The organism is Pantoea sp. SGAir0184 (genome assembly GCF_043544755.1).
In genome coordinates, this window is the sequence record NZ_CP028050.1 from 2,970,180 (window position 1) to 3,083,779 (window position 113,600).

At 56.1% G+C, this 113,600-nt stretch carries 111 protein-coding genes, 7 tRNA genes and 1 pseudogene (2 of these 119 cut by a window edge); 60 read left to right on the forward strand and 59 right to left on the reverse strand.

Going from position 1 to position 113,600, the window contains the following annotated elements:
• From sucD to sdhC, 8 genes are all read right to left on the reverse strand, one after another.
• On the reverse strand, positions 1-270 hold the 5' portion of the coding sequence (gene sucD / locus C1N60_RS14075) for a succinate--CoA ligase subunit alpha (RefSeq protein WP_021508535.1). 606 nt of this gene lie to the left of the window's left edge; 270 of the gene's 876 nt are visible here — the first part of the coding sequence; it begins with the start codon at positions 268-270; its stop codon lies off the left edge, out of view.
• Positions 270-1,436, reverse strand: coding sequence for an ADP-forming succinate--CoA ligase subunit beta (sucC, locus tag C1N60_RS14080; protein ID WP_006118458.1), 1,167 nt, complete (start codon positions 1,434-1,436; stop codon positions 270-272). Before sucC ends, sucD begins: the two co-directional genes overlap by 1 nt.
• Positions 1,437-1,506: 70 nt before the next feature.
• Positions 1,507-2,721, reverse strand: coding sequence for a 2-oxoglutarate dehydrogenase complex dihydrolipoyllysine-residue succinyltransferase (odhB, locus tag C1N60_RS14085; protein WP_021508536.1), 1,215 nt, complete (start codon positions 2,719-2,721; stop codon positions 1,507-1,509).
• A gap of 15 nt (positions 2,722-2,736) precedes the next feature.
• A complete protein-coding gene (gene sucA, locus C1N60_RS14090; RefSeq protein WP_394521003.1) occupies positions 2,737-5,544 on the reverse strand; it encodes a 2-oxoglutarate dehydrogenase E1 component in 2,808 nt (935 codons plus the stop codon).
• Between the two features lie 206 nt (positions 5,545-5,750).
• Entirely contained in the window at positions 5,751-6,467 is a 717-nt protein-coding gene (locus C1N60_RS14095; RefSeq protein ID WP_021508538.1) for a succinate dehydrogenase iron-sulfur subunit, read from the reverse strand.
• A 14-nt stretch (positions 6,468-6,481) separates the two neighbouring features.
• Entirely contained in the window at positions 6,482-8,248 is a 1,767-nt protein-coding gene (gene sdhA / locus C1N60_RS14100; RefSeq protein WP_021508539.1) for a succinate dehydrogenase flavoprotein subunit, read from the reverse strand.
• Entirely contained in the window at positions 8,249-8,596 is a 348-nt protein-coding gene (gene sdhD / locus C1N60_RS14105; protein WP_021508540.1) for a succinate dehydrogenase membrane anchor subunit, read from the reverse strand.
• Positions 8,590-8,979 carry a succinate dehydrogenase cytochrome b556 subunit gene (sdhC, locus tag C1N60_RS14110; RefSeq protein ID WP_021508541.1) on the reverse strand — a complete coding sequence of 130 codons (390 nt, stop codon included), beginning with the start codon at positions 8,977-8,979 and terminating at the stop codon, positions 8,590-8,592. Before sdhC ends, sdhD begins: the two co-directional genes overlap by 7 nt.
• Positions 8,980-9,734: 755 nt before the next feature.
• Between sdhC and C1N60_RS14115 the strand changes: the two genes are divergently transcribed.
• A complete protein-coding gene (locus C1N60_RS14115) occupies positions 9,735-11,018 on the forward strand; it encodes a citrate synthase (RefSeq protein ID WP_021508542.1) in 1,284 nt (427 codons plus the stop codon).
• Positions 11,019-11,368: 350 nt separating this feature from the next.
• Here C1N60_RS14115 and nei read toward each other — a convergent pair whose 3' ends face one another.
• The 11 genes from nei to C1N60_RS14170 all read right to left on the reverse strand — a co-directional run bounded on the left by nei (position 11,369) and on the right by C1N60_RS14170 (position 20,608).
• A complete protein-coding gene (nei, locus tag C1N60_RS14120) occupies positions 11,369-12,157 on the reverse strand; it encodes an endonuclease VIII (RefSeq protein ID WP_058769449.1) in 789 nt (262 codons plus the stop codon).
• A gap of 12 nt (positions 12,158-12,169) precedes the next feature.
• Positions 12,170-12,817 carry a pyroglutamyl-peptidase I gene (gene pcp / locus C1N60_RS14125; protein WP_058775288.1) on the reverse strand — a complete coding sequence of 216 codons (648 nt, stop codon included), beginning with the start codon at positions 12,815-12,817 and terminating at the stop codon, positions 12,170-12,172.
• A gap of 7 nt (positions 12,818-12,824) precedes the next feature.
• Positions 12,825-13,841, reverse strand: coding sequence for a DUF979 domain-containing protein (locus C1N60_RS14130; protein WP_215786352.1), 1,017 nt, complete (start codon positions 13,839-13,841; stop codon positions 12,825-12,827).
• The gene (locus tag C1N60_RS14135; RefSeq protein WP_058781261.1) at positions 13,841-14,569 is read right to left on the reverse strand and encodes a DUF969 domain-containing protein; all 729 of its coding nucleotides are present in this window, start codon (positions 14,567-14,569) and stop codon (positions 13,841-13,843) included. Before C1N60_RS14135 ends, C1N60_RS14130 begins: the two co-directional genes overlap by 1 nt.
• Before the next feature lie 57 nt (positions 14,570-14,626).
• Positions 14,627-15,364 (reverse strand): 5-oxoprolinase subunit PxpA, encoded by a 738-nt coding sequence (gene pxpA, locus C1N60_RS14140; RefSeq protein WP_394521004.1) that lies wholly within the window; start codon positions 15,362-15,364, stop codon positions 14,627-14,629.
• Positions 15,348-16,286: a 5-oxoprolinase subunit PxpC gene (gene pxpC / locus C1N60_RS14145; RefSeq protein ID WP_394521005.1), complete on the reverse strand. Its 939-nt coding sequence runs from the start codon at positions 16,284-16,286 to the stop codon at positions 15,348-15,350. The genes pxpA and pxpC overlap by 17 nt, the downstream gene beginning before the upstream one ends.
• Complete coding sequence (gene pxpB / locus C1N60_RS14150; RefSeq protein WP_088516294.1) at positions 16,280-16,936, reverse strand: 5-oxoprolinase subunit PxpB; 657 nt, start codon at positions 16,934-16,936, stop codon at positions 16,280-16,282. Before pxpB ends, pxpC begins: the two co-directional genes overlap by 7 nt.
• 161 nt (positions 16,937-17,097) lie before the next feature.
• Entirely contained in the window at positions 17,098-17,841 is a 744-nt protein-coding gene (locus C1N60_RS14155) for a type 2 GTP cyclohydrolase I (RefSeq protein WP_021508550.1), read from the reverse strand.
• An 18-nt stretch (positions 17,842-17,859) separates the two neighbouring features.
• On the reverse strand, positions 17,860-19,287 hold the full coding sequence (gene phrB, locus C1N60_RS14160; RefSeq protein WP_394521006.1) for a deoxyribodipyrimidine photo-lyase: 1,428 nt from the start codon (positions 19,285-19,287) through the stop codon (positions 17,860-17,862).
• Between the two features lie 12 nt (positions 19,288-19,299).
• On the reverse strand, positions 19,300-20,256 hold the full coding sequence (locus tag C1N60_RS14165) for a YbgA family protein (protein WP_058757888.1): 957 nt from the start codon (positions 20,254-20,256) through the stop codon (positions 19,300-19,302).
• A 151-nt stretch (positions 20,257-20,407) separates the two neighbouring features.
• Positions 20,408-20,608 carry a YbfA family protein gene (locus tag C1N60_RS14170; protein WP_031279882.1) on the reverse strand — a complete coding sequence of 67 codons (201 nt, stop codon included), beginning with the start codon at positions 20,606-20,608 and terminating at the stop codon, positions 20,408-20,410.
• A gap of 246 nt (positions 20,609-20,854) precedes the next feature.
• Between C1N60_RS14170 and kdpE the strand changes: the two genes are divergently transcribed.
• Positions 20,855-21,529: a two-component system response regulator KdpE gene (kdpE, locus tag C1N60_RS14175; RefSeq protein WP_021508554.1), complete on the forward strand. Its 675-nt coding sequence runs from the start codon at positions 20,855-20,857 to the stop codon at positions 21,527-21,529.
• Between the two features lie 42 nt (positions 21,530-21,571).
• Here kdpE and pgm read toward each other — a convergent pair whose 3' ends face one another.
• Both pgm and seqA read right to left on the reverse strand, forming a co-directional pair.
• The gene (pgm, locus tag C1N60_RS14180; RefSeq protein WP_021508555.1) at positions 21,572-23,212 is read right to left on the reverse strand and encodes a phosphoglucomutase (alpha-D-glucose-1,6-bisphosphate-dependent); all 1,641 of its coding nucleotides are present in this window, start codon (positions 23,210-23,212) and stop codon (positions 21,572-21,574) included.
• A 25-nt stretch (positions 23,213-23,237) separates the two neighbouring features.
• On the reverse strand, positions 23,238-23,777 hold the full coding sequence (gene seqA / locus C1N60_RS14185) for a replication initiation negative regulator SeqA (protein WP_010616121.1): 540 nt from the start codon (positions 23,775-23,777) through the stop codon (positions 23,238-23,240).
• Positions 23,778-24,025: 248 nt separating this feature from the next.
• Here seqA and ybfF point away from each other — a divergent pair, with 248 nt between their 5' ends.
• The 4 genes from ybfF to fur all read left to right on the forward strand — a co-directional run bounded on the left by ybfF (position 24,026) and on the right by fur (position 26,705).
• On the forward strand, positions 24,026-24,790 hold the full coding sequence (gene ybfF, locus C1N60_RS14190; RefSeq protein ID WP_394521007.1) for an esterase: 765 nt from the start codon (positions 24,026-24,028) through the stop codon (positions 24,788-24,790).
• 169 nt (positions 24,791-24,959) lie between these two features.
• A complete protein-coding gene (gene ybfE, locus C1N60_RS14195; RefSeq protein ID WP_010616122.1) occupies positions 24,960-25,235 on the forward strand; it encodes a LexA regulated protein in 276 nt (91 codons plus the stop codon).
• Between the two features lie 137 nt (positions 25,236-25,372).
• The gene (gene fldA, locus C1N60_RS14200) at positions 25,373-25,903 is read left to right on the forward strand and encodes a flavodoxin FldA (protein ID WP_021508557.1); all 531 of its coding nucleotides are present in this window, start codon (positions 25,373-25,375) and stop codon (positions 25,901-25,903) included.
• 352 nt (positions 25,904-26,255) lie between these two features.
• Complete coding sequence (gene fur, locus C1N60_RS14205) at positions 26,256-26,705, forward strand: ferric iron uptake transcriptional regulator (protein ID WP_021508558.1); 450 nt, start codon at positions 26,256-26,258, stop codon at positions 26,703-26,705.
• 61 nt (positions 26,706-26,766) lie between these two features.
• Here fur and C1N60_RS14210 read toward each other — a convergent pair whose 3' ends face one another.
• The 3 genes from C1N60_RS14210 to nagE form a co-directional block, all read right to left on the reverse strand.
• Positions 26,767-27,162, reverse strand: a complete 396-nt coding sequence (locus C1N60_RS14210) for a hypothetical protein (RefSeq protein ID WP_021508559.1) — start codon at positions 27,160-27,162, stop codon at positions 26,767-26,769.
• A 236-nt stretch (positions 27,163-27,398) separates the two neighbouring features.
• Positions 27,399-29,066 (reverse strand): glutamine--tRNA ligase, encoded by a 1,668-nt coding sequence (gene glnS / locus C1N60_RS14215; RefSeq protein WP_058757889.1) that lies wholly within the window; start codon positions 29,064-29,066, stop codon positions 27,399-27,401.
• A gap of 151 nt (positions 29,067-29,217) precedes the next feature.
• Entirely contained in the window at positions 29,218-31,251 is a 2,034-nt protein-coding gene (nagE, locus tag C1N60_RS14220) for an N-acetylglucosamine-specific PTS transporter subunit IIBC (protein ID WP_394521756.1), read from the reverse strand.
• A gap of 343 nt (positions 31,252-31,594) precedes the next feature.
• Between nagE and nagB the strand changes: the two genes are divergently transcribed.
• From nagB to C1N60_RS14280, 12 genes are all read left to right on the forward strand, one after another.
• Complete coding sequence (nagB, locus tag C1N60_RS14225) at positions 31,595-32,395, forward strand: glucosamine-6-phosphate deaminase (RefSeq protein ID WP_031279884.1); 801 nt, start codon at positions 31,595-31,597, stop codon at positions 32,393-32,395.
• 58 nt (positions 32,396-32,453) lie between these two features.
• Positions 32,454-33,602 carry an N-acetylglucosamine-6-phosphate deacetylase gene (nagA, locus tag C1N60_RS14230; protein WP_136545589.1) on the forward strand — a complete coding sequence of 383 codons (1,149 nt, stop codon included), beginning with the start codon at positions 32,454-32,456 and terminating at the stop codon, positions 33,600-33,602.
• 7 nt (positions 33,603-33,609) lie between these two features.
• Positions 33,610-34,830 carry a DNA-binding transcriptional regulator NagC gene (locus C1N60_RS14235; protein ID WP_058757890.1) on the forward strand — a complete coding sequence of 407 codons (1,221 nt, stop codon included), beginning with the start codon at positions 33,610-33,612 and terminating at the stop codon, positions 34,828-34,830.
• Positions 34,831-34,871: 41 nt separating this feature from the next.
• Positions 34,872-35,624 (forward strand): HAD-IIA family hydrolase, encoded by a 753-nt coding sequence (locus tag C1N60_RS14240; protein ID WP_021508565.1) that lies wholly within the window; start codon positions 34,872-34,874, stop codon positions 35,622-35,624.
• Between the two features lie 339 nt (positions 35,625-35,963).
• Complete coding sequence (gene asnB, locus C1N60_RS14245) at positions 35,964-37,631, forward strand: asparagine synthase B (RefSeq protein ID WP_058757891.1); 1,668 nt, start codon at positions 35,964-35,966, stop codon at positions 37,629-37,631.
• A gap of 216 nt (positions 37,632-37,847) precedes the next feature.
• A tRNA-Met gene (locus C1N60_RS14250) sits at positions 37,848-37,924 on the forward strand.
• Between the two features lie 7 nt (positions 37,925-37,931).
• Positions 37,932-38,016 (forward strand) — tRNA-Leu (locus C1N60_RS14255).
• A 21-nt stretch (positions 38,017-38,037) separates the two neighbouring features.
• A tRNA-Gln gene (locus tag C1N60_RS14260) sits at positions 38,038-38,112 on the forward strand.
• A gap of 34 nt (positions 38,113-38,146) precedes the next feature.
• A tRNA-Gln gene (locus tag C1N60_RS14265) sits at positions 38,147-38,221 on the forward strand.
• A 29-nt stretch (positions 38,222-38,250) separates the two neighbouring features.
• Positions 38,251-38,327, forward strand: a tRNA-Met gene (locus C1N60_RS14270).
• 7 nt (positions 38,328-38,334) lie between these two features.
• Positions 38,335-38,409: transfer RNA gene (locus tag C1N60_RS14275), tRNA-Gln, on the forward strand.
• Between the two features lie 28 nt (positions 38,410-38,437).
• Positions 38,438-38,512 (forward strand) — tRNA-Gln (locus C1N60_RS14280).
• A gap of 106 nt (positions 38,513-38,618) precedes the next feature.
• On the opposite strand, the gene ubiF is transcribed toward C1N60_RS14280, so the two are convergent.
• Positions 38,619-39,791 carry a 3-demethoxyubiquinol 3-hydroxylase gene (gene ubiF, locus C1N60_RS14285; protein WP_136545583.1) on the reverse strand — a complete coding sequence of 391 codons (1,173 nt, stop codon included), beginning with the start codon at positions 39,789-39,791 and terminating at the stop codon, positions 38,619-38,621.
• A gap of 609 nt (positions 39,792-40,400) precedes the next feature.
• Between ubiF and miaB the strand changes: the two genes are divergently transcribed.
• The 9 genes from miaB to C1N60_RS14330 all read left to right on the forward strand — a co-directional run bounded on the left by miaB (position 40,401) and on the right by C1N60_RS14330 (position 49,706).
• The gene (miaB, locus tag C1N60_RS14290; RefSeq protein WP_021508568.1) at positions 40,401-41,825 is read left to right on the forward strand and encodes a tRNA (N6-isopentenyl adenosine(37)-C2)-methylthiotransferase MiaB; all 1,425 of its coding nucleotides are present in this window, start codon (positions 40,401-40,403) and stop codon (positions 41,823-41,825) included.
• Positions 41,826-42,030: 205 nt separating this feature from the next.
• Positions 42,031-43,104, forward strand: coding sequence for a PhoH family protein (locus C1N60_RS14295; RefSeq protein ID WP_394521008.1), 1,074 nt, complete (start codon positions 42,031-42,033; stop codon positions 43,102-43,104).
• Positions 43,101-43,574, forward strand: a complete 474-nt coding sequence (ybeY, locus tag C1N60_RS14300; RefSeq protein ID WP_394521009.1) for an rRNA maturation RNase YbeY — start codon at positions 43,101-43,103, stop codon at positions 43,572-43,574. Before C1N60_RS14295 ends, ybeY begins: the two co-directional genes overlap by 4 nt.
• An 82-nt stretch (positions 43,575-43,656) precedes the next feature.
• Entirely contained in the window at positions 43,657-44,538 is an 882-nt protein-coding gene (gene corC / locus C1N60_RS14305) for a CNNM family magnesium/cobalt transport protein CorC (protein ID WP_021508571.1), read from the forward strand.
• Between the two features lie 4 nt (positions 44,539-44,542).
• Positions 44,543-46,069, forward strand: coding sequence for an apolipoprotein N-acyltransferase (lnt, locus tag C1N60_RS14310; protein WP_058757894.1), 1,527 nt, complete (start codon positions 44,543-44,545; stop codon positions 46,067-46,069).
• Between the two features lie 438 nt (positions 46,070-46,507).
• Complete coding sequence (locus C1N60_RS14315; protein WP_021508573.1) at positions 46,508-47,401, forward strand: glutamate/aspartate ABC transporter substrate-binding protein; 894 nt, start codon at positions 46,508-46,510, stop codon at positions 47,399-47,401.
• 161 nt (positions 47,402-47,562) lie between these two features.
• Positions 47,563-48,303: an amino acid ABC transporter permease gene (locus tag C1N60_RS14320; RefSeq protein ID WP_021508574.1), complete on the forward strand. Its 741-nt coding sequence runs from the start codon at positions 47,563-47,565 to the stop codon at positions 48,301-48,303.
• A complete protein-coding gene (gltK, locus tag C1N60_RS14325) occupies positions 48,303-48,980 on the forward strand; it encodes a glutamate/aspartate ABC transporter permease GltK (protein WP_152391251.1) in 678 nt (225 codons plus the stop codon). The genes C1N60_RS14320 and gltK overlap by 1 nt, the downstream gene beginning before the upstream one ends.
• Positions 48,981-49,706 (forward strand): amino acid ABC transporter ATP-binding protein, encoded by a 726-nt coding sequence (locus C1N60_RS14330; RefSeq protein ID WP_058757895.1) that lies wholly within the window; start codon positions 48,981-48,983, stop codon positions 49,704-49,706.
• A 324-nt stretch (positions 49,707-50,030) separates the two neighbouring features.
• On the opposite strand, the gene C1N60_RS14335 is transcribed toward C1N60_RS14330, so the two are convergent.
• Positions 50,031-50,513: a zinc ribbon-containing protein gene (locus tag C1N60_RS14335; RefSeq protein WP_021508577.1), complete on the reverse strand. Its 483-nt coding sequence runs from the start codon at positions 50,511-50,513 to the stop codon at positions 50,031-50,033.
• Positions 50,514-50,734: 221 nt separating this feature from the next.
• Here C1N60_RS14335 and leuS point away from each other — a divergent pair, with 221 nt between their 5' ends.
• The 14 genes from leuS to C1N60_RS14405 all read left to right on the forward strand — a co-directional run bounded on the left by leuS (position 50,735) and on the right by C1N60_RS14405 (position 65,392).
• Positions 50,735-53,317, forward strand: coding sequence for a leucine--tRNA ligase (gene leuS / locus C1N60_RS14340; protein ID WP_058781255.1), 2,583 nt, complete (start codon positions 50,735-50,737; stop codon positions 53,315-53,317).
• A 14-nt stretch (positions 53,318-53,331) separates the two neighbouring features.
• Positions 53,332-53,931 (forward strand): LPS assembly lipoprotein LptE, encoded by a 600-nt coding sequence (gene lptE / locus C1N60_RS14345; RefSeq protein WP_021508579.1) that lies wholly within the window; start codon positions 53,332-53,334, stop codon positions 53,929-53,931.
• Entirely contained in the window at positions 53,928-54,959 is a 1,032-nt protein-coding gene (gene holA, locus C1N60_RS14350) for a DNA polymerase III subunit delta (RefSeq protein ID WP_394521010.1), read from the forward strand. The genes lptE and holA overlap by 4 nt, the downstream gene beginning before the upstream one ends.
• Positions 54,952-55,596 carry a nicotinate-nucleotide adenylyltransferase gene (gene nadD, locus C1N60_RS14355; RefSeq protein ID WP_058769435.1) on the forward strand — a complete coding sequence of 215 codons (645 nt, stop codon included), beginning with the start codon at positions 54,952-54,954 and terminating at the stop codon, positions 55,594-55,596. The genes holA and nadD overlap by 8 nt, the downstream gene beginning before the upstream one ends.
• A 92-nt stretch (positions 55,597-55,688) precedes the next feature.
• Entirely contained in the window at positions 55,689-56,006 is a 318-nt protein-coding gene (rsfS, locus tag C1N60_RS14360) for a ribosome silencing factor (RefSeq protein WP_021508582.1), read from the forward strand.
• Between the two features lie 3 nt (positions 56,007-56,009).
• Positions 56,010-56,480, forward strand: a complete 471-nt coding sequence (gene rlmH / locus C1N60_RS14365; protein WP_058757899.1) for a 23S rRNA (pseudouridine(1915)-N(3))-methyltransferase RlmH — start codon at positions 56,010-56,012, stop codon at positions 56,478-56,480.
• Positions 56,481-56,514: 34 nt separating this feature from the next.
• Positions 56,515-58,419, forward strand: a complete 1,905-nt coding sequence (gene mrdA / locus C1N60_RS14370) for a peptidoglycan DD-transpeptidase MrdA (protein WP_021508584.1) — start codon at positions 56,515-56,517, stop codon at positions 58,417-58,419.
• Between the two features lie 8 nt (positions 58,420-58,427).
• The gene (mrdB, locus tag C1N60_RS14375; protein WP_031279886.1) at positions 58,428-59,540 is read left to right on the forward strand and encodes a peptidoglycan glycosyltransferase MrdB; all 1,113 of its coding nucleotides are present in this window, start codon (positions 58,428-58,430) and stop codon (positions 59,538-59,540) included.
• Between the two features lie 10 nt (positions 59,541-59,550).
• Complete coding sequence (rlpA, locus tag C1N60_RS14380; protein ID WP_394521011.1) at positions 59,551-60,645, forward strand: endolytic peptidoglycan transglycosylase RlpA; 1,095 nt, start codon at positions 59,551-59,553, stop codon at positions 60,643-60,645.
• Between the two features lie 118 nt (positions 60,646-60,763).
• Positions 60,764-61,975, forward strand: a complete 1,212-nt coding sequence (gene dacA, locus C1N60_RS14385; RefSeq protein ID WP_021508587.1) for a D-alanyl-D-alanine carboxypeptidase DacA — start codon at positions 60,764-60,766, stop codon at positions 61,973-61,975.
• A 93-nt stretch (positions 61,976-62,068) separates the two neighbouring features.
• A complete protein-coding gene (gene ybeD, locus C1N60_RS14390; RefSeq protein WP_010618866.1) occupies positions 62,069-62,332 on the forward strand; it encodes a DUF493 family protein YbeD in 264 nt (87 codons plus the stop codon).
• A 69-nt stretch (positions 62,333-62,401) separates the two neighbouring features.
• The gene (gene lipB / locus C1N60_RS14395; protein ID WP_058781253.1) at positions 62,402-63,052 is read left to right on the forward strand and encodes a lipoyl(octanoyl) transferase LipB; all 651 of its coding nucleotides are present in this window, start codon (positions 62,402-62,404) and stop codon (positions 63,050-63,052) included.
• 176 nt (positions 63,053-63,228) lie between these two features.
• Positions 63,229-64,194 carry a lipoyl synthase gene (gene lipA, locus C1N60_RS14400; protein WP_058781252.1) on the forward strand — a complete coding sequence of 322 codons (966 nt, stop codon included), beginning with the start codon at positions 63,229-63,231 and terminating at the stop codon, positions 64,192-64,194.
• A 157-nt stretch (positions 64,195-64,351) separates the two neighbouring features.
• On the forward strand, positions 64,352-65,392 hold the full coding sequence (locus C1N60_RS14405; RefSeq protein WP_394521012.1) for a hypothetical protein: 1,041 nt from the start codon (positions 64,352-64,354) through the stop codon (positions 65,390-65,392).
• A 77-nt stretch (positions 65,393-65,469) separates the two neighbouring features.
• On the opposite strand, the gene tatE is transcribed toward C1N60_RS14405, so the two are convergent.
• From tatE to C1N60_RS14435, 6 genes are all read right to left on the reverse strand, one after another.
• Positions 65,470-65,673, reverse strand: coding sequence for a twin-arginine translocase subunit TatE (tatE, locus tag C1N60_RS14410; protein WP_394521013.1), 204 nt, complete (start codon positions 65,671-65,673; stop codon positions 65,470-65,472).
• 98 nt (positions 65,674-65,771) lie between these two features.
• Complete coding sequence (locus tag C1N60_RS14415) at positions 65,772-66,542, reverse strand: amino acid ABC transporter ATP-binding protein (protein ID WP_058757904.1); 771 nt, start codon at positions 66,540-66,542, stop codon at positions 65,772-65,774.
• Positions 66,539-67,498 (reverse strand): amino acid ABC transporter permease, encoded by a 960-nt coding sequence (locus C1N60_RS14420; protein ID WP_211725133.1) that lies wholly within the window; start codon positions 67,496-67,498, stop codon positions 66,539-66,541. Before C1N60_RS14420 ends, C1N60_RS14415 begins: the two co-directional genes overlap by 4 nt.
• Positions 67,495-68,382 carry an ABC transporter substrate-binding protein gene (locus C1N60_RS14425; protein WP_104092684.1) on the reverse strand — a complete coding sequence of 296 codons (888 nt, stop codon included), beginning with the start codon at positions 68,380-68,382 and terminating at the stop codon, positions 67,495-67,497. The genes C1N60_RS14420 and C1N60_RS14425 overlap by 4 nt, the downstream gene beginning before the upstream one ends.
• A 22-nt stretch (positions 68,383-68,404) precedes the next feature.
• A complete protein-coding gene (locus C1N60_RS14430) occupies positions 68,405-69,199 on the reverse strand; it encodes a deaminated glutathione amidase (RefSeq protein WP_238561085.1) in 795 nt (264 codons plus the stop codon).
• 2 nt (positions 69,200-69,201) lie between these two features.
• Positions 69,202-70,161, reverse strand: coding sequence for a hypothetical protein (locus tag C1N60_RS14435; protein WP_058775270.1), 960 nt, complete (start codon positions 70,159-70,161; stop codon positions 69,202-69,204).
• A gap of 136 nt (positions 70,162-70,297) precedes the next feature.
• Between C1N60_RS14435 and C1N60_RS14440 the strand changes: the two genes are divergently transcribed.
• Positions 70,298-71,653: an aminotransferase class I/II-fold pyridoxal phosphate-dependent enzyme gene (locus C1N60_RS14440; protein WP_211725135.1), complete on the forward strand. Its 1,356-nt coding sequence runs from the start codon at positions 70,298-70,300 to the stop codon at positions 71,651-71,653.
• Here C1N60_RS14440 and C1N60_RS14445 read toward each other — a convergent pair.
• The 3 genes from C1N60_RS14445 to pagP all read right to left on the reverse strand — a co-directional run bounded on the left by C1N60_RS14445 (position 71,637) and on the right by pagP (position 73,353).
• Complete coding sequence (locus C1N60_RS14445; protein WP_021508597.1) at positions 71,637-72,062, reverse strand: GNAT family N-acetyltransferase; 426 nt, start codon at positions 72,060-72,062, stop codon at positions 71,637-71,639. The two genes, C1N60_RS14440 and C1N60_RS14445, sit on opposite strands and share 17 nt — an antisense overlap.
• 358 nt (positions 72,063-72,420) lie before the next feature.
• A complete protein-coding gene (cspE, locus tag C1N60_RS14450) occupies positions 72,421-72,630 on the reverse strand; it encodes a transcription antiterminator/RNA stability regulator CspE (protein ID WP_010615627.1) in 210 nt (69 codons plus the stop codon).
• A 150-nt stretch (positions 72,631-72,780) separates the two neighbouring features.
• Complete coding sequence (gene pagP / locus C1N60_RS14455; RefSeq protein ID WP_021508599.1) at positions 72,781-73,353, reverse strand: lipid IV(A) palmitoyltransferase PagP; 573 nt, start codon at positions 73,351-73,353, stop codon at positions 72,781-72,783.
• Positions 73,354-73,749: 396 nt separating this feature from the next.
• Here pagP and C1N60_RS14460 point away from each other — a divergent pair, with 396 nt between their 5' ends.
• From C1N60_RS14460 to C1N60_RS14470, 3 genes are all read left to right on the forward strand, one after another.
• Positions 73,750-73,935 (forward strand): ECs_2282 family putative zinc-binding protein, encoded by a 186-nt coding sequence (locus C1N60_RS14460; RefSeq protein WP_058757910.1) that lies wholly within the window; start codon positions 73,750-73,752, stop codon positions 73,933-73,935.
• Between the two features lie 374 nt (positions 73,936-74,309).
• Positions 74,310-74,555: a hypothetical protein gene (locus C1N60_RS14465; protein WP_021508600.1), complete on the forward strand. Its 246-nt coding sequence runs from the start codon at positions 74,310-74,312 to the stop codon at positions 74,553-74,555.
• 101 nt (positions 74,556-74,656) lie between these two features.
• Entirely contained in the window at positions 74,657-75,739 is a 1,083-nt protein-coding gene (locus tag C1N60_RS14470) for a malate/lactate/ureidoglycolate dehydrogenase (RefSeq protein ID WP_348878633.1), read from the forward strand.
• Between the two features lie 33 nt (positions 75,740-75,772).
• Here C1N60_RS14470 and gntT read toward each other — a convergent pair whose 3' ends face one another.
• The gene (gntT, locus tag C1N60_RS14475) at positions 75,773-77,089 is read right to left on the reverse strand and encodes a gluconate transporter (RefSeq protein ID WP_021508602.1); all 1,317 of its coding nucleotides are present in this window, start codon (positions 77,087-77,089) and stop codon (positions 75,773-75,775) included.
• Between the two features lie 277 nt (positions 77,090-77,366).
• On the opposite strand from gntT, the gene C1N60_RS14480 reads away from it, so the two are divergent.
• Positions 77,367-78,512 (forward strand): iron-containing alcohol dehydrogenase, encoded by a 1,146-nt coding sequence (locus tag C1N60_RS14480; RefSeq protein WP_394521014.1) that lies wholly within the window; start codon positions 77,367-77,369, stop codon positions 78,510-78,512.
• A 34-nt stretch (positions 78,513-78,546) separates the two neighbouring features.
• On the opposite strand, the gene C1N60_RS14485 is transcribed toward C1N60_RS14480, so the two are convergent.
• The 3 genes from C1N60_RS14485 to C1N60_RS14495 form a co-directional block, all read right to left on the reverse strand.
• On the reverse strand, positions 78,547-79,374 hold the full coding sequence (locus C1N60_RS14485; RefSeq protein ID WP_136545641.1) for a Cof-type HAD-IIB family hydrolase: 828 nt from the start codon (positions 79,372-79,374) through the stop codon (positions 78,547-78,549).
• Between the two features lie 109 nt (positions 79,375-79,483).
• Entirely contained in the window at positions 79,484-79,945 is a 462-nt protein-coding gene (locus C1N60_RS14490) for an RcnB family protein (RefSeq protein ID WP_058781243.1), read from the reverse strand.
• A gap of 779 nt (positions 79,946-80,724) precedes the next feature.
• Positions 80,725-80,964, reverse strand: a complete 240-nt coding sequence (locus C1N60_RS14495) for a DUF1272 domain-containing protein (RefSeq protein WP_058781242.1) — start codon at positions 80,962-80,964, stop codon at positions 80,725-80,727.
• A 192-nt stretch (positions 80,965-81,156) separates the two neighbouring features.
• On the opposite strand from C1N60_RS14495, the gene C1N60_RS14500 reads away from it, so the two are divergent.
• The 5 genes from C1N60_RS14500 to C1N60_RS14520 all read left to right on the forward strand — a co-directional run bounded on the left by C1N60_RS14500 (position 81,157) and on the right by C1N60_RS14520 (position 84,752).
• On the forward strand, positions 81,157-82,260 hold the full coding sequence (locus C1N60_RS14500; protein ID WP_262256332.1) for an AI-2E family transporter: 1,104 nt from the start codon (positions 81,157-81,159) through the stop codon (positions 82,258-82,260).
• A gap of 264 nt (positions 82,261-82,524) precedes the next feature.
• Entirely contained in the window at positions 82,525-83,685 is a 1,161-nt protein-coding gene (locus tag C1N60_RS14505; RefSeq protein ID WP_262256333.1) for a diguanylate phosphodiesterase, read from the forward strand.
• Positions 83,686-83,751: 66 nt separating this feature from the next.
• Positions 83,752-84,033 (forward strand): hypothetical protein, encoded by a 282-nt coding sequence (locus C1N60_RS14510; protein WP_021508608.1) that lies wholly within the window; start codon positions 83,752-83,754, stop codon positions 84,031-84,033.
• 180 nt (positions 84,034-84,213) lie between these two features.
• Positions 84,214-84,474 (forward strand): hypothetical protein, encoded by a 261-nt coding sequence (locus C1N60_RS14515; protein WP_021508609.1) that lies wholly within the window; start codon positions 84,214-84,216, stop codon positions 84,472-84,474.
• An 80-nt stretch (positions 84,475-84,554) separates the two neighbouring features.
• Complete coding sequence (locus C1N60_RS14520; protein WP_058769419.1) at positions 84,555-84,752, forward strand: hypothetical protein; 198 nt, start codon at positions 84,555-84,557, stop codon at positions 84,750-84,752.
• A 32-nt stretch (positions 84,753-84,784) separates the two neighbouring features.
• On the opposite strand, the gene C1N60_RS14525 is transcribed toward C1N60_RS14520, so the two are convergent.
• The 3 genes from C1N60_RS14525 to ycgZ form a co-directional block, all read right to left on the reverse strand.
• Positions 84,785-85,051: a biofilm development regulator YmgB/AriR family protein gene (locus C1N60_RS14525; protein ID WP_262256335.1), complete on the reverse strand. Its 267-nt coding sequence runs from the start codon at positions 85,049-85,051 to the stop codon at positions 84,785-84,787.
• A gap of 134 nt (positions 85,052-85,185) precedes the next feature.
• Entirely contained in the window at positions 85,186-85,455 is a 270-nt protein-coding gene (locus C1N60_RS14530) for a hypothetical protein (protein ID WP_058757918.1), read from the reverse strand.
• A 99-nt stretch (positions 85,456-85,554) separates the two neighbouring features.
• On the reverse strand, positions 85,555-85,797 hold the full coding sequence (gene ycgZ, locus C1N60_RS14535) for a regulatory protein YcgZ (protein ID WP_021508613.1): 243 nt from the start codon (positions 85,795-85,797) through the stop codon (positions 85,555-85,557).
• A 312-nt stretch (positions 85,798-86,109) separates the two neighbouring features.
• Here ycgZ and C1N60_RS14540 point away from each other — a divergent pair, with 312 nt between their 5' ends.
• Positions 86,110-86,349: a biofilm development regulator YmgB/AriR family protein gene (locus tag C1N60_RS14540; protein WP_021508614.1), complete on the forward strand. Its 240-nt coding sequence runs from the start codon at positions 86,110-86,112 to the stop codon at positions 86,347-86,349.
• A gap of 221 nt (positions 86,350-86,570) precedes the next feature.
• On the opposite strand, the gene C1N60_RS14545 is transcribed toward C1N60_RS14540, so the two are convergent.
• Together C1N60_RS14545 and C1N60_RS14550 are read right to left on the reverse strand one after the other, a co-directional pair.
• Complete coding sequence (locus C1N60_RS14545; RefSeq protein ID WP_031279895.1) at positions 86,571-86,831, reverse strand: hypothetical protein; 261 nt, start codon at positions 86,829-86,831, stop codon at positions 86,571-86,573.
• 200 nt (positions 86,832-87,031) lie between these two features.
• Positions 87,032-88,495, reverse strand: coding sequence for a sugar porter family MFS transporter (locus C1N60_RS14550; RefSeq protein ID WP_081316057.1), 1,464 nt, complete (start codon positions 88,493-88,495; stop codon positions 87,032-87,034).
• A gap of 343 nt (positions 88,496-88,838) precedes the next feature.
• Here C1N60_RS14550 and C1N60_RS14555 point away from each other — a divergent pair, with 343 nt between their 5' ends.
• Positions 88,839-89,414: a TetR/AcrR family transcriptional regulator gene (locus C1N60_RS14555; RefSeq protein WP_058781239.1), complete on the forward strand. Its 576-nt coding sequence runs from the start codon at positions 88,839-88,841 to the stop codon at positions 89,412-89,414.
• Positions 89,415-89,437: 23 nt separating this feature from the next.
• Here the strand turns inward: C1N60_RS14555 and C1N60_RS14560 are convergent, their stop codons facing one another.
• Positions 89,438-90,118, reverse strand: coding sequence for a BPL-N domain-containing protein (locus C1N60_RS14560; RefSeq protein WP_230201064.1), 681 nt, complete (start codon positions 90,116-90,118; stop codon positions 89,438-89,440).
• Positions 90,119-90,417: 299 nt separating this feature from the next.
• Positions 90,418-90,873 (reverse strand): MarR family winged helix-turn-helix transcriptional regulator, encoded by a 456-nt coding sequence (locus C1N60_RS14565; RefSeq protein WP_058769416.1) that lies wholly within the window; start codon positions 90,871-90,873, stop codon positions 90,418-90,420.
• 77 nt (positions 90,874-90,950) lie between these two features.
• Here C1N60_RS14565 and C1N60_RS14570 point away from each other — a divergent pair, with 77 nt between their 5' ends.
• From C1N60_RS14570 to C1N60_RS14590, 5 genes are all read left to right on the forward strand, one after another.
• On the forward strand, positions 90,951-92,030 hold the full coding sequence (locus C1N60_RS14570) for an FAD-dependent oxidoreductase (RefSeq protein ID WP_394521015.1): 1,080 nt from the start codon (positions 90,951-90,953) through the stop codon (positions 92,028-92,030).
• 390 nt (positions 92,031-92,420) lie between these two features.
• Positions 92,421-95,654 carry an autotransporter domain-containing protein gene (locus C1N60_RS14575; RefSeq protein ID WP_394521016.1) on the forward strand — a complete coding sequence of 1,078 codons (3,234 nt, stop codon included), beginning with the start codon at positions 92,421-92,423 and terminating at the stop codon, positions 95,652-95,654.
• Positions 95,655-96,044: 390 nt separating this feature from the next.
• Positions 96,045-96,650 carry a hypothetical protein gene (locus tag C1N60_RS14580; protein WP_394521017.1) on the forward strand — a complete coding sequence of 202 codons (606 nt, stop codon included), beginning with the start codon at positions 96,045-96,047 and terminating at the stop codon, positions 96,648-96,650.
• A 144-nt stretch (positions 96,651-96,794) separates the two neighbouring features.
• Positions 96,795-97,073, forward strand: coding sequence for a type II toxin-antitoxin system RelE/ParE family toxin (locus C1N60_RS14585; RefSeq protein WP_211726322.1), 279 nt, complete (start codon positions 96,795-96,797; stop codon positions 97,071-97,073).
• Positions 97,073-97,378, forward strand: a complete 306-nt coding sequence (locus tag C1N60_RS14590; RefSeq protein ID WP_211726323.1) for a HigA family addiction module antitoxin — start codon at positions 97,073-97,075, stop codon at positions 97,376-97,378. Before C1N60_RS14585 ends, C1N60_RS14590 begins: the two co-directional genes overlap by 1 nt.
• Positions 97,379-97,736: 358 nt before the next feature.
• Here the strand turns inward: C1N60_RS14590 and C1N60_RS14595 are convergent, their stop codons facing one another.
• The 3 genes from C1N60_RS14595 to C1N60_RS14605 form a co-directional block, all read right to left on the reverse strand.
• The gene (locus C1N60_RS14595) at positions 97,737-97,952 is read right to left on the reverse strand and encodes a hypothetical protein (RefSeq protein WP_021508621.1); all 216 of its coding nucleotides are present in this window, start codon (positions 97,950-97,952) and stop codon (positions 97,737-97,739) included.
• Between the two features lie 150 nt (positions 97,953-98,102).
• The gene (locus C1N60_RS14600; RefSeq protein WP_372773182.1) at positions 98,103-98,528 is read right to left on the reverse strand and encodes a cell envelope integrity TolA C-terminal domain-containing protein; all 426 of its coding nucleotides are present in this window, start codon (positions 98,526-98,528) and stop codon (positions 98,103-98,105) included.
• Between the two features lie 361 nt (positions 98,529-98,889).
• The gene (locus tag C1N60_RS14605; protein ID WP_394521018.1) at positions 98,890-100,434 is read right to left on the reverse strand and encodes a methyl-accepting chemotaxis protein; all 1,545 of its coding nucleotides are present in this window, start codon (positions 100,432-100,434) and stop codon (positions 98,890-98,892) included.
• 808 nt (positions 100,435-101,242) lie between these two features.
• Here C1N60_RS14605 and C1N60_RS14610 point away from each other — a divergent pair.
• Positions 101,243-101,401 (forward strand): annotated as a pseudogene (locus tag C1N60_RS14610) (integrase); the annotation flags it as partial.
• Between the two features lie 1,919 nt (positions 101,402-103,320).
• Here the strand turns inward: C1N60_RS14610 and C1N60_RS14615 are convergent.
• The 3 genes from C1N60_RS14615 to C1N60_RS14625 are packed head-to-tail and all read right to left on the reverse strand — an operon-like array spanning position 103,321 to position 105,344.
• Positions 103,321-103,551, reverse strand: a complete 231-nt coding sequence (locus C1N60_RS14615; RefSeq protein ID WP_058759805.1) for an EexN family lipoprotein — start codon at positions 103,549-103,551, stop codon at positions 103,321-103,323.
• Between the two features lie 42 nt (positions 103,552-103,593).
• Complete coding sequence (locus tag C1N60_RS14620; protein ID WP_394521019.1) at positions 103,594-104,775, reverse strand: MFS transporter; 1,182 nt, start codon at positions 104,773-104,775, stop codon at positions 103,594-103,596.
• A gap of 41 nt (positions 104,776-104,816) precedes the next feature.
• Positions 104,817-105,344: a GNAT family N-acetyltransferase gene (locus C1N60_RS14625; RefSeq protein ID WP_058759807.1), complete on the reverse strand. Its 528-nt coding sequence runs from the start codon at positions 105,342-105,344 to the stop codon at positions 104,817-104,819.
• Positions 105,345-105,441: 97 nt separating this feature from the next.
• Here C1N60_RS14625 and C1N60_RS14630 point away from each other — a divergent pair, with 97 nt between their 5' ends.
• Positions 105,442-106,338 carry a LysR family transcriptional regulator gene (locus tag C1N60_RS14630; protein ID WP_058759808.1) on the forward strand — a complete coding sequence of 299 codons (897 nt, stop codon included), beginning with the start codon at positions 105,442-105,444 and terminating at the stop codon, positions 106,336-106,338.
• Between the two features lie 192 nt (positions 106,339-106,530).
• Here the strand turns inward: C1N60_RS14630 and C1N60_RS14635 are convergent, their stop codons facing one another.
• The 7 genes from C1N60_RS14635 to C1N60_RS14665 all read right to left on the reverse strand — a co-directional run.
• Entirely contained in the window at positions 106,531-107,145 is a 615-nt protein-coding gene (locus C1N60_RS14635) for a histidine phosphatase family protein (protein ID WP_110957526.1), read from the reverse strand.
• 298 nt (positions 107,146-107,443) lie between these two features.
• Entirely contained in the window at positions 107,444-108,127 is a 684-nt protein-coding gene (locus C1N60_RS14640; protein ID WP_136545602.1) for an O-methyltransferase, read from the reverse strand.
• Between the two features lie 25 nt (positions 108,128-108,152).
• Complete coding sequence (locus tag C1N60_RS14645) at positions 108,153-108,893, reverse strand: SDR family oxidoreductase (protein WP_136545601.1); 741 nt, start codon at positions 108,891-108,893, stop codon at positions 108,153-108,155.
• A 166-nt stretch (positions 108,894-109,059) separates the two neighbouring features.
• On the reverse strand, positions 109,060-110,619 hold the full coding sequence (locus C1N60_RS14650) for a recombinase family protein (protein WP_394521020.1): 1,560 nt from the start codon (positions 110,617-110,619) through the stop codon (positions 109,060-109,062).
• Between the two features lie 476 nt (positions 110,620-111,095).
• Positions 111,096-112,232: an alkene reductase gene (locus C1N60_RS14655; RefSeq protein ID WP_394521021.1), complete on the reverse strand. Its 1,137-nt coding sequence runs from the start codon at positions 112,230-112,232 to the stop codon at positions 111,096-111,098.
• A gap of 96 nt (positions 112,233-112,328) precedes the next feature.
• Positions 112,329-113,138: an enoyl-CoA hydratase/isomerase family protein gene (locus tag C1N60_RS14660; RefSeq protein ID WP_394521022.1), complete on the reverse strand. Its 810-nt coding sequence runs from the start codon at positions 113,136-113,138 to the stop codon at positions 112,329-112,331.
• A gap of 74 nt (positions 113,139-113,212) precedes the next feature.
• Positions 113,213-113,600 carry the final stretch of a LysR family transcriptional regulator gene (locus C1N60_RS14665; RefSeq protein WP_394521023.1) on the reverse strand. It continues 500 nt past the right edge of the window, so the window shows 388 of its 888 coding nt (coding positions 501-888); its start codon lies off the right edge, out of view; its stop codon occupies positions 113,213-113,215.

Sequence of the window (113,600 nt, forward strand, 5' to 3'; positions counted from 1 at the left end):
GATACCCGCGTCGATCGCTTCCAGGATACCGTCTTTGCAGAACGGTGCCGGCACGTAGATTACGGTAGCAGTGGCGCCCGTGGCTTCTACTGCTTCGCGCACGGTGTTGAACACCGGCAGACCGAGATGGGTGGTGCCGCCTTTACCTGGCGTCACACCGCCAACCAGCTGCGTACCATAGGCCAGCGCCTGCTCAGAGTGGAACGTTCCCTGGCCACCGGTGAAACCCTGGCAAATGACTTTGGTGTTTTTGTCGATCAGAATGGACATTATTTACCCTCCGCAGCAGCGACAACACGCTGTGCTGCGTCTGTCAGGCTGGTTGCTGCAATGATGTTAAGACCGCTGTCCGCCAGTTTCTTCGCGCCCAGCTCGGCGTTGTTACCTTCCAGACGTACCACGACCGGTACGTTGACACCCACCTCAGCCACAGCACCGATGATGCCGTCTGCGATCAGGTCGCAGCGCACGATGCCGCCGAAGATGTTAACGAATACCGCTTTCACAGCATCGTCAGACAGGATGATTTTGAAGGCTTCGGTAACGCGCTCTTTGGTTGCGCCGCCGCCAACATCAAGGAAGTTTGCAGGCTGACCACCGTGGTGTTTCACGATGTCCATGGTGCCCATCGCCAGACCGGCGCCGTTGACCATACAGCCAATGTTGCCTTCCAGCGCGACGTAGTTCAGTTCCCACTGCGTCGCGTGGGCTTCACGTGGGTCTTCCTGGCTTGGGTCGCGCATTTCACGCAGCTCTGGCTGACGGAACAGGGCATTGCCATCGGCACCCAGTTTGCCATCCAGACAGATCAGGTCGCCCTGTTTGGTGATCACCAGCGGGTTGATCTCAACCATCGCCAGGTCGCGCTCCAGGAACATGGTCGCCAGACCCATGAAGATTTTGGTGAACTGGCTGACTTGCTTACCGGTCAGGCCCAGTTTGAATGCCAGCTCGCGGCCCTGGTATGGCTGCGGGCCGGTCAGCGGATCCAGCGCCATTTTGTGGATCAGGTGCGGCGTTTCTTCCGCTACTTTCTCGATTTCCACGCCGCCTTCGGTTGACGCCATGAAGATCACGCGACGGGTAGCACGGTCAACCACCGCACCCAGATACAGCTCCTGATCGATATCGGTCGCCGCTTCAACCAGGATCTGGTTTACCGGCTGGCCATTGGCGTCAGTCTGGTAGGTCACCAGACGTTTGCCCAGCCAGTTTTCAGCGAAAGCACGAATGTCTTCTTTACTGTTAACCACCTTCACACCGCCCGCTTTACCGCGGCCACCGGCATGAACCTGACATTTCACCACCCACGGACCTGCGCCAATTTTCGAGGCGGCTTCTTCGGCTTCACGTGGCGTGGTGCAGGCGTAGCCAGTCGGTGCTGGCATACCATACCGTGCAAACAGCTGCTTCGCCTGGTATTCGTGTAAGTTCATGATGTTCTATCCATTCAGATCTAAACAGGGTTAATTTGGGCGCGCCTCGTGCCAGCGCGCCCGGCGAAAATCAGACATCCAGCAGCAGACGCGCCGGATCTTCCAGCAGCTCTTTCACCGCGACCAGATAGCCGACAGATTCACGACCATCGATCAGACGGTGATCGTAGGAGAGCGCCAGATACATCATTGGCAGCACCACCACCTGACCATTCACCGCCATTGGGCGATCTTTGATGGCGTGCATCCCCAGAATCGCGCTCTGCGGCGGGTTGATGATCGGCGTAGACATCAGCGAACCGAACACACCACCGTTGGTGATGGTGAAGTTACCGCCGGTCAGTTCTTCCACCGTCAGCTTGCCGTCACGGCCTTTCACCGCCAGCTCTTTAATTTTCTTCTCGATGTCGGCCATGCTCAGCGCATCAACATCTTTCAGCACTGGCGTCACCAGACCACGCGGCGTCGAGACCGCGATGCTGACATCGAAATAGTTGTGGTACACCACATCATCGCCGTCGATCGACGCGTTGACTTCCGGGAAGCGTTTCAGCGCTTCGACCACCGCTTTGATGTAGAAGGACATAAAGCCCAGACGCACGCCGTGACGCTTCTCGAAGGCATCGCCGTACTGCTTGCGCAGATCCATGATCGGCTTCATGTTGACTTCGTTGAAGGTGGTCAGCATTGCGGTGCTGTTTTTCGCTTCCAGCAGACGCTCGGCCACGCGCTTGCGCAGACGGGTCATTGGCACGCGCTTCTCGCTGCGGTTGGCAACGGCCTGCGGAGCCGCATCGGCTGCCGGTGCCGCTTTCGCGCCGTCGGCTTTCTTCGCCAGATGTTTTTCCACATCTTCGCGCGTCAGACGGCCGCCAACACCGGTGCCTTTAATCTGGCTGGCGTCGAGGTTGTTTTCCGCAATCAGGCGGCGCACGGCCGGGCTGAGCGCGTCATTGCTCTCTTCTTCCAGAGATGCAGTCTGACGCTGTGCAGGCGTAGACTCCTTGCTTTCCACTTTCGCCGTGGTCTCTTTCCCGCCGCTGTTGCCTTCCTTCAGGCGGCCCAGAATCTGGCGCGATGTTACGGTGGCGCCTTCGTCTTCCAGCACCGCTTCCAGCACACCGTCAGCGGCGGCAGGCACTTCCAGTACCACTTTGTCAGTTTCGATCTCGACCAGCACTTCGTCGCGGGTCACAGAGTCGCCGGGTTTTTTATGCCAGGTGGCTACCGTGGCGTCCGCTACGGATTCAGGCAAATCGGGAACGAGAATTTCTACGCTACTCATTTTCTTTCCTTTTAATTAACCAAGGTTCAGCGCGTCATTGACCAGGTCTTGCTGCTGTTGTTGATGTACGGACATATAGCCCACGGCCGGTGAAGCAGAAGCCGGACGGCCTGCGTAACGCAGTGACGCACCAAATGGAACCACTTCGCGGAAATGATGCTGACTGCAATACCATGCGCCCTGGTTCAGTGGCTCTTCCTGACACCAGACGAAATCCTGAACATGGGCGTAATTCTTCAGCGCTTCCTGCACCGCTTTGTGCGGGAACGGATAGAGCTGTTCGATACGCACGATGGCGACATCGGTCTGCTCGTTCTTATGACGCTGCTCCAGCAGATCGTAATAAACTTTACCGGAGCACAGCACTACGCGTTTCACCTGCTGCGGATCGAGGTCGTCGATCTCACCAATCGCCGGCTGGAAGCTGCCGTTGGCCAGCTCATCAAGGCTGGACACCGCCAGCGGATGACGCAGCAGCGACTTCGGCGACATCACGATCAGCGGACGGCGCATACCGCGCAGCGCCTGACGACGCAGCATGTGGTACACCTGCGCTGGCGTTGATGGCACGCAGACCTGCATGTTCTGCTCAGCACACAGCTGCAGATAGCGCTCAAGGCGCGCGGAGGAGTGCTCCGGCCCCTGCCCTTCGTAGCCGTGCGGCAGCAGCATCACCAGACCACACATGCGGCCCCATTTCTGCTCGCCGGAGCTGATGAACTGATCGATCACCACCTGAGCGCCGTTGGCGAAGTCACCGAACTGCGCTTCCCAGATGGTCAGCACGCGCGGCTCGGCGGTGGCGTAACCGTATTCGAACGCCAGTACCGCTTCTTCCGATAGCACCGAATCCCACACCTTGAACTGACCCTGACCGTTATGGATGTGGTGCAGCGGAGTGTAAGTTGAACCGTTCTGCTGGTTGTGAATCACCGCGTGACGGTGGAAGAAGGTGCCGCGGCCGGAGTCTTCACCCGACAGGCGCACCGGAATGCCTTCGTCCACCAGCGTGGCGTAAGCCAGGTTTTCCGCGCCGCCCCAGTCGAACAGCTTGTTGCCTTCCGCCATCTCTTTGCGGTCGTTGTAAATCTTGGCAACGCGCGACTGCACTTCCACCGCTTCCGGAATGCTGCTGATGCGGCGCGCCAGCTCCTGCAGACGTTTCATGTCCACGGTTTCCGGGTAGCTCTCATCCCACTCGTGGTTGAGGTACGGAGACCAGGTGAACGAGTGCAGGCTCATCGGACGCCATTCCGGCACCACGCACTCGCCTTCATCCAGCGCATCGCGGTACAGGTTTACCAGCTCGGTGGCATCTTCCTGCGTGGCCACGCCTTCGCTTTCCAGCTGATCGGCGTAGATTTTGCGCGGCGTCGGATGCTTTTTGATTTTCTGATACATCAGCGGCTGGGTTGCGCTTGGCTCGTCGGCTTCGTTATGGCCGTGACGGCGGTAGCACACCAGGTCGATGAACACATCGCGTTTGAAGGTGTTGCGATAATCCAGCGCCAGACGGGTAACAAACGCCACCGCCTCCGGATCGTCCGCGTTGACGTGGAAGATCGGTGCCAGCACCATTTTGCCGATGTCGGTGCAGTAAGGGGTAGAACGCGCATCTTTCGGATTCGAGGTGGTGAAGCCCACCTGGTTGTTAATCACGATGCGTACGGTGCCGCCCACTTCGTAACCGCGAGCCTGCGACATGTTCAGGGTTTCCTGCACCACGCCCTGGCCAATAACCGCGGCGTCACCGTGAATGGTGATCGGCAGGACTTTGTTGCTGCCCGGCTCTGCCAGACGATCCAGACGCGCGCGCACCGAGCCCATGACTACCGGGCTTACAATTTCCAGATGCGACGGGTTGAACGCCAGCGCCAGGTGCACCAGGCCGCCTTCGGTTTCCACGTCTGACGAGAAGCCCATGTGGTACTTCACGTCACCGGTACCGAGGTGCTCTTTGTGCTTGCCGGAGAACTCGTCGAACAAATCCTGCGGTTTTTTACCCAGCACATTGATCAGCACGTTGAGACGACCGCGGTGCGCCATGCCCAGCACCACTTCACGCGTGCCGCTCTTGCCGGCGTGGCGAATCATTTCGCGCAGCATGGGTACCAGCGCATCACCGCCTTCCAGCGAGAAGCGTTTGGCACCCGGGAATTTCGCGCCGAGGTATTTTTCCAGGCCCTCTGCCGCCGTCAGCTCTTTCAGGAAACCTTTTTTCTCGTCCGCGCTGAATGACGCATGGCCTACTACCGATTCCAGACGCTGCTGAATCCAGCGCTTCTCTTCGGTGTTGTTGATATGCATGTACTCTGCACCAATCGAACCACAGTAGGTCTGCTGCAGTGCGGCATAAAGATCGGCCAGCTTCATGGTCTCTTTGCCAATGGCGAAAGAGCCTACGTTAAAGCTTTCCTGAAAATCGGCGTCGGTCAGATCGTGGAAGGCCGGATCGAGATCCGCCACGCGCTCCTGCTTCCACAGGCCGAGCGGATCGAGGTTAGCGTGCTGATGGCCGCGGAAGCGGAACGCATTAATCAGCTGCAGCACTTTAACCTGTTTGGAATTAGCGGCCGGATCGGTGACTGTGGAGGTGTAGCGGGTGGCGTCTTTCGCCAGGCGGCGGAAGTATTCACGCGTCGTGGAGTGAAACTGCTCAGGTTTCACGCCGGTGCCCGGCAGCTGCTGGAACATCGAGCGCCACACTTCATCAACAGAGTCAGGATCGGTCAGGAAATCCTCATAGAGTTGCTCTATGTAGGACTGGTTCGCGCCGGCCAGCCAGGAGGAGTCCAGCCAGGGTTTCATCGCGCTGTTCTGCATTGTGATCCCTTAAGCATTAATCTGCTTTTTTGAGGTTTCATTTGTTGCCGCTTACGCGGCTTGCCGTAGTGAGTTCAGCGATACGAACCTGTGCGCAACCGGCGCCTGGCCCGTAAGGGAACCTTTATAAGCGTGGTCAGTACCGCGCTTATAGAGGCTTCCGTAAACGATCGGGAACCTGAGTTCCCGACCGTGACTTCCGTTTATTACGCCCCGCGCTGCAGCAGCATCGACTTAATGTGGCCGATGGCGCGCGTTGGGTTTAAGCCTTTCGGGCACACGCTCACACAGTTCATGATGCTGTGACAGCGGAAAACACTGAAAGCATCATTCAGATTGTCGAGGCGCGCATCGGTTTCGGTGTCGCGGCTGTCAATCAGGAAGCGGTACGCCGCCAGCAGGCCGGCCGGACCGATGAACTTGTCCGGATTCCACCAGAACGACGGGCACGACGTGGAGCAGCAGGCACAGAGAATACACTCGTACAGGCCGTCCAGGTGCTCACGCTGCGCAGGCGTTTGCAGATGCTCGCGCGCTGGCGGATTTTCCCCATTATTCAACAGGAAAGGCTTAATCTTCTCATACTGAGCATAGAATTGTCCCATGTCCACCACGAGGTCGCGGATTACCGGCAGACCGGGCAGCGGACGGATAACAATCTTCTTGCTGCCATTGCCCAGTGCGGAGACCGGCGTGATACACGCCAGGCCATTTTTACCGTTCATGTTGAGGCCATCGGAGCCGCACACGCCTTCACGGCAGGAGCGACGGAAGGCCAGCGTAGGATCCTTTTCTTTCAGACGGATCAGCGCGTCCAGCAGCATCATGTCGCGACCATCTTCCGCTTCGAGGGTGTAATCCTGCATGCGCGGTTTGTCATCGACTTCCGGGTTGTAACGATAGATAGAAAATTCGAGTCTCATGATGATCTCCGCAATTAGTAAGTACGCGCTTTCGGCGGGAAGGCCGCACGCAGTTTCGGTTGCATGTTCACCTCACGGCGCGTCATGCTTTCCGTTTGCGGAACATAGAGGCTGTGGCACAGCCAGTTGGCATCATCACGCTCCGGGTAGTCGAAGCGGCTGTGAGCGCCACGGCTTTCGGTGCGGAAGTTGGCCGCTACCGCGGTGGCGTAAGCGGTTTCCATCAGGTTATCCAGCTCAAGGCATTCGATACGCTGGGTGTTGAAGTCCGGTGAACGGTCATCGAGACGCGCGTTTTTCAGGCGCTCACGAATCTCTTTCAGTTCGGCCAGGCCTTCACGCATCGCATCCCCTTCGCGGAATACCGAGAAGTTGTTCTGCATGCAGCGCTGCAGCGCCTTGCGGATTTCAACCGGGTCTTCACCGGTGGTGTTGTTTTCCCAGCGGTTGAAGCGGGCCATCGCCGCGTCGATTTCATCTTCGGTGGCGTCGCGCAGTTCGCCCTGCTCAGCGATGCACTCCATCAGATGAACACCGGCCGCGCGGCCGAATACCACCAGGTCGAGCAGCGAGTTGCCGCCAAGACGGTTTGCGCCATGTACCGATACGCAGGCAATTTCGCCTACCGCGAACAGGCCCGGAATCACTTCATCTTCACCCTGCTCGTTAACGCGCAGCGCCTGACCGGTCACGCGGGTCGGCACGCCGCCCATCATGTAGTGGCAGGTCGGGATAACCGGAATCGGCTCTTTAATCGGGTCGACGTGAGCAAAGGTGCGCGACAGTTCGAGGATGCCCGGCAGACGGGATTCCAGCACTTCAGCGCCCAGATGGTCGAGTTTCAGTTTGATGTGCGGACCCCACGGGCCGTCGCAGCCGCGACCTTCACGAATTTCCACCATCATTGAACGCGCCACCACATCACGGCCCGCCAGATCTTTGGCGTTCGGCGCGTAGCGCTCCATGAAACGCTCGCCATGCTTGTTCAGCAGATAGCCACCTTCACCACGGCAGCCTTCGGTCACCAGCACACCCGCACCCGCGATGCCGGTTGGGTGGAACTGCCACATCTCCATATCCTGCATTGGCACGCCGGCACGCAGCGCCATGCCGACGCCGTCGCCGGTGTTGATGTGGGCGTTGGTGGTGGACTGATAGATACGGCCAGCACCGCCGGTCGCGAGGATAGTGGCTTTGGCTTTGAAGTAGACTGTTTCACCGGTTTCGATGCAGATGGCGGTACAGCCGACGATCGCACCGTCAGCGTTTTTCACCAGATCCAGTGCATACCACTCGGAGAAGATGGTGGTTTTGTTTTTCAGGTTCTGCTGATACAGCGTATGCAGCAGGGCGTGGCCGGTACGGTCGGCAGCAGCAGCGGTACGCGCCGCCTGCTCACCACCGAAGTTTTTCGACTGACCACCAAACGGACGCTGATAAACGCGGCCGTCATCAAGACGGGAGAATGGCAGGCCCATGTGCTCCAGCTCCAGAATCGCTTCCGGACCGGTTTTACACATATATTCGATTGCGTCCTGGTCACCGATGTAATCGGAGCCTTTGACGGTATCGTACATGTGCCATTCCCAGTTATCTTCGTGGGAGTTACCCAGTGCCACGGTAATCCCGCCCTGCGCCGATACGGTGTGGGAACGGGTTGGGAACACTTTGGATAACAGAGCACAGCTCTGGCCCGACTGGGAGATTTGCAGCGCGGCGCGCATACCCGCACCACCTGCGCCGATCACCACGGCATCAAATTCTCTGACTGGCAAACTCATTTACACACCCCACACCACAACAGTTCCATAAATTGCATACGACAACAGCGCGACCACAATCACCAGTTGCAACACCAGACGCGTTGCCAGCGGTTTCACGTAGTCGGTCAGGACCTGCCACATGCCAATCCAGCCGTGGACCAGAATCGAGAACAGCGTCAGCAACGTGAACACTTTAGTAAAGGAGGAAGCGAAAAAGCCGCGCCAGACGTCATACGTCAGCGTGCCGGTCATCACGACAAAACCGAGGATGTAGAGAATGTAGAGCGTAATTAAGATTGCAGCAGCACGCAGTAACAGCCAGTCATGGATACCGTTGCGTCCTAATGCAGAAGCATTGCTTACCATACGAGGACTCCAGCCAGAATTGAGAGCACGACAGTGATAACAAAAACCGCTTGCGCGGTACGGGTTCCTACCTGCAGGGTTTCTGCCGTAAAACCGAAGTCGGCCAGCATGTGACGAATGCCGCTTGCTGCGTGATATGCCAGCGCGGTCAGAATGCCCCACATGATGAATTTGGCGAAGAAGCTATCCATGATAGATGCCGCTTGCTGGAAACCTTCCGGAGAAGAGAGGGAGAGACCCAGTAACCAGAGCAGAATTCCGAGAGCGACAAAGGTAATCACGCCGGAGACGCGGTGGAGAATGGACGATATTGCAGTAACGGGAAACCGGATCGTCGAGAGATCCAAGTTAACAGGTCTTTGTTTTTTCACGGTTTTGCCCACACAGCTCTTTTTTATTTTGCTTCCTCCGGTCCTGAGTTACAGAAGAGCACAGTGCGTGTTCGGACTGCAACCGCCACCAAAATAGCAACATCCAGTGTTAAATGAAGCGGGTAAAACGCTGGGTGGCTCCTGGTGTCAGGGTATTCCGGAGACCTGGCGGCAGTATAGGAGGATCACATTCTGATTACAATTCCCCTACAATCTCTTTGGTCACATTTAAGCTGAACAGTGATCCGCCTCACGTATTTCACAATTTATACATTTTTAATTATCTGATTTGACAATAGATCAACATTTCAGTTACAAACGAACGCACTAAAACCCTATGATGCATAAAAGTTATGGGGATACACTTTCCCCTAAGCTCAAGTTATGTAACATTGCCTTTACGAGCAACACAAACCGTCAGGTTATTGGTTACCAAGAAGTTATGTCGTGACAGGATCTTTAACATCCACGATGTGCAGCGCGTCATGCCCGGACACCACCGATTGGCTTTACACATTTCGCTCCGTAACCTTGCAGCATGAACGTTACCGCTGAGTGATGCTGTGAAGATTCTGTTTTAGCCTAAGTCGTACGGGTTGCAACAAGGCAGTAAGCGTGCAAATGATGGGCGTTTACGCAAGTAAATGACCGCACTGCGCGCGCGCAGCCAGTGTAGCGGCGGCCCGAAAATACGGCGGGTAAACGCAACATGATGACTGTTCTGGTGTCTAAGATCCTTACCTACTAAGGCGCTATGGAGACGAAAAATGACAGATAAAAAAGTGACGCTAACCCTACAAGATAACAACTCCGTGGAACTGGATGTGATGCAAGGCACGCTGGGACAGGATGTTGTTGATGTCCGCGCCCTTGGCTCAAAAGGCCTGTTCACCTTCGACCCCGGTTTTACCTCTACGGCGTCCTGCGAATCAAAAATTACCTTTATTGATGGTGATGAAGGGATTTTGTTACATCGCGGTTTCCCTATCGATCAGCTGGCTACCCACTCAAACTATCTGGAAGTGTGCTACATCCTGCTGAACGGCGAAGCCCCTACTCAGGCGCAGTACGACGAGTTCCGCACTACCGTAACCCGTCACACCATGATTCACGAGCAGATCACCCGCCTCTTCCACGGCTTCCGTCGTGATTCACACCCGATGGCGGTGATGTGCGGCGTGACCGGCGCGCTGGCCGCCTTCTATCACGATTCATTAGACGTGAATATTGAACGTCACCGTGAAATCGCCGCCTTCCGCCTGCTGTCAAAAATGCCGACCATGGCCGCGATGTGTTACAAATACTCCATCGGCCAGCCGTTTGTGTATCCGCGTAACGACCTCTCCTATGCCGGTAACTTCCTGCATATGATGTTTGCTACGCCGTGTGAAGAGTACAAAGTGAACCCGGTGCTGGAACGCGCCATGGACCGTATTCTGATCCTGCACGCTGACCACGAACAGAACGCATCAACCTCTACCGTGCGTACCGCCGGTTCTTCCGGTGCCAACCCGTTTGCCTGTATCGCCGCCGGTATCGCCTCGCTGTGGGGACCTGCGCACGGTGGTGCCAACGAAGCCACGCTGCGTATGCTGGAAGAGATCAGCACCGTGGATCACATCCCGGAATTCGTGCGTCGCGCCAAAGATAAGAACGATTCGTTCCGTCTGATGGGCTTCGGTCACCGTGTGTATAAGAACTATGACCCGCGCGCGACCGTGATGCGTGAAACCTGTCATGAAGTGCTGAACGAGCTGGGCATGAAGGACGACCTGCTGGAAGTGGCGATGGAGCTGGAGCACATCGCGCTGAACGACCCGTACTTTATCGAGCGCAAACTCTATCCGAACGTCGATTTCTATTCCGGTATCATTCTGAAAGCGATGGGCATTCCATCATCAATGTTTACCGTGATCTTCGCGATGGCGCGTACCGTTGGCTGGATTGCGCACTGGAAAGAGATGCACGACGAAGGCATGAAGATTGCCCGCCCACGTCAGCTCTACACCGGTTACACCGAGCGCGAATTCAGCTCGGCGCTGAAAAAATAACAATCAGGGCGGGTTATCCCGCCCTTTTCTTTTTTAGTACACGGCGAAAGTTTGGGGCGCATCGTGCCAAGCCCTGCCTGGCTAAGCCCCGTTTCAGGCGTCCTCGCGCCGCTGACGCGGTACCTTCACATCCTTCGTCAGTCTGACGGACCGCCGTAGACGGGACATCCTGTCCCGGCTACGGCTTTCGCCCGCATCCATGCGGTCTCATCCTGACTTCCTCATGCTGTTCAGCGCTGCGGATTGCCTGTCCCGGGGCTCAGCCAGTCAGTGCATTAGTTCTGGTGCAGTTTGCCGGGAGACGATGCGGGGATGGCCTGTCCCGCGCCTCTTCTATTGATGACCAATACTCAATGCTGACAGCCCGGACACCAGTAAAACGGTCGTGATGAAAGTACGCCTTTCTCAATGACGGTGCCGCAGCGCCGGCACTTTTTGCCCTGGCGGTGAAACACCTCGAAACGAAACGCCGCCTCTTCGTGATACTTCTTCATGCTGCCACGCATCTGATAGGACAAACGCGGCACCGCCAGCATGGCGTGGCTCAACGCATCCAGCTGCTGGTCGCTCAAATCCTGTGCACGATGCTGCGCCAGCAAACCGGCGTGCCACAAAATCTCGACGCGCAGATAGTTGCCGAGCCCGGCGAGAAATGCCTGATCCAGCAGCAAACCGCTGAACTGGCGGCGACGAAAACGCGGCGACAGCAGTCGCTCGCGCACCTCTTCCACCGTCAGCGTAGCGTCCAGTACGTCAGGTCCGACGCGTTGCAAAAACGGATGCGCGCCAAGCGTATCTGCGTTCAGCAGCTCAATATCCGAAGCGCTATACAGCAAAATTGCCCGGTCGGCATTACCCAGCCGCACGCGCAGCTGGCGCGAAGTATTGGGCTCAGTCCCGCTCGGCACCACACGCCACACGCCGTACAGCTGATTATGGCTATACAGCGTCAACCCGTTGGAGAAGTGTGTCAGCAGTGCCTTGCCGCGCGTTTCAAAGGCGTCGATGGTTTCCCCCATCAGCGCCGGTTCGTAGGTCTTCAGCGCCGGAAAAGCAAACCATACCTCGGTCAGAGGCTTGCCCACCATTGCCGCTGCAAGTTGATCCGCCGCGCGGCGGATCTCCGGTCCCTCTGGCATAACCGCTCCTGATTAATGGGTTGCGCCGCCCACTTCGCGAATGTCTTTCTCTGTGCTGAGAATCACCTGCAGCGACGTTTCCAGCGCCTGGATCACACTGGCGGTCGACATACTCGGTGCCCCAGGATGCTGCGCCGCCTGCTGCGGCATATACGGGATATGCACGAAACCGCCGCGTGCTGCGCTGCCTGTGGTCTGCAGCCAGTGCAGCAGGTGATACATGACGTTATTACAGGTAAATGTCCCGGCGGTTTGCGACACCGAAGCCGGAATCCCCACTTCGCGCAGTGCCGCGACCATCGCTTTGATCGGCAGCGTGGAAAAATAGGCCGCCGGTCCCCCGGCGACAATCGGCTGATCGACCGGCTGCTGCTGGTCGTTATCCGGAATGCGCGCATCGTTCACATTAATCGCCACGCGCTCTACGCTGATATCGCTGCGCCCGCCAGCCTGGCCGACGCACAGCACGCGGTGCGGCTGCAGCTCTTCCAGCGCAGCGGTCAGCACCTGGCCGCAGCGGGCGAATACCACCGGCAGCTGGCGCACCACAATCCGCGCGCCGCCGAACTCCCGACCATCAAAGCTGCGTACCGCTTCCCACGACGGATTAATGCGCTCGCCGCCAAACGGCTCGAACGCCGTCATTAACACCGTTTTCATCGCAACCTCACAGGAACATCAGGAAATAAAGCAGGAAAATATTTACCAGTAACAGTAGCACACCGGTTGGCACCTGAGCCTTGATCACCGCGTTACGGTCCGGCAGCTCCAGTAAACGCGCCGGAACGATATTGAAGTTGGCAGCCATCGGCGTCATCAGCGTGCCGCAGTACCCGCAGAACATGCCGATCGCCGCCATCACCGCCGGATTGCCACCGTGCTGCAGCACCAGAATCGGAATACCGATGCCGGCGGTGACAATCGGGAACGCCGCAAACGCATTGCCCATCACCATGGTCAGCAGCGCCATGCCCAGCGCATACACCGCCACCGCAATCAGCCGGTTATCCACCGCCAGATAGTGTTCGGTAAGATGTGAAATCGCTGTCCCAACGCCAGCGCTGGTAAACAGCAGGCCGAGCGTGGCGAGAATCTGCGGCAAAATAAATGCCCAGCCAACCGCATCCAGCAAACGCCGCGTCTCCTGCATCGACTGCAGCGGCTTCTCGTGGGTAAACTTCAGCGCAATCAGCCAGCCCAGCACGCAGCCAATCATCATCGAAAACAGCGTGACCAGCGTCGAATGATTGCCCGGGCCAAACACCCTCTCCTGCAGACCGGGAATATGATTGAACGCCAGCACGCCAATCACCGTCACCAGCGGAATTGCCAGCGCCGGCAGGAACAGCTTATTGCCGAGACGCTGCGCGCTCTGCTGCTTCTGTTCATCGCTGCGCTGATGATAGCGACCGAGGCGCACGCCGCCGAACCCGGCAATCAGCGCCATGATCACCACCGCCGCGCCCACGGCAATATGCAACCAGCGACGTCCCAGCTCCGCATCACCGGCCCACTGCCCCATCAGTTGATAAGCACCGTCGCCAATCAGGAAAATCAGACCGTACAGCGCCCAGAATAAACCGGTGGTAAAACGGCGCGGGTTGGCGCTATCGCGCCATGACAGCAGCGCGACAATCAGCAGGATCGCCCCGGCCAGCCACATCAGATACTGTTGCTGAAACATCACTCACCTCCTTTTGCGCGCAGCGCCTGCTGGTTGAGCGCGCCCAGCTCACGCGACAGCTGACGGTCGAGCCGCACCAGTCGCGCAGCATGAATCAGGAACGCACACAGCGCGGTCGGAATGCCCCACAGCGCGATGTGCAACGGTTCGGTGCTGATGCCCGCCGACTCCTGCATAAAGTTGTGCATAAAAATGATCGCGCCGAAGGCCACGAAAATATCTTCACCGAAGAACAGCCCGACGTTATCGGTGGCCGCCGACATGGCGCGCAGCCGCTGACGAATCTCCGGTGATACGCTGCCGTAACGGTTTTCAGTGGCACCTTCGGCCATCGGTGCCAGCAGCGGACGCACCATCTGCGGATGGCCGCCCAGGCTGGTCAGCCCCAGCGCCGCAGTCAGCTCACGCACGAACAGATAGACGATCAGTAAACGGCCGGCGGTGGCGGTTTTGATCCGGGCGATCCACGTCTGCGCACGCTCTTTCAAACCGTGGCGCTCCAGCAATCCAATGACCGCCAGCGGTAACAGCAGGATCAGCGGCAGATTACGGGTATTGATAAAGCCGGAACCGAGCTTCTCCAGAATATCGCCGAGCGGCATATGCGCCGCCAGCCCGGTGACAAAACCGGCAACAATCACCACCAGCACCGGGTTGAAGCGCAGCACAAAGCCGAGCACAATCGCGGCAATGCCGAGTAACGGCCAGAGATTGACCACGTTATCCATGTTTTCCCCTCGTCAGAAATAAAAAGCCCGGCAACAGGCCGGGCTAACAGTCAATGATCAGGCGCTGGTGACAGCAATCTGATTTGTCGCAAAAGCGGCGCGCAGCGTGCGGGCGAATTCCAGCGCATGGGCACCATCGCCGTGCAGACAGACCGTCTGCGCATTCACCGCCACCCATTCGCCGCTGACGCTGCGCACCTGACGCTGCTGCACCATGGTGAGCGTCTGCGCCAGCGCCTGCTCAGCCTCTTCGATTAACGCCCCGGGCTGGCTGCGCGGCACCAGCGCGCCACTGGCCAGATAGCCGCGGTCAGCAAACACTTCTTCGCGCGTGCGCAGACCATGATGCGCGGCGGCGGCAATTGAGGCGCTGCCCGCCAGGCCAACCAGAATCAGCGCCGGATCGACGGCTTTCACCGCGCGCGCAATCGCATCCGCCAGCGCTGCATCCGCCGCTGCCTGGTTATACAGCATGCCGTGCGGCTTCACGTGCACCAGCTTCACGCCTTCACTTTCGGCAAGGCTTTTCAGGGCACCAATCTGGTAGATCACCTGCGCGTAGACGGTTTCCGGTGGCAGCTGCATGGCGGTCCGGCCAAAATTTTCCCGGTCGGGAAAGCTCGGATGCGCACCAATCGCCACGCCGTTGGCGCTGGCCCAGCGCACCGACTGCAGCATGGTTTCGGCATCGCCGGCATGGAAACCGCAGGCGATGTTGGCCGAGCTCACCAGCTCCAGCAGGGCCCGATCGCTGGCACTGCCTTCACCGAGGTCGGCGTTAAGATCGATCTTCATGAGCAAGCCCCCAGGCTATCTGATCAAGCGAACGTTGCTGCTGCTGTTTGGCCAGCAGCGCCTCCTCCAGCGTGCAGCGGATGAAGTGAATCGGTTCTCCCAGACGAATCTGCGCCAGCTGATAGAGATCGGCTTCGATGACACAGGCGATACGCGGATAGCCGCCGGTGGTTTGCGCATCGGCCATCAGCACAATCGGCTGACCGTTCGGCGGCACCTGCACCACACCCGGCACCAGGCCGTGCGACAGCAGTTCACGTGCGACACTGCGCTGCAGCGGACTGCCCTGCAGCCGGTAGCCCATGCGGTTACTTTGCGGGCTGAGCTGCCACGGGTTACGCCAGAATGCGTCCTGCGCGTCGTGGGTAAATTCGTTGTACTCCGGCCCCGGCAGTGCGCGGATGCGGTTGCCCCACAGCAGCTGCCGTACGCCAGCCTGATGGCTGAAGCGGCGCGTCGGCTTGCCCAGCGGCAGCTGATCGCCATCCTGCAGTTTACGTCCCAGCCAGCCGCCAAAGGCCGCTTTGAGATCGGTGCTGTGCGATCCCAGCATGGCGTCGATGGCGAAACCGCCGTTCACCGCGAGATAGCTGCGCATACCGCGCGTAGGCATGGACAGACTCAGCACCTGGCCTTTTTTCACCGGCAGACGCCAGCCGGTCCACACCGGCTGGCCATCCAGTTCGGCGCTGCAGCTGGCACCGGTCAGCGCAAACCAGCCGTCGCGACGAAACTCCGCTTTGAACTGGCCGAGCACAATCTCCAGCACCGCGCTGTTTTCCGCGTTGCCGACCAGCATATTGGCCGTGCGCATTGAAGGCTCATCCAGTGCGCCGCTCAGGCTGATGCCGTATTGCCGCCAGCCGTGGCGGCCGCGATCCTGCACCGAGGTCATTAATCCGGCACGCAAAATGTTTAACATACGCCCTCCCGTTGTGGCACGAAGCGGACGCTGTCGCCGGGACGCAGCAGCGTCGGCGGCTGTTGCTGTGGATCGAACAGGCTAAGCGGCGTGTGACCAATCAACTGCCAGCCACCGGGCGCGGCCAGCGGATAGATACCGGTCTGGCTGCCGCCAATGCCCACCGAACCGCCAGGCACCACCAGCCGGGGCTCGGCGCGACGCGGCGTGTGCAGCCGCTCATCCAGCCCGCCGAGATAAGGGAAACCCGGCTGAAAGCCAATGAAATAGACCACGTAATCCGCGCTGCTGTGCAGTTCCACCACCTGTTGCGAGGTCAGATCCGCCGCACGGGCGACCTCCACCAGATCCGGACCGCCCGCGCCGCCATACACCACCGGAATCTCAACCTGACGCGGCTCGGCCAGCAGCACCTCGCTCTCTTCCCACCAGCGCTGCAAACGCTCGATAGCATCCAGCGCTTTCAGCTGCGGATCGCGCAGTAGCAGCGTCAGGTTATTCATGCCCGGAATCACTTCCGCGATCTGCTCATTCTGCTGCAGCCGCTGGCACAATCCCCAGATGCGCTGCTGGCTGACGAGCGAAACCGGCGGTTCCAGCTCCAGTACCACCGCCCGCTCACCCAGCAGATAACAACGTGCTCGTTGCAAAACCCACCTCCCGGTCATTAATAAAACGCGCCGTGACCGCAGTGACGGCGCGCCTGAGGGCATTCGCTTATGCGAAAAGTCAATAAGTTATGCGAAAGTGAAGGAGATGTGTCAACTGATTTGCGCCCGGCACGTGTTTTCCGGGCGCATAAGCGAGGCGGTCAGGCGGGGTTGTCGATATCGATAAAGGTCACATCCAGACCATGCTGGCTGGCGAGCCACTCACCGAGCGCTTTAATACCGCCGCGTTCGGTGGCGTGATGGCCGGCAGCAAAGAAATGCAGCCCCTGTTCACGGGCGCTGTGAATGGTCTGCTCAGAGACTTCACCGCTGATAAAGGCGTCAACGCCAAAGGCGGCGGCCGCATCGATAAAGCCCTGACCGCCACCGCTGCACCATGCCACCCGGCGAATCAGCGCCGGAGCATTATCACCGCAGTGCAGCGGCTGGCGGCCGAGGCGCGCCGCGATTTTTTCCGCCAGCGCCGGACCGCTTAGCGGCTCAGCCAGCTCGCCCCAAGGCACCAGCGGCTGAATTTCACCTTTGACGTCGATATCAAACAGCGTGGCCAGCTGGGCGTTGTTGCCGAGCTGTGGGTGAGCATCGAGCGGCAGGTGCCAGCCGTACAGGTTGATGTCATTGGCCAGCAGCGTGCGCAGACGCTGGCGCTTCATCCCTTTAATTACCGGCGCTTCGCTCTTCCAGAAGTAGCCATGGTGCACCAGTATCGCATCGGCCTGGCGTTTTACCGCCTCATCCAGCAGCGCCTGACAGGCCGTCACGCCGGTTATTACGCGGCGCACCTGCTCACGCCCCTCAACCTGCAAACCGTTGGGCGCATAGTCGCTGAAGGCACTGGTGTTGAGTTGCTGATTGACGATCTGTTCTAACTCGAAATTGTTCATAACGGCTCCGTGACCGCCTCAGGCTGCGCTGCGCGCGCGCTCGAAGGCGTCTAATGTCTTTTTACGTGCCGCCTTATGTTCCACGATTGGCGCCGGATAATCGAGTTTCTTGTTATTTTTCTCTGCCCAGGCGTGCGGTTGATGAATGGCGCTGTCCGGCACGTCTTGCAGCTCCGGCAGCCACCGGCGGATAAACTCGCCCTGCTTATCAAAGCGCTCGCCCTGGGTCGTCGGGTTGAAGATGCGGAAGTAAGGCGCAGCGTCGGTGCCGGTCGACGCGGCCCACTGCCAGCCACCGTTGTTAGCCGCCAGATCGCCGTCAATCAGCTGCTGCATGAAATAGCGTTCACCCTCGCGCCAGTCAATCAGCAGATCTTTCACCAGAAAGCTGGCGGTGATCATGCGTAACCGGTTGTGCATCCAGCCCAGCGTATTGAGCTGGCGCATCGCTGCGTCGACAATCGGATAACCGGTTTTGCCCTGCTGCCAGGCGGTAAGGTGTTGCTCATTCTGTTGCCAGCTGACGTTGCGCGTCCAGTCGACAAACGGCTGATGCTTACACAGCGCCGGAAAGGCCACCATCAGGTGACGATAAAATTCGCGCCAGACCAGTTCATTCAGCCACACCAGCGCGCTGCCGTTGTTCAGCGCCTGCGGATGCTCCTTCAGAATGCGATGCAGGCACTGACGCGGCGACAGCACACCAATCGCCAGATACGGCGACAGGCGGCTGGTGCCGTCAATCGCCGGCATGTCGCGCTGCTGGTCATATTTTTCCACCCGCTGCTGAGCAAACTGGCGCAGCTGCTTCAGCGCCGCCTCTTCTCCGGCGGGGAACCAGGTTTCGTCGAATTCTTCCACAGGATAATCGAATGCCGCTATTTTTTTGCCGGCGGCCACGGGTGCCCCGGCGCGCGCTTTTGGTGCGTGATGGCACTCTGGCAGCCCCTGTTGCAGACGCCGGATAAACGCTTTGCTGAACGGCGTGAACACTTTGAACATGCTGTTGCTGCCGGTCTGTACGCTGCCCGGCGGTAACAGCAGGCTGTCATCGAACCCCTGGCACACCACGCCCTGCTGATCGAGCTGCTTCTCAACCGCAGCATCGCGCTGGCGCTCATTGATTTCATACTGATAGTTGTAAAACAGCGCATCCACCTTGTGCTGCTGGCAGAAGGTCGCCAGATAGTCGACCGACGCGGCGAAGTCATCGCACTGATGAAAGTGCAGCTTGATACCGCGTTCTGCCAGCGACTGCTGCAGCAGGCACAGGTTTTGATGGATAAAAGCTGCCTGTTTGGGGGCCATGCTGTGTTGCTGCCACTGGCCGGGCGTGGCGATGAAAAGCGCCAGCACCTCGGCCTGACTGTCGCGGCAGGCCGCGGCCAGTGCGCTGTTATCATTCATGCGCAAATCGTTACGCAGCCAGACTAAGTGAGTGCTCATAATGCTCCGTGTTTACTGGCCGTAGCGCAGACGCAGCGCTTCCGGGTAGGGATCGAAATAACGCTGCTGCGCCAGCCACGGGTGCGGGAACTCTGCCATGTAATGTTTCAGCATGGTGATGGGGGCCAGCAACGGCTGCACACCGCGACGGTAGCGGTCAATCAGCTGCGCCAGCTCCTGACGCTGCGGTGAACTCAGCTTCGGCCGGAAATAGCCCTGAACATGCATCAGCACATTGGTGTGATTACGACGCGACGCCTGGTGCGACATCAGGTGCATCAGACGGTTACGGTATTCAAAGGCGTACGCATCCAGTGACTCCCACTGTTCCATTGCCGCGACAAACCGCCCCATCTCGCGGTACTCATCCTGCGCATGCGACAGCAGCAGCAGTTTGTAGCGACTGTGGAAGGCAATCAGCTTGTGGCGCGTCAGCCCGCTGCGCCACATTTCGTTGAACTCATGCAGCGCATAGACGCGCCCCATAAAGTTTTCGCGGATCGCATCATCGTGCAGGCGTCCATCCTCTTCCAGCGGCAACCACGGTAGCTCTTTCTGCAGGAACGAGGTGAACACGCCGGTGCCGGCTTTGCGATTGTTGTTAGTGTCAGGCTCGTAGACGCGCACCCGCTCCAGTCCGCAGCTCGGCGATTTGGCACACAGGATGTAGCCGCACAGATGGTGCAGCGATTTGACGCGCTCAGCAGACCAGCGGGCCATGTCGTCGGTCAGCTCTTCCCCGCCGTCTTTACTGAAACACAGGTGGATCTGATCGTCGCTTTGTTTGACCAGCCGCAGCGCCGGGCGCGGCGTCGGCAGACCGATGGCCATTTCCGGGCAGACAGGTTCGAAGCGCACAAATGGCGCGAGCTCGTCAGTTGCAAAGGCAAAACGCTTGTGGCCGCCATCGAATCGGACGCTATCCCCGAGCAGGCAGGCACTGATACCTACAGGAATTTTCTCGCTCATACTTGTACAACCTCCAAAATCTTGTAGAGGTTTAAGTGTAGCTGAAATGCCGCGAGATAACAGCGGGACAATGCGTTTGTCGCACCACTTTAAGATAAAAAAACCCGGTGCCTCGAGCGAGGTCACCGGGTTATCACCGCGAAGCCGGGGGTTACCAGTAGATACCGCCTGCCGCTTCCGATTGCGCCAGCCAGACCGGTTTGGTGCTGGTTTTGCACCACATGCGGTGCAGATAACTGTAGAAGCGCGCGCGATCCTGGCGGAACAGCATCACTGGCAGTGCCAGTACGCCAATCAATACCACCAGCACACGGCGCAGCACAATTTTGGCGAGTGGATATGCCTGATACATCAATGCCTCCTCGTGGTAAATTTTGCTATGAAATGTGATCTGCCTCAGATATTACGCCTGGTTGTGTAATTTTACTACTCATCCGACCACTATTTTGATCTTTTTTCAGTCATTTCCTGGCCGGGATGAAAGGAAGTTACATTTTTGTAAAATTTCGGATCACGGCGAGTTACTGAGATCGTGACGGACGCCGTCGCGGTTTATTGTTAAAGTAATGCGTTAACCTTATTTGCAGCAGGAGTCAGCGTGACGACCATCTTGATTGTCGAAGATGAAAAGGAGATTCGCCGTTTCGTGCGCCTGGCGCTGGAGAGCGAAGGCCTGAAGATTGTGGAAGCGGAGCAGCTGCAGCGCGGCCTGATTGAAGCGGCTACGCGCAAACCGGATTTGGTGATTCTCGATCTCGGTTTACCGGACGGCGATGGCAATGCCTTCATCCGCGAAGTGCGGCAGTGGAGCAGCATGCCGGTAATTGTGCTGTCGGCGCGCAGCGATGAGCAGGATAAAATAGAGGCGCTGGATGCCGGCGCTGACGACTATCTCACTAAGCCGTTTGGCATCGGCGAACTGCTGGCGCGCGTGCGCGTGGCGCTGCGCCGCCATCAGCGCAGCCAGCCGGAGCCGCTGGTGCAGTTTGGCGAAGTAAGCGTCGATCTCGCCGCGCGGCGCGTGCTGCGCAGCGGTGAAGAGGTACATCTGACACCGACCGAATTTCGCCTGCTCAGCCTGCTGCTGAATAACGCCGGCAAAGTGCTGACCCAGCGCCAGTTGCTTAACCAGGTGTGGGGGCCCAACGCCGTGGAACACAGCCATTACCTGCGCATCTATATGGGACACCTGCGGCAAAAGCTGGAAGCCAACCCCACCCAGCCGACGCACCTGCTGACAGAAACCGGCATCGGCTATCGCTTCATGCCATAAAAAAAGGCCGCAAACGCGGCCTTCTTCATGCAGGATGCCCTGTCAGGCGTTTTTTAGCACTTCGCTGACAATTTCTACCGCTTCTTTCTCGATCTGCTGGCGATGCTCAGCGCCGAGGAAGCTTTCACAATAGATTTTGTAGGCGTCTTCAGTGCCGGACGGACGTGCCGCGAACCAGCCGTTTTCAGTCATCACTTTCAGACCACCAATCGAGGCGCCGTTGCCCGGTGCCGCAGTCAGACGTGCGGTGATCGGGTCGCCCGCCAGCGTATCGGCGCTGACCATTTCAGGTGACAGCTTCGACAGCGCCGCTTTCTGCGCAGAAGTGGCAGGTGCCTGCAGACGGTTGTAGCTTGGCGCACCAAAACGCGCGGCCAGCTCATCATAGTGCTGCTGCGGGTTCTTACCGGTAACCGCAGTGATTTCCGCCGCCAGCAGACACAGGATAATGCCGTCTTTGTCTGTTGACCAGGCGGAGCCGTCGAAACGCAGGAACGAGGCGCCGGCGCTCTCTTCGCCGCCAAAGCCAAAGCTGCCGTCGAACAGACCATCCACGAACCATTTGAAGCCGACCGGTACTTCCACCAGCTTGCGGCCAATGTCGTTCACCACGCGGTCAATCATCGCGCTGGAGACCAGCGTTTTACCGACGGCCACCTCTTTGCCCCACTGCGGACGGTGCTGGAACAGGTAGTTGATCGCTACCGCCAGATAGTGGTTCGGGTTCATCAGACCGGCGGGCGTGACGATGCCGTGACGGTCGTAATCCGGATCGTTACCGAAAGCCAGATCGAACTTGTCTTTATACGCCAGCAGACCGGCCATCGCGCACTCGGACGAACAGTCCATACGCACCACGCCATCTTTATCCAGATGCATGAAGCGGAACGTCTGGTCGATGGCATCATTAACGATGGTCAGATCCAGCTGGTAGTGCTCAGCAATGCGCTGCCAGTAGGCCATGCCGGAACCGCCGAGCGGATCGACACCGATTTTCAGGCCGGCTTTCTGGATCGCCGGGAAGTCAATCACCTGCGCCAGACCTTCAACGTATGGCTGGATCAGATCCTGCTCAACGATGTGGCCACTGGCCCACGCCTGATCCAGCGCCAGACGCTTAACCTCTTTCAGCTCACCTTTGATCAGCTGATTCGCGCGATCTTCCACCACTTTGGTGACGTTGGTGTCAGCCGGTCCACCGTTCGGCGGATTGTACTTGATGCCACCGTCTTCTGGCGGGTTATGCGACGGGGTAATCACGATACCGTCCGCCTGCGCGCCGCCGCGCTTGTTGTGCTCCAGAATGGCGTTGGAGATAGCCGGCGTCGGCGTATAGCCGTTGTCCTGCTGCACAATCACATCAACGCCGTTGGCGGCCAGCACTTCCAGCACTGACAGGATCGCCGGCTCAGACAGCGCATGGGTGTCTTTACCTACGTAGCACGGGCCGGTGATGCCGTTCTTTTTACGCTCTTCAGCGATCGCCTGCGCAATCGCCAGAATGTGTACTTCGTTGAAGCTATGACGTCCCGCGCTGCCGCGGTGGCCGGAGGTGCCAAATTTCACCGCATGGTCCGGGTTCGCCGCATCCGGCTTCAGGACGTAGTACTGCGAGGTTAATTGTGCAACGTTAATCAAATCGCTCTGCTGGGCAGGTTGCCCGGCACGGGGGTGATTGGCCATTGGCGCTTCTCCCTGACGCTTCGGTTTAAATGGTGCCGCAAACTTTCTCTGCCAGTTCCTGCGGGAACTGCATGGCAAGCATGATGTGTTCCACCATGCTGCATTTACGACCTGTATTGGTATTGGTGATCACCCAGTACGGCGTGCCGGGCACGTGCTTCGGCTTAGTATGGGTGCCATTTTGCAGCAGCGTGTGCTCGTCGCCCGCAAAGTAAACGCGGGTGCGGCCCTGCAGCGAGGCAGTGGCATCAGCAAAGGCTGCCGGATCAAGACGATAAAGCGTTGACAGGATCAGCATGAAGCGATTAACCGCCTTCTTCTGCTCCGCATACTCGTCAGACAGCAGCAGCTCACGCACGGCGCGCACGCGATCCTGAGGTCGCGCTTCGCTGCGTGCAGCCGGTGCTTCTTTTACCGCCGCATTCGCCGCTGGCGCAGCGGATGCGCTCTGGCCGGCAGTGAATTTCAGCATACGGCGCAAAATGTCCGATGCGCTTTCACCAATGTGCTGGGTGTGGCTGGCAATATAACGGTAGAGTTCTTCGTCAACTTCAATCGTTTTCATCTTTTTCCGTGCGATTCTGGCAAATGGCAGAACCACGCTACTTTGCAAAGGCCTTAACAAAATCCGGTCGTGCAAAATGTGAGCGGGCTCTAACATAAGGATTATAAAGTTAAATCCGCGACAGCCGGTAGCGCTGGCATCGTTTACGGGCAAAAGTCGGAATATGCCCTAATGCCTGACCGCCTGGCGCCGGGACAGGTGAATCCATGATACCCTAAGCCCAGGTCTCAACCGAAAGAACTTTAGCCATGATTTTGAACGCCCGTCTGCAAACTGAACAATCTGCCCCTGATGCCCAGCCCATTCTGTTAATTCATGGCCTGTTTGGTAGCCTGGATAACCTCGGCGTACTGGCGCGCGGCGTGCGCGATGCACGGCCCACGCTGCAGGTGGATGTCCGTAACCACGGCCTGTCTCCGCGCAGCGAAGAGATGCACTACGCTGCGCTGGCGCAGGATATGGTTGACACGCTGGATGCGCACCACATCGAACGGGTCGATGTTATCGGCCACTCAATGGGCGGCAAAATTGCCATGGCGCTGGGCGCCGTTGCGCCCGAACGGATTGGCAAAATGGTGCTGATTGATATCGCGCCGGTGGATTACCAGACGCGACGCCACGATGAGATCTTCGCGGCAATCCGCGCGGTCAGCGCAGCTGGCGTCACGCGCCGCAGCGCTGCGGCCGACGTGATGCGTGAACACGTGCGCGAAGAAGGCGTGATTCAGTTCATTCTGAAATCCTTCCACGAAGGCGAATGGCGCTTCAACGTGCCGGTGTTATGGGACAATTATCCGGTGCTCTCCGGCTGGCAGGAGGTGCCCGCGTGGCCTCATCCGGCGCTGTTTATTCGCGGCGGTGATTCACCCTATCTGGACAATCAGCACCGTGATGCGCTGCTGCGCCAGTTCCCGCAGGCGCAGGCGCACATTATCAGCGGTGCTGGCCACTGGGTGCATGCCGAAAAACCCGATGCCGTACTGCGCGCGGTGCGCCGCTTTTTTAACCTGTAAAAGCAAAAGCTTGCTACGGGCGGTTTAGGGTTGGCGTCGCGCCGGGCGCTGGAGTATGATGTCGCGCTAAAAATTTGCCGCGGATGCTTTTTTCGCCGCGGTCGGGCCGATAAATGTTTAAATCGCGCAGCGCCTTTCCGCCGTTCGCGCCCACGCAGTTTCACAAACCATGGCAAAAGAACAGACAGATCGTACCACGCTCGATCTCTTCGCAGACGAGCGGCGTCCCGGTCGCCCTAAAACCAGTCCGCTGTCGCGCGATGAGCAGCTGCGCATTAATAAGCGCAACCAGCTGAAGCGCGACCGGGTGCGCGGCCTGCGCCGCGTTGAGCTGAAAATGTCCAGCGAAGCGGTCGACGCGCTTAATACGCTGGCCGAGCAGCAGAACATCAGCCGCAGTGAACTGATTGAACAAATGCTGCTGGCGCAGCTCAAACTGGCGTAACGTGCGCAGACCGCACGCTGGAACACAAACTCAGCGCTTTACACATTCCGCGCTTTTCGCCGGTCTGCTATCATTCGCATAACTGTGTCGTCTTCTGACTTACTTTCACAATCAGGATTTAAGAGGTTACTCACTCCATGGCAATCGTAGGCATTTTCTTCGGCAGCGATACCGGCAACACTGAAAACATTGCAAAAATGATCCAGAAACAACTGGGTAAAGATGTCGCCGAAGTGCATGACATTGCTAAGAGCACCAAAGAAGATCTCGAAGCATTCGATATTCTGCTGCTGGGTATTCCGACCTGGTACTACGGTGAAGCCCAGTGCGACTGGGATGACTTCTTCCCGACGCTGGAAGAGATTGATTTCAACGGTAAGCTGGTAGCGCTGTTTGGCTGCGGCGATCAGGAAGATTATGCCGAGTACTTCTGTGACGCGATGGGCACCATTCGCGACATCATTGAGCCAAACGGCGCAGTGATTGTGGGCCACTGGCCAACCGAAGGTTACCACTTCGAAGCCTCTAAAGGTCTGGCAGACGACAAACACTTCCTTGGCCTCGCCATCGATGAAGATCGTCAGCCTGAACTGACTAACGAGCGCGTCGACAAATGGGTTAAGCAGATCTTTGACGAGCTGCAGCTGCAGGCGATCATCGAAGCCTGATGCTTTCCTGTCCGATGTGGGCGCTGGCTCACATCGGGCAATGGAATTACCTATAAAAATAATAGCTACGGTTTTTTAACTTTTTCCCTCAATTCTGTAGAATACCCGCAACGGTCATCTGCTTATTCCTCGGGCATCAGACTGAGACTGCGCGAAAAGGAACATCGATCTGCACGATCCCGCTGAGGTTCACGACATTTCTCCTTACAGCATCCGGGGAATTGTCCGCCGCAGCCGGTTTTCATTTCGCAGGCTGAGCTCTATAATGAGACGCAAATGAGAATGCGCGTTGACCACACATTCAAGGCCTTTGCGCCGTAAGTGACTAGCAAAGTAACAGGACAATATCCGCATGACTGACAACAACTCCGCATTGAAAAAGGCTGGCCTGAAAGTCACGCTGCCCAGACTGAAGATTCTGGAAGTGCTTCAGGGACCCGGACCCGAGTCCCATCATGTCAGTGCGGAAGATTTGTACAAACGCCTGATCGACATGGGCGAAGAGATTGGTCTGGCGACGGTATACCGTGTTCTGAACCAGTTTGACGACGCCGGCATCGTGACGCGTCATAACTTCGAAGGCGGGAAATCCGTGTTCGAACTGACCCAGCAGCATCATCATGATCACCTGATTTGCCTCGACTGCGGCAAAGTGATCGAGTTTAGCGATGAATCTATCGAAACGCGTCAGCGTGAGATTGCGACACGCCACGGTATCAAACTCAGCAACCACAGCCTGTATCTGTACGGCCACTGTGCGCTGGGAGACTGCCGCGAAGACGAGACGCTCCACGATCAGTAATTGAATATGCTATGCAGTATAAAAAAACCGGTGCCAGGCACCGGTTTTTTTATGGCTGCGTTCAGGCGACCAGCGTTTCCTGCAAATAGCGCCAGCGCGGAACCGGCGTGCTGCAGTCCAGCACCGCCAGCGAAATGCGGGTCTGGTTGTTGCCGTTAAGCATTTGCAGTTCGTGATACTGAATGGTCACTTCCTGCTGCTGCTGGGAAATGATGGCATGCTCACTGGTGGCGATTCGCATCCCTTCCCGCTGCCCGTGCAGTTTGCGAAACAGGGTTTCAGTGTCATTGAGATCGAGCTGTTTGCCTTGCGGCGTCACCATTTTGAAGTCGGGATGAAAGTGCGACAGCAGCAGATCCATACTGTCATCGCTGCCTTCGGCCTGATTAAAAATACGTTCGATAAGCTGATGTAAAACCACCACGCTATGTTTGGCTTCCAGAGCGAGACTTGTCATTTTTCTTCCTTCGCTAACCCGCACAGCAACATTTAAGAGCGCATAGCCTACCTGAAAATAACGATTTCACACGGGTAAATTAGTTAATTTTATTAAAGTCAGATTAGTCGTAATCGCGCGTAATTACTGTTTTTTGTCTGGTTCAGCATAATCGATTCCCGTTTGCAGATAACGGGCAATAAAAAAGGGCGATTGCTCGCCCTTTGCTGATCATATCGTGCTATCAAGCAGTAAAATTATTCGCCGATTTTTGCCCAGGTATCACGCAGACCCACGGTGCGGTTGAACACCAGTTTCGACGGCTGCGAGTACACGCTGTCTGCGCAGAAGTAACCTTCGCGCTCAAACTGATACGGTGCCAGCGCGCTGGCGGCACGCAGACCCGGCTCAACGAAGCCCTGTTTGATCTCCAGCGAGTTCGGGTTAATGGTGGTGAGGAAATCCTCGGCCGCGCCCGGGTTTGGCACGCTGAACAGACGATCGTACAGACGGAATTCGGCAGGCAGCGCGTGAATCGCCGATACCCAATGGATAACGCCTTTCACCTTGCGGCCATCGGCCGGATCTTTGCTCAGGGTGTCGACATCGCAGGTAGCGTAGATGCAGGTGATGTTGCCGGCTTCATCTTTCGCCACGCGCTCGGCACGAATGACATAAGCGTTGCGCAGACGAACTTCTTTACCCAGCACCAGACGTTTGTACTGCTTGTTGGCCTCTTCACGGAAGTCGGCGCGATCGATCCACACCTCACGGCTGAACGGCACCTCACGCGTGCCCATCTCCGGCTTGTTCGGATGGTTCGGCATGCTGATGATTTCTTCATGCCCGGCCGGCAGGTTCTCGATCACCACTTTCAGCGGATCCAGCACCGCCATAGCGCGCGGCGCGTTCTCGTTGAGGTCGTCACGAATGCACGACTCCAGCGACGCCATCTCAACAATGTTGTCCTGCTTGGTCACACCAATACGGCGGCAGAATTCGCGGATTGACGCCGCGCTATAGCCACGACGGCGCAGACCGGATACGGTCAGCATGCGCGGATCGTCCCAGCCTTCAACAATCTTCTCGCTCACCAGCTGCGTCAGCTTACGCTTCGACATCACCGCATATTCCAGATTCAGGCGCGAAAACTCGTACTGACGCGGATGCACCGGAATAGTGATGTTATCCAGCACCCAGTCGTAGAGACGACGATTGTCCTGGAACTCCAGCGTACACAGGGAATGGGTGATGCCTTCCAGCGCATCGGAGATGCAGTGGGTAAAGTCGTACATCGGATAGATGCACCACTTGTTGCCAGTCTGGTGGTGTTCGGCAAATTTAATGCGGTACAGCACCGGATCGCGCATCACAATAAAGCTGGATGCCATGTCGATTTTGGCACGCAGACAGGCTTTGCCCTCTTCGAAGCCGCCATCACGCATCTTCTGGAACAGCGCCAGGTTCTCTTCCACACTGCGATCGCGATACGGGCTGTTTTTGCCCGGCGCGGTTAGCGTGCCGCGATATTCACGGATCTGCTCTGGCGACAGCTCATCAACGTAGGCCAGGCCTTTGTTGATCAGCTCAACCGCGTAGTTGAAGAGTTGGTCAAAGTAGTCAGAGGAGTAACGAATGTTGCCGCTCCACTCAAAGCCCAGCCATTGCACATCATTCTTGATCGATTCAACGAACTCCATATCCTCTTTGACCGGATTGGTGTCGTCGAAACGCAGGTTGCACTGCCCCTGATAATCTTGTGCGATACCAAAGTTCAGGCAGATCGATTTTGCATGGCCAATATGCAGGTAACCATTGGGCTCAGGCGGGAAACGGGTATGCACACTGTTGTGCTTACCGCTCGCCAAATCTTCGTCGATGATCTGACGAATAAAGTTCGTTGGGCGGGCTTCAGCCTCACTCATCTCAAAATCCTCAAAACAATAGCGGGTGATTTGTACCACGAAGTAACGGAGTATGATCCACAAAGCGCTGAAGGGAAACAACCGTTTGTTGGTCGTTTTAAAACAAAAAAGGCAGGAATTGCTTCCTGCCTTCAGTGACGCTCAAAACGTGTTAATTTTTCACTTCATACAGCGGCGTAACGCCTGCCACCACGGTACCGCCTGCCAGCAGATTCAGACCAGCAAAATCATCGCTGTTGCTGACCACCACCGGGCTGATCATCGAACGCGCATTGGCGCTGAGGAAGTCCAGATCCATTTCGAGGATCGGCTGGCCCGCTGTGACGGTTGCGCCCTCTTCCACCAGACGGGTAAACCCTTTACCTTCCAGCGCGACGGTATCGAGACCCATGTGCACGACAATCTCGACGCCATTTTCGGCTTCAAGGCAGAATGCATGGTTGGTGTTGAAGATTTTCACCACGGTACCCGCCACCGGCGCGACGACAGTTTTATCGCTCGGTTTGATCGCCAGACCATCGCCTACCGCTTTGCTGGCGAAGGCTTCATCCGGCACGTTTTCCAGCGCGACCACTTCGCCACTGACCGGTGCCAGCAGCGTTGCAATCACCTTTTTCTCGCTGTTGCGCACGGCCTGGGGCTGAGCAGCCGCAGGCGCGGCGGTGGTTGCCGCAGCAGGTGCCGCTGCGCCGGCTACCGGACCTTTGCTCAGTACGGTTTTCATCGCGGTCGCAATGCTTTCGGCCTGCGTACCAACAATGATCTGCACGCTCTGCTTGTTAAGGCGGATCACACCAGAAGCACCGAGGCGTTTAGCCACGCTTTCATTCACCTGCGCAGAGTCTTTCACATTCAGACGCAGACGGGTGATGCAGGCGTCGATGTTGGTCAGGTTGTCAGAACCGCCCACCGCGCCGATGTAGCGACGTGCCAGAGATTCGGTTTCGCTCTCACCGTTGCTGCTGTGATCAACGTTGACGTCGTAGCCGTCTGTCTCATCACCGGCAGCCAGCTCGCGGCCCGGCGTCAGCAGGTTGAATTTCTGAATGGTGAAGCGGAACACCACGTAGTAAATGACGAAGAACACCAGACCCTGCGGGATCAGCATCCACCAGTGCACGGCCAGCGGGTTACGCGTCGACAGCACCATGTCCACCAGACCGGCACTAAAACCGAAACCGGCAATCCAGTGCATGCTGGCAGCGATGAAGACCGAAATACCGGTCAGCACGGCGTGGATTACATACAGCACTGGCGCCACGAACATGAAGGAGAATTCCAGCGGCTCGGTGATGCCGGTGAAGAAGGCGGCGAATGCCGCTGCCAGCATGATACCACCGACTTTGGCGCGGTTTTCCGGACGTGAGCAGTGATAGATTGCCAGCGCCGCACCCGGCAGACCGAACATCATGATCGGGAAGAAGCCCGCCTGATAGCGACCGGTGATACCCGGGATGCCGGTACCGTTGGCGATAGACTGCGCGCCGCCAAGGAATTTCGGAATGTCGTTGATACCCGCCACGTCGAACCAGAACACCGAGTTCAGCGCGTGGTGCAGGCCAACCGGAATCAGCAGACGGTTAAAGAAGGCGTACACGCCCGCACCGACCGAGCCCAGTTTCTGAATGTGCTCACCAAAGCTCACCAGACCGCCGAAAATGATCGGCCAGACATACATCAGGATAAAGGCGACGACAATCATCAGGAAGGAGACCAGGATCGGCACCAGACGGCGACCGCTGAAGAACGACAGCGCCTTAGGCAGCTCAACGTGGCTGAAGCGGTTATAAACTTCCGCCGAGAGAATGCCCACCAGGATGCCGACAAACTGGTTGTTGATTTTACCGAAGGCGGCAGGAACCTGCTCCACCGGCATTTTCTGAATCATGGCCACCGCGGCGGGTGAACACAGGGTAGTAACCACGAGGAAACCTACAAAGCCGGTTAATGCCGCTGCACCGTCTTTATCTTTTGACATGCCGTAAGCCACACCGATGGCGAACAGCACGGACATGTTGTCGATGATGGCAGAACCTGATTTGATCAGCAGTGCTGCCAGCGCATTGCCTGCGCCCCAGCTGTCCGGATCGATCCAGTAACCTACCCCCATCAGGATTGCCGCTGCCGGCAGGGTCGCTACCGGCACCATAAGCGCGCGGCCGACCTTTTGCAGATATCCTAAAATACTCACCTTATTCTCCCCCTATGAGACTGGCGTTTTGCCGTGATGCGGGTTGATTTTATTATCCCGGCACCCGGTACCTTGATGACACACTTCACCACGAGGCGCAGTGTAAAGATAAATTAATTCGCCTCGCAAATTAAAACCAGTGTAACTGTGACTTTAATCACCAAAATGGACGTTTTTCACTGCGAAATGCTAGCCACCACCACAAACTTATTTTATGATGAAAAATATCAGGTCGCACTTTTCCAACGCCGCGAGCGCGCAAACGGGTTACCCTATAAGCAGCCAGCTGCAGCAGTAAACGCGACCCTAACTTTCCAATCTTAACTGAGGTGAAGACATGAGACTGATCCCTTTGGCCACACCGACCCAGGTGGGTAAATGGGCTGCACGCCATATCGTTAATCGCATCAATGCCTTTAAACCCAGCGCAGACCGTCCCTTTGTGCTGGGACTGCCAACCGGCGGTACGCCGCTGGAAGCCTACAAGCACCTGATCGAGATGCATAAAGCGGGCCAGGTTAGTTTCAAACACGTGATCACCTTCAATATGGATGAGTATGTCGGTCTGCCGAAAGAGCATCCGGAAAGCTATCACAGCTTTATGTACCGTAACTTTTTCGATCACGTTGATATTCAACCAGAAAATATCAATCTTCTGAATGGCAATGCCGAAGATATTGACGCAGAATGTCGCCAATACGAAGAGAAGATCCGCGCACTGGGTAAAATCCACCTGTTTATGGGCGGCGTCGGCAACGATGGCCACATTGCGTTCAACGAGCCGGCTTCTTCGCTCTCTTCCCGCACCCGCATTAAAACCCTGACGCACGACACCCGTGTGGCGAACTCGCGTTTCTTCGACGGCGATGTTGATCAGGTGCCTAAATATGCCCTGACCGTGGGCGTCGGCACGCTGCTGGATGCGGAAGAAGTGATGATTCTGGTGACCGGCCACGTCAAAGCCCAGGCGCTGCAGGCGGCGGTAGAAGGTAACGTCAACCACATGTGGACCATCAGCTGCCTGCAGCTGCACCCGAAAGCGGTGGTGGTGTGTGATGAGCCAGCCACCATGGAACTGAAAGTGAAAACCGTGAAATATTTCCGCGAAATGGAAGCGGAAAATATGAAGGGTGTGTAACAACACGTTGTAGAAAGCCTGCTGTTAAGCGCAGCAGGTTCAGCCGGGAGAAGAGATGATGTACGCATTAGTTAACGGCCGGATTTTTACCGGCCATGAAGTTCTGGACAATCACGCCGTGGTGATTGCCAATGGCCTGATTGAGCGTGTCTGCCCGCGCGATGCGCTGGACGCCGCGATTCCACAACAGGATGTGGCTGGTGCGTTCATCGCTCCCGGATTTATCGACCTGCAGCTCAACGGCTGCGGCGGCGTGCAGTTCAACGATGACATCAATGCCCTGAGCGTGGAAACGCTGGATATCATGCAGCGTGCCAATGAAAAATCCGGCTGCACCAGCTATTTACCAACGCTGATTACCAGCAGTGATGAACTGATGAAGCGCGCGATTGAAACCATGCGCGCTTACCTGGCGAAGCATCAGAATCAGGCGCTGGGCCTGCATCTGGAAGGTCCGTGGCTGAATAAAGAGAAGAAAGGCACCCACAATCCGCAGCTGATTCGTCTGCCGGATGCGGAGCTGGTGGATTTCCTGTGCGCCAACGCTGACGTCATCACCAAAGTTACGCTGGCACCGGAAAATGCGGGCAGCGCCGTGATTCGCCAGCTGCGTGACGCCGGGATTATTGTGTCGTCTGGTCACTCCAATGCCACCTATGCCGAAGCCAAAGCGGGCATCAGCGCGGGCGTCACCTTTGCCACCCACCTGTATAACGCCATGAGCGCCTTTAGCGGTCGTGAGCCAGGTCTTATCGGTGCGCTGTTTGATTCGCCTGATGTATACTGCGGCATTATTGCAGACGGTTTACATGTCAATTACGCTAACGTGCGCAATGCAAAACGAATCAAAGGCGACAAACTGGTGCTGGTGACCGATGCCACCGCGCCAGCCGGTGCGTCGATTGATCAATTCATTTTTGCAGGTAAAACAATATACTATCGCGACGGCCTGTGCGTAGATGAGAACGGTACCCTGAGCGGATCTGCGCTGACGATGATTGAAGCGGTGCAGAATAGCGTGGAACATTGTGGTATCGCGCTGGACGAAGCGCTGCGCATGGCGACCCTGTATCCGGCAAGGGCAATGGGTGTGGAAAAGCAGTTTGGTACGGTGGAAGCAGGAAAAGTCGCCAACCTCACTGTCTTTACCCGCGATTATCAAATCACTAAGACGTTCGTCAACGGAGACAACGTCCTCAGCGAGTAAGTACTGAATGACCACTGGCGGCCAGACTCAAATAGGAAATGTCGATCTTGTCAAACAACTTAACAGTGCAGCTGTTTACCGGCTGATTGATCAACAGGGGCCGATTTCGCGTATTCAGATTGCCGAACTCAGCCAGCTTGCGCCCGCCAGCGTCACCAAAATTACCCGTCAGCTTATCGAACGCGGCCTCATCAAAGAGGTGGAGCAACAGGCCTCCACCGGTGGGCGCCGCGCCATCTCCATCATCACCGAAACCCGCCATTTTCATACCATCGGCGTGCGCCTGGGGCGCAACGATGCCACGCTGACGCTGTTCGATCTCAGCGGAAAATCGCTGGCGCAGGAAGATTATCCGCTGCCGGAGCGCACCCAGGAGACGCTGGAGAACGCGCTGTTCAACGCCATCAGTGCCTTTATGAGCACGCACCAGCGTAAAATTCATGAGCTGATCGCTATCGCGGTGATCCTGCCGGGGCTGGTCGACCCGATTAACGGCATCATTCGCTATATGCCGCATATCGCCGTCAGCCACTGGCCGCTGGTGGCGAGCCTGAAAAAACGCTTTAACGTCACCAGTTTTGTCGGGCACGATATCCGCAGCCTGGCGCTGGCTGAGCACTATTTCGGTGCAAGCCGCGACTGTGCGGACTCCATTCTGGTGCGTTTACATCGCGGAACCGGCGCCGGCATCATCGCTAACGGCCACATTTTCCTCGGCAGCAATGGCAACGTGGGTGAGATTGGCCACATTCAGGTCGATCCGCTCGGCGAACGCTGCCACTGTGGTAACTTTGGCTGCCTCGAAACCATTGCCGCTAATGGCGCGATTGAGAACCGCGTGCGCCACCTGCTCAATCAGGGTTATCCCAGCAGCCTGACGCTGGATGATTGCCAGATGCCACAAATCTGCCGCGCCGCCAATCAGGGCGACGCGCTGGCCTGCGAAGTGATCGAGTACGTTGGCCGCTATCTCGGCAAAGCGATCGCTATCGCCATTAACCTGTTTAACCCGCAAAAAGTGGTGCTGGCCGGCGAAATTACCGATGCCGATAAAGTGCTGTTCCCGGCGATTGAGGGCTGCATTAACACCCAGGCGTTGAACGCGTTTCGCAAAAATCTGCCTGTGGTGCGGTCTGAGCTGGACCATCGTTCGGCAATTGGCGCTTTCGCGCTGGCAAAACGCGCTATGCTGAATGGCATTCTGCTGCAGCACCTGCTGGAAGAATAATAGTAAGCCTGCCAGCTGGCAGGCCCGACCGGAAGCCACCTATGACCATCAAAAGCGTAATCTGTGACATCGACGGCGTGTTGATGCACGACAATACCGCCGTGAAAGGCGCAAACGAATTCCTGCAGCGCATTCTGGAAAAAGAGATGCCGCTGGTGGTACTGACCAACTATCCGTCACAAACCGCGCAGGATCTGGCCAACCGCTTTGCCAACGCCGGCGTCGACATCCCGGATTCGGTGTTTTACACCTCCGCCATGGCCACCGCGGATTTCCTGCGTCGTCAGGAGGGCAAAAAAGCCTACGTGATTGGTGAAGGCGCGCTGATTCATGAACTGTATAAGGCCGGTTTTACCATCACTGACGTCAACCCGGATTTCGTCATTGTCGGCGAGACGCGATCGTTTAACTGGGAAATGATGCATAAAGCCGCCTTCTTTGTGGCTAACGGTGCGCGTTTTATCGCGACCAATCCCGATACCCATGCACGCGGCTTTGTGCCGGCCTGTGGCGCGCTCTGTGCCGGTATCGAAACCATCTCCGGCCGCAAACCGTTTTATGTCGGTAAGCCCAGCCCTTACATCATGCGCGCCGCACTGAATAAAATGCATGCGCATTCAGAAGAGACGGTGATTGTGGGCGATAACCTGCGCACCGATATTCTGGCTGGCTTCCAGGCCGGTCTGGAAACCATTCTGGTGCTGTCCGGCGTCTCTACGCTGAGCGATATCGACGCCATGCCGTTCCGTCCGGACTGGATCTACCCTTCCGTGGCTGATATCGACCTGTTCTGATTAGCGTCATGCTGTCTGCTTATGGCCCTGCTCGCCGTTACGGTGTGCAGGGCTTTTTTATGTGTCTGGCATAGCGCTGTGATTCAGCCGCTGACGCGATCTCATCGGTTGCGCACAAAACCATCACTTCTGACAATTCATTAGACGCCATCTAATTTAATCGTTAATTTTTTGAATAAAATTCAAAATTACTTCATGCCAACAATCTTTTTATCAGTATTTGGTGATTTCGCTTGCGTTACCACCATCAATTAGCGCATTTTCTTATACATCACGCAGCGCAGGCTGCCGGACAAACAAGTCAATAACATCGCCACAGGGTGAGATCAGGAGTCAGTTATGTGTTCGATTTTTGGTGTGCTGGATCTGAAGACCGATCCTGTTGAACTGCGCAAGAAAGCGCTGGAATGTTCCCGTCTGATGCGTCACCGTGGCCCGGACTGGTCAGGTGTCTTCGCTGATGAGAAAGCCATTCTGGTGCACGAGCGCCTGTCCATCGTTGACGTGAACAACGGCGCCCAGCCGCTGTACAACGCGGATCACACCCACGTCCTGGCTGTTAATGGCGAAATTTATAACCACCAGGCGCTGCGCGCGGAACTGAGCGATCGCTACGCCTTCCAGACCGGTTCAGACTGCGAAGTCATCCTCGCGCTGTATCAGGAAAAAGGCCTCGATTTCCTCGACGACCTGCAGGGCATGTTCGCCTTCATTCTGTGGGACAGCGTCAAACAGCAGTATCTGATTGGCCGCGATCACATCGGTATTATTCCGCTCTATATGGGCAACGATGAGCACGGCAACCTGTATGTTGCTTCTGAAATGAAAGCGCTGGTGCCGGTGTGCCGCAGCATCAAAGAATTCCCGCCGGGAAGCTACCTCTCCAGCACCGATGGCGAAATCCGTCGTTACTGGCAGCGTGACTGGATGGATTTTGCAGCCGTGGCGCAAAACACCACCGATGCCGCTGGCCTGAAGCACGCGCTGGAAGAGTCAGTGAAGAGTCACCTGATGTCAGACGTACCGTACGGCGTGCTGCTGTCCGGCGGACTCGATTCTTCCATCATCTCTGCGGTGACCAAGCGCTATGCCGCCAAACGTGTGGAAGATCAGGACAAGAGCGATGCGTGGTGGCCGCAGCTGCACTCGTTTGCCGTCGGTCTGGAAGGTTCGCCGGATCTGAAAGCGGCGCAGGCGGTGGCCGATCACCTCGGTACCGTGCACCATGAAATTCATTTCACCGTGCAGGAAGGTCTGGATGCGATCCGCGATGTGATTTACCACATCGAAACCTACGATGTGACCACCATTCGCGCGTCGACGCCAATGTATCTGATGTCGCGTAAAATCAAAGCGATGGGCATCAAAATGGTGCTGTCAGGTGAAGGGGCGGATGAAGTGTTTGGCGGTTACCTCTACTTCCACAAGGCACCGAACGCTCAGGAGTTCCACGAAGAAAACGTGCGTAAGCTGCTGGCACTGCACATGTTTGACTGCGCGCGCGCTAACAAAGCGATGTCGGCGTGGGGCGTGGAAGCACGTGTGCCGTTCCTTGATAAGAAATTCCTTGATGTCGCGATGCGCATCAACCCGGAAGACAAAATGTGCGGCAGCAACGGCAAAATGGAAAAACACATTCTGCGTGAATGTTTCTCCTCTTACCTGCCGGAGAGCGTGGCGTGGCGTCAGAAAGAGCAGTTCTCTGATGGCGTAGGCTACAGCTGGATTGACACGCTGAAAGAAGTAGCGGCGAAGCAGATTAGCGAGCAGCAGCTGGCGACCGCGCATTTCCGCTTCCCGCACAACACGCCAACCTCGAAAGAAGCGTATCTGTACCGCGAGATCTTTGAGGAGCTGTTCCCACTGCCAAGCGCGGCAGAGTGCGTGCCGGGCGGTCCATCCGTGGCCTGTTCGTCGGCGAAAGCCATTGAGTGGGATGAAGCGTTTAAATCGATGGACGATCCGTCTGGTCGTGCGGTAGGCGTGCATCAGTCAGCGTACAAATAAGCATTTTCTTTATGCGTATAAGGGGCCCATTGTGGCCCCCTTTTCTTGCATCTGACGCGGATACGATCGAAAATTGCCGAATAAATCATCAGCCTGGTTACAAGCCAGACAAACAGGCGCGTTAAGGCAAAAAACGGCAAAAAATTTGTTGACGCTACAAAGCTCAATACGCATAATGCGCCCCGCAACGCCGATGAAGGTAACGCGAAAAAAGATGGCTACGTAGCTCAGTTGGTTAGAGCACATCACTCATAATGATGGGGTCACAGGTTCGATTCCCGTCGTAGCCACCATCTTTTTGCGGGAGTGGCGAAATTGGTAGACGCACCAGATTTAGGTTCTGGCGCCGCAAGGTGTGCGAGTTCAAGTCTCGCCTCCCGCACCATTTCAGTCTTCGGCAGCCGGATGGGGTATCGCCAAGCGGTAAGGCACCGGTTTTTGATACCGGCATTCCCTGGTTCGAATCCAGGTACCCCAGCCAATCCGATGCACTCTCGTGGATACGAGTCGACGAATGGGATATCGCCAAGCGGTAAGGCACCGGTTTTTGATACCGGCATTCCCTGGTTCGAATCCAGGTATCCCAGCCATCATCGGGTGCAGTAAAGCAGTACAATCTGGCTACGTAGCTCAGTCGGTTAGAGCACATCACTCATAATGATGGGGTCACAGGTTCGATTCCCGTCGTAGCCACCAAACAAATTGGGGTGTCGCCAAGCGGTAAGGCAGTGGATTCTGATTCCACCATTCCGGGGTTCGAATCCCTGCACCCCAGCCATACAAAGACAATTTGACCAAACACCTATTGGGGTGTCGCCAAGCGGTAAGGCACCGGATTCTGATTCCGGCATTCCGGGGTTCGAATCCCTGCACCCCAGCCAAATTGCACAACAGGCCCGCTTTTGCGGGCTTTGTTGTTTTTGTCGTTCCTGAATTTCACGCCTTATACAACAGATGGCGCCGCCACGATTGCGGCGCCCGGTGTGTTTACAACCCCAGCGCGTAACGCAGCACCTGACGCTTGAGCACGCCAGCATTCTCTGCCGCAATCAGTCCAAGGTTGCGCACCACACGCAGCGGCGGCAGCGCGTTGCTAAAGGCGAAGTAGAACAGATCCATACCGCCCTGCATCAGCAAATTATCTTTGTAGCGCTGACGGTGATAACGCTGCAATACCGGCAGCGATGCCCAGCGCTGCGCCTGGCTGCGCGCGTCCACCAGCGTATCAATCAGCGCATCCACATCGCGGTAGCCGAGATTAACCCCCTGCCCGGCCAGCGGATTGATGGTGTGTGCAGCATCACCGACCAGCGCCAGGCCCGGCAGCACATAGCGCGTGGCATGGCGGCGCACCAGCGGGAACGACGCCGCGTTCTTCACCTGGAAGCGGCCGACACGCGCCGGGAAGTTGGCCTGTACTTCTTTGGCTAGCTGGCTGAGCGGCAGATTTTGCAGCTGACGGATCCGTGCCGGCGCGTCGTACCACACCAGCGAAGCGTGGCGATCGAACAGCGGCAGAAACGCGCGTGGTCCGTCTGGCGTAAATTGCTGCCAGGTGGCATCGCCGGCCTCGTGTTCACACTCAACGCTGATTAGCATGCAGGATTGCGCATAGTTCCAGCCGCGCACGCCGATACCCGCCAGTTGTCGCACGCGCGAATTAGCACCATCGGCCCCCACCACCAGCTGGCTATCCAGCGTGCTCCCGTCATCCAGCTGTAGCTGCCAGCCGCCGCTGTGCGCCTGTAACGCCTGCAGTGAGGCCGGACACAGCAGCGTTACGCCATCCTGCTGCATCTGCTCCCACAGCGCGCGCTGCAGCACGCTGTTTTCCACCATATAGCCCAGCTCGGGAATGCCCAGTGCAGCCGCGTCGAAGGTGACGTGCGCGCTTTGCCACTCCCAGGTTTCCAGCTTGCGGTAGGGCGCGCTGCGCATCGCCTGGACACGTGGCCAGACATTGAGCTGGCGCAACAGCGCCACCGATGACGCACCAATGGCGGAGATGCGTATATCCGGCGCCAGGCTGGCGTCAAACGCGGCCGGCTCGGCACGTTCAATCACCGCCACGCGAAACTGCTGCTGCGCCAGACCACAGGCCAGCGCGGCACCGACCATGCCGCCGCCCACTACCACCACATCAAACTGTGAATCCTGCATTGACTCTTATCCTTCTGATTGCCGTGACGCCTTGCGGCAGCACTCTATGTGGCAAAGTGTACCGGAAATTTACCGCACCAGCAGAAAAGCCCTGCTAATCTTGTGCTTCAGCCGTGCATGTTTAACGCACCTGTCGCGTGAAATATAACCGGGCATCATGCCCAAAATAATTCGTGCGCCGGGAAGGCGGCAAGCAAGGATCATCCCGGGAGCTTACATCAGTAAGTGACCGGGAGAGCCGCGCGCAGCCAACGCGCCTGGCGTGTGAAATATAACCGGGCATCATGCCCTAAATAATTCGTGCGCCAGGAAGGCGGCAAGCAAGGATCTCCCCGGGAGCTTACATCAGTAAGTGACCGGGGGAGCTGCGCGCAGCCAACGCACCTGTCGCGTGAAATATAACCGGGCATCATGTCCTAAATAATTCGTGCGCCGGGAAGGCGGCAAGCAAGGATCATCCCGGGAGCTTACATCAGTAAGTGACCGGGGGAGCCGCGCGCAGCCAACGCACCTGGCGTGCGAAGTATGACGGGCATGCTGGTCACACCCGCGCCAAAGCATTACAATACGCGCCCTGCACTTCTCTGCTCAGAATCAATGGCTAGTTCAATGACCAAAAAACTGCATATCAAAACCTGGGGCTGTCAGATGAACGAATATGATTCATCGAAGATGGCTGACCTACTGAACAGCACGCACGGCTATACCCTGACGGAGGAAGCCGAAGACGCAGACGTACTGCTGCTGAATACCTGCTCCATCCGTGAGAAGGCGCAGGAAAAAGTGTTTCACTTGCTGGGACGCTGGAAGAAGCTGAAGGCGAAGAATCCTGAGCTGATTATTGGCGTGGGCGGCTGTGTGGCTTCGCAGGAGGGCGATAAAATTCGCCAGCGCGCGCAGTGCGTGGACATCGTTTTTGGCCCGCAGACGCTGCATCGTCTGCCGGAGATGATTAATCAGGTACGCGGCAGCAAAAGCCCGATTGTTGACGTCTCGTTCCCGGAAATCGAAAAGTTTGATCGCCTGCCGGAGCCACGCGCTGAAGGGCCTACGGCTTTTGTCTCGATCATGGAAGGCTGCAATAAATATTGCACTTTCTGCGTGGTGCCTTATACGCGCGGCGAGGAAGTGAGCCGTCCCTGCGATGACATCCTGCTGGAAGTTGCCCAGCTGGCGGCGCAGGGCGTGCGTGAAGTGAATCTGCTGGGGCAGAACGTCAACGCTTATCGCGGCGCGACCTTTGACGACCAGATTTGTACCTTTGCCGAGCTGCTGCGTCTGGTGGCCGCGATTGACGGAATTGACCGGATTCGTTTCACCACCAGCCATCCGATTGAGTTCACCGACGACATCATCGACGTTTATCGTGATACGCCGGAGCTGGTCAGCTTCCTGCACCTGCCAGTGCAGAGCGGTGCCGATCGTATTCTGACGCTGATGAAGCGAGCGCACACTGCGCTGGAGTACAAAGCGATTATTCGCAAGCTGGTGGCCGCGCGCCCGGATATCCAGATCAGTTCAGATTTCATCATTGGCTTCCCGGGCGAAACCCAGCAGGATTTCGAGCAGACCATGAAGCTCATCGGCGAAGTTAATTTCGACACCAGCTTCAGCTTTATCTATTCGGCGCGTCCGGGGACGCCAGCGGCCGATCTGCCGGACGACGTGCCGGAAGAGGAGAAGAAGCAGCGTCTGTACATTTTGCAGGATCGCATCAATCAGCAGGCGATGGCATGGAGCCGCCGCATGCTTGGTACCGTTCAGCGTATTCTGGTGGAAGGCACCTCACGTAAGAATGTGATGGAGCTGACCGGCCGTACCGAAAACAACCGCGTGGTCAACTTTGAAGGCGACGTGCGCATGATCGGTAAATTTGTTGATGTCGAAATCGTCGATGTTTATACCAATTCGCTGCGTGGCGTCGTGGTTCGCACCGAAGAGGAGATGGGCCTGCGCGTCGCGGAGAGTCCGGCATCGGTGATTGCGCGTACGCGTAAAGAGGATGAGATCGGCGTGGGCCTGTATCAACCTTGAGACCGCGATTACTGAGCGACAGCGCACAACGCGCTGTCGCCTGTTTCATCCCGCAGCCCTTGCTTTCCGCAGCTGCCGCCCAAATATCTCCCCTGAAGCTTGCGCCCGGGCGCGACCCCATAAATAATTCCGTAAAGATGCTGACGCCTGGCGTACGGTATCTGCTATTTCTTTCAACTGGCCCTGAGTGACCCAAAGGATTCATTTGAATATCGAAACTCGTGAAATCGCCCTTGAACCGGCAGACAATCGTCGACTGATGAGCCTGTGCGGTCCGTTTGATGACAACGTAAAACAGCTGGAGCGCCGTCTGGGCATTGAGATCAATCGCCGCGACAACCTGTTTAAGCTGGTTGGCCGTGCGCTGAGTGTCGAGGCGGCCGCCAATATTCTGCGTTCGCTGTACGTTGATACCGCGCCGGTGCGCGGCCTGATCCCGGACATTGAACCGGATCAGATCCATCTGGCGATCAAAGAGAGTCGCGTGCTGGAGCAGACGGCCGACAGCGTGCCGGAGTACGGTAAAGCGGTAAACATCAAGACCAAGCGCGGCGTGATTAAACCGCGTACGCCAAACCAGGCGCAGTACATCGCCAATATTCTCGATCACGACATCACGTTCGGCATTGGGCCGGCCGGGACCGGGAAAACCTATCTGGCGGTCGCCGCCGCGGTGGATGCGCTGGAGCGGCAGGAAATTCGCCGTATTCTGCTGACGCGTCCGGCGGTCGAAGCCGGCGAAAAGCTCGGCTTCCTGCCCGGCGATCTCAGTCAGAAAGTCGATCCTTACCTGCGTCCGCTGTATGACGCCCTGTTTGAAATGCTGGGCTTCGAGCGCGTCGAGAAGCTGATGGAGCGCAACGTGATTGAAGTCGCGCCGCTGGCCTACATGCGTGGCCGTACGCTGAATGACGCGTTCGTGATTCTTGATGAGAGCCAGAACACCACCATCGAACAGATGAAGATGTTCCTGACGCGTATCGGCTTCAACTCCAAAGCGGTGATTACCGGTGACGTGACGCAGATTGACCTGCCGCGCAGCACCAAATCCGGTCTGCGCCACGCCATCGAAGTGCTGGCCAATGTGGAAGAGATCAGCTTCAACTTTTTCCACAGCGAAGACGTGGTGCGTCATCCGGTGGTCGCACGCATTGTTAATGCTTATGAAGCCTGGGAAGAAGCGGACCAGAAACGCCGTGATAAACTGGCGGAAGAGCGTAAGCGTGAGGCGCAGGCGGCACAAACTGCCAGCCAGCCGACGCCGCAGGAGCCTTCATGAGCACGGTGATTTTAGATTTGCAGCTGGCGTGTGCCGATGAAAACGGCCTGCCCGCAGAAGCGGCGTTTCAGCGCTGGCTGGAGGCGGCGGTCACGCCGTTTCAGCCTGAGAGTGAAGTCACGATACGGCTGGTCGATGAAGCGGAGAGTAATGAGCTAAATCTGACTTATCGCGGCAAAGATAAGCCGACTAACGTGCTGTCGTTTCCGTTTGAAGCACCGCCGGGCATTGAGCTGCCGCTGCTGGGCGACCTGATTATTTGTCGTCAGGTTGTTGAGCAGGAAGCCGCCGAGCAGGGCAAAAGCCCTGAAGCGCACTGGGCACACATGGTGGTTCACGGCACGCTGCATCTGCTGGGTTATGACCATATTGAAGACGAGGAAGCTGAAGAGATGGAAGCGCTCGAGACCGAGATAATGCTTGCTCTTGGCTATCCCGATCCGTACATTTCGGAAAAAGAAGACGCCTGAACCGTCGGTTCAGGACATTGCGCTGCTGGCGAGGATGCCGGCAGTTCCTTTCCCTCATTCGAGAGAACTAAATAAAAACGCCATGAGCGACGACCATTCTCAAAACAACGACGCACCCAGTAGTAAAAAGGGTTTTTTCTCCCTGTTAATCAATCAGCTTTTCCACGGCGAACCCAAAAACCGTGACGAACTGCTGGGGCTGATCCGCGATTCTGAGCAAAAAGAGCTGATCGACCAGGACACCCGCGACATGCTGGAAGGGGTGCTGGATATTGCCGAACAGCGCGTGCGCGACATTATGATCCCGCGCTCGCAGATGATTACCCTGAAGCGCAACCAGAGCCTTGAAGAGTGCCTGGCAGTGATTATTGAATCTGCCCACTCGCGCTTCCCGGTAATCAGCGAAGATAAAGACCATGTTGAAGGCATTCTGATGGCGAAAGATCTGCTGCCGTTTATGAGCAGCAGCGCCGAGCCATTCAGCATGGAAAAAGTGCTGCGCCCGGTCGTGGTGGTGCCTGAGAGCAAGCGTGTCGATCGCATGCTCAAAGAGTTCCGCTCGCAGCGCTATCATATGGCGATCGTCATTGATGAGTTCGGTGGTGTCTCCGGACTGGTGACCATCGAAGATATCCTGGAGCTGATCGTCGGCGAAATTGAAGACGAATATGACGACGAAGAAGATCGCGATATCCGCCAGCTCAATCGCCACACCTATACGGTGCGTGCGCTGACGCCGATTGAGGATTTCAATGAGGTATTTGGTAGCGATTTCAGTGATGACGAAGTCGATACCATTGGCGGTCTGGTGATGCAGGGATTCGGCCATCTGCCGGCGCGCGGTGAAAGCATCGACATTGAGGGTTACCAATTCAAAGTTGCGATGGCTGACAGCCGCCGTATCATCCAGGTGCATGTGAAAATTCCGGAAGACTCTCCGCAACCGCAACTGGAAGACGAATAATTTTATGGCATTAGCCTCTCTCTACTCGCAGCAGCGGGTTCGCCTGCTGCTGGCATTAATTCTGGGTGCCGCGGGCACCCTTTCCTTTTCCCCGTATGATTTCTGGCCCGCCGCCCTGCTCTCTCTGGCTGGTTTGCAACTGCTGTTGCTGGATCGCCGCAGCGCGCAGGCGGCAGGCATCGGTTTTGCCTGGGGCTTTGGCCTGTTCGGCAGCGGCATCAACTGGGTGTACGTCAGCATTGCGACGTTTGGCGGCATGCCCGGCCCGGTCAATGTGTTCCTTGTGGTGCTGCTCGCCGCCTATCTGGCGCTTTACCCGCTGCTGTTTGCCCTGCTGCTGAACCGCTTCTGGCCACATGCCACGCTGTGGCGCATGGCGCTGGCGGCACCGGCGCTGTGGCAGATCACCGAGTTTCTGCGCGGCTGGGTGCTGACCGGCTTTCCGTGGCTGCAGTTTGGCTACAGCCAGATCGATGGGCCGCTGAAAGGCCTGGCGCCGCTGGCTGGCGTGGAAACCATCACCTTCCTGCTAATGGTGATTGCCGGCCTGCTGGCCTCAGCCTGCTACCACCGCAGCGTGAAAAACCTGATTATCGCCGTCGCGCTGCTGCTGCTGCCGTGGCCACTGCGGATGCTGCAGTGGTATCAGCCGCTGCCGCAGCGCAGCGTCAATGTAGCGATGGTGCAGGGCAATATTCCGCAGTCGATGAAGTGGGATCCGCAGCAGCTGCTGACCACGCTGCGCGTCTATACCACTTATAGCCAGCCGTTTATCGGCAAAGCGCCAATCATCATCTGGCCGGAGTCGGCAATTACCGATCTGGAGAGTAATCAGCAGCCGTTTTTGCATGCGCTGGATGACGAACTGCGCGCGCGCGGCAGCACGCTGATCACCGGCATTGTTGATTCGCGCGTTGAGAGCGATAACCGCTATCACGATTACAACTCGGTGATTGTGCTGGGCGGCGCGCAGCCTTACAGCTATCAGAGCCGCAACCGCTACCAGAAAAACCATCTGGTGCCGTTTGGCGAGTTTGTGCCGCTGGAAGGTCTGCTGCGTCCGCTGGCTCCGTTCTTCGACCTGCCGATGTCCTCGTTCAGCCGTGGCGCCTACCTGCAGCCGCAGCTGAAAGTGGCGGGCTATAATCTCACCAGCGCTATTTGCTATGAGATCGTGCTGGGCGAACAGGTGCGCGCTAACTTCCGTCCGGACACCAACTTCCTGCTGACGGTGTCGAACGATGCCTGGTTCGGTCATTCGATTGGTCCGTGGCAGCATTTCCAGATGGCACGCATGCGTGCGCTGGAGCTGGGTCGCCCGCTGCTGCGCTCAACCAACAACGGTGTTACCGCAGTGGTGAATGCGCAGGGAGACGTGGAGAACATCATCCCGCAGTTCACCCGCGAAGTGCTGAGCGCAACAGTCACGCCTGCCAGCGGTGAAACGCCGTATGCACGCGTCGGTATCTGGCCGGTATGGCTGCTGACGCTGGCGGGCATCGTGCTGGCGATTTTACGCCGCCGCACCTGATATCCCGCCCTCTCTCACCAGGCGAAGCGCAGGCTTCGCCTTTTTTCTGCGCAGTTTTCCGCTCCCTTTATCCTCAGTCACCGCCACTTTCTGCTGCCTTTTTATCCGCTCTCCGCGTACTGGCACGATCATTGCTAATTATTTCAGTGGTTTTAGCAACATCGGTGATTTGTCAGCGTAATGCCATGTTTGCGCACTATTATCTGGCACCGAAGCGCACTTAATTGGCGCAGAGGCTGTTTTTTGCCTCTTATTGGTGCGGAGCGGCTCGCAAAAAACAAACTTTTTTGTTTCATTACGTTAACAATTCGCTATGTTAATCACTATCCTGCGCGCAGTTGCGCTAAGGGATAATTAAAAAAGCAGCAGGAAATACACACAACATCACAATCTGCGCAGTTTATGTTCTGCGCAACATTCACACGAAGGAGTAGGAACATGCAGATTCGCAAAGTGGCATTATCGCTTCTGCTGTTGGGCGCAGCAGCGGGCGCGGCCCAGGCGGAAGATCTCACCGGCACCCTGAAAAAAATCAATGATAGTGGCGTGATTGTCGTGGGGCACCGTGAGTCATCCGTTCCCTTTTCTTACTACGACAACCAGCAGAAAGTGGTGGGCTATTCGCAGGACTACTCCAACGCCATTGTTGCCGCCATCAAAGCGAAACTGAATAAGCCGGATCTGCAGGTCAAAATGCTGCCGATCACCTCACAAAACCGTATTCCGCTGCTGCAGAACGGCACCTACGATTTCGAGTGTGGCTCGACCACCAACAACGTAGAGCGTCAGCAGCAGGCGGCGTTCTCTGACACCATCTTCATCATCGGTACGCGTCTGCTGGTGAAAAAAGGGGGCGACATCAAAGATTTCGCCGATCTGAAAGGCAAAACCGTGGTCGTCACCTCGGGCACCACCTCTGAGATTCTGCTGCGCAAGCTGAATGACGAGAAGAAAATGGATATGCGCATCATCAGCGCGAAAGATCACGGTGACTCGTTCCGCACGCTGGAAACCGGTCGCGCAGTGGCCTTCATGATGGATGACGCGCTGCTGGCCGGTGAACGTGCCAAGGCGAAGAAACCGGATAACTGGGAAATCACTGGCACGCCGCAGTCCAAAGAAGCCTACGGCTGCATGCTGCGTAAAGACGATGCGCCGTTTAAACAGCTGATGGATGACACCATCGCCAAAGCGCAGACGTCGGGTGAAGCCACCAAATGGTTCGATACCTGGTTCAAACAGCCAATTCCGCCGAAGAACCTGAACCTGAACTTCGAGCTGTCTTCTGACATGCAGGCGCTGTTTAAAGCACCGAACGACAAAGCACTCTGAATTAACAATGAAAACAAGGGCGGCACTGCTGCCCTCTCGATTGCTGAACACGCGGTGCGGACAGACAGACTGTAACAGGCCGTTCCCCTGAAGCAGGACACAAGACACCGCTCAACAATCTTATGGGTAGCCTCGCTACCCTTTTTTTACCGGAGCTCGTTATGGGTATCGATTGGAACTGGGGCATCTTTTTACAGCAGGCTCCGTTCGGCAATACGACTTACCTCGGCTGGCTGTGGTCCGGATTTCAGGTGACCGTCGCGGTCTCCTGCTGCGCCTGGATTATCGCCTTCCTGGTAGGTTCCTTCTTTGGCATTCTGCGTACCGTGCCTAATCGCTGGCTGTCCACGATTGGCACCTGCTACGTGGAGCTGTTTCGTAATATCCCGCTGATCGTGCAGTTCTTCTTCTGGTATCTGGTGGCGCCAGAACTGGTCGGGGAGAAGCTCGGCATGTGGTTTAAGGCTGAACTGGACCCGAACATCCAGTTTTTCCTCTCTTCAACCATCTGTCTCGGTCTGTTCACCGCCGCACGTGTGTGTGAGCAGGTGCGCGCCGCGATTCAGTCGCTGCCGCGCGGCCAGAAAAACGCCGGTCTGGCGATGGGCCTGACGCTGCCGCAGACCTACCGCTACGTGCTGCTGCCTAACGCCTACCGCGTGATTGTGCCGCCGATGACCTCGGAAATGCTTAACCTGGTGAAGAACTCCGCCATCGCCTCTACCATCGGTCTGGTCGACCTGGCGGCGCAGGCGGGCAAGCTGCTGGATTACTCGGCGCATGCCTATGAATCTTTCACCGCTATCACCCTGGCCTACGTCGGTATTAACCTGGTGATCATGCTGATTATGAGTCTGGTAGAACGCAAAATCCGCCTGCCCGGCAACCTGGGAGGCAAATAATGTACGATTTTGACTGGAGTTCGATTCCGCCCAGCCTGCCCTATCTGCTGAACGGCATGATCATTACGCTGAAAATCACGGCGGTGGCGGTAGTGTTTGGCATTATCTGGGGCACCATTCTGGCGGTGATGCGCTTGTCCGCGTTTGCCCCGGTCCGCTGGTTCGCCAAACTGTACGTGAACCTGTTCCGCTCGGTGCCGCTGGTGATGGTGCTGCTGTGGTTCTATCTGGTGGTTCCCAGCTTCCTGCAGCAGGTGCTTGGGCTGTCGCCAAAAACCGATATCCGGCTGATCTCCGCCATGGTGGCGTTTGCGCTGTTTGAAGCCGCTTACTACTCGGAGATTATCCGCGCCGGTATCCAGAGCATCTCGCGCGGCCAGTCCAACGCGGCGCTGGCGCTGGGTATGACGCAGTGGCAGTCGATGAAGCTGATCATCCTGCCGCAGGCGTTCCGCGCCATGGTGCCGCTGCTGCTGACGCAGGGCATCGTGCTGTTCCAGGACACCTCGCTGGTGTATGTGTTAAGCCTGGCGGACTTCTTCCGCACCGCGTCCACCATCGGTGAACGTGACGGTACCCAGGTAGAAATGGTTCTGTTTGCCGGTCTGGTCTACTTCGTGATCAGCCTGAGCGCTTCGCTGTTGGTAAGTTATCTGAAAAGAAAAAGGACGGTTTAAATGATTAGCCTGAAAAATGTTTCTAAGTGGTATGGGCACTTTCAGGTGCTGACCGACTGCTCCACCGAAGTGAAGAAAGGTGAGGTAGTGGTGGTCTGCGGACCGTCCGGCTCGGGTAAATCGACGCTGATTAAAACTGTGAACGGGCTGGAGCCTGTGCAGCAGGGCAGCATTCAGGTGAACGGTACCGAGGTGAACAACAAAAAAACCAATCTCGCCCAACTGCGCAGCAAAGTGGGCATGGTGTTCCAGCACTTCGAACTGTTCCCGCATCTCAGCATCATTGATAACCTGGTGCTGGCGCAGGTGAAAGTGCTGAAGCGCGACAAAACTGCCGCGCGCGACAAGGGCCTTGCCCTGCTGAAGCGCGTGGGTCTGGCGGCGCATGCGGAGAAATTCCCTGGTCAGCTGTCTGGCGGTCAGCAGCAGCGCGTCGCCATCGCCCGTGCGCTGTGCATGGATCCTATCGCCATGCTGTTCGATGAACCGACTTCCGCACTGGATCCGGAGATGATCAACGAAGTGCTGGACGTCATGGTGGAATTAGCCAACGAAGGCATGACGATGATGGTGGTGACGCACGAGATGGGCTTTGCACGCAAAGTGGCGAATCGTGTCATCTTTATGGACGAAGGGAAGATCGTTGAAGATACCAACAAGGATGACTTCTTCAGCAATCCGCAGTCCGACCGCGCCAAAGACTTCCTCGCGAAGATCCTGCACTGATACTCACCATTCTGGCGGTCCACGGACCGCCAGCGTCAGGGCTTATCTTGCCCCTCCTGCCCTTCACCAAAATCGATATATTGCTGCTGTGATGCGCACCATTAAGCTTCATCATCGCGGTAACTAAATGCGCGCATACCGCCGCACCTGTTTTTTACGGCAGAAGGGATCCTGAACTAAGCCGGACGTCACGCGGCAGGGATGCCGCGTGTCGAGGCTCGCAGGGATGCGGGTTTTGCCGATCCGGGCGTGTTCAGGTTCCCTTCTGACAGTCCGCACGCCTTCAGCAGCAATACTTTTTTTGCTTCAGAGCACGGTGATAATTCAGGGCTCAAACGGCTGACGCTGGAACTGATCGTGGCCGCACTCCGGGCAGCGCGTCAGGCTCTCCGGGGTGTAAATCGCCCGGGTAAAGCCGCACTTTTCACACACCAGGTTACCCAGTCCCACCACTTCGCCGCTCTGATACACGCCGTGATGCCGCAGATCCTGAAACACTTCGCGCCACTCCAGCTGGCTCTTATCAGTGATATCGGCCAGCTCTTTCCACAGGCTTTCACGGATCACCCGCAGAAACACTGAATCGCCGAGCGCTTCGCTGGATTCCTGATAGCTGAGCGCGAACTCGTGCAAATCGCGCCGCACCGCGCGCATGACCTCGTCGACTTCGGCGGTGGTCAGCGTCTGTTTCTGCAGCAGCGCGCTGCGCGCCTCGGCGACCAGTGCGTCGACATCACGCTCGCCACGCTCCAGCCGCTGGGTTAATGCTGCTACCGTTGCACGATACTCCTGCGCCACATTATTCATTTTGTTCTCCTTTCCGCTGCGGATGCTGAGTTAAGTTTAGCCGCTTTGCCATATTTGCTGCGCTTAGCGCAGAGGAAATCGCAAAAGGGTGAAAGCGCTGGCGCATTCCGCACAAATCACGCCGCCAGAGGGCGTCAATTGTTGTTGAGGGGCGGCCTTATGGGTATGCTATGCGGATCAAAAGTGTTTAAAAAACGATTTCACAAGGACCACAGGCAGCCATGCAAGAGCAATACCGCCCGGAAGAGATAGAATCCCGCGTCCAGCAGCACTGGGACGAAAACGAAACCTTCAAAGTGACCGAGCAGGAAGGCAAAGAGAAATACTACTGCCTGTCTATGCTGCCCTATCCTTCTGGCCGCCTGCACATGGGCCACGTGCGTAACTACACCATTGGCGATGTGATTGCGCGCTACCAGCGCATGCTGGGCAAAAACGTCCTGCAGCCGATTGGCTGGGATGCCTTTGGCCTGCCCGCCGAAGGGGCGGCGGTGAAAAACAACACCGCACCAGCACCCTGGACCTACGACAACATCGAATACATGAAAAACCAGCTGAAACTGCTGGGCTTCGGCTATGACTGGAGTCGCGAACTGGCGACCTGTCAGCCTGAGTATTACCGCTGGGAACAGTGGTTCTTCACCAAACTGTACGAAAAAGGTCTGGTCTACAAAAAAACCTCTGCGGTCAACTGGTGCCCGAACGACCAGACCGTACTGGCGAACGAACAGGTGATCGATGGCTGCTGCTGGCGCTGCGACACCAAAGTCGAACGCAAAGAGATCCCGCAGTGGTTCGTGAAAATCACCGATTACGCCGAAGAGCTGCTCAACGACCTCGATAAGCTGGAAGACTGGCCGGAGCAGGTCAAGACCATGCAGCGCAACTGGATTGGCCGTTCTGAAGGTGTCGAGATCACCTTTGACGTGGCCAACAGCGCGGAAAAAGTCACGGTTTACACCACCCGTCCGGACACCTTCATGGGGGCAACCTATGTCGCCGTGGCAGCCGGTCATCCTCTGGCGCGCCAGGCTGCCGTCAACAACCCGGCGCTGGCTGACTTCATTGCTGAATGCAGCAACACCAAAGTCGCCGAAGCGGACATGGCCACGATGGAGAAGAAAGGCATGGCCACCGGCCTGCACGCTATCCATCCGCTGACGGGCGAAGAGATTCCGGTCTGGGTCGCCAACTTCGTGCTGATGGAGTACGGCACCGGTGCCGTGATGGCCGTACCGGGTCATGACCAGCGCGACTGGGAATTCGCCACCAAATATGATCTCAACATCAAGCCGGTGGTACTCAACCTCGACGGTACCGCGCCGGATATCAGCGCCGCAGCGATGACCGAAAAAGGCACGCTGTTCAACTCCGGCGAGTTTGACGGTCTGGACCACGACGCCGGCTTCAACGCTATCGCCGATGCGCTGGCGGCCAAAGGCGTCGGCGTGCGTAAAGTAAACTATCGCCTGCGCGACTGGGGTGTGTCACGCCAGCGCTACTGGGGTGCGCCAATTCCGATGGTGACGCTGGAAGATGGCACCGTAATGCCAACGCCAGAAGATCAGCTGCCGGTAATTCTGCCGGAAGACGTGGTCATGGACGGTATCACCAGCCCAATCAAAGCCGATCCGGAGTGGGCGAAAACCATCGTCAACGGTCAGCCGGCGCTGCGTGAAACCGACACCTTCGACACCTTTATGGAATCATCGTGGTACTACGCGCGTTACACCTGTGCGAACTACAACGAAGGCATGCTGGATCCGGCGGCAGCGAACTACTGGCTGCCGGTCGATCAGTATGTGGGCGGTATCGAACACGCCATCATGCACCTGATGTACTTCCGCTTCTACCACAAGCTGCTGCGCGACGCGGGCCTGGTGAACTCTGACGAGCCGGCCAAACGCCTGCTGTGCCAGGGCATGGTACTGGCTGACGCCTTCTACTACGTCGGTGCCAACGGCGAGCGCAACTGGGTTTCTCCGGTTGACGTTAACGTCGAGCGCGACGAAAAAGGCCGCATCACCAAAGCCATCGACAATCAGGGCCGCGAAGTGATCTACGCGGGCATGAGCAAAATGTCGAAGTCCAAAAACAACGGCATCGACCCGCAGCTGATGGTTGAGCGCTACGGCGCAGATACCGTGCGTCTGTTCATGATGTTTGCTTCCCCGGCGGAGATGACGCTGGAGTGGCAGGAGTCAGGCGTGGAAGGCGCTAACCGCTTCCTGAAACGCGTGTGGAAGCTGGCGTACGATCACGTGGCCAAAGGCGCGACCGTGGCGCTGGATGTCAACGCGCTCAACGATGAGCAGAAAGCGCTGCGTCGCGATCTGCACAAAACCATCGCCAAAGTGGCGGATGACATCGGCCGTCGTCAGACCTTCAACACCGCGATTGCGGCGATCATGGAGCTGATGAACAAACTGCTGCGCGCGCCGCAGGAGAGCGAACAGGATCGCGCCCTGATGCAGGAAGCGCTGGTCGCCGTAACGCGCCTGCTCTACCCATTCACCCCGCACGCCAGCTACGTGCTGTGGCAGGCACTGGGTGGCGAAGGCAGCATCGACGACGCCAGCTGGCCGGTTGCCGATGAAGCGGCAATGGTAGAGGATTCGCTGCTGGTAGTGGTGCAGGTCAACGGTAAAGTGCGTGGTAAAATTACCGTGGCGCCGGATGCGACGCAGGAACAGGTGCAGGCGCGAGCGGCACAGGAGCATCTGGTGGCGAAATATCTCGATGGCGTCACCCTTCGTAAAGTGATTTATGTCCCTGGCAAACTGCTTAACCTGGTCGTAGGTTAAGTTCAGGAGGAACTGTGCGACAACTCGTTATCAGGCTGTTTGTCCTGCTGGCAGTGCTGGTCACTGCCGGCTGTGGTTTTCATCCGCGCGGCACCACGCAGGTGCCACCGGAAATGAAAACGCTGATCGTCCAGAGCGGCGATCCGTATGGCCCGCTGGCGCGCACCGTGCGTCAGCAGCTGCGCATCAACGATGTCAAAATCGTTGAAGACAGCAAAGCGGCCAGTGCGCAATACCCGACGCTGCGTCTCGGCGCGGAGAGCCAGGGACGCGACACTGCGTCGGTATTCATCAGCGGCACCACCGCGGAATACTCGCTGGTGATGACCGTCAGCGCACAGGTGTTGCTGCCGGGTAAAGGCATTTATCCGATCAGCACCACGGTGTACCGTTCGTTCTTCGACAACCCGAACGCCGCGCTGGCGAAGGATGCCGAGCAGGATATGATTGTGCAGGAGATGCGTCAGCGTGCTGCCGAGCAGCTGGTACGTAAGCTGCTGACGGTACACGCCGCGCAGGAGAGCAACAAAGAGACGCTGCCGCAACCTGAAGTGATTGCGCCAGGCGCGGACTCACCGGAAGTGCCCTCCTCGTCAGCCACCAGTCTGCAATGATCAGGATCTATCCTGAACAACTGCGCGCGCAGCTTCGAGAGGGGCTGCGCGCCTGTTATTTTCTCACCGGTAATGAACCCCTGCTGATTCAGGAGAGCGCAGATGCCATCCGCGCTGCCGCCGCTCAGCAGGGCTTCGACGAGCATTTTTCCGTCAGCGTTGATGCGCAGACTGACTGGGAGGCGATTTTCTCCAGCTGTCAGTCGCTGAGCCTGTTCACACAGCGCCAGACGCTGACGCTGCAACTGCCGGAAAACGGCCCCAACGCCGCCATCGCCGAACAGCTGGTGAAACTGGCGGCGCTGCTGCACAGCGACATTATGCTGGTGCTGCGGATGGCGAAGCTGACCAAAGCGCAGGAAAACAGCGCCTGGTTCAAAGCGCTCAGCGCCAGTGCGGTGCTGGTGCCGTGCCAGACGCCGGAACAGGCGCAGCTGCCGCGCTGGGTAGCCGCCCGCGCGAAAGCCCTGCAGCTGAGTATTGATGACGCGGCAATTCAGCTGCTCTGCTACTGTTATGAAGGTAATCTGCTGGCGCTGGCCCAGGCGCTGGAGCGGCTGTCGCTGCTGTGGCCGGACGGCAAACTGACGCTGCCCCGCGTGGAAGAAGCGGTGAACGATGCCGCGCATTTCACGCCGTTTCACTGGGTTGATGCGCTGCTGGCCGGCAAGAGCAAACGCGCGCTGCACATTTTGCGTCAGCTGCAAAAAGAGGACAGCGAAGTGGTGATTCTGCTGCGCACGCTGCAGCGCGATCTGCTGACGCTACTGCAGCTGCAACGCCAGCAGGCGAAGCAGCCGCTGCGCACGCTGATGGATCAACAACGTATCTGGCAGAACCGCCGTGCCCTGTTCACTGAAGCGCTGCAGCGACTGGATGCGCAACGGCTGCAGCAAGCGGTGCACCTGCTGGCTCAACTCGAACTGACCATGAAGCAGGACTACGGTCAGAATCTGTGGCCGCAGCTGGAGACGCTGTCGTTGCTGCTGTGCCATCGTGATTTTCCGCTGGGTTTAACTGATGTCTGACCTTTACGCGCTGTTTGGCGGCACCTTCGATCCCATTCATTACGGCCATCTGCGTCCGGTCACCGCGCTGGCGCAGCAGGTTGGCCTGCAAAAAGTGACGCTGCTGCCAAACAACGTGCCGCCGCACCGGCCACAGCCGGAAGCCAGCGCACAACAGCGCGTGGCGATGCTGCGCTGCGCCATTGCCGATCGACCGCTGTTTGATATCGACACGCGCGAGCTGACGCGCACCACGCCGTCATGGACGGTGGACACGCTGGAAACCCTGCGCGCCGAGCGCGGTGCACAACAGCCCCTGGGGTTTATCATCGGTCAGGATTCTCTGCTAACGTTAGGAAAATGGCATCGCTGGCAGGAGCTGCTGTCGCTGTGTCACCTGCTGGTTTGTCAGCGCCCAGGCTACGCCGCGCAGATGGCTACGCCAGAGATGCAGCAGTGGCTGGATGCGCACCGCGCGCATGAGGTGCAGCAGCTGCATCGCGCACCGGCAGGCCACATCTGGCTGGCCGATACGCCGCTGTTCGACATTTCTGCCACTGAGATTCGCCAGCGCCGCCATCATGGCCAGGACTGCGCCGATCTGCTGCCAGCGGCGGTGATCGACTACATCGATCGCGCGGGCTTATATCGCGATTGATCGCCGCATGCTATACTGCGCCGCTTTATTTTTGGCTGCGTTTTCCGGGGCATTCAGCCTGCCCATAATCACCTGTTTTTAAGGGGAACCTTTTGCAAGGCAAAGCACTCCAAGAGTTCGTTATTGATAAGATTGATGATCTCAAAGGCCAGGACATCGTTGCGATTGATGTGCAGGGCAAATCCAGTATCACCGATTGCATGATTATCTGTACCGGGACCTCCAACCGTCACGTCTCCTCCATCGCTGACCATGTGATGCAGGAATCGCGCGCGGCAGGCCTGAAACCGCTCGGCGTCGACGGCAAAGCGGCTGCTGACTGGGTTGTGGTCGATCTCGGTGAAGTGATCGTGCACGTGATGCAGGAAGAGAGCCGCCAGCTGTATGAGCTGGAAAAGCTCTGGAGCTAAACGTTGAAACTGCAGCTTGTCGCCGTCGGCACCAAAATGCCCGACTGGGTTCAGACCGGTTTCATGGAGTACCTGCGTCGCTTTCCCAAAGATATGCCGTTTGAGCTGACTGAAGTGCCTGCCGGTAAACGCGGCAAAAACGCCGACATCAAACGCATTCTGGAAAAAGAGGGTGAAGCGATGCTGGCGGCGGTGGGCAAAGGCAACCGCATTGTGACGCTGGATATTCCCGGACAGCCGTGGGAAACGCCGCAGCTGGCGCAGCAGTTAGAGCGCTGGAAGCTGGACGGGCGTGATGTCAGCCTGCTGATTGGTGGGCCGGAAGGTCTGGCGCCGGCGTGTAAAGCGGCAGCCGAGCAGAGCTGGTCACTGTCCGCGTTAACGCTGCCGCACCCGCTGGTGCGTGTGCTGGTGGCGGAAAGCCTGTATCGTGCCTGGAGTATTACCACCAATCACCCTTATCACCGTGAATAAACGCCTGACAACCTCCAGACAATAAACGCAGCGGATGAAATTACAGAGCAACGCTTTTCGCGATTACACTGCCGAACAGAAACTGTTTGTCCGCCGCGCCCTGGTGGCCTTTGTCGGCATCCTGCTGCTCTCCAGCGTGCTGGTGGTCAATCTGTATCATCTGCAGATCCTGCGCTTCGACGACTACAGCACCCGTTCAAACGAAAACCGCATCAAACTGGTGCCGGTCGCCCCCAGCCGCGGCATCATCTATGACCGCAACGGTGTGCCGCTGGCGCTCAATCGCACCATTTACCAGGCCGAGCTGGTGCCGGAAAAAGTCGATGATCTGAAGCAGACGCTGCAGGATCTGCGGCCGGTGCTGGATTTGACCGACGACGATATCGATGCGTTTGAAAAAGAGCGCAAGCGCTCGCGCCGATTTACCTCGATTCCGGTCAAAACCGGCCTGAATGAAGTGCAGGTCGCGCGCTTCGCAGTGAACCAGTACCGTTTCCCGGGCGTGGAAGTGAAAGGCTACCAGCGCCGCTACTATCCCTACGGCCAGACACTGACGCACGTGGTGGGTTACGTCTCGAAAATCAACGATCGTGACGTCAAGCGCCTGGATGAAGAAGGCAAATGGCCGAACTACGCAGCCACCCACGACATCGGTAAGCTCGGCATCGAAAACTATTACGAAGATGTGCTGCACGGCAAAACCGGTTACGAAGAGGTGGAAGTCAACAACCGCGGTCGCGTGATCCGTCAGCTGCATGAGCAGTCACCGCAGGCCGGACGCGATATCTGGCTGACCATTGATCTCAAGCTACAGCAGTACATCGAAACCCTGCTGACCGGCAGCCGCGCCGCCGTGGTGGTGAGCGATCCGCGCACCGGTGAGATTCTCGCGCTGGTCTCCACACCCAGTTACGATCCGAATCTGTTTGTCGATGGTATTTCGAGTAAAGATTATAAGGCGCTGCTCGGCGATGAGAACCGCCCGCTGTATAACCGTGCGCTGCAGGCATCGTATCCGCCAGCTTCCACGGTTAAACCTTATGTGGCGGTCTCAGCGCTCAGCGCCGGCGTGATCAACCGCAATACCAGCCTGTTCGATCCGGGCTGGTGGCAGCTGCCGGGCTCGGAAAAACGCTACCGCGACTGGAAAAAGTGGGGCCACGGTCGCCTCAACGTCACCAAATCGCTGGAAGAGTCGGCGGATACCTTCTTCTATCAGGTGGCCTATGACATGGGCATCGACCGCCTGTCGGAGTGGATGACCAAATTCGGCTACGGCCACCGTACCGGTATCGACCTGCCGCAGGAGAGCCCCGGTAACATGCCGACGCGCGAATGGAAGATGAAACGCTTCAAAAAGCCGTGGTATCAGGGCGATACCATTCCGGTCGGTATCGGCCAGGGCTACTGGACAGCGACGCCGGTGCAGATGAACAAAGCGCTGATGATCCTGATTAACGACGGCGTGATTAAAGTGCCGCACCTGCTGCGTGCCACCCGTGAAGGCAACAGCATGGTGCCGTATCGCCAGCCGCCGGATGCGCCGATTGGCGACATTCATTCCGGCTACTGGGAGATCGCCAAAGACGGGATGTATGGCGTGGCCAACCGCGCCAACGGCACCGCGCACAAAAGCTTTGCCGATGCACCATACAAGATTGCGGCGAAATCCGGTACCGCACAGGTGTTTGGCCTGAAAGAGAATGAGACGTATAACGCGCATAAAATTGCCGAACGGCTGCGTGACCATAAGCTGATGACCGCCTTCGCGCCGTACGACAAGCCGCGCGTCGCCGTCACCATGATTCTGGAAAACGGCGGTGCCGGCCCGGCGGTAGGCACCGTGATGCGCCAGATTCTCGACCACATAATGCTGGGCGACAACAATACCGTGCTGCCAGAAGCCGCACCCATGCCGCCCGGCTACGAAGGTGAATAACGATGTCGATGAACGATAGTCCCCAGAAAAGAACGATCTGGACGCGTATCCATATCGACCCGCTGTTTATGCTGATCATTATCAGCCTGCTGGCCTACAGCGCCATTGTTATCTGGAGCGCCAGCGGCCAGGATCCGGGCATGATGGAGCGCAAGCTCGGGCAGATTGCCATGGGCACCATCATCATGCTGGTGATGGCGCAGGTGCCGCCGCGCGTGTATGAAAGCTGGGCACCCTACCTCTACATTGTCTGCGTGATTTTGCTGGTGGCGGTCGATGCCTTCGGCCACATCAGTAAAGGGGCACAGCGCTGGCTCGATCTCGGCTTTGTGCGCTTTCAGCCGTCGGAAATCGCTAAAATCGCCGTGCCGCTGATGGTGGCACGCTTCATCAACCGCGATGTCTGCCCGCCGACGCTGAAAAACACCGGCATCGCGCTGGTGCTGATTTTCATGCCGACGCTGCTGGTGGCGGCGCAGCCGGACCTCGGTACCTCCATTCTGATCGCCGCCTCCGGCCTGTTCGTGCTGTTCCTCTCGGGCATGAGCTGGAAGCTGATTGGCGTGGCCGTGCTGCTGGTGGCGGCGTTCATCCCGATTCTGTGGTTCTTCCTGATGCACGATTATCAGCGCGACCGCGTGATGATGCTGCTCGATCCGGAGAGCGATCCGCTTGGTGCCGGCTACCACATTATTCAGTCCAAGATTGCTATCGGCTCCGGCGGCCTGCGCGGCAAAGGCTGGCTGCATGGCACCCAGTCGCAGCTGGAGTTTCTGCCCGAACGTCATACCGACTTTATCTTCGCGGTGCTGGCGGAAGAGCTCGGCCTGGTGGGCGTCCTGCTGCTGCTGGTACTTTATCTGCTGCTGATCATGCGCGGGCTGGTGATTGCCGCACGCGCGCAAACCACCTTTGGTCGCGTGATGTCCGGCGGCCTGATGCTGATTCTGTTTGTGTATGTTTTCGTTAACATTGGCATGGTTAGTGGTATCTTACCGGTGGTTGGCGTGCCGCTGCCGCTGGTGAGCTACGGCGGATCGGCGCTGATTGTGTTAATGGCCGGATTTGGCATCGTGATGTCGATCCACACTCATCGAAAAATGTTATCTAAAAGCGTTTAAGAGGCTGCACATGCGTAAGGACTGGCTTGGGGTTGCTCTGGCATCACTGGTACTGGCTGCCTGTTCCACACCGGAACAGCAGACGAACACGGCCCCGCCACAGCCGGCCTATAATGGTCCGGTGGTGGAGATTCCCGGCGTGGAGCCGCGCTATGAGCCGATCAATCCTTCTACCAGCCAGGACTACAGCGTCAACGGCAAAACCTACCGGGTGATTAAAGATCCGTCCAACTACAGCGAAGTTGGTCTGGCAACCTGGTACGGTGAAGAAGCGCAGGGCAACCGCACCGCGCTGGGTGAAACCTACGATCCGGACGCGTTAAGCGCCGCACACCCTACCCTGCCACTGCCAAGCTACGTGCGCGTCACCAACCTGGCCAATGGCCGGCAGATTGTGGTGCGCGTCAACGATCGCGGCCCTTATACGCCGGGCCGGATTATCGACCTGTCGCGCGCCGCGGGCGATCGCCTGAATATTTCCAATAACACCCGCGTACGGGTGGATTACATCAAGGTAGCGCCGGACGGTTCAGTATCCGGTCCGGGCACCATCGGCACCACCGTGGCCAAACAGAGCTATGCGCTGCCGGCGCGCCCTGACCTGAGCGGCGGCATGGTGATGACCGGCGTCAGCAGCGCGCCCGCCCCTGCCGCACAGGACGTCCGCGCGGTGGATAACAGTTCACTGCAGAGCAACGGCAACATCGGTGCACCGGTGCAGAGCAGCGGCTTTCTCGGTGCACCGCAGCCATTAGCCAGCGGCGTACTGGAAGGCAGCGCGCCGGCCACACCGGTTGCCGCCAGCCCTGCCGCACCGGCTGCGGCAGCGAGTCCGGCTCTGGCCAGCCATAACGCCAGCGCCCATGCCGGCAGCGGTTTTGTGGTACAGGTTGGCGCCCTGAATGATGCCGCACGCGCCCGGCAGATGGCGGACAGCCTTGGCCAGCGCTTTGGTGTACCCGGCGCGGTGGAAGCCAATGGCAACGTCTACCGCGTGCAGCTTGGCGGTTTCAGCAGCCGGGCTCAGGCCGCGGCGCTGCAGCAGCGTCTGAGCACTGAAGCGCAGATCAGCTCCTTTATTACCACGGCCCGCCCGTCAATGTGACGGGCCGTGCCCTTGCCTGCTGACACTGAGGCATAAAGCCAGATGTCGCACGATGGCAGCTTTGCTATAGTAAGGCACTTTTTTCACTCTTAACCCCACGGATGCTGTAGTCCTGAACATGAATACGCTGAAACCTTCTCGTTTTCTGAAACGCCTGACAGTGGGATCACTGGTCGCTCTCTCCCTCAGCCACGTTGCCTTTGCAGATGATGTTAATCTGAAAACCATGATTCCGGGCGTGCCGGACATCGATGCCGAAGCTTACGTGCTGATCGACTATAACTCCGGCAAAGTGCTGGCGGAAAAGAACGCGGACGCGCGCCGCGACCCGGCCAGTCTGACCAAAATGATGACCAGCTACGTCATCGGCCAGGCGGTCAAAGCGGGCAAAATCCATCAGGATGACATTGTTACCGTCGGTAAAGATGCCTGGGCAACCGGCAATCCGGTGTTCAAAGGCTCCTCGCTGATGTTCCTCAAGCCGGGCGATCGCGTACCGGTCTCTCAGCTGACGCGCGGTATTGTGCTGCAGTCCGGTAACGACGCCTGCGTGGCAATGGCCGATTACGTTGCCGGCAGCCAGGACGCGTTCGTTAACCTGATGAACAACTACGTGGGTGCGCTGGGCCTGAAAAATACCCATTTCCAGACCGTGCACGGTCTTGATGCTGACGGTCAGTACAGTACGGCGCGTGACATGGCGCTGATTGGCCAGGCGCTGATTCGCGATGTGCCGGATGAGTACGCGGTCTACAGAGAGAAAGAGTTCACCTTTAATAACATCCGCCAGATGAACCGTAACGGCCTGCTGTGGGATACCAGCCTGAACGTCGACGGCATCAAAACCGGCCACACCGAAGCCGCCGGCTACAACCTGGTGGCGTCAGCGACCGAAGGCCAGATGCGTCTGATCTCGGCGGTGATGGGCGGTCACACCTTCAAAGGCCGTGAAACCGAAAGTAAAAAGCTGCTGACCTGGGGCTTCCGCTTCTTCGAAACCGTGGCACCGCTGAAGGCGGGCAAAGAGTTTGCGTCTGAGCCGGTATGGTTTGGCAACAGCGATCGCGTGCAGCTCGGCGTGGAAAAAGATGCCTACCTGACCATCCCGCGCGGCCGCATGAAAGACCTCAAGGCCAGTTACGTGCTGAACAACACCGAACTGCACGCGCCGCTGCAGAAAAACCAGGTCGTGGGCAGCATCAACTTCCAGCTGGATGGTAAAACCATTGAACAGCGTCCGCTGGTGGTGCTGAACGAAGTGCAGGAAGGCGGTTTCTTCAGCCGCATCATCGATTACATCAAACTGATGTTCCATCACTGGTTCGGCTAAGGCGCGCTTGAAAAATCGCCAACCCGTCCCCAGATAAGCTACTATATTGCTCCCGCTTCGGCGGGAGCCTGTTTTTTATGCACCGGAGTTAATATGAAAACCAAACTGAATGAACTGCTCGAATTCCCGACGCCTTTTACCTACAAAGTGATGGGCCTGGCGCAACCGGAGCTGGTTGATCAAGTGGTTGAAGTGGTGCAGCGTCATGCGCCCGGCGACTACAGCCCTGACGTGAAGCCCAGCAGCAAAGGCAATTATCACTCGGTTTCGATCACCATTAACGCCACCCACATCGAACAGGTGGAAACCCTGTACGAAGAGCTGGGCAACATCGAAATCGTGCGCATGGTGCTGTAATGCTGACGCTGGTAAAGGCCGCTTTGCCAGCGTTATACTCTGCCCTCCACTCGCTACCGGACTTCTGCTTTGTCTGCTAATACGCTTCTTGTTCGTCAGCTTGGCCAGCGCGACTGGCAGCCCGTCTCCGATGCCATGCATCACTTTACCGATCGGCGCGACAGCGCCACCGCCGATGAAATCTGGCTGGTGGAACACTCCGCGGTGTTTACTCAGGGCCAGGCGGGCAAAGCCGAACATGTGCTGGTGCCGGGCGACATTCCGGTGGTACAGAGCGATCGCGGCGGCCAGGTAACCTATCACGGCCCGGGCCAGCAGGTGATGTATGTACTGATTGACGTTAAACGCCGCAAGCTGGGCGTGCGCGATCTGGTCACCGCACTGGAAGAGACGGTCATCGCTACGCTGGCTGATTACGACATCAGCGCGCGTGCGCGTGCGGATGCGCCCGGCGTATACGTTGGCGATGCGAAAATCTGTTCGCTCGGCCTGCGCATCCGGAAAGGCTGCTCGTTTCACGGTCTGGCGCTCAATGTTGCGATGGATCTGGCGCCCTTCCTGCGCATCAATCCCTGTGGCTATGCCGGCATGGAGATGACGCAGATCAGCGCCTTCCGGCCCGGCGTCACGCCGGCGGACGTGCAACCGCGCCTGGTGCAGCATTTCGCGCGCCTGACCGGCTTTAGCGACACGGAATGGCATGATGAGGCCGCGCGCTGACCTTGACCGTACGTGCGCATTTACAAAATTGTAACTTTCGCCACGGCTTATCGGCTGCTTCTGCCCCGGCGAGATGATATAATTTTTGCAATTTTTTCAAATAAAGTTGAAAGCCTGGTTCTCAGTTTGAGTGAGGAAGCTTTCAAATCGCAATCCCGACCGGAACCTGCAGATTTATGAGTAAACCAATTCAGATGGAACGTGGCGTCAAGTATCGCGATGCCGACAAAATGGCGCTGATTCCGGTAAAAACCGTGGTCACCGAACGCCAGGAAATCCTGCGTAAGCCGGAGTGGATGAAGATCAAGCTGCCTGCGGATTCCAGCCGCATTCAGGGCATCAAAGCGGCGATGCGTAAAAACGGCCTGCACTCGGTGTGTGAAGAGGCTTCCTGCCCTAACCTTGCCGAATGCTTTAACCACGGCACCGCCACCTTTATGATCCTCGGTGCCATCTGTACCCGCCGCTGTCCGTTCTGCGATGTGGCACACGGTCGGCCAAACGCGCCGGACGCCAACGAGCCGCTGAAGCTGGCACAAACCATCGCCGACATGGCGCTGCGCTATGTGGTGATCACCTCAGTGGACCGCGACGATCTGCGTGACGGCGGTGCACAGCACTTTGCTGACTGCATCAGCGCCATCCGCGAAAAAAGCCCGAGCATTAAAATTGAAACGCTGGTGCCGGACTTCCGCGGGCGTATGGATCGCGCGCTGGAGATCCTCACGGCTACGCCGCCGGATGTGTTCAACCATAACCTGGAAAACGTACCGCGCGTCTATCGTCAGGTGCGTCCGGGCGCTAACTATGAGTGGTCGCTGAAGCTGCTGGAGCGTTTTAAAGAGGCGCATCCGGACGTGCCAACCAAATCCGGTCTGATGGTCGGTCTCGGGGAAACCAATGCGGAAATCATCGAGGTGATGCGCGATCTGCGTCGCCACGGTGTCACCATGCTGACCCTCGGCCAGTACCTGCAGCCAAGCCGTCACCACCTGCCGGTACAGCGTTACGTCAGCCCGGCGGAGTTTGATGAGATGAAAGAAGAAGCGCTGGCGATGGGCTTCACCCATGCGGCATGCGGTCCGTTCGTCCGCTCGTCTTATCACGCTGATATGCAGGCGAAAGGCCTGGAAGTGAAGTAATCTCCTGCCGCGATTGCGCCCTGCTGCGGCGCAATCGCAAAAATTCTGCTTAAACAGCTTAATTCCTGTCGCAAATCTGTCGCTTTAACCGCTGAGGCCATAAGAGCCTGTTTATTATTTTTTATTTTCTCAGTGTTTTTTTCATAAAGGTCAGATTATGCAATCATCCTTTCATATCGATGAGCTCGATTTTATGCGGGCGGCGGATGTGTCAGGTCCATCCTCTGGTAGACCGCGAAGCGGCGCGTCGGGCGAAAGCCTGGATGCGCTAAAAGCGCGCACCACGCCCATGGATATCACTAATCCGTTCGTGACGCCCCATGCGTCGTGCGAACTGGCGTTTCTTGCCACCGCCATCAGCATCGACCACCGCTACGACGAAATTCATCTGCACCTGCCGCAAAGCGCGCAGCCTGCGTCCGCGCCCGCGCCCGCACTGCCGTTCACCGAACTGCGCAGCGTAACGCCGGATGAAACGCCATTGCTGCCAGCGCTGCCGCCAGCGCAGCAGGCCGCCGGCGAGAGCGTCTGGCACAGCCTGCCTGAGGTTCCGGCGCTCAGCCCGGCGCTGTCGCTGGTCGGCACGCTGCCTGCGGCATGGTATTCAGCTGAACATCAGACGCCCCGCCCGTCGCCTGCTACCACGCCCCCAGCCCGGCAGCCGCTGAGCCTGCCTGAGGTGGCTGTGCTGCGCGACATACAGCAACACGACTATGCGGTGGATTACGACGACAGCGGTGAGCCGAAAATGTTTAGCGGCACGCTGGCGGCGGGCGCTCAGGTGCATATTTATATCGATAATGTGCTGATTGAAGTGGTAACGGGCGACGCACAGGGTCTCTGGCAGTTCGCTCAGCCCGCCGATTTAAGCGCGACACAGCATGTTTTCAGTGCAGAGTTCGTCGATGAACAGGGGCATGTCAGCAGCCGTTACAATAAGTTGATTACCGTACTGCCGCAGCCTGCCGCTATTATCACGCCGATTGATGACAGCGATCTCAGCGCGATTGATTGCGCACTGATGGAACTGGCGATGCAGCAGGATGATATTGCGCCCGCTCTTCTGCCGCTGACCTTCAGCGAAGCATGGCTGGATGAGTGGCACAGCGCTGACAGCACGCTAACCGCCAGCGGCGATCACGGTGGCAACCTGCCAGGCTGGGATGAACCGCTGGAACATCACATTGTATGGCACTAAAAAACGAAAACCAGACTGTGGCAGTCTGGTTTTTTAACGTAATAAATATTTACACTTATTGACGTTCAGCGCAGAGATTACTCTTTATGGCCGACGCGTTCAGCAGGCGTTTCTCCGGCACTGCTTTTGGTTGCGGTGGATTCATCATCTTTCATGGCTTTTTTAAAGCCCTTGATTGCGGAACCCAGATCGCCACCCAGTGAACGTAACTTGTTGGTGCCAAAAAGCAGTACGATAAGCGCACCGATGATCAGCAGTTTGGCAATACTGATACCTTCCATATTTTACCTTTCAACCTTCGCGAAAAACGGACATCACTATTAACGCGCAGTTATTCACCACGCTCAACTGCAATCTGTAACAGAGTGAGATCTCAGGGTCAGATAAAGCGGCTGAGAAACGCCTGGGTACGCGGATGCTGCGGATTGCCAATCACCTGCTCTGGCGGTCCCTGTTCCACCACCACGCCACCATCCATGAACACCACGCGATCGGCGGCTTCACGCGCAAAGCCAATCTCATGCGTCACCACAATCATGGTCAGGCCGCGATTGGCTAACGTTCGCATTGTAGCCAGCACTTCCCCCACCAGCTCCGGATCCAGTGCCGAAGTCGGTTCATCAAACAGCATCAGCAGCGGTTTGATCGCCAGCGCACGGGCGATCGCCACGCGCTGCTGTTGTCCCCCCGACAAATGTCGCGGCCAGGCGTCGGCTTTATCGCTCAATCCGACCGTTGCCAGCAGCTCACGCGCGTGTTGCAGCACCTCATCGCGTGGGAACTTGTGCACGCCAATCGGCGCTTCCATGATGTTTTGCAGTACCGTCATATGGGGATAGAGATTGAACTGTTGAAACACCATGCCGATTTTCTGCCGCTGATGGGCAATTTTCCGCGCCGACAGGCGATGCAGCAGACCGCGCTTTAGCGCGTAACCAATCTGCTCGTCGCCCACCATAATCGAGCCGGCATTCATCTCTTCCAGATGATTAATGCAGCGCAGAAAGGTCGACTTGCCTGAGCCCGAAGGCCCGAGAATCACCACCACTTCGCCCGGAAACACATCGAGATCGATGCCTTTCAGCACCGCGTTATCACCGAAGCTCTTTTGCACATTACGCGCGCGCACCAGCGGCTGAATCTCGCTCATACGTCCTCCTTTAAACGCGGGGCCGCGGCCAGCGCCGTGTCACTGCTGGCGCGTCGTTTGTTCATCACCACGGTACGTTTGCTGCCGCGCGCGTAGTAGCGCTCAATGGCTGACTGGCCGACGTTGAGGATCGAGGTAATCAGCAGATACCAGATCACCGCCACCATCAGCATCGGAATGATTTCAAAGGTACGGTTATAAACGGCCTGCACCGAATAGAGCAGATCGCCCATCGCGATGACGCTCACCAGCGACGTGGCTTTGATCATGCTAATCAGCTGGTTGCCGGTCGGGGGAATAATGGCGCGCATCGCCTGTGGAATGATGATACGCCGCAGCGCGCGGCTGCGGCTCATGCCAAACGCCTGAGTGGTTTCAACCTGACCGTGATCGACCGACAGCAGGCCGGCACGGATAATCTCCGCCATATAGGCGGCCTCGTTGAGCGCCAGACCGGCGATGGCGGCAGTCAGCGGCGTGATCAGATCGTTAGTGTTCCAGCTGGCAAAGGTGATGTCTGTCCACGGCACGGTGATCGAAAGCGTGGGAAACAGTGTCGACAGGTTGTACCAGAATATCAGCTGCACCAGCAGCGGCGTACCGCGAAAGAACCAGATGTAGAGCGCCGACACGCCGCTCAGCAGTTTATTCTCTGACAGCCGCCAGACCGCCAGCAGCAGCCCCAGCAGGGTGCCCAGCACCATCGACACCACCGTCAGCCCGAGCGTCACCTGCAGCCCTTTCAGCACCGAGCCTTCGGTAAACCACTGCAGCACCACGTGCCACTCAAAATTGGGATTGGTCGCCACCAGCCACAGACCATTCGCTGCCAGCGTCAGGACCACGATCCAGCTAACCCAGCGTCCATACGCGGGCGCGCTACGGGCAAAAGCGACGTCGCGCTGCGGCACGTCAGCCTGATCCGTGGGGCGCGCGTTGGGGCCGACGGCACTCATTTTGCCGTCTCCTGCGCCAGGTTACGTCCCGGCTGCGGCAGCATGTTGCCGTCCAGCTGCCACTTTTTCATGATGGCCGCGTAGGTGCCGTTGGCAAACAGTTCTTTGTAGGCATCCAGCACCACCTCGCCCAGCGGCGAGCCTTTGGGAACGACCGTGCCCTGAAAGATATCGCCAAAGCCATTTTTCTGCCCCTGACCAGACAGTTCAAGCTGCCCCTGCGCCTGCTCAATGAAATAGGTCAGCGGCGCCTGCGAGGAGAAGAAGGCATCCGAACGCTTCGAGCGCACCGCCAGGATCGACGAAGGCTGATCGGTAAAGGACTGCACCACGACTGCAGGTTTGCCCGCAGCCTCACAGGCGGCTGACTGTTTGCGGATCACCTGCTCCGCCGAACCGGCCGCCATTACCGCGATGCGCTTGCCGCAGGTATCTGCCAGACCGTTGATGTGCGCCGGATTGCCCTTCTGCACGCCAAACACCACGAACTCCTGCACGTAGTCGATGAAGTCCACCTTCTGCTGGCGATCCGGATAATCACCTATCGGCCCGATGGCCATCTGATAGCGTCCGGAATTAATGCCGGCCAGTACGCCGGACAGACCGCTCACCGTCGCGTGTTCAATTTTCACGCCCAGCAGCTGGCCGAGCGCCACGGTAAGATCGGCCGAGGCGCCATCCATTGAGTGCGGCCCGTTAACGATCTCATACGGCGGAAAGGAGCCGTTGTTTACCGAGATCATTTTGCCAGCCTGTTTGATCTGCGCTGGCAGCCGATCGTGCAGCGCCTTATCCATTTTTTGCGTCGGAATGGCGTCCGCTGCCTGGACGACGCTCGCCGTCAGGCCGGTCGCCAGCGCGATGGCGGTTAAAAGCATTTTCATCAGTCAGTTTCCCCCAGGCAGGTCAAAGTGATTGCAATTCCGGACGGGCAAAGCGGCGATTTTCCAGTACCGGCAGCACGCTGCGGGCGTAGGCGATGCGGGCCGGATCCAGTTCGGCAAACACCAGTGCAGCGCACTCCGGTGCCTTAGCAATCACCACGCCAAGCGGATCGATCACCAGACTGTTACCAATGTTGCGCGGCCCGCACTCGCCTACCGCCACCATGTAGCAGGTGTTTTCCAGCGCGCGCGCACTGGTCAGCAGTTCCCAGTGCATCTCCTTTAACGGTCCTTTTACCCAGGCGGAAGGCAGCACCAGCACGTCGGCACCGTCCAGCACCAGCCGGCGCGCCAGTTCGGGAAAACGCACGTCGTAGCAGGTCATCAGCCCGACTTTCATGCCAGCCACCTCAACCAGTGGCGGCACGGCATCACCCGGATTAACCCGCTGCGACTCCTGCATGGCGAAGGCATCGTACAGATGCAGCTTGACGTACTGCGCGATGATTTCGCCATTACGCACGGCAATCAGCACGTTGTGCGCTTTGTTATCCTGCGTCGGCACGTGCACGCTCATCATGGTGGTCAGCGCGTTACCTTTGCTGGTTTCCAGCAGCTGACTGACAAACGGCCCGTCCAGCGGCTGTGCGGCTTTTAACACCAGATCGGGATCGGCGATATCGCGCGCCAGCACGCCTTCCGGCAGCACCAGCAGATCGGCGCCCGCCGCCAGCGCATCCTGCATCAGACCACGACAAATGGCGTTGTTCTCCTGCCATTCGCGGCTAACGGCGAACTGCCCCATGGCTACTTTCATTTTCACTCCCCTCTGGCCGCCGCCGGGAAAATCTCCTCCGGCGAGAGCAACGTTGTGGTTAAGCCCTGCTGAAACAGCTCACGGGCGAAGTCGGCAATCATCCTTTTGTTAGCGGTAAATCCGTTTTGATTCCAGTCGGCAGGCAATTCCTGCGCGGTGCGTCGCAAATCATCCAGCAGCCACGGCGTGGTATCCGCGTACTTCTCGCGTTTGCGCATCCACAGCTGATACGCGCGATCGATCACCTCGCTCAGCGCCTGCGGCAGCCACGGATGCGCCGCCGCCAGCGCCGGCTTCAGCGCCAGCAGATGAATACCGGGCACATAGCCGACGCGGTTGAAGTAGTCGCGCTCGGCACTGACGAAATCCGCCTGCAGCTGGCGCAGACCGGAATCTTTCAGGAAAAAGCCCTCAGGCATAAACGGCGTGAACACCGCATCCAGCTCGCCGGCTTTCAACAGTTCAATCAGCGGACGCTCGTCCGGCGCCGGTTCGATACGGCCCGGGCGACCAAATCCCGCCAGCCGGTCAACAATCGGATGATCAGCAGTCAGGCGTCCGGCAAACCAGAAGGCGTCGTTGATATCGACGCCCGCTTCGCGCAGCACGGTGCGCGTCCAGGTATTGCCGGAGTCCTGCCAGCCGGTAACGCCGATTCTTTTGCCTTTCAGCTGGGCTGGCGTGGTGAGCGGGCTGGCGGTGGTGGTGATGATGCAGCGCTGGCGAAAGCCACGCATCAGAAAGTGCGGCAGGCCGAGCAGTGAGCTGTCGCCGCGCGCCCGTGCCTGCGCATAGCGGCTGAACGACACCTCACCGCCTTCGTAGTGTTCACTGCTGGCCAGGTTATCCACCAGCGTGCCTACGCGGTCAATGACCAGCCTGAAGCCCTGTGGCTGAATATCGCCCAGCGCCAGCGGCGTGAAGTAATCCCAGTCGCGCACCGCCAGTCTGATAGTGATCATCGTTGTGCTTCTCCATTTGTTCAGCCGCCACGCTGGCGCTGTGCATTTTTTCTGCAAATTGTGCTTGAATTTGAGTCTAAAACGCGAATACTAATCTGAACAATCATTTCTTTGTTACTGAACAAAGCTTTTTCTTATGACGCAAATTGTGGATGCAGAGTGGCTCAGCCAGCACATTAACGACGCCTCGGTAAAAGGCATTACCCTCGCCGCGTCAACATTGATTCGCGACGGACAGATTGCCGTAGGCATGCAGATGCCGGCAGTGCGCGATTTGGCGGAGCGGCTGGGCGTGAGTCCGGCCACGGTATCCGCGGCCTGGGCGCAGCTGAAAAAGCAGAAAGTGCTGGCGGGTAAAGGGCGAAGCGGAATCTGGGTGTGCGGCAACAGTGTGATGCCGCGACCGGTCCGCTTTGAGAAAATTGGCAACTATGGTGAAAACGTCAAAGCCGCGCTGGCGATGGCAGCACCCGATCCGGCACTGCTGCCGGATCTGCGCCCGGCGATGCTGGCCGGGCTGGCGTCACCGCAGCTGAATAGCTATCAGCGTGAGGCGATTTCGCCACAGCTGCAGGCGGCCATTGCGCCGCGCTGGCCCTGTCCGGCGGAGGCGTGGCTGGCGACCGATGGCGGCTTCGATGCCATGAACCTGATAGTGCAGACGCTGCTGTCACCCGGCGATCGGGTAGTGATTGAAGATCCGACGGCGACGCGTCTGCTGGATATGCTCGACAACATCGGTGCCGAGATCCTGCCGCTGCCCGGTGATGAGCAGGGACCGCTGCCTGAGGTGCTGGCGACACACTTACAGAAAGCGCCAGCGATGTTCATTTATCAGCCACGCACCCACTCAGCGACCGGCTACAGCGTCAGCCAGCAGCGCAGCGAAGCGCTGGCGCAGGTGCTGGCGCAGAGTGCCACCCTGATTGTCGAGGATGATGGCATCGGCGATTTGTCGCGCTGGCCGGTATGGAGTCTCGGCCGCCACTATCCGCAGCGCACGCTGCATGTGCACTCCTTTTCCAAAGCCTACGGCCCGGATCTGCGGCTGGCGGTGGTATCCGGCACGGCAGAACTGGTGAAACGGCTGCAGTCGTGGCGTAACTTCGGGGTCAGCTGGACCAGCCGTATTTTGCAGGATGCGGTGGCCTGGATGCTGAGCGATGCGCCCACCCAGCAGCGCATACAGCAGGCCAAAGCCACGTATGCCGCGCGCCGTCAGCAGTTGCTGGCCGCACTGGCGCGGCGCGGGCTGGTACAGGAAGATCGCGACGGCCTGAGCGTGATGCTGCCGGTGGCGTCAGAGCAGTATGCCATGATCACCCTCGCCGCCCGGGGCATCACCGTGCTGCCAGGCGAACGCTGCAGCATCAACAGCGGGCAGTTCATTCGCGTCAGCATTGCGCGGCTGCCGGCCGATCAGCTCGACAGCATCGCCGATGCGTTAGTGATTGCCTGCGGACGCGAGCTTAATATCAGCCCAGATCTTTGATGTGATAGCGTGGCGATTCAACGTAGCCTTCTCGCGCATAAAACTGGTTAGCTTTCAGTCGCGAGGCGTGACAATGCACTTCCATGCGGTCGCAGCCGCGGGCACGCGCCAGTTGCTCGGCGTGGTTCAGCAGCTGCTGGCCGCTGCCTTTACTGCGCTCGCCCTCGGCGATACAGAAATAGCTGATGCGCGCGAAATCGCCCGCTAATGCCAGCTGCGGAATAAAGTGCAGCGAAAGAAATCCCAGCACCTGGTTACCGTGTTCCGCCACCAGCAGCGTCTCGTCGGGATGGGCGCACAATTGCGCCAGCCGATCGCTGATAAATTTTTCCGTGCCGCGATAACCCAGCTCGGTTAACAGTGCACTCAGGGCAAAGCTGTCTTTGGCCTGTGCTTCACGTATGTTCATCCTGCCTCCTCCGTTCCCTGACTGCTGTTATATAGCGTTGCCGCTGAAAAATCTGCAAGTAAGCTTTGTTATGAGTATGTTACGGGAATTATCTGTGAGCGACGCCGCAGAATGTGCCTTGTCATGCCGCTGTCACGCTGGCTTAAGGCTGGCTTAATCTTGCTTTGCCATGCTGGCATAAATGAAGTTGCGAGGCATGGCACATGAAGAATCTGGTACCGCACTGTTTTAATGAATGGCTGGCGCTGTCGCTCAGTACGCTGGTGATTATCGCCTGGGCCATTAGCTGGTGGCAGGGCTGAAAAAAGCACAAAAAAAACCCGCCATCAGGCGGGTTTTTAAAATTCTGACTGTTAACTTACAGAGCGGTAACGTTAGCAGCAGATGGGCCTTTAGCGCCGTCGGTGATTTCAAACTCTACACGCTGACCTTCAGCCAGAGTTTTGAAGCCGTTGCTCTGGATAGCAGAGAAGTGTACGAATACATCTTTGCTGCCATCTTCTGGAGTAATGAAACCGAATCCTTTGGACTCATTAAACCACTTAACGTTACCTTTGATCTTGGACATCTATATTACCTTTACATGAAAAATGGACACTAAACTGTGTCGGCATCTAGTACAGCAATTGCAGTGACATTTGTCCAGCGCGAATTGATGAAAAAGTGATAAATATTGATTTTTTCCATGCCCTTCACACTTTCTGCGCATCTTCAGCGACTAAAACTGAAATCTTAACCAGGCAAAATAGACGTTGCCATTGTTATAAGTGCCTGGAATGTAAGTCATTTGGAAGGTTGCCGGGCCATACCCTATCGAAGCCAGCGGCAATACCAGCGGAACCGGGATATATCGCCAGTTATCCCTGGCCGTCACGCCTGCGGTGTAACCGGCGCCCAGATGGAAATTCTGATCGTTCAGCGGTCGCCAGGTCGCTTCCCAGCCGTAGCCGGCGATGGGCTCCCACTTGTTAAACGAGTCTTTGAACGCCATGGCATACAGGCCGTGCCAGTTGCCCTTTTCATCCCAGCGCGAAACGCCACCGCCCGCACCCCACGGCCGCTCGTTGTACTTTTTGATGTGTTCATCATCGTAAGTAAAGCGGTTGTGCCAGGTGATAGCCGGGACGTAAAGATCGTAATTTTGCGGTTGTGTCCAGGTTTGCGCCACGTTATCGGAGAAGGTATTCCAGCCCGATTTAATCGCTTCGCCTGTGGTTGCCGCTGGTGTCGAAAAAGAGACCGATGAAGTCAAAATACAGCCGCAAAAGGCTGCAGAAATACGCCAGTTCACAACAATGCTTCCTGTTAAATCATCCTGTATCCGGCAGTCACCGCATAGCGCCATATCGCGCCGCACCGTGCTGCCGTGGGTTAATGGCTGATGCCACGAGCGTGTACAGCGCGCGCCACAGTGGCGCCAGTCGCACCCGGCTCTGCTGGCAATCAGCTGGTTAATTTTACCTCACTGCGCGAACGGAGTCGAAACGGCAAATAAACAAAACGCAGAGGGTAAAAGGTGCAGAAAATGCACTACTCAGTTGATGATTACTTAGAGTGATTACTTAATATTCAGCAACTTATCCATAGAAATTGATTTCATGAATAAATTAATAAAATTTATCAATTGAACTCACCCGATGATTGAGATAAATCTCATCACTCCAGGAGGGAGAGAGGAGGAACTGAGATGACAATTCGTTGCAGCCGCTGCGGTTGCGCCAAATTTTTTTATACAGTACCCGGCAAGGAAAAGGTCGACGATCCCGATCATCACGGCGCCTGTTGCGCCGCGTGCGGCAAGCCGATCAGCCTGCGCGATGTGATCCCGCTGTCATCCCTGCACTCTGCTTCTGCCGCACGTCACGTTGAATAATGTTTTCAGGCACCCGCCGGGTGCCTGAACGCGTCAGAAAATCAGTTTAAACACGCCAGTAATCGTCAGTAACCCGACAATAAAGATGATGGCAATAATCCACAGTATTATTTTCATAGTTCGCTCCTTCAGGATGAAAAATAACGCATCGTGCATTCAGTATAGATGATTATTCCGGCTTCGCTGGGCGCTGCGAGCGCGATCCCAGTCACTTGCCTCAGAGACTGTTGCCTGCTCTTTTTTTCTGCGAGCCCGGTCGCAGCTTAACGCTTACGTTGCCATCCCGCCGCACGCGTAGCGCGCTGATTGTCTAAAATTACAGCGCCTGTAGCAGGCCTCAATTGTTCGCTATGTCTACGTAACAAGGAGATGATATGAGCACGATTAATACCAGCATGGGTCGTTACAGCCTCAAGGCAAAGGATCATGGCAGTCACATTCGTGGCAGCATTGCGATTAATGACGAAGGCGGTACGCAGCTCACCCTGCAAGAGTTTGATGAGCATTATCTTGACGATGTCGTCAACAACGTTATTTATCCAATCACGGGTGGGAACCGTGAAATTGCACGCGCACTGCGTGAACAGATGGTTAAAGCCGGCTTCGAACAGCCGCACTGAGTTTGTTGGGCCACGTGTTGTGGCCCTTTATCAGCCCTTACTTGCGGTTATTATCCATTTCAGCGCAGGATGCTCTCTCCCCCCATAAGGAGATTAACCGCGTGACTGAACTGCATCGTGTTTCCCCTTCCCGCTTACATCAGTTTGTTCAGGCTATCTGGCTGCATGCCGGTAGCAGCGCCGAAGAAGCGCGCCTGGTGGCTGACCATCTTGTTGCTGCTAACCTCGCGGGCCATGACTCCCACGGCGTCGGCATGATACCGAGCTACATGGCCTCGCTGACGCAGGGCTTTCTACAGCTCAATCAGCACGTCAGCATCGAAAAAGACGCTGGCGCGGTCCTCACCCTTAATGGCCAGAAAGGCTTTGGCCAGGTGGCCGCGTACGAGGCCATGCAGCACGGCATTGAGCGGGCGAACAGGTTTGGCCTTGCGGCGGTCGGCCTGCATCATTCGCACCACATTGGCCGTATCGGTCACTGGGCGGAGCAGTGTGCCGCAGCGGGCTTTGTCTCCTTTCACTTCGTTAATGTGATGGGCGATCCGATGGTGGCGCCGTTTAACGGCAGCGATCGCCGCTTCGGCACCAATCCGTTCTGCGCGGTGTTTCCGCGTCGCGACGGCGAACCGCTGCTGCTGGACTTTGCCACCAGCGGCATCGCCTTTGGTAAAACGCGTGTGGCGTATAACAAAGGTCAGCCGGTCGCACCGGGCTATTTGCTTGATGCGCAGGGCCAGCCGACCACCGATCCGGGCGTGATGCATCAGTCGCCGTATGGCGCGCTGACCGCCTTCGGCCTGCACAAAGGCTATGCGCTGGCGACGATGTGCGAAATCCTTGGCGGCGCGCTGTCCGGCGGTCGCACTACGCATGACGCCACGCTGCTCACCGGCACTGACGCCATCTTTAACGGCATGACCACCATTATCCTGAACCCTGACGCGTTTGACGCACCGGCGATGCAGCAGGAAGCCGAAGAGTTTCTCGCGTGGGTCAGGCGTTCACCGCAAAGTGGTGAGGCGGAGATTCTGGTGCCGGGCGAATGGGAAACGCGCAACCGTACAGCACGTGAAAGCGAGGGCATTCCGCTGGACAGCAACAGCTGGCAGCAGATTTGCGCAGCGGCACGCCAGGCTGGCATGCCGGAGGACGAACTGGCGGCCTTCCGCGCCTTAGCGCAGTAAGCCGCCGGGGCTGAGGCACAGTGCCTCAGCCGGTTACAGCGCAGCGGACAGCAGCAAACAGCCCAGCAGACCGCACACCGAGATGATGGTTTCCAGCGCCGACCACGAGCGAATAGTTTCACCGATGGTCAGGTTGAAGTACTCCTTAAACAGCCAGAAGCCCGGATCGTTAACGTGCGAGAAGATGACACTGCCGGAACCGACGGCAATGACCATCAGCTCCGGGCTGGCGCCGCTGGTGGCAATCAGCGGTGCCACAATGCCGCCGGCGGTAATCGCCGCGACGGTGGCAGATCCCAGCGCAATACGCAGCACCGCCGCAATTGACCACGCCATAAAGATTGGCGAGACGTTGGTTTCATGCATCATGCCGGCGATGTATTTATCTACGCCACTGTCCACCAGCACCTGTTTGAAGGCGCCGCCGCCGCCGATGATCAATAGCATCATGGCAATGATTTTGATCGAGTCAGTGATGGTGCCCATCACCTCATCCATGCTGCGGCCACGGTTAAGGCCAAAGGTGAAGATGGCAATCAGCACCGCAATCAGCGTCGCCATGATCGGATCGCCAAAAAATTCCGCGTACGGCAGCAGCACATGGCCTTTCGGCAGCAGCATTTCTGCCACGGCACGCAGCGCCATCAGGATTACCGGCACCAGCGCCGTCCAAACGCTAACGCCAAAACCTGGCATCTCCGCTTCACTGAAAGTTTTTGGGTTCCACAACCCTTCCGGAATCGGCTTATCAATGCCTTTCAGGAAACGCGCATACACCGGCCCGGCCAGAATCACCGTCGGAATACCCAGCAGCGTACCGTACAGCAGGGTTTTTCCCATGTCGGCATTGAATAACGTGGCGATCGCGGTCGGGCCTGGATGCGGTGGCAGGAAGCCGTGCGTGACGGATAAGGCGGCCGCCATCGGCACGCCGACATACAGCAGCGGCACGCGCGCCGATGCGGCAATGCTGAACACCAGTGGCAGCATCAGCACGAACCCGACTTCATAAAACAGCGCAAAGCCCACGGTGAAGCCGGTGAGCACCAGCGCCCACTGAATGTGCTTCTGGCCGAATTTTTCGATCAGCGTGGTGGCGATACGCTGCGCACCGCCGCAGTCGGCCAGCAGTTTCCCCAGCATCGCGCCAAAGCCCATGATCAGCGCCAGGCTGCCCAGGGTACCGCCGACGCCGGTTTTGATCGATCCAATCACTTTATTGACCGGCATGCCCTGCATCATGCCCACCGCCAGTGCCACCAGAATCAGCGCGATGAAGCCGTTAAGTTTGAAGCGAATCATCAGCAGCAGCAGTAACGCCACGCCAATTGCCACATAGAGTAATGGCATAATTTTTCTCCACTTTTGCGCTCGGCGTATTACCGGCAGCGGTTTGTTGTAATGGGACAAAGGGGTTATCAGTGCCAGATGTTTCAGAATGCGACATCCTGTTACCGGTATCATGTTAAGGGTAACATTGACGGGAAAGCACCTGGTGCAGCGGGTGAATTTCTGTTTTGCGAAGGTGATCAACTTTTTGTCGGAGGGTTATCAGAATGTTTGCCCCGGCAGCGGCGTGGCTTTTGGTTACACTAGCTGTTTTATGCCAACCGATAAGGATCTGCAGGTGAGTGAGAATCTGATTGAGCTGTACAGTAATCAACAAACCCTGTTTGGCCGTGGCAGCATCGACCGCCTGGTCCCGCTGCTGGCGGCGAATCCGCAGCCCACGCTGCTATTCTGCGGCCGCTCATTTCTCAACAGTCCGGCGTGGGCACGCCTGGGCGCGACGCTGAACGATCACATTCTGGGCTATGAAATTGTCAGCCATGAAGCCTCGCCAGACGAGATTGATGGCTGGGTGACGCGCTGGCGTGGCCACGTCGATCGCGTTGTCGCCATCGGCGGCGGCAGCGTGCTGGATGCGGCCAAAGCCTTTGGCGCCATGATGCAGCATCCGCTGAATATCGCGCGCTACCTCGAGAAAGTGGGCGATACGCCGGTACAGGCGGTCACGCTGCCGCTGATCGCCATTCCTACCACCGCCGGCACCGGCAGCGAAGTCACGCAGAATGCGGTGGTAACCGATCAGCAGCACATTAAGGTGAAGGCCTCGCTGCGCCATCCGGTGTTTGTGCCGCAGGTGGCGATTCTCGATCCCGATCTGCTCAAAGGAGCGCCGGATCGCGTGCTGGCCACCTGCGCCATCGATGCCTTTACCCACCTGTTCGAGGCTTATCTGTCACGCAAGGGCAACCTGTTCAGTCAGCAAAACGCGCTCAACGGGCTGCAACTGTTCATGCAGGCGTGGCCGTACCTCAATCAGGACGACAGCCGCGGCGATGCGGCACGTGAAGCGATGATGATGGCATCATGGCTCGGCGGTGTCAGCCTGAGCAGCGCAGGTTTGGGGGTGATCCACGGTATTGCCGGCGAGCTGGGGGCGATTAAACCGTTCCATCACGGCGAAGTCTGCGGTCGTCTGCTGTTCCCGTTCCTGGATGTACTGGCGGAGAGCGCGCACCCCGAACAGCAGCGGCTGATGGCGGCGCTGGCTGAACGCCTGCTGCCCGATGAAACGGCACCGCCGGCGCTGGCGCTGAAAGCCTGGCTGCAGCAGCAGTCTATCGTGCCGTTCTGGCTGGAAGGACCGACGCTGGCCGCGGAAGAGGTCGACTGGATTGTGGCGCGCGCCAACAGCAAAAACGGCTGGGTCAATTATGATCCCGCCACGCTCACGGAGATGATTACCGCCGCGTGGCATGTCGCCTGAGCCTTTCGGGCAGCGCAGGCTGCCCGTTGCTTATTCAGCCAGCAAACGGCCCTTCCCCCGCCAGCATCTGCTCAATCACCTGCAGCACGCCCTCCTGGTTATTAGACGGTGCGCCGTAGCGCGCAGCGTCTTTGACCCGCTGCGGCGCATTCTGCATGGCAAAGCTGAAGCGCGACTGCACCAGCATCTCCAGATCGTTGCCGCCGTCGCCAAACGCCAGCACCTCATCGCTGCTGATGTCCCAGCGCTGCTGCAGCAGGCGCAGACCGTTGGCTTTGTGCAAGCCGGGCACAATCAAATCCACCGAGCCGTGCCCGCTGGAGGTCGCCGCCGCCGCGCCCTGATGCAAACGCTCAATATCAGCCATCAGAATATCGACATAATCATCGGACAGGTTCAGCGCAAACTTGAACAGCCGGTCATCGCCCACGTCAGCGAGGCTATCGATCGCCTTGAGGCGATGGCAGTAGTGACGCATTTTGACCAGCCACTGCTCATCCATGGTGTTGAAGTGATAAGCGCTGTTACGGCCGCAGAGGATGTATTTCAGGTTGGGATAGTTACCGCGCTGCAGGGTATCGAGCACGGCATTAACGTCCTCACGCGAGAACGCGCCGCAGAACAGCTCCTCATCCCTATCGAGGATCCACGCGCCATTTTCGGCGACAAAGGCGATCTCACTGGCGATGTCGGGAAAGAAGGATTTGAGCTGGTAATACTGGTTACCGCTGGCGACCACAAATTTGATGCCGCGCCGCTTCATCTCCTGATAGCAGGCCTGAAAACGTGCCCGGTTGTACTGTTTTTTATCGTCGAGAAAGGTGCCGTCCATATCCACCGCCACCATTTTTACCATGGTCATCATGACTCCTTAACGCGTTGAAAGGAAAAACGGGTTGTCCAGAGAATAACCTGGTGAGCGGTGAAAGCGGAGAGAAACACGGATGGCCGTCGCCATCCGTGCGGCAGGATTAATTAAATGCGTTATTCAGCAAAATGGCGGTGATAATGCCGGTCGCGGCCGCCACTAACACATAATTTCCGTCGATAAAGGCCCAGTGCTCGCCGCGCGGCGGCTCATACAGACCGCGAGCCCGCCAGTCGTCGACGCGATAGTGTGGACCACGGAACTCCGGCGGTGCCGGATAACCACGGCGAAAATCATGACCGCGCCAGGCAAAGCGATCGCCGCCACGATGTCCCTCCGGCATACGGTGGTCAGCATAGTGGTCGTGACGATCCGGGCCCGGTCCGCGATCGTGGCCAAAGTCACGACGATCATGATGATCGGGACCCGGGCCGCGATCCTGATGGCGGTCGCCGCCGTGCGGGTCCCAGCGATGGTCACCGGGACCGTCGGCCCAGGAGACGCTGGAAAACAGTGTGCTGCATGCAATAAATGACGCAATAATCGTAAGTGTTGTTTTTTTCATGGTGTTACCTCCAGGGATAACGGCAGTCTGCGCGCCGTTGAGGCTTACTATTGCCTAAACAAAGCTAAAACAGCATTTCCAAAAGTCTTAAAAATCGGACACTTACAATACATTACGCCAGGTTAGCGCTTTCTTAACGATTGTGGAGACTTTATGGTGGCGTGGCACGATAAGGCTGGCAGGGAAATAAGCAGTTAATTCAGCGGGAATAAAGAAAACCCGATCGCGGGGATCGGGCGGACAATGCTATTTCCATAAAAAGCATAAAGCGGGGAAACCCTGCTAAAAAGAGGGTAAAACTGAAGCACACAACGCCACATCACTAGCATTGCCCGGAAAGAATAACATTCATCAGGGCAAAATACTTTCAGAAAACTTCTATTTTCAGAAAAAACCGTAAAAATGTTCACGGCAGCGAAAATAACCACCAAAGGTACATAACGTGAAAGGAAATAAGGTCCGTGCTCTGACCAGCTGTCGTCAGAAAATATAGTCAGCCCGTATAAGATATCGACACAAAATCACAATGCATTGAATTTAAGAGATAAAAATTAAGCCATACCATTTTTTAGTTATGCCGCCATTTAAGCCGACCGGCAAACTAGCTGGCCGACACATTTCATTGATAATGCGAGCCCTATTGCTGCCCTGGCAATTAATCGATGTGCGTGATTAATATAACGCTAATTTTTCACTGCGCTGAAGCGTAAGGTTAAATAACCAGCAAGCGGGCGCACAATAATTATGCGCCGGCTATTAATCCAATTGCGCTGGCGAATTTAGCGGGGTGGCGCAGAAACAGGATATCGCTGAGTTGCAGCCGGATGGCGCAGCAGCGCCTGCGCCGGACGTATCGGCCGCCGTACCAGCTCACCCGCACAGTTCGGGCAGTGCTGCGCCAGCACGCCTTCCGCACAGTCAACGCAAAACGTGCACTCAAACGAGCAGATGCGCGCATCAGGCGAGGCCGGCGGCAGATCTTTATCGCAGCATTCACAGTTAGGACGTAATTCCAGCATGGCACTCTCCTGTCAGGGTTCAGGGCTATCATCGCCGCCGCCGCCCTGGCGCGCCAGCCTGTGAGCGGACATCGCGCGGACAGATCGGGACAGCTTTTCATCCTGCACGCCTTGCCTTGCGCGCTAAAAACATTACATTCCGCAAAAGCCGTTCTATAGTTCATTCGCTACGTTTATCTGCGAGGCTTTTGCATGCGTGTTAAAGGGTTAAATATCGGTTTCTTTATAGTGATTCTGGCGATTGTCACGGTCGCCTTTTTTGATGTGCTGGCGCCCTATTTCTCCGCCATTTTGTGGGCGGCGATTCTGGCGGTGATCTTTGCGCCACTGAAATCACTGCTGCGGCGTAAAATGGGCGACCGCAACGGGCTGGCCTCTTTTGTGACCTTACTGATTATCTGCCTGATCGTGTTTACGCCGCTGGCAATCATCACCTCGTCGCTGGTGGTTGAGATCAATACGGTGTACACCAAGCTGCAAACCAATTCCGCGCAGTTCCCGACGGTGTTTGCCTCGCTGCTGCAGCATCTGCCGGAGTGGGCACAAACCTGGCTGGCGGATCACGATCTGAACAATGCCGCACAGATTCAGCAAAAACTCTCCGGCTTTGCGCTGAAGGGCGGACAATATATGGCGGGCAGCGTATTCCTGATCGGTAAAGGGACCTTCACCTTCACCGTGGGCTTTGGCGTGATGCTTTATCTGCTGTTTTTCCTGTTGAAAGACGGCGCCTGGCTGGTCGGGCTGATTCTCGAAGCGCTGCCGCTCTCCACCTATGTTAAGCACCATCTGCTGATGAAATTTGCCGCCGTATCGCGCGCGACGGTCAAGGGCACGGTGGTGGTGGCCGTGGTTCAGGGGGTGCTTGGTGGCTTTGCCTTCTGGATCACCGACATCGACGGCAGCCTGCTGTGGGGTGCGCTGATGGCGTTCCTGTCGCTGATCCCGGCAGTCGGCTCGGCTATCGTCTGGGTGCCAGCGGCCATCTTCTTCTTCGCCACCGGTGCGCTGTGGAAAGGCCTGTTCCTGGTGGGCTTCTTCGTTATCGTGGTCGGGCTGGTGGACAATATCCTGCGTCCGCTGCTGGTCGGCAAAGATACCAAAATGCCGGATTACCTGATCCTGATTGCCACGCTGGGCGGCATGGAAGTGTACGGCATCAACGGCTTCGTGATTGGCCCCTTGATCGCTGCCCTGTTCATCGCCTGCTGGAATCTGCTCTCCGGCCGCGACAACCGGGAAAACGTCGAAGAGATCGACGAAGAGTTTATCGAAGAGGGTAAAACCCGCGAGTAGCGATAAGCAGCGGTACAACAGCTAAAGACCTGCTGTCGGGCCACTATCGCTCACTGGCAGGCTCATCCGAAGCGGCGCTTTAAAGCGCCGCTTGTCTTTTCAGCGCGGCCGCCAGGCTGTCAGCACCTTTTCCGACCTTTGACTCCCGCCTTACCCTTTTACCGGGCTCAGTCAGCCGCCAGGCAGCACTCAGCCCGGACGTTTCACAATTTAACCCATGCTGCTAAGGTGTCAGAGGACAATCGCGACAATCTGGAGCGTATAATGCTTACAACAATAATTTATCGCAGCCACATCTCTGAAGATGTTCCCGTCAATATCCTGCCGGAGATGGTGGCAAAAGCGAGTCTGCTCAATGCAGAGCATCATGTTACCGGCATCCTGCTGTTTAACGGCACGCACTTTTTTCAAATCCTGGAAGGACCAGAGAACGGCGTTCTGGCAATCTACGCCCGCATCTGTGCCGACCGGCGTCATCACAATGTAGTCGAGCTGATGCGCGACTATTCTCCTTCGCGGCGTTTCGGTAATGCTGGCATGGAGTTGTTCGATTTGCGTAATCACCACAGCGGCAGTGTGCTGCAGGCGGTGCTTGATCGCGGCACGTCGAAATATCAGCTGACCTATGACGATCGCGGGCTACAGTTCCTCAGAACCTTTGTCGAAGCGCGTGAAAAAGAGAACTACTTTGAAGTGCCGCCAGCTGATTGCTGGGAGTTCATCCCCGCGGAAGGGCAATCTCCCGCGCCGGCCAGTGGCGTCACTTTCCGCCCAGTGGTTGATCCCCTCGGCCGTGAAGTGACGGCCATTGAGGCGATTCCGCACGCGCAACCCGCCGGATTAGAGGAACATGAGCGTTACACTCATGACCTCAACGTGGTGACAGACGCACTGCATAAAGCCGGCCAGGCCTGTCCCGATGGCATGACGCTGTATATCAGTATCCTGCCGATGACGCTGGTTTGTCTTCCCGATGCGGTAAGTCAACTGGTCACCGCCATCGCGCAGGCGGAGCTGGTGCCGCAGCAAATCATTCTTGGCGTGAGCGAAACGGAAGTCATCTCCCGGCTCGAAGACTTTTCCACGGCGGTCAGACAGCTGAAAGAGGCGGGCATCAGCCTTTCAATTGATAACTTCGGCGACGGCTCGGCCGGTCTCTCTTTACTGGCGCACGTCCAGCCTGACCGGGTACGTATCGGCGCGAATATTGTACGTGATATTCACCGTAGCGGCCCGAAGCAGGCGGTGATGCAGGCGGTCATCCGCTGTTGTTCGGCGCTGGAAATCAACGTCATTGCGGCCGGTATTGAGCGTCCCGAAGAGTGGATGTGGCTGGAGGCGGCCGGGATCATCGATTTCCAGGGCAGCCTGTTTACGCCTGAGGGCGGCGCCGTGGCATGGCCTGAGAGCCGCGAGGCGATCTGAAAGCGGTTAAGCCTGACGACGCAGAACCTCTGAAGAGATAAAACGTCAGGCTCACAGGAGAAGACAATGCTGAGCGATGCCCGACTGCAGTTTATATCCAGCCATCCGGAGGAGAACGAACCGGAGGCGGTTTCCATGGCGCGCGAGTTACTTCGGTACCGCAGTGCGCTGGCGCAGCCATGGGCTGTGGTGGAGGGACTGGGTGTGAAGTACGTGGAGGACGGTAACGGGGCGATGATCTGGCCGGCGCGTTACTGCGAACGCGGCGACACCTTACTTTATCGTCTGGATCAGGCGGCTTCAGAGGTCAGCGGGCGCGCTGAAGCCGCGGAACCCGTCAGAAAGTAGCGCCGTGATGGCCGGCGCAAACGCAAATGTCATCCTCTTTGCAACGCCGGCAAATCAATATGCTGATCATTGCGCCGATAACCCGCGTCCGGCATCTTTTAGCGGAGTTTGATGTGCTCAATGTGTCCGGGTGAGATTCCTGTGGTAAGCTCATTGCCCTAACCGCAGCCGGACAGACTGATGAAAAACAATTTTGACGATAAAATGGCGGATATCATCATCGGAGAAGCCGTAACGGCGTTACTCGATGATAACGTCGCCATAAGCTGGGCGGCCCTCAACGACAGGCTGCAGGCGATGCTTGACCGCGAAACAGACAGTGACCGCATTCGTGCTGTGCTGCGTGTCATTGAGGACGTCAGACGGGAAATGGAGATGAGCGCGGTGAAGAAAGAGGCGTTCACTGCCGGGCATTTTTCTTTTTCCGGCAAGCTGCACTGATCGCTGCCTGACAATCTGCCGCGCCTGACGCTGTGGTTTCTGCTATACTGTATGCTTATCCACCAACGGATGGAGGTCATTTGAGCGATGACACTACCGCCGAAGATATCTACGCCGTTATTGGAACGGTTGTGGCGCGCCTTCTTAAGCCGGACCAGCACCTGACACTTCAGGATATCACCCATGCCCTGCATCATCTTGGCGAAACGGCCAGCGAAGATAAACAGCGGCAAGCCTGTTTAAATGCCATCAGTATGCTTGTGAAGCAGATGCACTAAGCTTAATGCACTGCTCCGGCTTACTAAGCTTTTCAGAACCCTTCATCATCCGGCGTTCTGCCGACCACGATTTCAAGCACGTTGCGCAGTACATCCAGTTTGACAAGATCGGTAGTCATCTCAAGCTCTGCGATGAGATACAGGATGATGGTTTTGCTCGTCACTTTTTGGCCATGGATGACGATATCGCGAATCACGGCATCCAGTGCCGCGGCTTCGGCCGCATAGCGCTCACCGCCGCTGCGAAAATGGTGAATAAGGGCCGCTTCAGCGCTGAATGAGTGTTCATTGGTTTGCATGTGTCGTTATCCGTAAACCGGGCGCTGCTGACAGCCCGGTGGTCGCCAAAAAAATCGGCCATCCTGAGATGGCCGTGTTATGCCGGGCGTCCTGCCACACTCCGGTTAATCACGAGATCGTATCGTCCCTGTCATTAATGCTTTTTACCAGCCCTGGGTTGTGACATCCCGCCCAGAGCAGCCATCGGCTTTTCACGAATTTCCCGGGCTGCTGACTGCATCTGCAGTTCCCTGATGGCGATCCTGATCGCTTCCAGACGGTCGGGATTAAATTCCTCTGCGGCCATTGACCGGAGCCGGGCTGAAACGGTCGCCACATTGATTCGTTCATTATTATCGAGCAGCCTGACCACCGCCTCGCCCAGAACGATTTCGGTTAAACGTTCAATTTGACTTCTCTGCATGCCCACCCCCTGCGGGACTGTGCCCTTTCGGACAAGTGGCTGACCCTTCCCGGGTCATAAAGCGCATGCTGCAGGTACCACCGATTATCCCTTTTCGTATCAGCGTTCAAACAGCATGCCAATCAGCGTCTGGTAATGACGCTCTTCTTCATAATTCGCCGCGACCTCAAGGCGTCTCAGCAGTTTGGTGCAGATCGCCTTACGGTTGAGGTTTTTTCCTGCGCGCAGGATCTCAACGACAATCTGCCCCAGCGTTTCCTGCTGAGTAGGTGCTGTCGCTCTGCTGAAATAGCGGGCAATCTCACTGGCGCTATCTGGAAATTTTGCAACATTCTGACGCATGATGATCCCCTCGAATGGTTAAAATACCGCCGCTTTTCTCTGTGCGTAAACTTATACAAAGAAATAAAACTTGTACAGCAATACTGTTTCTTTATTAGCTACGTTCTTGTGCAAAAAATGCTAACACCTTAATCTCAGGGGTTTACGTGCTGAAATAACCGGCATGATGGATGGGTTCAGCGGCAGGAAAAACGGTATAGGTCTGAACAACCCGCTGATTTCCTGACACGGGGAGAGGATTGTTGCTGTACAGACGATATCGTATCGGTTACTTTGCGCCCTACAAGATGATCGTGAGCTGCAGGTGGACAAATGAGAAACAACGGGCTGCCGCCTTGTCACAATACCGGACTAGCCGGTTACTTCAGTCAGGTCACCGATCCCCGCCAGATTGCGCTACTGGGACGCATCACCGTTGAAATTTTGCGTCAGGAACGTCGGCTGACGCGCACCGCGATCTGCCTCAAGCTTATCGGGCACATCAATGACACGGACGATGACGTCGAAGCGGAACAGGCACGGTCCCTGCTGGCGATGCTGTTTGGTCGCTGATCGTTTGATTCATCCGCTCACCTTCTGCGCGTTGCACATCCGTCGCTAAAGCCCGCATCCATTGTCACATGCCGCGTTGCCGAAAATCGTTTATACGAGGTTTGATGGTGGTGAAGACGTCATCCCTGACAGTTTTCTCCGGCCGGTACACGCTAACGCGCGTCCGATGAGGTCATCTACGTTGTCGTCTTCCGGCCAGAGCCGGACTACGTCTTATGGCGTCAGTTCTTCTCGTCGTTCAGGCCTGCAAGCGTCTGCAGGTACGGCACATGGATCGCGGCCTGCTCAGGCTCATCAAAGCTTCTGAGCCAGCCGATCGCCTCTGAAATCGCGGACAAACGTGTGTCGCTGCCGCCAGCGCGTTTCATGTGTCTGAGCTCGTCGATAAGCGTATTAACGCTGATCTTCTTTTTGCCCAAAGCCAGGCTTAGTGCCGCTTCGCCAATAATGACGTGCCCTTTCCCGTCGTGTTGAATAGACAAATTTACTTCCTCCATTTCACGTTGATGAGAACCTCACGTCACACTGTAGACCCTATTGAGCGAACCGGTGCAGGCAAGTTCTGAAATGAAGCCTGTAACAGGATTTATTTTAGCGAGCATGAAAAAATGCCGCGGCGGGTGTCGCGACAAAGGTTTTTGTCGGCAGGCGCTGACGCAACCTGCCGCAGCATGACGACGATTCAGCCTGATGACGCGGCTTGATCCGCAGGTTCACCAAAATGCTCGCGCATGTGGGATTCAATTTCTTCCAGTGATTTCCCCCGGGTTTCCGGTAACATCACGGCAATAAACACCAGAGAAGCCACATTGATTGCGGCAAAGATAAAGAACGCCTTATTACCCACCAGCGACAGCAAAGGCGGAAACGCCAGCGCCACCACGGCGTTGCATATCCACTGAAATGCTACCGCTGAACCGGTTAATACCCCGCGAACTTTCATCGGAAACAACTCCGACATCAGCAGCCAGTAAACCGGGGAAATGCACATCTGCATAAAGAACAGAAACACCAGAATACACGCCAGCGCCAGCAGGCTTTGCGTCAGGCTTTGTGGCATGAGAACCAGCACCGCGCCCAGCGCCAGCTGCATCGCAATCACCACCGACAGCCCGGTCATCAGCATCGGGCGCCGGCCGAAATGACTGATGGCTTTAATACCGGCAAAGGTGGCCAGTACCGATACCACCCCGTTGCCGATAGTGGCCGCAATCGAAGCACTGGTGCCCAGCCCGGTACTTTTCAGAATGACTGGCGTGTAATACATGAAGGCGTTGACGCCGGTAAACTGCGCGACGATGCCCATGCCGCAGCCCAGCAGCAGCAGACGCACAATCCATTTCTCTTTTAACAATTCGCGCGCAGGTGGCCCCTGACGGGCTTCGCGGGCATTCTGCCGCATCTCTGCCATCTCTTTTTTAATCTCGCGCGGATTTTCCCGCAGTTTGCGCAGGATACGCAGCGCCTCATTAAAGCGTCCTTCCGCCACCATCCAGTGCGGTGAAGCCGGGACAAAAAAGGTGCCAATAAACAGCAGAATGCCGGGGATCATCGCCAGCGACAGCATATAGCGCCACATGCCCGGATCGTGCAGTAACAAACTCATGGCGGCGCTGACGACATAAGCCAGCAGTTGCCCTGACACAATCATCAGTTCGTTGCGGCTGACCAGCGGTGCCCGGCGCTTTGGACCGGCAATTTCAGCGATAAAGACCGGAACCGTTGACGATCCGCCGCCCACCGCGAAACCCAGAATAAAGCGCATCACCACCATGATTTCCAGATTCGGCGCAACCGTGGTGCCTAACGCCCCGGCAATGAACAACAGGGCAAGGCTGCGTAACGTGATACGGCGACCAAAGCGGTCCGAGACATAACCGCTGATGAACGCGCCGAGCGCGGAGCCAAAGGTGAGCGCAGAGGTCACCAGCCCTTCGGTAAATGGCGTGAGATCGAGACCGCCCTGCGCGGCGGGCAGCGTCATGTAGGGCAGCGCGCCGGAAATAATGCCGGTGTCGTAGCCAAACGCCAGCGCGCCCATCGTGGCGACTAACACCACAAAAAACAGGCGCTGCTGAACAGTAAATGTCAGGCTGCCGCTATCATCGGATTGAGACTGCGAAGGATTTTGCTTGCTATCGTCCATGGGTGATTCAAGACCTGGTCAATGACGGGATAAAAAGGAGGTTTGAGTATAGTCAGAAACGAGAAAGTGTGAGGCTGGTCACGATTTTTGCCGGATGGCGACTGAATAAAAATCCCGCACCGCCCTGACTGCACAGCGCATGTTTGCGCCGCAGCCGCGCTCTCGCATTGCGCTCAAACCCTGGCTGGCCTGCTGCAATCCCGCCCCCGACAGGGGGAGAATTTTCTGCTAAGGTACGCTGGCTGGTTAATGAGAAACACGCTAAGGCGTAACGCAGAAAGGTAGGTCCGGCGACAGGTTGCTGCATTAACATTCAGGACAACGGTGTCTTTTAAGGTTGAACGTGAAAAAAGAAACGGTTAAGAAAAATATCATTCTCGCGGCGCTGCAGCTGTTTCGGGAGCGCGGCTTCAACAATGTTTCAACCCGCGATCTGACCAATACGCTGGGCATATCCCGCAGCCATATCTACCACTATTTCAAAAACTGGGATGCGCTGAGGCTGGACTCGATTGCTTTCATGCTGGATGAGGACGTTGCCGCTTTCTCTGTAGAGAGTGAAAAGAGGGATGATTCACAGCATGACGCCTTTTTTCGTGCGCTGGTGGATTATCTCCTGCCAGACGGGCCGGCTTCTCACTGGTTGATCTACCTCGAGTTGTGGCCGCTGGCGGCAAGGGATACGCAATATGAGCAGCTGCTGCTCTCCAGCACGCAGACGTGGACAGCGATCATCCGTCAGGGCTTATCCGGCCAGGCATTTGGCCACCTCAGCGAAGCAGGTAAAGACGAGGTGGCGCGTAATCTTCACGCCCTGATTGACGGTTACTCAAGCGCGCTTATTCTTAACTACTCTGCGGATAAGCGGACACATTTTTTTCTTGAGATAATGGCCGCCTTGCAGAAACTTTGTCGCTAGCAGGGATTTTTCCACATAGCCGCTTACCTCCCGGGCTTTAAATCATTAAACAGCCTGGCCATCTTGCTGCCGGCTGAGGTGTAGGCCGGATTGTTTTTCTCCGGCGCCATCCAGCTTTCATCCGCTTCCGGATGCGGTCCGCTCAGGAGCACCGTGCCTTTACCGTAAGTATATTTCGCCAGCGCGATATCACCGTTGGCATAGCGCGCCAGAGCGACAAAGCCGTGCGCGTCTTCGGCATTCAGGTAAGGACCATCCTGATAATAAAATTTTTCGGTTTTACCCTGCCAGACAACATCGACAACGTAATCGCCCTCGTCGGGTATGTTAGTCCCCTTGCGCATGACTTCAGAGTCCAGCGATGAGGGGATCAGCCCCAGCCAGTTTTCATCGGCCAGATACGCGCCCATGCACAATCCGAGAAAGCTTTTTCCATTGCGGACAAATTTACGTATGGCCTCAGCCCCTTCGTCGCCCAGCGCAGCAAAGGCGCCGGGGATGTCCTGCCCGCCTCCGGGCTGGATGTACACATCAAAAGTGGCGAGATTATCCTCCGTGACCTTTATTTTTTCCTGCTCTCCGACATAAGCGATGTCCAGCGGCAGACCGCTCTGTTCCAGCGATTTACGGACCATTTCGGAGCAGCCCGGACAGCCGGCACCGCCGCGATAGATAGCGACATGGGTGACGGCTGCACTGGCCATATTCGCGGTGGCTAACCCGCCGGCAAGCAGAATGGCAGCATACGTCAGAAGGTTCTTCATCAGATAACGCCAGAAACAGGAGGAGGCTCTCAGTAACATTGTTTTCACCATCAGCGGCAGGACCAGGCTCAAAATTAGAGCGACTGCTCAATTTAGGGCCAGCACGAAGAGGCTGTCAACAGCCTGACAGCGCGAAAAATACAAACCCCTGTTTTAATTAGTCTTTCACATGATCCCGTCAACGGCTGCCGCGATTGTGCCGGTTGCAGAAGGAGTGTCTGAACCTGACCGGCCGGGAATTATTCGATAAAACCGCTGGCAGACTGCCGTAACCGCCCGGTGATAGCGATCAACCCTTCGATGTCTTCCGGCGTCAGCAAATCGAGGAAATTTCGCCGCACGCCCGCGGCATGTATCGGCCGCGCTGTAGCAAGCAGCTGGCTCCCTGCCTCTGTCATGCGGACTGAAATCCCTGCGCGAGTCGTGCGGCTGCGCTGTACCAGATCCCGGGCGGCCATACGTGAAAGCTGGTGCGATAGCCGCGACTTGTCCCATTCAAGGTATTCCAGCAACTCTCGCTGCAGCAGTACGCCCTGCGGACTGCGGTTGATTTCCATCAGGATCATGAAATCCGGACCGGACAACCCGGTCGCCTCATTGATCTCTCTGACAATGCGTCCGGTGATGATTTCAGCAAGCCGGCGATATCCGCGCCATGCCTGCCACTCTGCGTCTGAAATCTCTGTGCTGCCCATTATTTATCCCGTCGCGTAGTTGATATGTCAACTTTGTGATTATACAGTATCCACTTTCACATTGGGGAAGAAAAGACATGTCGGACAAACTGACTATCGCTATTGTGGGCGGCGGCCCGGCAGGCCTCACGGCGGCCGTGATTCTTCAGCGCCACGGTTTTAACGTAACGGTGTTTGAGGATGAGCCGGCGGATGCTGCGCGGAGTCAGGGCGGCTCGCTTGATTTGCATGCTGACAGCGGCCAGGCGGCACTGCACAGAGCGGGCCTGCTGGAGCAGTTCATCAACATCGCCAGGCATGAGGATCAGGAAAGCCGGATGCTGAATTACCTTACCGGAGACATTGAGGTCGACAGATTCACGCCGGAAGGTGAAATGGATAAACCGGAAATCGATCGCGGCGAGTTGAAAAACCTGCTGCTGAGCGCCCTGTTACCGCAGACCCTGCAGTGGGGTCACAAATTGCATTACGTTGACTATGGCCGGCAAAAAGCGCACGGGCTGGTATTCAGAAACGGCAGGCGCTACGAAGCCGATATCGTGATTGGTGCAGACGGTGCCTGGTCGCGGGTCCGCCGTTATCTGACACCGGTACGTCCGTTTTATACCGGCATTACCTTTTTCGAAGGCTGGATAGATCACCCGTCCGACCAAATCAACAGCATTGCCGGCAACGGGACCGCGTTCAGCTTTGGCGGTGCGCAGGCGCTGGTCACGCAACGCAACGGCGGCGGGAGGATTTGCGTCTATGCGGCGATGAAGCGCGCCCCTGATGTCATCGATCAACACATAGCCTCCTCCGGCCTCACCGCCTGGGTGCGCGACAGCTACCGCGACTGGGCCGCTTCCCTGCAGTTGGTGGTAAACGCCACCGGTGACTATGTCAGACGCCCGATTTACAGCCTGCCCGCCGATTTTGGCTGGGCACCACGGCCGGGCATCACCCTGATTGGCGATGCCGCTCACCTGATGCCGCCGGTTGGCGTCGGAGTCAACCTGGCGATGCTTGATGCTTCAGACCTGGCTCTGGCACTGTGCGAGGCCTCGCACCCGCAGAACGGACTGCGCTCTGCGGAGATCCTGATTATGGAACGCGCACGCGACATGATGCCTGATGCAATAGCGGGGTTTCAGAACTGGTTCGATGAGAAAGCCTGAGCCGATCTGACAGCATGAGTTCAGACAACGCACTCGCGGATTATTGCCTAACCCGCGTGATAGCCGGTTTTTACTCCCTTAATTACGCTTTTGTCATCGTCGCTTCCCGGTAACATAAAAAACATAAAAATATTAATCATCTCTGGGTAGCGCATGAATGCTTCTTCAACCGCCGGGCGTATTTACGCCTGGCTGATAACGGCTGCTTTTTTTTGGGGTATCACTCCGTCAGCCTCAGCGTTATCTAACGGCTGTGCTACCGTCAATGCCCTGTCAGGTTCCACCTCTCTGTCCTATAGCGCCAACAGGTATCCTGCCTCGGACTTTACCGCTGGCGACGCGTTGACGCTGAGCTTTACCGACAGCGGTTCTGCTGTGGGCGGCACTCCCATGAACGCCGACAGTCTGAGCGTGGCCCGTTTTGACCTGAGTAATGCTCAGACTTACAACGCCGTAAATTCAACCACAACCACTTCCCACACCGTGACAATCACCGTACCGGCCGGCAGTCTGGAGACCAACGGGCTGGCCGTGCGGATTACCACCTCGCATGGACAGCTCAGTAACCTCGTATTTAACTGTACCAGTGCAACATCGTCATCCAGCGATGCCACGCTGTCAGGCCTGTCATTGTCTGCTGGCGCACTGTCACCGTCTTTCAGCGCCGCCACCAGCAATTACAGCGCATCGGTTGCGTTCGATGTTTCGTCGGTGACGGTAACGCCGGTAGTGAATGAAAGCCATGCCACGGTGACAGTCAATGGCTCATCAGTGGCTTCGGGTTCGGCCTCGCAGGCCATCGCGCTTAACGTCGGAAGCAACACTATTTCCGTGGTGGTGAGCGCGCAGGATGGTACCACCCGCGGGTACAGCATCAGCGTGACCCGTGCAGAAGCGCCGCCAGCCTCGGCAAACAGCAGTTCAACCGTTGCGGCCAACAGCACCAATAACACTATTTCGCTGGCGCTCAGCGGTGGGGCGGCGACGTCGGTAACTCTCGTAACGCCTCCGGCACACGGTAGCGCCACGGTTTCAGGTATTGACGTGATGTATACGCCGGCAGCAGGTTATTCCGGCAGCGACAGCTTTGTCTGGCATGCCGCAAATGGGGGTGGAACCTCTGCGGATGCTACCGTAGCGCTGACTGTCAGCGCTCCCGCGCTGGCGCTGTCACCGACATCGGGTGCGCTGTCCGCCGCGACGGTCGGCAACACCTGGTCGCAGACGCTCACCGCCTCAGGCGGCACGGCTCCGTATACCTGGAGCAGCACCGCTTTGCCGCCAGGCCTGTCGCTGAACGCATCCGCCGGTACGCTGTCCGGAACGCCCGCAGCGGCAGGAAATTATCACTTCCAGGTCATCGCGACGGACGCCCACGGGGCCAGCGGCTCCGCCAGCTACACGCTGACTATCAACGCTGCGGCCCCCTCAGCCAGCAACAGTACCGCCACGGTCGCCGCCAACAGCAACAACAATACGCTGCCTCTCAGCCTTTCCGGCGGCGTCGCGACGTCCATCACCATCATTACTCCGCCTTCACACGGCAGCATTACCGTAACCGGCACCAGCATAACGTACCAACCTGCTGCAGGATTCTCGGGAAGCGACAGTCTCACTTACACCGCCAGCAACAGTAGCGGAACCTCCAGCAGCGCGCAGGTTTTAATCAGCGTGTCGCAGTCCGTCCTGACGCTTTCGCCACCCGGCGGAACGCTGCAGCCTGCAACCGCCGGCAGCGACTGGACAACAACAGTGACCGCAACAGGCGGGACGGCTCCTTATTCTTTTAGCGCGCTTAACCTGCCAGCAGGCATCAGCCTGGACAACCCGACAGGCAAACTCTCAGGCACACCTGAGGCAGCCGGGAACTATCGTTTTCAGATCACCGCAGCAGACAGCCTCGGTAACCGCGGCACGGCCAGTTATACCCTGGCTGTCACGGCAGCTACGCAGTCAGTCCTGCAGCTACAACCCGCAGGCGGTCAGCTGCCACCGGCTCAAGCAGGAAAAATGTACGCACAGACTTTCAGCGTGACGGGAGGAATCGCGCCCTATCGCTGGCTGTCTGGCGGAACGCTGCCTGCGGGCATGACGTTCGCTGATGGACAGCTCAGCGGTGTGCCACAGGCAGCCGGTAATAGCCAGTTCAGTGTTCAGGTTACCGATGCTGCCGGCAGTACCCTGCGGGTTAATTACACGCTGTCGGTAACAGCTGCCGGGCCTCAGGCCACTGACCACAGCGCCACGCTTGTTGCCGGTCAGTCGGTCATAGTGAACCTGACCAGCGGTGCGACAGGCGGTCCGTTTACCGGCGCGCAGTTGCTTGATCAACCGGAAAGCAGTCTCGGCAAAGCGGAAATACATGCGTCGGGAAGTGAGTTTCAGCTGTTTTTCACCGCAGCCGCACAGGCCAGTGGCAGCGTCGCACTCCGCTACGTGCTGACCGGCCCTGCCGGCACAACGCCGCTGGCCAGCGTGACATTGACTATTACCGCCCGTCCCAACCCTGCGCAGGACGCAGATGTCATTGGTCTGGTCAGCGCTCAGTATCGTGCCGCGCAGAGTTTCGCTCGCGCGCAGCTACGAAACTTCAGCGACAGGCTGGAACAGTTACACAGCGGCGGCGAACTCCCTTCGGACATCAACGGCATCCGCTTTTCGCTGCCATCGGCTCAGGCAGAGCATGATGCTGACGAGAAAATGTGGGCAACCGCTTGGCAGCAGAAAGCCTTCAATGATCAACGCCCGGCGCAGCCCTCTCTCCCCGCGCTGCCCTTCTCCACCGACAGGCAGGTACAGCGCCTGTCTTACTGGACAGGCGGCTATGTTGATTTTGGTGGCGATAAAGCCGGCGGCGTGCATTTCAGTCATACCACCGTGGGCGTGTCTACCGGTGCCGACTACCGCTTCACTTCCGCCGTCGCGGCAGGATTAGGTATTGGTTTTGGCCGTGACGTCAGCGACATTGGCGACAGCGGCACGCGGACCAACGGGCGCGCATTCAGCACAGCACTGTATGGCAGCTACCATCCAGGGACGTTCTTCGTGGACGGCCTGCTTGGGCATGGCGTAATGGACTTCGATAGCAAACGCGTCATCACCGGCACTTCCAGTGAAGCTCGCGGCAGCCGTTCCGGACGGCAGATTTTCGCCTCGCTGACCTCAGGCTATGAATTGCGAACCACAGACAGCCTGTTATCACCTTATGGCCGCCTGCAGTATTACCGCACATGGCTTGATGGTTACAGTGAGTCCGGCGCAGGCGCATATAGTCTGGCTTATGCTCCGCAAACGGATTCTCAGATCATTGGTGGCGCCGGGCTGCGCGGTGAGCATCGGGTAACGAGCGGTCAAATCGCGCTGCGCTTGCAGGGTCGTGTAGAGTACGCGCAGACACTCAGCAACAATGGTATCGCTCGCGTGGGTTATGCCGATACCGGCAACGACACGTGGCGAGTACCGCTGACCGAGCCGAGCCGCCAGACGTTAACGGCAGGCACCGCGGTCGATTTTCTGCTGCCGCACAATATCACGCCCGGAATCGCTTACCAGGGAACGCTGGGGCTTGATGCACAGCGCACCCGCGATCAGATGATCATGATTCGGGTGAATATCGGATTCTGAGTGGAGAGTTGCGGGGTTGGATAACTGGCGGCCAGGCTAAGTCATAGCGATTGAGTGGTCTGATTATGCTTTTTGATGGCGTTTTTTGAACGTCATGAGAATTGCAAATAAACAGTCTTTTTCAGGTCCGCCACCATGTGGTATTTACCCAAAGCTAAGAAATTTTACATCACTTATATCTATACATTTTTACTTTAGCATCAATCCATGCCAATCAATTCTCTTAAAGCATCAGTTTAAAACGAATCGATGTATAATTTATCACCTCCCCTTCAGGGAAATATCTTTTTTTGATTAATTAAAAGTCGTGGCATCTCAGTCAAACACTTAAAGCCAAGCTAAAAACATGTTACATTGAGGATATTTAATCTCGCAATCAAAAGGCTTAAAATGAGCAAAACCACTGCTTTACTTGACAACTTGTTAAAATATAGTCCATTGGTGACTAACATAGTCACAATCATTGTGGCTATGGTTGTGGGCACCTGGGCAATTTTCTCAACGATTTCAGTTAGAAAAGAAGGTCAAATTGCAGAATATAAACTTCGTGAACTTGAGCAGAGGACACAGCAATTACCACATGTTGCAGCCAGAGTAGAGATTTTGACAGAAAAAAATGTTAATCAAGACCAGATTATTAAAATCAAAGTAGTGCTAACTAATTCTGGCAATAAAGAGAGTCGTATTCAGCTAGATAATGAGTCGTTAACACTCGTACCAGTAAGCTTTAACAAGGGGGAACCTGTTTATAACGAGCCCATAAATCTGATAAATGGTCGTTATCGAGGAGCGGCTAAACGTTATATAATGAACTGGATAGATATTGGAGCTGGTGAATCGTATACATTAAATTTCGTACATTCAATCAACCAATCAGGTACCTATCTTGTTCATTTTTTGGCGTTCAACGACACTCAAACTAATAATAAATTAAAAAATGATATTTTTTCTTTTCAGTATGCAGTGGGAGAGGATAAGTATTTTACGATTGAATGATATCGATAACTTGTGCTAATTACGTTCGAAAACTTATTGCACTTCATTCATGCTCATTATCTGTAGTCCAGAACTGAATCTGCTGTTGCTTGCTACGCAACACATGCTATAGTGTTCCTTATTGAGCAACACTGAGAAGCATGGATGATTAAAACCTGGCTACATAAGGGGCTTGAAGAGTTTTACACCACCGGCACCACTCGTAAGATCAACGCAGCCCATGAAAAGCGACTACGTACGCGTTTGAGAGTGATTGACCTGGCTGAGAAAATTGAGGATATGAACCTTAGTGGCTACAGGTTGCATCCTTTAAAAGGTGACAGACAGGGTATCTGGTCTATCACGGTTACAGGAAACTGGCGCATCACCTTTGAATTTAGAGATGGTGACGCCTACATTCTGAATTATGAGGATTACCACTAATGACTATGCATAACCCCCCTCATGCGGGTGAAATCATTTCCGATATCATGGAAGATCTCGACATCGGCATCAGAGAGCTGGCACGTGCTTTAGCTATCGCCCCCTCCACGGCTTCGCGAATGGTGTCGGGAGCGACGGCGGTAACACCAGAGATGGCTATCAAATTATCGGCCGTGATCGGCAGTACACCTGCGATGTGGCTGCGCATTCAGGCGGCCTATGATTTAGACCGGGCTGCCAAAAATGTTGACCTGTCGGTACTGAATACTAGCTTCAAACCTGGCCCACTACACGGCGTTAACTGAAACCTATGCTGAGGCTTCATCGTGGTAAGTAGCGTCTTCCCTGATAGGATGGGAGATGCATTGTTTTGTCTTTACTGCTCCTGTTTTAATCTGCCAGGCAGCAATCCGGGAGCATCAAGAAACAGGTCAGCCGTTCCGTTCAGCTACGTGTGGCGCTTCAAGCACCGATTTACCTGAGGATTGGCTCTGCGCTGAAATAATATATGGAATTTCATATTTTCCTCCAGATTCCACTTAGCCTCAGCATGAAAATCGCAGTAAAAATCACTCTAACGAGCTTATAGCACAATGCCGAACCTCATATCGCTCTGTCAGCAGCAAAAATAATCGCCCCGATCTATAAATTGCCACCAGCGGTCTACTGTTGCTTTTGTTCCGCCTCTTTCTGTTTTTTGGCGGCCATGTGGTGGCCCACCGCGCAGCCAGCTGCCGCACCGGCAACGCCATGATGAACCAGATGACCTGCCACGCCGCCAGCGACGGCGCCTTTCAGACACCCTTTTGCCTCTGCCTGGGCGCTAACGACTAAAAGAAGGCCTGCCGCTGCCAGGGCCGCAATCCACTGTTTTTTCATTGCCTTGAATCTCCATAAAGATACGTGTTATGTCAGTAATGCTGAGCATAGCCTGGCAGAACTGACGGCGTGATATACAGGGGTTAAACGGCAAACTTTGTTACCTATGGTTACGCTTATGCAGCAACGGTCTGATCGGGAGAAAGCCAGTCAGGGCGCAAAACGCACCGGTATCTTTTCTTTCAGATACACAGGCCGCATGGGAAAGGTGTTGGCATCTATCGCCTGCTTTACCGCGTCGATAGCGACGGCGCACAGATCAGCATCTCCGCCCTGCGCAGTGACGTTTGTCGGTGGCTGACCTAAGGGCTGCGTAATGACCAAATCACAGGTCTTACCGTGATATAAATTCGCGTCAAAAAACCGATACTGTATTGCGGTAACGGCCTGACAAAGCCACAGATGAGTATCTTTATTTGCTATTTGCGAGGAGGTTTGCGATTCGCACTCGCTTCTTATCTCGGAAGCGGTTGGAAACCTGAATGACTGCCTTGCTGTTTGTTTAGTATGGGACTGGCAGCCGACTAATAACATGACGGCGATAAGTGAGAGTGTTTTTTTCATCATGGCTTCCATGCAGATCATTTATGCATTTATATCATCCCGGACAGATTGCGGAAACCGCGCCTGCTATCGGGTTGCTTTCGCATTGGCAGCGAATACTCACAACCCAGCAACCGACCGCATTATAGATGTGAGAATAAACAGCGTAACGTCTCAAGCCAATTCGCAGACCCCCTCAAAGGTTGCAAAATAAGGCCAGCGTGTTTTGGCCAGCCTGACATGGCGGGGTAGGTTTCTGTTGAAAGGTCGGGACGGCTGCAGAATAAATTCAGCAAACATCTTTCCGCCCCACCCGACTCAATCCCCAATATGCACGTGATTTATTGAGCGTCCTTAGTCTTATTTCTACTCAGAAACGCTGAGCCCTTTTACGTCAGACACGAAATGTGTCCACCATCCCCCGCAGAGCGTGCGCCTGCTCAGAGAGAGACTGAGACGCCGAAGAGGACTCTTCAACCAGCGCAGCGTTATTCTGCGTGACACCATCCATCTGACTTACCGCAATGCTAACCTGAGAAATGCCCTGCATCTGTTCTGAAGAAGCCAGTGAAATATTATCCATGGCCACTGCCAGTTCGCCCACCATGCTGACAATCTTCAATATGCTCTGCCCTGTACCTGCTGCCACCTCAACGCCGCTTTCGACTTGCTCAACGGCCTGTTCAATCAGCTGTTTGATGTCGCGAGCAGCATTTGCACTGCGCTGTGCAAGCGTTCTGACTTCACCGGCAACCACGGCAAAACCGCGTCCTTCTTCACCTGCCCGTGCGGCCTCCACCGCTGCGTTGAGCGCCAGAATGTTGGTCTGGAAGGCAATGCTTTCGATCACGGAGGTGATGTCCCGTACCTTTGTCGCGCTCAATGAGATCTCATTCATGGTTTCAGACATACGCTGTACGTCGGCCTCTCCTGCGCGTGCCAGCGTTGCCGCATCCCGGGCAGACCCAGCGGTCTGCTGCGCGCCGGCCGTATTACTTTTCACGGTGGCGGTAAGCTGCTCCATACTGGCCGCAGTTTCCTGCAGCGCTGCAGCCTGCTCCTCGGTGCGGGATGACAATTCTGTATTGCCCTGTGATATCTCATCCGCTGCCAGCGCCACAGAAGCAGCAGAGTCTTTTATCTTTGACACCAGACCACGCAGGTTTGCCTGCATGCCATCCAGAGAAGCCATCAGGCTGGTACTGTCATTGTTTCGCAGCGTTACAGGCGTCGTCAAATCGCCAGAAGCAATGGTTGCCGCAAGAGTCTGCGCCTGTACAGGCTCGCCGCCCAGCTGACGCATCAGTACGCGAATGGTCATAACGCACGTTCCCACTGCCAGCAGTGCTGATGCGGCCGCGAGCAACATCAGGATCAGCGATGCCCGGCGTGTCGCCTGACTGTTGGTTTCAACAGCGGACTGCGTATTTTTCATCTGAACCAGCGTCATGTCATTAAGCGCTTTGAGCAAGGTACTCTGCACCGGGCGCGTGACATTCAGCAGATAGGCAGTGGCTTCCTCGGCACGATTTTCAAGACCGAGCCGGCCAGCCTGCTTCAGCGAGGCAAGTGCAGGCTCCTCAGCTTCAGTAATGCGGCTCATGACTTCCCGCCCCTGCGGTGTTGAATCCTCCTGCATCACCTCAGCCAAAGCCTTGCGGCTGGCTATATACTGCGCTTCTTGTTTTTGTACGCGCTCCCATTCAGGCTTCATTGCCTCAATATCCGTTAAGAGCGCCAGGTTACGAACCGCAATGCCCATATCCCTGATGCTGCCACGCATATCCAGCACCAGCTGATACTTTTTCATTTTGACGTTAACCACATCGTCCATACCTTTGCTCGCATTACTCAGAGCGTTGAGCGCAATGCCGGTACAGATAATAAAAAGTACAACAAGCAGGCCAAAGCCTGTTGCAAGTCGGGTGGATATTTTCATATTAATTCTCGCTGTAAGTAGATGAGAGTGTCGGATATGAATGTGTTATCGGCATTGTGTGACGCAGATTCATCACCCGGAATAGTTAATTTTAAAATTTATTTCGGACCAGTTAATCAGATTTATGCTGGCTGCGTATCGCTATATTAGTGACACTTTCATTGGAAAATTAATCTCAGGATTTTTAGAGACATCATTGTTGTGTGCAGATAATCAATGCTCCTCAAAAATCCGCCCGCACCAGGAATTTTTTCACTAATATGCTATCGCTGATACCCTTGCCTTTTCCTGGCACAAGGATTCTTATTTTGCACAAAACAAAAGCAAACCATTGATTAAATGACAAAATTACAGAGGAACCATCTTAAATAAACATTCTCCTCGCCAACGCAAAACACTCGTTATCATTCAATCTTAAATCCACTAAACCAGGACGAAATAAATTGCGTGAAAAATTTCATAAAAAAAGATTAATTATTATTTAGTATCCATGCATAAAAGGTGACAGGTTGATATTAACGGCCGTAAGTATTTAGCAGGAATGGCCAGACGCGATCCCGAGTCAGGTGCCATAACTATTTCCAATACATTTTTAATGAATATCGTCATCCGCGCCTGACTGACAGAGGTTAAGAAAATCTGTCTGGCAGGAAACATCGCATCTATCCTGAATGGTCAGGTTAACGTATATAATTCCTGTCTAAAAAGGCATCGCGCATTGACTGTCAGCGGGAATAATTCATCAGGGTGCTTATGCCCCAGTGAGCTGGCGTTTCGCCTTATCATGCTGTGCTCTGACATCAGCACAGAGATGGGCGGATGGGAAAGCATCGAAATGGTTCGCAGGTATGCTCACCTGGCACCGAATCACCTGACGGAACATGCGCGCAAAATTGACTCACTTTTAGGGGGTAACGACACAAATACGACACAAGGAGAAAATCAGGTAGGATTGAAGCTTGCGTAAGTCATTGAAAGTATTTGGCACGCCCTACAGGATTCAAACGAATACAACAAGCACATGATTTTTAAGAAATATACTGCATTCGATTTTTGTTCATACCCCCATAAATACCCCCAACTGACCAGTGTCTCAGATATGCCCACTGTTTATAACGAAATAACGAGCTGAATTCAGCGTTCGTAAACAACCTTCCTGTATGAATAAACCTGGTTCGAAAATGATTTGCTTAATAAAGTAGCCCGGCCCTTTGACGCTATTCAGGCTGCATTTCACCACAAACGAATATTTAGGTTCCTTTTGCCAGCGGGTACACAGGTGTGGTGTTTGCATAACCAGGATGGGATCCTCTGGTGACAAATATTGCCGATTTTACGCACATCCGATATAGGCAGCTCAACCTGGCAGGTGAAAACCATTTTTATTAATTAATTTCAGTAACTTAAAAACTGGTCTAATGACACCCCCACAAAAAAAGTGTACAGGTAATCACGTAAATTATTGTTTATTTTCATTGAGTTAAGAGACCTGCCGCCGCCACCATGAAAATGCAAAAATCAGCCGTTTTCCGCGGGGCCGCCGCCTCGTGGACAGGGTACCCCGCCGGGAGGACCCGCTCATTTTTCCACGTCCTGCCGGCCACAGTGATTGCTAATCAACTGGCTGGTGGTCGGTTAAGAAAATGAAAATCAGGACAGAAAGGGTTTTATCCAAATGATGCAAAACCTTCAGACTGTTGCAATGACTTCTCAGAAAGGGCGAACACTCATACACAGGCTAAGCCTTTAATTTTTTTCTGCGACCGTCACTTTGTCTGCCTTAGGAGAGCTGGAAGTCAGATGATTAATCAATAACTCCCTGATTTTATTACGAGTGGTCACAGTGACCACCCGCGTCCTGACGCTCAATCAGGCCCCCTCTTTAAGGACCGGCCGGCTCTTTGGGCAGGCACAAAGCCGTAAGATATTGTTTATTGCATCCATCCTCACTTTGAGGATACAGGTCATGCTCTCAGTGAATTCGTTTTTATGGCAATTGTTGATGTTCGATACTTCTTCGGCGTTTGCACACTCAGCCAGCATCTGCTGGTTATCTACTCAAAGAGTTAAAGCCGCACCTGAAAAGGGTTTTACATGAAAAGTGCAAAACCCAGGCAGCGGCGTTGCCTCTCACTTTGCTAATGCTCAACTGGAACTTAAGTCATTGATTTTTCCATCCGCCGTCACTTTGACCACTTTATGAAGAGGGTGCAGTCAGGTTGATCGATGAATAACGCTCTGATTTCAGTATCAAGGGTGCTAGCAATCTCTAGCCTTACTCACTATTTTGCCCATAGTAGGAAGATGTTATGGATATGGATCATACCTCAGGCTTAAATAGTTATCGTTACTCATAACTATTTGAACGAAATACAAGTCCTCATTTTTAAAATGTCCACCAGCTTGATACTCATCATCATAAACATAGAGGCACCTAAGATTATCCATAAGCCGTAACATGAGTTCGCTCAATTTGCAGAACGTCTGCCACCCTACCCTGAGCTCAGACCTTAGGTCCGCCATGAGCGAAAAACAGGCATTAATTTAATGTAAATAATGGCATTTTTGATAGATGTTTACCGCTGTACGGTTTTCAAAACGAGATGTAGATGTATATGCCGGCGGCTGTAAATCGCATTGTGCTCAAGCCACTGTTGCCGGAATTTTATCCAATCAAGTAGAGAAGAAGCCGGCGTATTTCGCCTGGTGTTGGCCGCCTGGCTCTGTTATACCTTGAGATGGTATCGTCAGCCGCCGGCAAAATCACAATATTTACTGTTTCAGGGGGGAACGCCAGAGTCAGTTGACGGATTAGGTGGAACAGGCGTTCTATGGAATCGCTGAAGAATGACGTAAAAAAGCCGCCTCATGGCGGCTCGTATGGTTTTACCAACCCTTTTCTGGACTCTTTGTAAATTGGCCCGCGTGTACATCGGCATCAATCGCGTTGCGACAGTCTTCGGTGCCGCGCGGATTGGGTTCTTTGCGGCATTCTTCATATTTAGATTTGCGCTCTTTGTTGTGAGCCTTGTACCATTCCTCGCTCTTTGCGCCCTCGTCGCAGCCGGTGAGCAGAATGGAAGTCAGCAGTCCCAGTGAAATCAGTCCAGTTTTCATCGTATCTTCCTTTTAATTAATGAATTGCGACAGCAATTACAGTCACCTGACGTGTCCAGTTTCACGTTTCGGCGGAATTGAAGCTTTCTGTCCATCCGGCGAGGAATGGAGACGCCAGATCATAATGGAAATCGCCGTAATGAACAGGGTAATGATGGCAGATAAAAGCAGCGTGCCGGATGTGCCGTATCGCTCCAGCAATATGGCGTAAGCTGAGGGAGCGACCGCCGCGAGGAAAAAAGCTGGTGACAGCAGCACGCCTGTTCTTCGGGCATAGTGCTTCGGATCAAACAGCACAAGAGGCAGTAAAGCTTTAACTACCGTACTCATTCCGTTCACAGCTCCATAACCCAGAATAAAAATGGCTGCAGCCACAGGGGTGACATTACCTGCAAGGCCGACCAGAAAACAGACTGGCAGCAGAACGCCGGTAACCAGACTCAGGCGGAGCGCAGATGTATTTGCGCCATAAGCCACGTCCAGCAGTCGGACACTCACCTGCCCCCCACCCCACAGCATGCCCGTCACGGCAGGCATGCCATAAGCGGCCAGTATCTGCGGAAAATGAGTGGATACGCCGGTAGAAACAAAGCTTATTAGCGCTATTAGCGTGGCATACCACAGGCCGCTGATGAATGCTTTTCGGTCTTCTGCTTTTCCGATCGCTGGAAAAGTGGGCTGCCCGGCAACGGGTGGTTGACTCCGGTTGCCTGCCGGAATGGCGGACAGAAAAAGCAGGCTGACAATGCCCGCACAGCCGTAAACGATAACCGCATACCGCCAGCCGGTAATGTGCAGTAGCGCAGCCCCAGCAGGCCAGAACACGGCTGAAGCGAGGCCACCCAGCAGTGTGACCAGAGAGACTGCCCGGCGGGCCCCTGCGCCTGCGGTTTCTACAAGCAGAGCAAATGCGGCATCATACAGAGCAAGTCGCATGCCGGCTCCCATCAGGAGCCAGACGGCAATCCACGATGCTGTTGAGCGGGTAAAAGCCATCAGAAAACAGCTGAGAATAATTGCGAGGGTTCCTGCCATCATCAGCGTTCGTCCGCCTGTACGGGCCATTAGGGGGCCGATAAGAGGCGAAATAAACCCCATAACCAGCATGGCAATAGTCAGCCCGGAGAATGTCAGAACTGACGACCAGCCTGTGTCCGCCATGATGGCGGTGCCGAAGACGCCTGGCATATAGAATGTGATACCCCAGTTGATAAGCTGCGTCATGCCAATGCAAAAGAGGGTACGGCCAGTCAGATGCCTGTCAGTCAAACTGTGCTCTCCGGAGAGGCGGCGTCACCCTGTCCCAACGTTCGCTGCAGGATGACCGTATCAAGCCAGCGTCCGTGCTTGAAGCCCACGGATCTGAGTGTTCCTGTAATACTGAAGCCTGCCGCGCGATGCAGGGCGAGAGAGGCGCTATTTTCGCTGTTTCCAACGACGGCTACGAGCTGGCGAAAGTTATACGCTTCTGCCCATGCAACCGCGCTTAATAACAACTTTTTCCCGATCCCCTGACCCTGAAGGTTTGGAGCAATATATACAGAATCTTCCAGGGTGAACCTGTAGGCACACCGCTCCCGATAGCGTGACAGGTAGCAGTACCCGAGGACATTGCCGTCCCCGACCGCAACAAACCAGGGCAGTCCTGCTGCACGCACCTTTTTCAGACGGGCTGTCATTTCAGCCGGGTTCGGCGGTTCGGTTTCAAAACTGGCGGTGCCGTTCAATACGTGATAAGCATAAATCTGCTGGATGGCGTGTATATGTCGTTCATCTGCGAGGGTTATTTCCATCAGTACGGCTCCTTATTCGGTCAGAAGCAGAGGCTAACCCGAATACATCATTTCATACAGGCAGCAGGACTTATCAGCGGCATAAGGAAAATTTTGGATGGCAAACCTGAATCTCGATCATCTGGCTACTTTCAGACTGGTCATCAGCCGGGGAAGTTTCTCCGGCGCGGCTGATGCACTTGGTCTGTCGCAGCCGGCAGTGAGCCTGCAGATAAGACAACTTGAGCAGGCGCTTCACGTCCGCCTTATCGAGCGAACCAGCCGGGGAGTAAGACCCACGCCTGCCGGGCTGACCCTCGCTGAGCACAGCCTGAAAATTGATGCCGTGGTAAGTACAGCAGTTGAATCTGTATGCCTGCATTCCGATGAAATAACCGGCACTGTTACTGTCGGCACAGGCGCAACGGCCTGCATTCATCTGCTGCCTCCCTTACTTCAGCAATTGCGACAGGCCCATCCCCTGCTGAAAGTGGACGTACGCACAGGTAACACTTCCGATATTGTGCGGGGCGTGGAGGAAAACCGTATTGACATTGGGCTGGTGACTCTGCCAGCCGCAGGTAAAAACCTCAGCATAATCCCGCTGGGTACGGATGAGTTTGTTGTTATTATGGAAAAGGATGCCTCAAAGCAGAGCGTAAAAATATGGACTCCGGGCGCCTTGTTGCCGCTGCCGCTGATTATCTTTGAACCGGGAAGCGGTACACGCGCCCTGATTGATCAATGGTTCAGGGAGACAGGACATATGGCCTGCCCGATCATGGAGCTGGGCAGTATTGAGGCTATTAAAAGAATGGTCCGTGCAGGTCTTGGCTACAGCATTGTTCCCCGAATGTCCGTAGCATGTATCGGGGAAAGAGCGGGGCTCGATCTATACCCCGTGACGCCCCCTCTTCACCGTACGCTAGGGGCAGTTATGCGGGAGGATCGGATTGTAAGCAGAGCAATCAATGAAGTGCTGAAAAGCCTTCACAGCAGTTTTGCAAAAAATTAAAACAGATAAATTTTATTCGAAATCTAAATCAGACGGGTCCTATCTACTCTGACCGGGAAAGTCTAACAACAGCGTTTACCAGTTACTAATGTCCGCCTCTGGCACAAAGCGGACTGATACACTGTCCGCTATGAGCGAGAAGCGGATATTGTGTTTAAGATAATATCGCCTGTCTCAAACGACCACCAGAACCTAACGCTCAAGTAGATGTGTGGCAATTCCCCATCTGAGCGCAGTGCATTTTCCATCCAAAAAATCGAAAACGGAGTAACTCGCATTGGGATGAGCGTACCGGGTAAAGTTATCGATAGTCCCTTCTTTAAGTATTGCCAGCACTCCCTGACTTACATGCCCATGCGACACGATACATACGCACTGATGTTCTTTGGTGCCTTGGAGATTTTGTAAGAAACTTATTACTCGTTGAGTTGCCTGTGCCAGTGACTCTCCCTCTGGCGGACAATACTCTGCATCAAATTTGAATAACGCATTTGCATCTTTCGGATGGTGTTGAAGGAGTTGTGCCGTTGACATGCCTTCAAACTGACCAAATGCTTGTTCTTTAAGGGCTGTTTCAGCTACCAGTGAGCAACTAAAGCACTCAGACAGGCTCTGTCCCATTTGCCAGGTACGACCAAGTGGAGAAGCGTAAACACGTTCAACCTGGTAATTATTCGCGTCAAATGCTGCCACTAAGGCTGAGGTTTGGCGCTCCCCCCGGAGGGTCAACGCACTATCGCTATGCCCCTGAATAAAACCGCTCTCATTCCACTCTGTTTCTGCGTGCCGAACAAGAATCACTTTCATTGTTAGTGGACCATGCATGTTTTTGATTTAAATGTCCCGATTCAAACATACCAGCCAGCTGTAGCGGAATGCTTTATGTTCCGGACGAAAAACAGGAAAAAGTTTAGCTGAATGCAAACCGGAATGGCCTGTCTCACGAAGGATGCATTGAGCGTAGATAATTTCCGCTCCTGGCACAAAGCGGACATGTGCAATAAACAATGTTCGCTTTGTGAGGAAATGAATGTTTTGTGTCTTTCATTCATAAATTGTGAATAAACACTGGAGATAAGTGCGTTTTACTGAATGATAAATAGCATCATTGGGTTTTAACGATAGCCAGAACGAAACCATCCCATCCCTTTTCCCCCACAGTCTGAACTGCCGTCGCTTCAAGGCGCTCATCCTCAGAAAGCATTTCGACAAATTTTCGCAGGCCTATAACGTTCGGATCTTCACTACCAGATTCGATGACATTGCCACCGCGCACGGTGTTATCTCCTACGATAACAGTGCCTGGTTTCGACAATCTGATAGCCCATTCAAGGTAGTGGGGGTTATTCACTTTATCGGCATCGATAAAAATCAGGTCAAAAGGCGCATCAAGCGTGGGTAAGACCTCAAGCGCAACTCCCCTGTGCAACGTGACGCGCTCAGCCAGCCCCGCTTTATTGATGTTCTGGCTGGCCACTTCTGCATGATGCTCGTTGAATTCAATTGTCGTTATGCTTCCATGGGGTGGAAGAGCTTTGGCCATCCATATGGTGCTATACCCCCCAAGCGTGCCTATTTCGAGAACACGAACGGCACGTGACATTTGCATGAAAATAGCCAGCATTTTTCCCTGCAAAGAGGATACGTCATGTGTCGGCAAACCTTGAGCTGAGTTATTAGCGAGAGCGTATTTTAAATCTGAATCTTCAGGGGCTAGCTTTTCAGAAAACCATGCATCTACCTGGGCCCATTTATCGGAATCTTGTGAAGGGTAATCCGGAATGCGCATATGAATTGACTCTCCTTAAAAAACTTCAGTAATGAGCCAGCCCGCCATCTACAGCATACTGGCTGCCGGTAACATAGGATGCGTCATCGGACAGCAGGAAAAGTGCAACTGCAGCGGCCTCTTCTGCTGTTCCGGTTCGGCCTAAAGGAACCTGGCTTACCACAAAATCTTCAAACTGCTGACGTGACTCTTCTGGCATAAAGTGCCTGAAGTTGGTTTCAATCGGACCCGGCACCAATGTGTTAGCGCGGATACCGCGTTCAGCCAGCGCTGATGCCCAGCTTTTGACCATAGCGATAATGGCACCTTTCGTCGCTGCATACAGACTTGTCATCGCCGCACCTTCATAGACAGAGGAGGAAGAAGTTACCAAAATGGACGCGCCTGAATTGAGCGATTCGGACAGGGCTGCCAGCTGTAGCATTGGGCCTCGCACATTAACGTTCATCATACGATTGAAAGAATCTGCCGTTACAGATTCCGGGGAGCCTACTTCAGCATAACCGCCATTTAGCCATAATCCATCAAGTGAACCCCAGTCGTTAATAGCCTCACCAAGCCCATGTATATCAGCTTCGCTTGCAGCATCGCTTTTCAGAATAAGCGAAGCTGCAGGAAGCAGACTGCGTGCACGCTCCAGTCTTTCTTCATTAAGACCGGTAAGGGCTACATGGCCACCTTCCGCGACAATACGCTGAGCGCCTGCCAGCCCCATGCCACTCGTGCCTCCAGTAATTAGTATCCGCTTGCCCTTAAATCTGCCCACGCTCACTCCCTTTCACTAGTGGTGAAACCTGCATTTACCTTACGTAAATAAAACATGATTTGTCATCAGTTTCATTACGCAAAGATTGGCACAGCTGATAGCTGCTTGAATGTCTGCTTTTGGCACAAAGCGGACCGATAGTTGCCAGTCCGTAGAGGGGGGCGGATCAGAATATCAGCGTGTCTCCGCACATGTAGGCAAGACTGCTGATGAAGGATGAAACGGGAAGTTTTTTCTTTAGCGGGAAGTTGATTAGCTTGATCCCATTAAGAAGGTGCACGTCGCAACGCCCTTCTGCGGTATGCAGAAACAGCTTATCTATGTGTCGGGCGGCGTAGTCACGGCATCGTTCACGGTTGCGCCTGTCGGCGAGGTTCAGTGCGGCGATCCAATCTTTGGAACCTGCTACACCTCTGCTTCTGAGGGCGCGCAACTTCAGTTCACCCGCCCGTAGCTCTTTGCTCAGTTCCCGCACTTTCATTGCCAGCTCCGGAACGTCCGGAGCAATCTGGAGCGCGGCGATAAGCCGGTTGATGCTAAAGTTGAGTTCGACCAGACGGTTTTCTAGCCGACTGGCGGTGCCCACGACGGTTCCGTTTGCCTGCAGCATATCCATGCTGCACAGCAGGACGTCCACTAGGGCAGCATCAACGTGATCACGGCGTATGGCCGGTTCGTTGCAGCGTTTCAGGCGCCTCATTGGACAGGCGTAATAGCCCCGGCCCTTTTTGTCGACGCTGGTCAAAATGATGGAGTGCCCGCACGTTCCGCAGTACATCAGCGATCTGAAAATATTAATGAGGTAAGGATTGTCGCTGACGCCAGGGTTACCGAATCGGGCGAGACGGACGCCCTGCACGTCGTGGAAGAGTTTGTCTGGAACCACCTGAGGAAAATACCCGCTGATTTCGCTTACTCCTTTTGCCATCGTCTGATAAGACGGAGTAAACGTGCCTGTCAGGGCCTTATTGCCAAGCAGACTTTCAATGGTGCTGGGATTCCATCGCCCGATTTCCCCCGTCAAGGTTGGAACGCCGCGTTCATTGAGCGTTTTCGTGATGCCATTGAGTGAGGAGCCTTTAAGCCTGAGCCTGAATATCACATTAATGGTTCTGGCATGTTCTTCAATCAGCTCAAACTTCTCACCGTCAGGCGAAACAGTCAGCCAGCGCGGGCAGCTGCGCGTAATGAGCTTTCCGGTTGCCGCTGCATCTTCCCGTTTTTTCTGCCAGGCCGCACGCATGCGTCGTGACTTCGTCTCGCTCTCTTCATTCGCACGTTGTGCGATGAGGATAGCTTTAATAAGGACATAGGGGTCATCAAGCGAGTCGATGCTGTAGTGGGTATGATCGCACAGCGTGACTACTTCGATGCCGGACCGCAGGATGCTCTTCAGCCGCTCGGTGGCATCGCTGATTTTTTCACGTGAAAGCCTGTCCAGGCTCTCTACCAGAAGAACGGTTCCTGCAGCAATGTAGCCGTGCTCTACAGCGTCCAGAAAGTCGTAAAGCGCGCCGCGGGTGGCGTTCATACCGCTGTAAGCACTGAGACCCAGATCCTGGTAGGTTGTGTCATCGAGCTCATAATCCGGATGCTGGGACAACCACTCAGAAATGAGTGCGTTCTGACGCCGCAGGGAGTCACCGTACTGCTGGGAAGCATTTGAAAATCTCACATAAGCTATGGCTTCTTTATCATGATGATCTCCTTCATATCGTGACAGCATGACACTTGTGTCGCTCAGGTTATGTGAAGGCAGGCACATCATCAGTTTTAATAGTCTGGCGTTTTTATCGTTAAGGATGGCCTTGCATGCGAGGACGGGACTTCTCTCTCTGTGCACGGCTTAAACAAAGCTGGTTCACGAAGGCGGTCGTCGACATTTATAAACGGGTTTCTAACATGTCAGTCAAGTCGATGGCGAGGTGGTTTCAGCCGCTGCATATTCCATTAGTCATGAGTCACCGCTTGCTATCTACAGTCGAATTACCCCAAAAGGGATAACTTAATGCCGGCCTGGTGCTTAACCGCTGCGAAAAAATTGACTGGCATTATATTAATAAAAGGAATGATATGCGCCAGTGTCTGCTTTGAGCGAAAAGCGGACTTGCTGCTGAGTCTGAAAGACTCATATTTGCAATGAAGATCATTCATCTGAAATCCGGCATCCCCTGGGAATACCGAATCTCAGTTAACTTCTACTCAGACCAGGCGTTCTTTTGGTGCTGGTAGTGAATAAGCAGGAAAATCACTGTAGCCCCGCTCATCTCCGCCAAAGAAAGCGTCACGGTTGTACGCAGCGAGAGGAAATGCGTTTCTTATACGCTCTGGCAGGTCCGGATTGGAGGTGAACAGACGACCAAAAGCAATCAGGTCGGCCTCACCTTTTTGCAGCGTATTCCCGGCATCCTCTGGTTTAAAGCCGCCCGCCGCAATAATTTTCCCCTGATAAAAAGCGCGCAAATCGCGGCTGGCTACCGGCTCCGCATAATAGCCAGCCTCCCTGTCTTCCGGCCCCACGATGCGGGGTTCGATAACATGCAGATAGGCCAGGTCAAACAGGTTCAGCCGCCCGACCAGATAACGGAAAGTGGCTGTCGGATCGCTGTCATGCATATCACCGTATATCCCGCTGGGAGAAATGCGCACAGCAACGCGCCCCGGCCCCCAGACATCAGTCAGTACGCTAACGGACTCAAGCAGAAAGCGCGCACGGTTTTCAAGGGAGCCGCCATAACTGTCAGTGCGCTGATTGCTGCCATCCAGCAGAAACTGTTCAGGTAAGTAACCGTTGGCGGCATGTAGCTCAACGCCATCAAATCCTGCATTTCTGGCCCGAATGGCTGCCTGCCGTAACTCCTCCATGAGCTCATGAATTTCATCCAGTTCCAGAGCGCGAGGAACGGGAAAAAGCTTGCCCTCATAGGATCCCCGTTCATTTTTCACCACGCCATAAGTATCTCTGGCCATGAGCGCTGAAGGCGCGACGGGCTGACGTCCCGCTGACAGTTCAGGCAGGGACTGACGACCCGGGTGCCACAACTGCAGTACAATCTGAGCGCCTCTGGCATGCACGGCTTCCACCAGGCGCTGCCATCCCGCCTGTTGCTCGTCAGTAAAGATTCCCGGTGCATCTTCATAGGCATTCGCATAGGGCGAAACCGCCGTGGCCTCAGCGATAAGGAGCCCTCCGAGACTCGCTCGCTGGCGGTAATATTCTTTCATCAACTTGCCGGGAACACCGCCCGGTTCGGTCCTCATGCGCGTGGTGGGCGCCATAACGACGCGATGGTTCAGATGCAGTTTTCCTGCAGTCACAGGTGAGAATAAAGGGTTCATTAAATCTACCTCACGTTGAGCCAGAGCACATGGGCCCTGGCGCAATATCAAATGAATTCAGTGATGCCAAATAATCTGAGTCAATATCCGACAGGCTTACTGCCGGGCCAGTGTGTGGGCAACCTGCGCGGCACTGATACCTTCCAGCGCCAGGCCATAACCCAGCCCCTCATCTACCAGACGCTTAAGACGCTGAGTCAGTGCAATCCGGGTGTAGCGCGAGGTCAGTGGCGGAAGTGCAGCAATCCCGTCGGCAATTTCGTGAGCGCGGGCCAGAAGCTTATCAGCGGGCACAATTTCGTTTACTACGCCCCAGTCTTTCGCCGTTTCCGCATCAAGCACCTGACGGGTCAGCAAAAAGTGGCGGCCCCGGAGCGATCCAATAACTTCTGGCCACAGAATGTGCACGCCGTCACCGGGGACGATCCCGAATTCGAAATGCGGTTTATCCTGAAAAACGGTTTCCGGGGTGGCCAGAATGGTATCGGTCAGCAGGGCATATTCGCTGTGAAGCAGCACCGGGCCGTTTAGCGCGGTAATCATCGGAACTTCGATATCCAGAATGTTGTTCAGCACCTTTCTGCCTTCGCGCAGAATTTTGTCGAAACCTGCCGGGGTGAAGAAATCAAATCCTTCCGGACTGATTGCGTCCATAAAGGCATCACCCGAACCGGTCAGGATCACTGCGCGGTTTTCACGGTCTTCGCCGATGGCATGGAAGAGCCCGACGAACTGCTCGTGGGTATGGCCATCGAAAACCAGTTTTTCACCGGCAGTATGGAATTTAACCTCCAGTACGCCATTGGGTTTACGGGTCAGGCGGGCATTAGGAAAGGCATAACGATAAGTTTCAAACGTAGACATAGTGGCGATCCTTGTTGTTACCAGACCGGAGTGGCTGGACATGAAACAACACTATTCCATTCCAGTTACATTGGGATCGCCCGGAGATTAGATAACAACTATTCCTGAATGGAATATCATGTTCTACTCTCTCCCATGATGGTTTCAACAAAACCAGCAAACTGCCGGGCTTTGGCACTCGCCAGTCGTCCGTTAGGGAATACGGCCCACAGGTCAATGTCAGGCAGTTGCCATGACGTGAGCACCTTCTGAACGGTTCCGTTTCTTAATTCCTCGGCAAACATCCAGTCGGAGGCAATACACAACCCCATATGGCTTAGCACGGCAGCTCGCTGTCCTTCAGCGGCGCTGACGCGGATGCGACCGCTCACGGCGGTGGACACAACGGCACCCTGCCGGGTGAATGACCAGAGGCTGGGCTGTGGGTTATAGAGAATTGCCTGATGTTCTGCGAGTTCAGCCGGCGTTTTCGGCTCCCCCCTTTCTGAGAGATATTCCGGCGTG

What these genes read in the sequence shown, in the direction of transcription:
- sucC (WP_006118458.1), bottom strand. Translation starts at nt 1,436, where the DNA reads ATGAACTTACACGAATACCAGGCGAAGCAGCTGTTTGCACGGTATGGT.
- odhB (WP_021508536.1), bottom strand. Translation starts at nt 2,721, where the DNA reads ATGAGTAGCGTAGAAATTCTCGTTCCCGATTTGCCTGAATCCGTAGCG.
- sucA (WP_394521003.1), bottom strand. Translation starts at nt 5,544, where the DNA reads ATGCAGAACAGCGCGATGAAACCCTGGCTGGACTCCTCCTGGCTGGCC.
- C1N60_RS14095 (WP_021508538.1), bottom strand. Translation starts at nt 6,467, where the DNA reads ATGAGACTCGAATTTTCTATCTATCGTTACAACCCGGAAGTCGATGAC.
- sdhA (WP_021508539.1), bottom strand. Translation starts at nt 8,248, where the DNA reads ATGAGTTTGCCAGTCAGAGAATTTGATGCCGTGGTGATCGGCGCAGGT.
- sdhD (WP_021508540.1), bottom strand. Translation starts at nt 8,596, where the DNA reads ATGGTAAGCAATGCTTCTGCATTAGGACGCAACGGTATCCATGACTGG.
- C1N60_RS14115 (WP_021508542.1), top strand. Translation starts at nt 9,735, where the DNA reads ATGACAGATAAAAAAGTGACGCTAACCCTACAAGATAACAACTCCGTG.
- nei (WP_058769449.1), bottom strand. Translation starts at nt 12,157, where the DNA reads ATGCCAGAGGGACCGGAGATCCGCCGCGCGGCGGATCAACTTGCAGCG.
- pcp (WP_058775288.1), bottom strand. Translation starts at nt 12,817, where the DNA reads ATGAAAACGGTGTTAATGACGGCGTTCGAGCCGTTTGGCGGCGAGCGC.
- C1N60_RS14130 (WP_215786352.1), bottom strand. Translation starts at nt 13,841, where the DNA reads ATGTTTCAGCAACAGTATCTGATGTGGCTGGCCGGGGCGATCCTGCTG.
- C1N60_RS14135 (WP_058781261.1), bottom strand. Translation starts at nt 14,569, where the DNA reads ATGGATAACGTGGTCAATCTCTGGCCGTTACTCGGCATTGCCGCGATT.
- pxpA (WP_394521004.1), bottom strand. Translation starts at nt 15,364, where the DNA reads ATGAAGATCGATCTTAACGCCGACCTCGGTGAAGGCAGTGCCAGCGAT.
- pxpC (WP_394521005.1), bottom strand. Translation starts at nt 16,286, where the DNA reads ATGTTAAACATTTTGCGTGCCGGATTAATGACCTCGGTGCAGGATCGC.
- C1N60_RS14155 (WP_021508550.1), bottom strand. Translation starts at nt 17,841, where the DNA reads ATGAACAATTTCGAGTTAGAACAGATCGTCAATCAGCAACTCAACACC.
- phrB (WP_394521006.1), bottom strand. Translation starts at nt 19,287, where the DNA reads ATGAGCACTCACTTAGTCTGGCTGCGTAACGATTTGCGCATGAATGAT.
- C1N60_RS14165 (WP_058757888.1), bottom strand. Translation starts at nt 20,256, where the DNA reads ATGAGCGAGAAAATTCCTGTAGGTATCAGTGCCTGCCTGCTCGGGGAT.
- C1N60_RS14170 (WP_031279882.1), bottom strand. Translation starts at nt 20,608, where the DNA reads ATGTATCAGGCATATCCACTCGCCAAAATTGTGCTGCGCCGTGTGCTG.
- pgm (WP_021508555.1), bottom strand. Translation starts at nt 23,212, where the DNA reads ATGGCCAATCACCCCCGTGCCGGGCAACCTGCCCAGCAGAGCGATTTG.
- seqA (WP_010616121.1), bottom strand. Translation starts at nt 23,777, where the DNA reads ATGAAAACGATTGAAGTTGACGAAGAACTCTACCGTTATATTGCCAGC.
- ybfF (WP_394521007.1), top strand. Translation starts at nt 24,026, where the DNA reads ATGATTTTGAACGCCCGTCTGCAAACTGAACAATCTGCCCCTGATGCC.
- ybfE (WP_010616122.1), top strand. Translation starts at nt 24,960, where the DNA reads ATGGCAAAAGAACAGACAGATCGTACCACGCTCGATCTCTTCGCAGAC.
- fldA (WP_021508557.1), top strand. Translation starts at nt 25,373, where the DNA reads ATGGCAATCGTAGGCATTTTCTTCGGCAGCGATACCGGCAACACTGAA.
- fur (WP_021508558.1), top strand. Translation starts at nt 26,256, where the DNA reads ATGACTGACAACAACTCCGCATTGAAAAAGGCTGGCCTGAAAGTCACG.
- C1N60_RS14210 (WP_021508559.1), bottom strand. Translation starts at nt 27,162, where the DNA reads ATGACAAGTCTCGCTCTGGAAGCCAAACATAGCGTGGTGGTTTTACAT.
- glnS (WP_058757889.1), bottom strand. Translation starts at nt 29,066, where the DNA reads ATGAGTGAGGCTGAAGCCCGCCCAACGAACTTTATTCGTCAGATCATC.
- nagB (WP_031279884.1), top strand. Translation starts at nt 31,595, where the DNA reads ATGAGACTGATCCCTTTGGCCACACCGACCCAGGTGGGTAAATGGGCT.
- nagA (WP_136545589.1), top strand. Translation starts at nt 32,454, where the DNA reads ATGTACGCATTAGTTAACGGCCGGATTTTTACCGGCCATGAAGTTCTG.
- C1N60_RS14235 (WP_058757890.1), top strand. Translation starts at nt 33,610, where the DNA reads ATGACCACTGGCGGCCAGACTCAAATAGGAAATGTCGATCTTGTCAAA.
- C1N60_RS14240 (WP_021508565.1), top strand. Translation starts at nt 34,872, where the DNA reads ATGACCATCAAAAGCGTAATCTGTGACATCGACGGCGTGTTGATGCAC.
- asnB (WP_058757891.1), top strand. Translation starts at nt 35,964, where the DNA reads ATGTGTTCGATTTTTGGTGTGCTGGATCTGAAGACCGATCCTGTTGAA.
- ubiF (WP_136545583.1), bottom strand. Translation starts at nt 39,791, where the DNA reads ATGCAGGATTCACAGTTTGATGTGGTGGTAGTGGGCGGCGGCATGGTC.
- miaB (WP_021508568.1), top strand. Translation starts at nt 40,401, where the DNA reads ATGACCAAAAAACTGCATATCAAAACCTGGGGCTGTCAGATGAACGAA.
- ybeY (WP_394521009.1), top strand. Translation starts at nt 43,101, where the DNA reads ATGAGCACGGTGATTTTAGATTTGCAGCTGGCGTGTGCCGATGAAAAC.
- corC (WP_021508571.1), top strand. Translation starts at nt 43,657, where the DNA reads ATGAGCGACGACCATTCTCAAAACAACGACGCACCCAGTAGTAAAAAG.
- lnt (WP_058757894.1), top strand. Translation starts at nt 44,543, where the DNA reads ATGGCATTAGCCTCTCTCTACTCGCAGCAGCGGGTTCGCCTGCTGCTG.
- C1N60_RS14315 (WP_021508573.1), top strand. Translation starts at nt 46,508, where the DNA reads ATGCAGATTCGCAAAGTGGCATTATCGCTTCTGCTGTTGGGCGCAGCA.
- C1N60_RS14320 (WP_021508574.1), top strand. Translation starts at nt 47,563, where the DNA reads ATGGGTATCGATTGGAACTGGGGCATCTTTTTACAGCAGGCTCCGTTC.
- gltK (WP_152391251.1), top strand. Translation starts at nt 48,303, where the DNA reads ATGTACGATTTTGACTGGAGTTCGATTCCGCCCAGCCTGCCCTATCTG.
- C1N60_RS14330 (WP_058757895.1), top strand. Translation starts at nt 48,981, where the DNA reads ATGATTAGCCTGAAAAATGTTTCTAAGTGGTATGGGCACTTTCAGGTG.
- C1N60_RS14335 (WP_021508577.1), bottom strand. Translation starts at nt 50,513, where the DNA reads ATGAATAATGTGGCGCAGGAGTATCGTGCAACGGTAGCAGCATTAACC.
- leuS (WP_058781255.1), top strand. Translation starts at nt 50,735, where the DNA reads ATGCAAGAGCAATACCGCCCGGAAGAGATAGAATCCCGCGTCCAGCAG.
- holA (WP_394521010.1), top strand. Translation starts at nt 53,928, where the DNA reads ATGATCAGGATCTATCCTGAACAACTGCGCGCGCAGCTTCGAGAGGGG.
- nadD (WP_058769435.1), top strand. Translation starts at nt 54,952, where the DNA reads ATGTCTGACCTTTACGCGCTGTTTGGCGGCACCTTCGATCCCATTCAT.
- mrdA (WP_021508584.1), top strand. Translation starts at nt 56,515, where the DNA reads ATGAAATTACAGAGCAACGCTTTTCGCGATTACACTGCCGAACAGAAA.
- mrdB (WP_031279886.1), top strand. Translation starts at nt 58,428, where the DNA reads ATGAACGATAGTCCCCAGAAAAGAACGATCTGGACGCGTATCCATATC.
- rlpA (WP_394521011.1), top strand. Translation starts at nt 59,551, where the DNA reads ATGCGTAAGGACTGGCTTGGGGTTGCTCTGGCATCACTGGTACTGGCT.
- dacA (WP_021508587.1), top strand. Translation starts at nt 60,764, where the DNA reads ATGAATACGCTGAAACCTTCTCGTTTTCTGAAACGCCTGACAGTGGGA.
- ybeD (WP_010618866.1), top strand. Translation starts at nt 62,069, where the DNA reads ATGAAAACCAAACTGAATGAACTGCTCGAATTCCCGACGCCTTTTACC.
- lipA (WP_058781252.1), top strand. Translation starts at nt 63,229, where the DNA reads ATGAGTAAACCAATTCAGATGGAACGTGGCGTCAAGTATCGCGATGCC.
- C1N60_RS14405 (WP_394521012.1), top strand. Translation starts at nt 64,352, where the DNA reads ATGCAATCATCCTTTCATATCGATGAGCTCGATTTTATGCGGGCGGCG.
- tatE (WP_394521013.1), bottom strand. Translation starts at nt 65,673, where the DNA reads ATGGAAGGTATCAGTATTGCCAAACTGCTGATCATCGGTGCGCTTATC.
- C1N60_RS14415 (WP_058757904.1), bottom strand. Translation starts at nt 66,542, where the DNA reads ATGAGCGAGATTCAGCCGCTGGTGCGCGCGCGTAATGTGCAAAAGAGC.
- C1N60_RS14420 (WP_211725133.1), bottom strand. Translation starts at nt 67,498, where the DNA reads ATGAGTGCCGTCGGCCCCAACGCGCGCCCCACGGATCAGGCTGACGTG.
- C1N60_RS14425 (WP_104092684.1), bottom strand. Translation starts at nt 68,382, where the DNA reads ATGAAAATGCTTTTAACCGCCATCGCGCTGGCGACCGGCCTGACGGCG.
- C1N60_RS14430 (WP_238561085.1), bottom strand. Translation starts at nt 69,199, where the DNA reads ATGAAAGTAGCCATGGGGCAGTTCGCCGTTAGCCGCGAATGGCAGGAG.
- C1N60_RS14435 (WP_058775270.1), bottom strand. Translation starts at nt 70,161, where the DNA reads ATGATCACTATCAGACTGGCGGTGCGCGACTGGGATTACTTCACGCCG.
- C1N60_RS14440 (WP_211725135.1), top strand. Translation starts at nt 70,298, where the DNA reads ATGACGCAAATTGTGGATGCAGAGTGGCTCAGCCAGCACATTAACGAC.
- C1N60_RS14445 (WP_021508597.1), bottom strand. Translation starts at nt 72,062, where the DNA reads ATGAACATACGTGAAGCACAGGCCAAAGACAGCTTTGCCCTGAGTGCA.
- cspE (WP_010615627.1), bottom strand. Translation starts at nt 72,630, where the DNA reads ATGTCCAAGATCAAAGGTAACGTTAAGTGGTTTAATGAGTCCAAAGGA.
- C1N60_RS14460 (WP_058757910.1), top strand. Translation starts at nt 73,750, where the DNA reads ATGACAATTCGTTGCAGCCGCTGCGGTTGCGCCAAATTTTTTTATACA.
- C1N60_RS14465 (WP_021508600.1), top strand. Translation starts at nt 74,310, where the DNA reads ATGAGCACGATTAATACCAGCATGGGTCGTTACAGCCTCAAGGCAAAG.
- gntT (WP_021508602.1), bottom strand. Translation starts at nt 77,089, where the DNA reads ATGCCATTACTCTATGTGGCAATTGGCGTGGCGTTACTGCTGCTGCTG.
- C1N60_RS14485 (WP_136545641.1), bottom strand. Translation starts at nt 79,374, where the DNA reads ATGACCATGGTAAAAATGGTGGCGGTGGATATGGACGGCACCTTTCTC.
- C1N60_RS14490 (WP_058781243.1), bottom strand. Translation starts at nt 79,945, where the DNA reads ATGAAAAAAACAACACTTACGATTATTGCGTCATTTATTGCATGCAGC.
- C1N60_RS14495 (WP_058781242.1), bottom strand. Translation starts at nt 80,964, where the DNA reads ATGCTGGAATTACGTCCTAACTGTGAATGCTGCGATAAAGATCTGCCG.
- C1N60_RS14500 (WP_262256332.1), top strand. Translation starts at nt 81,157, where the DNA reads ATGCGTGTTAAAGGGTTAAATATCGGTTTCTTTATAGTGATTCTGGCG.
- C1N60_RS14505 (WP_262256333.1), top strand. Translation starts at nt 82,525, where the DNA reads ATGCTTACAACAATAATTTATCGCAGCCACATCTCTGAAGATGTTCCC.
- C1N60_RS14510 (WP_021508608.1), top strand. Translation starts at nt 83,752, where the DNA reads ATGCTGAGCGATGCCCGACTGCAGTTTATATCCAGCCATCCGGAGGAG.
- C1N60_RS14515 (WP_021508609.1), top strand. Translation starts at nt 84,214, where the DNA reads ATGAAAAACAATTTTGACGATAAAATGGCGGATATCATCATCGGAGAA.
- C1N60_RS14525 (WP_262256335.1), bottom strand. Translation starts at nt 85,051, where the DNA reads ATGCAAACCAATGAACACTCATTCAGCGCTGAAGCGGCCCTTATTCAC.
- C1N60_RS14530 (WP_058757918.1), bottom strand. Translation starts at nt 85,455, where the DNA reads ATGCAGAGAAGTCAAATTGAACGTTTAACCGAAATCGTTCTGGGCGAG.
- ycgZ (WP_021508613.1), bottom strand. Translation starts at nt 85,797, where the DNA reads ATGCGTCAGAATGTTGCAAAATTTCCAGATAGCGCCAGTGAGATTGCC.
- C1N60_RS14540 (WP_021508614.1), top strand. Translation starts at nt 86,110, where the DNA reads ATGAGAAACAACGGGCTGCCGCCTTGTCACAATACCGGACTAGCCGGT.
- C1N60_RS14550 (WP_081316057.1), bottom strand. Translation starts at nt 88,495, where the DNA reads ATGGACGATAGCAAGCAAAATCCTTCGCAGTCTCAATCCGATGATAGC.
- C1N60_RS14560 (WP_230201064.1), bottom strand. Translation starts at nt 90,118, where the DNA reads ATGGCCAGTGCAGCCGTCACCCATGTCGCTATCTATCGCGGCGGTGCC.
- C1N60_RS14565 (WP_058769416.1), bottom strand. Translation starts at nt 90,873, where the DNA reads ATGGGCAGCACAGAGATTTCAGACGCAGAGTGGCAGGCATGGCGCGGA.
- C1N60_RS14570 (WP_394521015.1), top strand. Translation starts at nt 90,951, where the DNA reads ATGTCGGACAAACTGACTATCGCTATTGTGGGCGGCGGCCCGGCAGGC.
- C1N60_RS14575 (WP_394521016.1), top strand. Translation starts at nt 92,421, where the DNA reads ATGAACGCCGACAGTCTGAGCGTGGCCCGTTTTGACCTGAGTAATGCT.
- C1N60_RS14580 (WP_394521017.1), top strand. Translation starts at nt 96,045, where the DNA reads ATGAGCAAAACCACTGCTTTACTTGACAACTTGTTAAAATATAGTCCA.
- C1N60_RS14585 (WP_211726322.1), top strand. Translation starts at nt 96,795, where the DNA reads ATGATTAAAACCTGGCTACATAAGGGGCTTGAAGAGTTTTACACCACC.
- C1N60_RS14590 (WP_211726323.1), top strand. Translation starts at nt 97,073, where the DNA reads ATGACTATGCATAACCCCCCTCATGCGGGTGAAATCATTTCCGATATC.
- C1N60_RS14595 (WP_021508621.1), bottom strand. Translation starts at nt 97,952, where the DNA reads ATGAAAAAACAGTGGATTGCGGCCCTGGCAGCGGCAGGCCTTCTTTTA.
- C1N60_RS14600 (WP_372773182.1), bottom strand. Translation starts at nt 98,528, where the DNA reads ATGGAAGCCATGATGAAAAAAACACTCTCACTTATCGCCGTCATGTTA.
- C1N60_RS14605 (WP_394521018.1), bottom strand. Translation starts at nt 100,434, where the DNA reads ATGAAAATATCCACCCGACTTGCAACAGGCTTTGGCCTGCTTGTTGTA.
- C1N60_RS14615 (WP_058759805.1), bottom strand. Translation starts at nt 103,551, where the DNA reads ATGAAAACTGGACTGATTTCACTGGGACTGCTGACTTCCATTCTGCTC.
- C1N60_RS14620 (WP_394521019.1), bottom strand. Translation starts at nt 104,775, where the DNA reads ATGACGCAGCTTATCAACTGGGGTATCACATTCTATATGCCAGGCGTC.
- C1N60_RS14625 (WP_058759807.1), bottom strand. Translation starts at nt 105,344, where the DNA reads ATGGAAATAACCCTCGCAGATGAACGACATATACACGCCATCCAGCAG.
- C1N60_RS14630 (WP_058759808.1), top strand. Translation starts at nt 105,442, where the DNA reads ATGGCAAACCTGAATCTCGATCATCTGGCTACTTTCAGACTGGTCATC.
- C1N60_RS14635 (WP_110957526.1), bottom strand. Translation starts at nt 107,145, where the DNA reads ATGAAAGTGATTCTTGTTCGGCACGCAGAAACAGAGTGGAATGAGAGC.
- C1N60_RS14640 (WP_136545602.1), bottom strand. Translation starts at nt 108,127, where the DNA reads ATGCGCATTCCGGATTACCCTTCACAAGATTCCGATAAATGGGCCCAG.
- C1N60_RS14650 (WP_394521020.1), bottom strand. Translation starts at nt 110,619, where the DNA reads ATGCTGTCACGATATGAAGGAGATCATCATGATAAAGAAGCCATAGCT.
- C1N60_RS14655 (WP_394521021.1), bottom strand. Translation starts at nt 112,232, where the DNA reads ATGAACCCTTTATTCTCACCTGTGACTGCAGGAAAACTGCATCTGAAC.
- C1N60_RS14660 (WP_394521022.1), bottom strand. Translation starts at nt 113,138, where the DNA reads ATGTCCAGCCACTCCGGTCTGGTAACAACAAGGATCGCCACTATGTCT.